Genomic DNA, 112,785 nt, shown 5'->3' with positions numbered 1-112,785 from the left:
ATTGCATGTTGAGCAAGAAAACCCAGTGCTTGCAAATGCACGTATTCCAGCTGTTAAAGCCGCTGAGACTGAAGAAGCTGCACCTGCAGCCGCTGCAGCTCCAGCAGCTGCGCCTGCTGCTGATGCAAAGGATAAGGCTTAATTCATTAAGTCATTTGTTTGCGAAAGAAGCCCGCGCAAGCGGGCTTTCTTTTTATCTCCTTGCTCTATTTGCTCTTTTTGTAGAAATCCACTTATATCTTTACACTCTCACCATGACGAAATTAATTGTTGGCCTGGGGAATCCTGGAGATGAACATGAAGAAGATCGGCACAATGCTGGCTTCTGGTTTGTCGACGTCTTGGCAAAACAATTGAACGCTCGCTTTGAATCAGAAAAACGTTTTCATGGAAAAGTAGCTAAAGCGAAATGGGAAGGTGAAGATCTCTTTTTACTTAAGCCTGGCACCTATATGAACCTGAGTGGCCAAGCCGTTGGAGCTCTTTGTCGCTTTCACAAAATTACACCTGCAGATATTTTGGTAGTGCAAGACGAACTTGATCTCAAACCGGGAACAGCACGCATCAAGCTTGGTGGTGGCACTGGTGGACACAATGGTCTCAAAGATATTCAAGCACACCTAGGCACGCCAGACTACTGGCGTCTGCGTCTAGGGATCGGGCACCCAAGGGATGTGGCTGGTGAGGGTCGTCCGATGGAGGTTGCTGACTATGTTTTACGTAGACCGCAATTAGCAGAACAAAAACTCATCAACACTAGCATTGAAAATGGTTTACAAATTTTGCCGCTATTTTTAAAAGGCGATACACAAACTGCCATGATGGAACTGCACTCTAAGGGCTAAGCTGCTTAGTTAAACTGAATTCGCCTTTTTGGCGGCAGTTAATAGCTTGAACTTCACCATTAACTGCTCCTGGGTTTCAGTATGTGCGGGGTTAAAGGGGATGCAGTCTACTGGACATACCTGACGGCACTGGGGCGCATCATAGTGACCCACACACTCAGTACATTTACTGGGGTCTATCTCATAAATCTCTAGCCCCATATAGATTGCATCGTTGGGGCATTCTGGCTCACACACATCACAATTGATGCATTCGTCGGTAATCATTAAAGCCATTTTTTACTCGATGGCTTTACTTAGAATTTTGATTGGCAGCCGCAATCTTTTGAACAAGCCACTTTTCCACAGACGGGAAAACGAACTTACTGACATCGCCACCCATAGAAGCAATCTCACGCACAAAGGTACCAGAGATAAATTGATACTGATCAGATGGGGTTAAAAACAGGGTTTCTACATCAGGTAGTAAATAACGATTCATCCCTGCCATCTGAAACTCATACTCAAAGTCAGATACCGCACGCAAGCCACGCACGATAACGCGTGCATTGTGCTCGCGCGCAAAATCTTTTAGCAAACCTTGAAAGCCAACCACCTTCACATTGGAGTAATGCCCAAGCACTTCCTTAGCAATATCAATCCGCTCATCCAAAGTGAAAAAGGGATGCTTGCTACGACTTGAGGCAACACCAACAATCAACTTATCAAAAATACTAGATGCTCGACGAACCAAATCCTCATGACCACGCGTAAATGGGTCAAATGTTCCAGGGTAGACAGCAACAGTCATAACTCTCCTAAGGCTTTAACGGCTATAGGCAAGAGTTTAGCCCCTTACACTCCGAAATAGACAGGCTTTTACCTGCCCAGCCTCTAAGTATTTTCCACAATGCCAGCTTGGCAGTAGGGCTTCTATCTCTTCACGAGGACGATTTGAGGGAAATTCCACATAAATTCCGCCCCCGATGGAGTCATCACAAATTCTGCCAGCTTCGATGACAGCACGGTCAAGTAATGTCCCATCCTGAAAAGGAGGATCAATAAAAATCAGATTCGTTGAGCGGTCAGGCTGTTGACTTAAGAACTCCACACTGTCTCGCTGCAAAATTTCTACCACTGCAGATACTGGCGAGGATTGCAACAGCGCAAAATTAGATACTAAGTTCGCATGGGTCTTTTTATCTTTTTCGAGAAGCACCACCAAATCTGCACCCCGTGAGGCTGCCTCAAAACCAAGAGCGCCTGTTCCTGCAAATAAGTCCAAAGAAGTGAGGCCTGTCAAATCTTGACCAAGCCAATTGAATAGAGTTTCTCGAATGCGATCTGTAGTAGGTCGCAAACCTGGTAAATCTAAGACGGTTAACTGGCGACTTCTCCATATGCCACCGATAATGCGCACCTTCTTTGGCGGCTCAGCCTTCATCGGCTTTGACTTATTTATTTTGAGCCCCCAAGACTGCTATCTTCATTCGATCCATCGCCAGATATTTTTGGAATGCAGCAGTCACCTGCTCCAAACTAACAGCCTCAATTTGTTTAGTCCAGACCTCCATCATATCAAGTGGCAAATCATTCCATGCGATAGAGGAGACGTTATCCAAGAGTTTGCGATTGTTATCAATACGTAATGGATAACCATTGATCAAATTGGCTTTTGCTGCAGCAAGTTCACTGACGGTCGGACCATCCATAATAAATTTTGCAATAGTGTCACTCATCACCCCAAGCGCCATAGAGCCCTGATCGCTCTTGGTCTGTAGGCCGGCCTGAAAAATACCGCTAGCTTTGCCTGGAGCGAAATAACTAAAGACACTATAGGCAAGGCCACGCTTCTCACGAACCTCGTTCATCAAACGGGACACAAATCCACCGCCACCCAAAATGTAATTTCCTACAAGTAAGGGGAAATAATCAGGATTATTCCTCGCTACTGCCGTCATACCCATCGCAATATGAGCTTGCTGAGAATCAAATGGAATCTGTACCTCTCGCTGAGCTAAAGGCTCTACGGGTGAACGTTGAAGTTCAGGTAGAGGCGCAATTACTGGTCCTGATTGCGGAATTCTTTTTAATAACATTTGTACGACTTCATTTGCCTGAGTCGAATCTACGTCACCCACAATGCTGACGATCATCCGATCGCCACGATAAAACTGTTTATGAAACTGCTGTAAGTCTGTAGCAGTAATCGTACCAACCGATTTTACTGAGGGAGTATCGGCCAAAGGATAAGCTCCGTAGAGCATTTTTTTGAAACGGCGCTCTAAAACATACTCTGGTTTAGTTTCTGCTTCAAGCAAGCTGGTGATAGTTCTTTGCTTTTCCCGCGCAAGAATATTGGCATCATAGGTGGGCGAACTCAACATAGAGGCTGCCAATTGCACAGCCCGATCACGCAAATCTTTTCTACTTAAAGTCCGGATACGCAAAATGGCGCGCTCGCCACTAACTGATAAACCAATATTTGCACCCAAATCAGCAATCTCATCCGCAATTTGGGCCTCATTTAACAAGCCCCTATCGCCACGTACCCCATAATTCATCAGGCCTGCGGTCATGTCGGCTAAGCCACTTTTGCCAGCAGGATCATAACGATCGCCGGCATCTATGCTGACCTCAATATCAACCATCGGCAATGCTTTGGTTTGTACTAGAAAAGCTTTGGCACCTTTATAAGCATCCAGTTTTTCAATTGGTAATATGGCATTTGCACTAGCGATGAAACCAAAAGCTAAAAAATAGGATGAAACGATTTTCGTGAGGGCTCTCATTATTTGCCCTCCTTACCAACGGTCTTGCGTGCCTGTGGATCGAGTACGGCAATCGTCAAGCCTTCATCGACCAAGTATTTTTTGGCAACCGCTTGGACTTGCTCCGGAGTAATGGTTTGCATTTTCTCCAGCATATAGTCAATATCCTTCCAAGAAAATCCAGCCATTTCAGTACTGCCAATTTCCATCGCTTGACCAAAAATAGAATCGCGCTTATAAATTTGTTCTGAAAGAATGCGCACCTTAATGCGCTTGAGTTCAGACTCCAAAATCCCTTTTTGCTTGATCTCATCCAACGCTTTGCGAATGCTTGCTTGTGCCTGTGAAACCGTTTTTCCTTTAGCCATGGTTGCACTAATCAGAAATAACTCGGGCCCACGAGAGACCATGTCATAAGCAACACCTACATCGTTCACGACCTTTTCTTGCTTTACTAACATGCGATTCAAGCGTGCATTGTCATAACCATCCAGCACTGCGGTTAACAACTCAAGTGCATATGGCTCAGGATTATCCAGCTTGCCAGACTCAAGACGTGGTGCTTTCCAAGCCATCGCCAATTGCGCGCTATCTGCCGGTGCCTTCACTTGAACTTGCTTCACTCCTTTTTGCGGTGGCTCGACTTGTGGCTTACGCACTGGTAGCTCTTGTGCGGGAACGGCGCCATAATATTTTTCTACCAATACCAAGACTTTCTTGGCATCAACATCACCAGTAATGACTACAGTTACATTGTTTGGCTTATACCAATTGCGGTACCAATCCCTTGCATCAGAAGCTGTCATATTCTGTAAATCATTCATCCAGCCAACTACAGGATGACGATATGGTGAGCTCATATAAGCGGTTGCCATGAGCGATTCATTGAGAAGGCTACTAGGATTATCTTCAGTGCGTAAACGCCGCTCCTCCATCACCACCTGAATTTCTTTTAAGAACTCAGCGTCATCAAAATTTAAGTTGGACATTCGATCTGCTTCTAGCTTAATCGCTTCATCCAACTTTGATTTTTCAACTTGCTGAAAGTAAGCGGTGTAATCGCGAGAAGTAAATGCATTTTCACGCCCACCAACCGCTGCTACTAAACGTGAAAACTCACCTGCTTTCACCTTGTCAGTTCCCTTAAACATCATGTGCTCAAGGACATGCGCCACGCCAGTTCGACCATTGATCTCATCCATCGAACCTGCGCGATACCAAACCATATGGGCCACAGTTGGGGCACGATGGTCTTCCCTCACTATGAGCTTCAGTCCATTACTTAACTGAAATTCGTGTGTATCCGCCTGATCTTTGCCTGTAGCCCAAGACAATGGCGTAAACAGTAAAAATAGGAAAAAAATTCGGAGTAAATTAGAACGCATCTGCTGAATCACCATATCCCAAGAATTAAATTGATAAGATGCAAGGATTAAATTGTATCGATTATGTTCGGCTTACGTAAAACCCTCGGATCCCTATTCAAATCTAGCAAGACTGACGAAGCTTGGTTTGATGCCCTAGAAGAATCACTGATTCAAAGTGATGTGGGGCTGCCGACGACTGAGCAATTGATCGGCAAACTACGCAAAGCAGCAAAGTCTGAACAAGCCTCCAGTCCAGAAGAACTTCAGGCACTACTCATTCAAGAGGTTGGAGACCTATTGCAGGTTTTAGAAGCATCACCGAACCCTTTATTTTCAAGCCAGCAAGACACTGTTCCAGAAGTTTGGTTGGTCGTTGGCGTTAATGGCGCAGGTAAAACTACCACTATTGGCAAACTTTGCAGGCGCTTTCAGTCTCAAGGTAAATCAGTACTCTTGGCTGCAGGTGACACTTTTAGAGCAGCAGCGCGCAATCAACTACAGGAATGGGGTGGTCGCAACCAAGTCGATGTCATTACTCAAGAGGGGGGTGATGCAGCAGCAGTTGCACATGATGCAATCCACTCGGCGATCTCTCGTAAAAGCGACATTCTGATAATTGATACTGCAGGACGCCTTGCCACCCAAGACCACCTCATGGAAGAGTTAAAAAAGGTGAAGAGGGTGATCGGCAAAGCCCTTCCTGGGGCCCCTCACCATACTCTCTTGGTTTTAGATGGCAATACTGGTCAGAATGGCTTAAGCCAAGTGAAGGCATTTCATGCTGCCCTGGAGCTCACTGGAATCATTGTTACCAAGCTCGATGGCACCGCTAAAGGCGGCGTTATCTGCGCCCTTGCCCACACCCTCAAAGATAGCCCCGCACCAGCAGTCTTGGCGCTTGGTAAAGGAGAGGGTATTGAAGATTTAGTCCCATTTACTGCCGGGCAATATTCTTCAGAATTATTCAATTAATTCAATAACTTACAGAATATACAAAGCATTAGCACTCTCTTGACAAGAGTGCTAAAATAGACCTCTATTAACTCTTTTCTATTGATAAAAAAATGGTTCAAAAGAAATCTGACAAACCGAATATTCAAAGGCTGCCTGTAGCGCAGGCTGCAGCGGCGTCTGCATTTCCTATGCTGCCATCCCTTGGGGTTGGCACTCTTGACTCATACATTGCGTACGTGAATCGCGTGCCGATGCTGAGCGCTGCAGAAGAGCTGCATCTAGCGCAGGAGTTTCGTCGTACTGAAAATGTAGAAGCCGCTAAAACTTTGGTGCTCTCCCATTTGCGTCTCGTCGTTTCTGTTGCACGCCAATATCTTGGTTATGGCATTCCGCATGCTGATCTCATTCAAGAAGGCAACATCGGCTTGATGAAAGCAGTGAAACGTTACGACCCAAACAATGGCGCCCGTTTAGTGTCTTACGCAATCCATTGGATCAAAGCAGAAATTCATGAGTACATTCTCAAGAATTGGCGTTTGGTTAAGATGGCAACGACCAAAGCACAACGCAAATTATTTTTTAACTTACGCAGCAACAAACCCACCTTGAGCGCACTCACTCCTGGTGAGGTTGATGCATTAGCAAAAGCCCTCGATGTGAAAGGCTCGGACGTTAAAGAAATGGAAATGCGTCTTGCTGGTGGCGATGTTGCCCTTGAGGGCGATGACAGTGATGAAGAAGCTGCCTATGCACCAATACAATGGCTTGCTGATAACAGTCAGGAGCCCACTGAACGTATTGCTCATGCAGAAGCCGATGCATTACAAGGTCCTAAATTAGATCAAGCCTTGATGGCTTTGGACGAGCGTAGTCGTAATATTGTGCAGTCACGTTGGTTAGCCATGGATGCTGACGGTAATGGCACTAAGACTTTGCATGACCTTGCTGCAGAATATGGCATCTCTGCAGAACGCGTGCGTCAAATTGAAACAGCCGCCCTCAAAAAGATGCGTGGCATGTTGCAAGCTGAAGCAGCTTAAGCAAGCTTAGCAACTTCAAAAACTTACTTTAGAAGTTCTTTCAAGTCATGTGCCAAGGTCTCCGGACCTTGCGCATGCTTGATATACAAACGTAAGCGACCTTCGGGATCAAATGCATAACTACCCGCCGTGTGGTCGATGGTGTATGAACCTGCGCTAGTTCCTGGCACTTTCTTGTAATAAATTTTGAAGTCTTTGGTAACCTTTTCTAACGCGACTTCATCTGCTGGGCGTAAGCCAAGAAAACGGGCATCAAACGAGGGAACGTATTGCTTCAGAATGGTCGCCGTATCACGCTCAGGATCAACCGTTACAAATAACACCTGCACCTTATCTGACTGCGGCCCCAATAAGGTCATGACCTGCTGCATTTCAGTCAAAGTAGTTGGGCAAACATCAGGGCACTGAGTGTAGCCGAAGAACATCACAACAACTTTACCTTTAAAGTCATTGAGCGTTCTAAGCTTGCCATCAGGGTCCAGCAAACTAAAGTCCTTACCAAACGCTGTGCCACCAGTGATATCAATATTTTTGAACTCTGGCTTTGGACTACAGGCTGCCAAAATCATCAGCAATGAAGCAATAAAGCAACTGCGCAAAATGGTGAGCTTCATCTTAGAGAAAGTAGTGATCTATGAGCAATACTGCAAACAGCAAAGACAAATAGGTGATTGAAAAACGAAAGGTCTTCTTAGCCAATGCATCGCTATAGGTAATAAATAGCGCAATCACGTAAGCCAGGAATATTAAACCGAGAATAATTGCTGATATCAAATACAGCATGCCACTCATGCCATAGATATAAGGCAATAAAGTTGCTGCAATCAAAATCAGGGTGTAGAGCAAAATATTGAGCAGCGTAAAACGCTCGCCATGAGTTACTGGGAGCATTGGCAAGCCAGATTGCACATAGTCATCGCGACGATATAAAGCCAAGGCCCAAAAATGGGGTGGCGTCCAAACAAAAATAATTAATACCAAAAGCCAAGCTTCAGCAGAAAGTGTATTAGTGACTGCAGCCCAACCTAAGGCTGGCGGCATGGCACCAGATAAGCCGCCAATCACGATATTCTGTGGTGTTGCCGGTTTTAGTAGCCAGGTATAAATCACTGCATAGCCTACAAATGTCGCAAAGGTGAGCCACATTGTTAGTGGATTACAAAAATTCCACAAGATAATCATTCCCAAAGCACCCAGAATGATAGAGAAAACAATAATATGGAATGGAGTGACTTCACCTGTTGCAGAAGGGCGCCATGCAGTGCGCCTCATCTTGGCATCGACCGCCTGCTCAATCAAACAATTCACCGCAAATGCCGCGCCTGCTAATAACCAGATACCTACAACACCTCCAATAAGCACTGGATATGGAACCATGCCAGGTGTTGCCAAGAACATGCCAATCACTGCACAAAAAACTGCGAGCTGAGTCACTCTAGGTTTTGTTAAAACCCAGTACTGACGCCAACGTGGCATCGGTACTGTAGCGGATCTTTTCGGTGTGCTCATAATGACTTCCAAGAAGCCCAATAACTCATTCTGACTAAGCAGAATACCAAAGCAGCAGACCCAGCGCTATGTAATAAAGCGGCTAATAAAGGCCACTGAAATACAACATTGGAGATACCAGTCAGAATCTGTAAAGCAAGCAGGCTAAATAAGAGCTTGCCGAAGCGTTTCAGCCCCGGTATTGCTGGAGTTGCAAGCTGTAGCGCCTTCCAGCCCAAGAATGAGAACACTACGAATACCAACACTGCAAATAAGCGGTGCGCCCAGTGAATTGTCTGCAGCGCAACTGGTGAAATGAACTCACCTTGCGCATTTAAACCCAGTTGACGCCACAGCGTAAAGCCCTCAACCCAATTGGTTTCTGGCCAAGCAGTGCCTAAACACGTTGGAAAGTCAGGACAAGCTAAAACGGCGTAATTGGTGCTAACCCAGGCACCCAAGAAAACTTGAATCATGAGCACTATAAAAGCTGCCAATAAAAGAGTAGCAGGTAAAGGTTTGATACGCAGTGTACGTACTGTAGAAATTTTTTCTTCCCAAGCTTGTTGAGCATAAGCAGTTAAGCAAGCCAATAAAAGAAGGGCCAACAGTAAATGAATCGTCACAATGATGGGTTGCAATTTGAGTGTCACAGTCCACGCACCAAAGGCTCCCTGAATACAGACCAATAAAAGTAAAGCCAGACTAACAAACAAGGGGGTTTTATCCAAAGCCTTTACTTTGTTAAATGCCAGTACCACTTGAACCAAAATCAATGCACCTACAGTCATCGCTAAATAACGGTGGATCATTTCAATCCAAGCTTTCATGACAGTTACGGGGCCGCTGGGTAAGGCGTTTTCAGCTTGTTGTATATCGCTCAATGCATGAAATGGATTAGATGTGCCATAGCAGCCAGGCCAATCTGGACACCCCAAACCTGAGTCCGTTAGGCGCGTAAAAGCCCCAAATACGATCAGATCAAAAGTCATAAACACTAAGACCCAATTGAGTTTCTGAAAAAAACTATACTCCTGTCTGCTCCAAAGATAAGCTAATGGTAGCCCTGCAAATACTATGGCAATAGCAGCCAACTCCAAGAACAAAACAAAATTGGGCATTACAAACTTTCGCCCTTGTGATTTAACTTTAAGAGCTTTTCTAAATCTTTTTTGATACTAGCAAACTCTTTGGGAGAGTTTGTCACTGGAAAGTACATCATCTTCGCTGGACTTGGATCAATCAACTGAATCTCTTTTCCAGCGCCCTCTTTATTCAGCCACGCATTAAATTCAGCTCGTGACTTAGGATCTGCAGGCAGTGGCACCACCTTAAGTCCCGCAGTCTGTTCGTCATAAGCCTTCAAAAGCTCAGGGTCTACAAGCTTGCCATCTGTATTGACCCAAATCAGCTGAACGCGCTTACTTTCTCTACCCATTGCCACTCTGGTTTGGCGCATTAAAAATAATGCTTCAACACACTTTTCATCTTTAATTTGGCATTGGCCTGCAGGTCGTGCAATCAACAAAGTCCACTTGCCTTGCAAGGGCGCATCAAGCCAAGCACTATTAAATTCTTGGGCTGGATAAACCAAGGTACCAAAATTTGTTTTTCCACCCTCAGGCTTAATCACATAGTAAGCAAAGTAGGATGCGAGCACCGGGCTAGCGCATGCGAGCAATAGCAACAGCATTTGAATTCGGCCACGACGAGTCCGCGCATTGATTGCTGATGCATCCATCTGTGAAGCTGGAATTAATAACTCTCTATCACTCACTCTTGATCCCCATTCACATCCTGACGCCTATATTGCCGTAGGCCAGTAATCAACCAAAATAAGAAACCAGCAACTGCTAGCGCAAACCACTGGAATGCATAAGCATAATGGCGATCGACTCCAGTTGTCAGAGGAGCCCACTCGCGTAATAAACCATCATCGATACCCGTATCAATCTCTCTCAAAATAAAAGGGCTTTGAGACCAAGCTCGTAGTCTGCCCTCGCCTACTAAATCAAAATTTTGCTCAATTCGAGGCTTGCCAGTATCTGTGGGGGGCTTACTTTCACCCAAGGCATAGACCTTGCCAGGATGGGCGAACACAATCCCCTCAATATTGACCACATTGGTTGGCGTTTTAACCGGGGGCAGCAACTCTCGGTCAGCACTATTGCGCGGCGCCCAACCTCGATTGACCCAGAGCACTTCATTGCGACCCTCTAGACGCAAAGGCATCATTAAAAAGAAACCGGATTGTGATGCCGTGCTCCCAGTAGGAGGCATTGGTCTTGGCCGGTTATCCAACCAAATAGCCGCCTCCGGAATATATTGGCCGCGAGCAATCATGCGACGCTCACTTGCATCTTCTAGAGTTAAAGAGCTTGAATTGACGCTCAATATTGGCATCTGTTGCCGAGCTAATAAATGAGCCGCCAAGACAATCTTGCTCTCAGCCCTGCTCAACTGCCAAATACCTGCAGCACAAGCAATTGCAATGACCAGCAAGGCTGATAGAGTAGCAACTATGCGCTTAGCAATGAGAGCAGTAAAAAGATTATTCAAGAGATTTAAAAATAAGGATTTAAGATGAAGTGGATTATTCCGATTGTCCTACTAATGATTGTTGCTAGCTTAGGTTCAGCCCTGTATTACATGATGAAGGATAGGGGCAATAGTTCCAGAATGGTTCGCTCACTCATGCTACGTATCGGTCTATCGCTTGCGCTATTCATCGGGATTCTGTTGGCTCACTACTTTGGCCTAATTGAATCCACAGGCATCAAAGTAGGTACAAACTAAACCGGCTATTCCGGCTATTAATACTGGGGTACCTAAAAATTAATCGGGGCTTAACGCCCCGATTTTTTATTCAACTTACATCCAGTAAACGGCGATATAAAGACCAAGCCAAACAACGTCAACGAAGTGCCAATACCAAGCAGCACCCTCGAATGCAAAGTGATGCTTAGAAGTAAAGTCGCCACGAATCATACGACGCAAGACAATCGCCAACATAGTGCCACCAAGAAAGACGTGGAAACCATGGAAGCCAGTCAACATAAAGAAAGTGGATCCGTAGATGCCTGAAGTCAGCTTCAAGTTCAACTCATGATAGGCATGGTAGTACTCGTAAGCCTGAAAGCCCAAGAAGATGAAGCCTAGACCAACTGTAGCAGCCAGAGCAATGATGGCTTTCTTCATGTGGTTTTCAACCAGAGCATGATGCGAAATGGTAATCGTGACACCAGAGCTCAACAATAAGAAAGTATTGAGGGTAGGAATAGGCCAAGGACCCATCGTCGTGAATTTCTCAACCAAACCAGCAGGGCCATCATTAGGCCAAACTGCTTGGAAATTAGGCCAAATCAATTTGCTTTCCACATCGCCCATCCAAGGCATTGCAATATTCCGCGCATAAAAAAGAGCGGAGAAGAATGCAGCAAAGAACATAATTTCAGAGAAGATGAACCATGCCATCGACCAGCGATAAGAAATATCTACGTTGACACCATTCTTGCCAGAATTCGATTCGGCGATCGTATCGCCAAACCAGTTGTAGAGCACAAATAAAATCCATGCCACGCCAACTAAACTCATAGCGCCACCCCAAGAGGTGTGATTGACCCAACCGGTCATACCATAGCCAAAGGCGATTAAACCAATAGCAGCCATGGCTGGATGTCTAGATAGTCCAGGGACGAAATAGTGTGGGGTTGAATTGGATGACATCTTATTCTCTCTATCAATCAAAAAATAATCATTGGGACACAACTGCTTTCACTATCAAGAGCAGGATAGCCATAAAAATCAAGGCTCCAACAACACCCGCAATAATAATGTGTACAAAACTTAATGACGCTACATCTTCCTGCAAACCTGATTTCTTACGCACTCCTAAAAAACCCCACATCACGGCTTTCATAGACTGCGTAAAACTACTTTTTTTCTTCACGAAACTACCTTTGATTTTGGCGCTGGTGGAGTACCACCTAAACCTAACTCAAAGAAGGTATACGACAAGGTGATCGTTTTTACATCATCTGGCAAGCCTGAATCAATTACAAACACTACTGGCATCTTCTTAGTTTCATTGGCTGCCAAAGTCTGCTCTTGAAAACAAAAACACTCTAATTTAGTAAAAAACTCAGTGGCACTTTTTGGCGCATAACTGGGGATTGCTTGAGCGCGCACGGAGCGACCAAGATTATTGGTAACTTCGTAAACAATCTCTGTCATTTCACCAGGATGTACTTCTAGAAAATTCTTTACTGGCTTAAATGTAAATGGTCCGCGGCTATTAGAGTCAAATTCAATTGTGACGGTACGGGCATAGTTCACTTGCGTATTGCCCACCTTGTTAGGACTAAATGCCCTAACGCCATAATCATTTTTACTCGTGACAACATTAATGCCAGTAACTTCACACAATGCCTTATACATTGGCACCAACGCATACCCAAAGCCGAACATCATTACTGAAGCAATGAGTAGCTTCAGTAAGATTTGGCGGTTAGCAGATTGAGTAACTATCATGTTGGCAAAGTGGGATTAACCCAAAAAGCTCCACTTCATCACAATGCCAATAAAGAACACTGCAGCAATGCTCAAAAGAATCAGCCCTAAGCGACGATTATTCGCTGCTAGGGCTTGTTGAGAAGACGTATTAAATTCCTGCTTCACGCAACTGCTCTGCACTAGGAGGTGTTTCAAAAGTGTGGTGTGGGGCTGGTGAAGCGACAGTCCACTCTAAACCCTTAGCACCATCCCAAGGCTTGGCTGGAGCCTTCTCACCATAGCCGCGATAAGCAGGCAGTGCTACAAAGAACAAGAAGTACACTTGCGCCAAACCAAAGCCGAGCGCTCCAATCGAGGCAATAGAATTGAAGTCAGCAAACTGAGTTGGGTAGTCTGCATAACGACGTGGCATACCTGCGAGACCCAAGAAATGCATAGGGAAGAAGGTAATGTTGAAGAAAATCATGGAAGCCCAGAAGTGGATCTTGCCGCGAGTTTCATTTGCCATATAGCCAGTCCACTTAGGGCACCAGTAGTAGAAGCCTGCAAACATCGCAAACAAGGAACCCGCTACCAAAACATAGTGGAAGTGCGCTACAACATAATAAGTATCTTGCAGGCCAATATCAATCGGAGCCATTGCCAGGATCAAGCCAGTAAATCCGCCCATCGTAAATACGAAGATAAAGCCAATAGCCCAGAGCATTGGAGTTTCAAAGGTCATTGACCCTTTCCACATAGTTGCGACCCAGTTAAAAATCTTCACGCCAGTTGGTACAGCAATCAACATCGTTGCATACATAAAGAACAGTTGGCCAGTGACCGGCATACCCGTTGCAAACATATGGTGAGCCCAAACGATGAATGACAAGATCGCAATAGACGATGTTGCATAAACCATGGAACTGTAACCAAACAAGGTTTTTCTGGAGAAAGCAGGAACAATTTCACTGACGATTCCAAATGCCGGAAGAATCATGATGTAAACCTCTGGGTGACCAAAGAACCAGAAAATATGCTGGAACATGATTGGGTCACCGCCACCAACAGCAGAGAAGAATGAAGTGCCGAAATGACGATCAGTCAAAACCATCGTAATCGCACCAGCCAAAACAGGCATCACCGCGATCAACAAGTAAGCAGTAATCAACCAAGTCCAACAGAACATTGGCATCTTCATCAAAGTCAAACCAGGAGCGCGCATATTCAAAATGGTGACGATGATGTTGATCGATCCCATGATGGAAGAAGCACCTAACAAGTGGAGTGAGAAAATTGCCATATCCATGCCAGGACCCATTTGTGAGGTCAAAGGTGCATAGATAGTCCAGCCGCCAGCAGGCGCGCCACCAGGAACTAGGAATGAGCTTAACAACAAGGTTGCAGCGACTGGCAAAATCCAGAAGCTAAAGTTATTCATCCGCGCAAATGCCATATCCGATGCGCCAATTTGCAATGGCACCATCCAGTTAGCAAAGCCAACGAAGGCTGGCATGATCGCACCGAACACCATCACCAATCCGTGCATCGTAGTTAATTGATTAAAGAACTCTGGACGGAAGAATTGCAAACCAGGCTGGAACAATTCCAAACGAATTCCCAAAGCCATCAGGCCGCCAGCTAATAAGCTAACAAACGAGAAGATCAGGTACATCGTGCCGATGTCTTTATGGTTGGTTGCGAACAACCAACGGCGCCAACCATGTGGCGTGTGATCATCGTGCGCATGATCGTGTGCGTGATCGTGGGTAGTAGAGACTGTGCTCATGAATTACTCCGGTTTCGTTTTATCTATATTAGTTAATCTGAATTACTTGCCGCCGCGTGCAGTAATAATTTCCTGGGTTTGAATGACTTCACCCGTCTTATTGCTCCACGAGTTACGGGTATAAGTCATCACTGCAGCGATATCGCCATCAGAAATCACGCCAGCCCATTTCGGCATCGCGCCCTTTCCATTGATCAGGATATTGAATTGGCCAGCTTTTGGACCCAAGACCATCTTGCTGCCATCCAAAGCTGGGAATGCGCCTGCACCTTTGCCATTTGGCTGGTGGCATGCTGCACAGTTCGCTGCATACACTTTGGCACCGCGTTCTTTTTGCTCATCCAAGGTGTAAACCTTGGAAGGATCTTCGCCTCCAGCGCCCATCTCTTTCTTTTTCTGCGCAACCCAAGCCGTGTAATCCTCTTCTGAAACTACTCTCACAACGATTGGCATGAAAGCATGCTCTGCACCGCAAAGCTCAGAACACTGACCACGGAATGTGCCTATGGTTTCTGCTTTAAACCAAGTGTCGCGAACAAATCCTGGGATGGCATCTTGCTTTACGCCGAACGCTGGAATAGTCCATGCGTGAATCACGTCGTTCGCTGTAGTAATCAAACGAATCTTCTTGCCAACAGGCACAACCATTTCGTTGTCTACTTCCATCAAATAGGTATTTGATTTTGGTGCGAGATTATTAATTGCTTCACGTGAGGTAGCTAAGGTAGATACGAAGCTAATGCCTTCACCTTCACCTTTGATGTAGTCGTAACCCCACTTCCACTGATAACCAGTAGTCTTAATCGTAATGTCAGAGTTTGTAGTGTCTTTCATTGCAACAACTGTTTTAGTTGCTGGCAATGCCATACCGATCACGATGAGCAAGGGAATGACTGTCCAAATAATTTCAACAGTCGTGCTTTCGTGAAATGATGCCGACTTATGCCCCAATGATTTGCGGTGCTTCAAAATCGAATAAAACATGACGCCAAATACGCCAACAAAAATGAGCGCGCAGATCACCAACATCATCCAGTGCAACCAATGGATTTCTTGCATGATTTTGGTTGCTGGGGCAGCGAAATTCAGCTGGTTTACAGCTGGGCCACCTGGCATATTTTCAGCAGCGTATGCAAAAGCAGTGCCGAAGGCTGCTGCAAGATAGAGCGAAGCCCTAGTGACTTTTCCAAATAAATTCATCTTATTCTCTATTGATTGTCGTGAGCACTGCAGCAAAATGCACCACAAAATGCTCAAAATGCGGTCTAAAGCCAATACATCAGCCAATGATTATAGGGTTAATTAAGTTCAAGAACAAACAAGGGCAACCCAGCTCTATTCAATCTTGATCTAGGTTTAAATGATAGTAAACACTTACACTTAAGCAGGATATTACCTAGTCTTGCGTCCAATTTGATTTACATCAATATAGGCAATGCTATCCTCCGCCTTTGCAAGGTGCTTGCCAAGGGCCCAGGCATGTCCATAAACCACCTCTAAGGTGAGCTTTTGAGGTAAATCTGCAATTTCATGCCCTGTATTGCCGGTTGCATTGCCCAATTTCAATGCCTGCACATCGGCCATTAAAAGTGCTGGCTTTTCATAATCAAGAGTCAGGAGCTCCATGTCCATTACGGGATCTGAAAAACGCTCTGCCATCAGAGCATCTCCCATATCGTGCATATCCCAAGGGCTTAATAAATTTTTAAACTGAAAAGATGGGGCTTGTAGAGGGCGCAGCTCTTTCCCAGTGTCGGGACCCAGATAGCTAAATGCAATGAGGCCGCCCTCACGCAACACGCGCCAACACTCCTGCAAAAAATATTTGGGATCGGCAAGGTCTTGTAATAAAAGATCACTAAATACCAAATCAACAGAATGGTCAGGAAGATCAAATTTTCCTGTGTTGAGATAGTCTGCCATGGAGTTAGTTCTGCTGGTACGCAAACATGATCGCCAATTTGCAAATACCTTAGTGCGCCACAACTGAAAACTAGATAGGCCCTCTTCAGTAATGCTATGAATACGGGCTTTGGGAAAACGTTTTGCAAAAGAAGAAAAGTGTTTTCCAGAAAAATCGGGGATGACTAAAACATCTTTGGCATCTAATTTGACGATATCAAGCTTTTGCAACATGCGGTCTGCAATTTCGTCTTGTAACCATCTGATTGGCTGGGTCATTGGCTCAGTATACTCAGCGCCCAATGCAATTTCTAGAGAAACTTGTTCATTCAATCAGCGCACAAACATTACCGACAGCTTGCATCGCCTGTCAGCAATTTCAAGCGCGATACATTTGCAATGCATGTCTTAATGTACTGGAGAGCAATAGCCTTATTCATTACGAGTGTTGTTATCAATGTGGTATTCCGCTTCAACTTAAAGAACTTCCTGGGCAGCATTGCCTCCACTGCAAGCAGCATTCACCGTGGTTTGACGAAACCCATTGCCTTGATCGTTATAACGGCATTTTGCAAGATGCTTTGCACCAACTCAAATATCAGAAACGAATTGTATTTGCACATGGATTGGCTAAAGCGTGGAATCAAATTCAATCTACTCGATTAGAGCAATATTCTGCAGACTACCTGCTTCCCGTTCCCTTAAGTAGAGAAAAATTACTCGCCAGAGGATTTAATCAAAGCTGGGAGATTGCAAGAAGAATTTGTTCCAACAAGGACATACAAAAGTTGTCGCATGCCTTAAAACGTCATCACCATATAAGCCATCAAGCGGGCAACGCTTTGCATGCGAGGCATGATGCTATTCATGAGATGTTTTATATTGATACTCAATATGTGGATCGCTTGACTGATAAGACGGTCATTGTCTTTGATGATGTCATAACCAGTGGCGCGACACTGAACGAAATTGCGCGTATTCTCAAAGATATTGGAGTGTTACGCGTGATTAACTGGGTATTACTGAGAACCACTAGACTGACTTGATCATTTGCTAAATGAATTGAAAATGCAGCATGTTTAATATTGTTTTATTCGAACCTGAAATTCCGCCCAACACGGGGAACATCATTCGCCTCTGTGCTAATACGGGAGCCAAACTGCATCTGATTGAGCCCTTAGGCTTTCCAATGGAAGATGCTAAATTACGTCGGGCAGGCTTGGACTATCACGAGTTTGCGAGTATTCAAGTACATACCAATTGGGCGCAGTTTTTAAAAAATGAACAGCCTGATCCTCAACATCTTTTTGCTTTAACTACCAAAGGCGGCAGAAAGTTTCATGATGGTCAGTACGTTGCCAGCGATTACTTCGTCTTTGGCTCTGAGACCAAGGGCATTACCAATGAGGTGCGCAACTCCATTCCCACAGCAAATCAAATGCGCCTAGCAATGCAAGATAGTAGTCGCAGCCTGAACTTATCCAATACGGTAGCTATCGTGGTCTACGAAGCTTGGCGCCAGAATGGCCTTGCCGGTGGTAAGTAAAGCTACAGGTGACTTAGGATTCAATTTTGGGGTCGCGACCCATCAGTTTTTTTAACGCTTCTTTGGGAGCGAGCTTACTAGAAAGCACTTCACCCATCATCGCTGTAATTGGCATCTCTACATTTAAACGCTTTGCAAGATCGCTCACCGCGGCTGCACATAAAACGCCCTCTGCAACATGACCTAAGCTTGCCAAGATCTGTTCTAGGGACTTACCTGAGGCTAACTCAAGACCTACACGGCGATTACGAGAAAGATCCCCCGTCGCAGTCAAAATCAGATCGCCAACGCCTGTTAAGCCCATACAGGTTTCAGATTTGCCACCGGCAGCTTTTACTAAGCGCATCATCTCTGCCAAGCCTCGAGTGAGTACTGCCGCACGCGCATTCAAACCCAGATTTAAGCCATCGCCAATACCTGCAGCAATCGCCAATACATTCTTCACTGCGCCACCTAATTCAACGCCAATCAAATCATCACTTGAATACACCCGCATATTGCCGTGATGAAAAGTGGTCTGAACAATTTCACACAGTTGGGTTGAAGCACTGGCAATCGTTAATGCGCAAGGCATACCGGCGCCAACTTCGTGCGCAAAGCTCGGTCCAGATAGAGCGCCATAAGTATGTTTAAAGCCATGGCTGTATAACTTGTCTTCACGTTCAACCACCTGGTGTGGCAACAACGCTGTGGATGGCTCTAAGCCCTTGCACAACCAAACAATATTGAGTGGGTGCTGGGCAACTTTGAGAACATGAGCAATGGTTTCTGAGAGGCCAGACATTGGAGTTGCAATCACTAAAAGATCTTCAGGCCCAAGTCGTTTTATAGCAGCTGCAAAATCACTTTCCAGGAGCAACCCTTTTGGCAATGAAATACCTGGTAGATAAGATTGATTTTCGCCACTTTGTGCGATTGCTTGCAGTTGTTTTTCACTGCGAGACCACAAGCACACATCTTCCGCCCGAAGCTGACGCGCTGCCTGAGAGGCCATTGCAGTGCCCCAAGCACCAGCACCGAGCAGCGTCACTTTCATCGTCTGTGACCTAGCTGTTGTGCTCAATTCGGAAGAATAATTTTGCTTTCATCTGCACTGTCACCCGCGTTGCCGCCAGCTGCCTGCTGGGCTTGCATTAATCTGTGCTCGTACATGCCATGAAAATTAATTTCATTTAGATGAATGGGCTGGAAGCCCGCACGAGTAATAACGTCAGCCATATTCGAGCGCAGGTATGGATACAAAATCGTAGGGCAAGTGATGCCCAACATGGGATCCACTTGCTCAGCAGGAATGTTATTGAATTCAAAAATACCGGCTTGATTACCCTCAACTAAGAAGAGCACCTTGCCTTCTACACGTGCAGTGATGGTGGAGCTTAATGCAACCTCAAAGAGTTCATCACTCATGCGTTTAACAGCAACGTCGACCTCAACTTGTACCTGTGGTTCAGCAATCACTAGGAAGATTTCAGGCGCATTCGGTTGCTCTAAAGATAAATCCTTCAGGTAAATTCGCTGAATGCGAAATGAAGGATCATTGGATTCAGCTCCTGCTATATTAGGGGTAGAAGATTGTTCAGTCATCACAAACTTTCTTTATGTTTTTAATCTATCAAGCCAATAAAGGATCGAGCTTGCCAACGCGATCCAAAGCAACTAAATCGTCATAGCCACCAACATGAGTCTCGCCAATATAGATTTGCGGAACCGTGCGACGACTAGTACGAGTCATCATGATTTCACGCTGTGTGGGATCGCGATCAATCAAAATCTTTTCTAAGTTACTGACGCCTTTTTTAAGCAACAGTTTTTCTGCCATAACGCAGTATGGGCAAACCGTAGTGCTGTACATCGTTACTTGCGGCATAGATTCCCTTACTTAACCAATGGGAGAGCGGCAGTTTTCCAGGCTTGAACACCACCCTCTAAAACGCCAACCTCAACAAATTCGAGCTTTTGTACTTGTGCCAAGACTTTGCGTGACTGGCTACCGTTATCGCAAACCAATACCAAGGGACGTTTACGATCCAATTTCAAGGTTTCAATCGCACCAATCAGATTAGCCATGCTGGCTAGCTTTGCGCCTGGTAAATGACCCGCTTTAAATGCTTCTTCGGTGCGCAAGTCCAAAACATGGGCTTTGCGGCGGTTTATCCAAATCGTCGCCTCAGTAGGCGACAAGCCTTTTCCGCTAATAAGCGTAGATAATGTAGGTAAGAAGAGCGCTGCGCCCGAAACCAGCAAGAGGGCAATCAGCGCTAAATTATCAATTTGCGTGAGAAAGTTCATCACCGGATTATAGAATGGCTCTATGAAACAACTTGTCCTTATTCGTCACGGCGAATCCGCCTGGAACCTTGAAAACCGCTTCACTGGCTGGGCTGACGTTGACTTAACCCCAAAAGGCGCAGAACAGGCCCTAGCTGCGGGGCAAAGTCTCAAAAAAGCAGGCTATGAATTCGACATTGCCTATACCTCGGTTTTAAGGCGCGCTATACGAACACTGTGGCACATTCAGGACGCCATGGATCTGATGTGGATCCCAGTAGTGCATAGCTGGCGCTTAAATGAGCGTCATTATGGTGCTCTGACTGGTCTCAATAAAGCAGAAACTGCCGCCAAGTATGGCGATGAACAAGTCCATATTTGGCGTCGGTCCTATGATGTTCGCCCACCCTTGCTTGAAGCACATGATGAGCGTAATCTCAAAAATGATGGGCGTTACTCAAAATTAAATGCCGCTGATATTCCGCTTGGCGAGTGTCTGAAGGACAATGTTGAGCGTGTATTACCACTTTGGAATGAATCTATCGCTCCAGCCCTCAAAGCAAATAAGCGCGTATTGTTAGTAGCTCACGGTAATAGCATTCGCTCTTTAATTAAGTATATTGACGAGATGTCCGATGAGGCCATCATGGAAGTCAATGTACCCAACGGCATTCCACTGGTTTATGAGCTAGATGACAACCTCAAACCAATTCAACATTTCTACTTGGACTAATACAAGACATGCGTCAATTTCTTAAAAACTTTGCTCTCATTACGGTTGGCCTGATCGCAGGTGTAGCTGCCACTATCCAGCTCTCTGCAACAGCCCAACAAGGCACGCAGCTGCCCTTAGATGAACTCCGCACACTTTCTAATGTATTTGCGCAAATCAAACGGGAGTATGTGGAGCCGATTGAAGACAAGCAACTGTTAACGGATGCTGTCAAAGGAATGGTAAGCAGCCTAGATCCTCACTCCACTTTCTTGGATAAAAAAGATTTTTCTGAAATGCAGGAACAAACTTCTGGGAAGTTTGCTGGTTTAGGAATTGAAATTACTTCAGAAGATGGTGTTGTTAAAGTGCTCAATCCCATTGAAGATAGTCCTGCTGCCCGTGCAGGCCTGCAAGCAGGAGACTTAATTACCCGACTCGATGATAAGCCTGTGCGTGGTATGTCTCTTGATAAAGCGGTACGCACTATGCGTGGCACACCTGGTACAAAAATTACCCTGACTGTATATCGCAAGAGTGAAGAACGTAGCTTTCCAGTCACCATTACCCGCGCAGAAATTAAGGTGCAATCTGTCAAAGCCAAAATTTTGGATAACGATATTGCCTGGGTTCGGGTTACAAGCTTTCAAGAACGCACCGTTCCTGATCTAGCAAAAAAATTAACTGATCTTGCCAATCAAGATCCAAAACTCAAAGGCATCATTCTTGACCTTCGCAACAATGGCGGTGGTTTATTGCAAGGTGCAGTCGGTGTAGCGGCAGCCTTTCTTCCAGCCGATGCGGTTATTGTTTCAACCAAAGGTCAAGCAGCTGACTCCAAGCAAGTATTTAATGCGACGCCAGCGATGTATCGCCTGAGTGAGCCCGGTGATCCATTGGCAGGTGTACCTGAAATCTTCAAGAAACTTCCGATGGTCGTTTTAGTCAACGCCTATTCAGCTTCGGCATCTGAGATTGTTGCGGGCGCTTTGCAAGACTACAAACGTGCAACGATTATTGGAAAAACTACCTTTGGTAAGGGCTCAGTGCAAACCGTTCGCCCACTGACCAATGACTCAGCTCTGAAGATCACCACTGCGTATTACTACACACCTAGTGGCAAATCTATTCAGGCTTATGGTATCAAGCCTGACATCCCCGTAGATCAAAATAAAGATGGCGATCCAGATGATGTATTGATTACCCGTGAGATTGATAGTGAAAAACACCTCCGCAACAAACAATCTGCAGAAGATAAGCTGATTAAAGATCGGGAACAACGCCGTCTCGAAGAGTTACAGCGCATTGAAGAGAAAAATGCCAAGAAAACGTCTGAGGAAAAAGAGAAAGAAAAAAATAAGAAGCCTCCTGAGCTTGGTAGCGCGGATGACTTCATGCTCAGTCAAGCCCTTGCGTTTATTAATGGGCAACCGGTGAAGCGCTCTTCTTCCAAGCTTGAGTAATTCTTTTTAGGTCTGTTAATGAATGATGCGCAGCTACTTCGCTACTCCAGGCATTTACTGCTTGAAGATATTGACGTTGAAGGGCAAGAGAAGCTCTTAAATGCACATGTGTTGGTGATTGGTGCTGGCGGCCTAGGTAGCGCAGCTGCCCCCTATCTTGCGGCTGCCGGGGTAGGGCATATCACCCTCGTAGATCATGATGATGTTGAGCTGACTAATCTACAACGCCAAATTATGCATACAGAAGCCATGGTGGGTAAAAGTAAAGTTGTCTCAGGCAAGCAATTCTTGCAACAACTCAATCCAGGCATTCAAGTTGAAACCATTCAATCAAAAGCGAATTTATCCTTATTGGATGAGCTTCTACCGAGCGTAGACATTGTTTTAGATTGCACAGATAATTTCTCAACCCGACATCTCATTAATTCCAGTTGCGTTCAACACCAAAAACCTTTAGTTTCAGGATCTGCATTACGCTTTGATGGTCAAGTCTCAGTATTTGATCCCCGCGATAAACAATCTCCCTGCTATGCCTGCATCTTCTCACCCGAAGAAACATTTGAAGAGGTGAGTTGTGCCACGATGGGCATCTTCTCACCACTTGTCGGCATTATTGGCACCATTCAAGCAGCACAAGCTTTGCAAGTATTAATTCAATTTGGAGAGCCCCTCATAGGGCGGATGTTGCTTTGGAACGCGCGCACTACTCAGGTAGATCAGATTCGTATTACACGCAACGCTGACTGTCCAGTCTGCAGCAAAAACCACTAAAGCCTAAGCTATTAAACGCTCTAAAGCTTTTGCTTGAGCCTCTGGCTCATAAGCCTTCAGTACTCTAGGTAATCGGGACTTCAACATCCCTACGTTAGCTTGCAGAATCTCACGCTTTACTAGTAGCAGTTGACTGAAATGCATCGAGAAATCTGTTAATCCCATTGCGAGCAATAGCTTGGTTAAGGTAGGATCACCAGCCATCTCACCACAGACTGCAATCGGTACATTGGCACGCTTTGCCTGCTCAATAATATTTGCCAATAAATACAAAATGGCTGGATGCAGGGGATCATACAAATGTGCCACTGCATGGTCTGCACGATCAATTGCTAAGGTGTACTGAATTAAATCGTTTGTTCCGATGGATAAGAAATCAAAACGATTAATAAACAAAGGCAAGACGAGAGCAGCAGCCGGAATTTCAATCATGGCGCCAACTTGAATATTCGGATTGAAAGGCTGTCCACGTTGCAATAATTGTTGCTTTGCTTTTTCGATCAAGCGAAAAGTTTCATCGATTTCTTTTGCATGCGCGAGCATCGGAATCATGATGCGTGCCTGACCATGAGCAGATGCTCGCAAAATAGCCCTAAGCTGTGTCAAGAAAATTTCTGGCTCTGTTAGTGACCAACGAATCGCCCGTAAACCCAATGGTGATGTGCCCGTTTGCGATACATCAGTGCCGCCTGCACCTAGTGCTTTATCTGCACCTACGTCAATGGTTCTAATATTGATAGGCAAGCCATGCATTAAATCAACCACACGGCGATATTCTTGATATTGCTGTTCCTCATCTGGCAATGCTTGCTTGCGATCCATAAATAAGAACTCGGAGCGGAATAGACCAACACCAACAGCACCTAGTTTTACGGCTTGTACAGCATCTTCGGGCAACTCAATATTAGCAAAGAGCTCAATATCTACTCGATCAAGCGTTTCTGTTTTGGCATGTTTTAGTTGCTGAAGCTTACGAGCCTCTTTTAATACCTGAGTTTGGAGTTTGCGATATTCAGCTAATAAGTGTTCATCAGGAGCAACTACTACTACGCCCTGCTCGCCATCCAAAATCAGCCAATCGCCATGGCGAATCATTTCACTAGCATGGCGCACACCGACTACTGCCGGAATTTCCATACTTCGCGCAACAATAGCGGTATGTGATGTTTTGCCGCCTAAATCAGTAACAAAACCAGTAAAGGCATGCTCTTTGAAGCGCAACATATCATGTGGCGCAATATCGTGAGCAACAATAATGGATTCGACTCCAACCTCACTCGATGGCAAGAAATCAGATTCGTTGAGCGCGTCTTTCTGTGCATTAAGCGCCTTAATCACACGCTCAGCCACCTGACGAATATCATTTGCGCGCTCTTTTAAATAAGGGTCTTCAATCTCAGCAAATTGCTCTAAAAGATCATTTAACTCTGTAGTCAAAGCCCAAGCAGCATTTAAGCGCTGAGTGCGAATGAGCTTGATAGGTTTCTCGGCCAACGCTGGATCAGCCAGGATCATGCTGTGCACATCCAAGAATGCCGCCATCTCTTGCGGAGCATCCTTGGGCAATCCCAAGCGCAACTGAGCTAGCTCTAAACGTACTTGATCAAATGCATCTAATAATTTTTGAGCTTCAGCGTCTTCTTTGCCAGGCTCAACTAAATAATGACTAACCTCTAAAGCTGCTCGCGAAATCAGTACCGCCTTACCAATGGCAATGCCTTTTGATACTGGAATGCCGTGCAGCGCGAACGTCATTATTATTCGCCCTCTCCAAAGCGGTCATTGATTAATGCTGTCAGCGCTTCCATAGCCTCATCTGCTTTATCGCCTACCGTTTCAAGTGTGACCGTACTTCCAATACCTGCTGCCAACATCATGACACCCATGATGCTCTTGGCATTAATCTGACGTCCATTGCGTGACAGGAATATTTCGCAAGGGAAATGGGCGGCCAATTGAGACAACTTTGCCGATGCTCTCGCATGGAGTCCCAACTTATTAATAATCTCAATTTCAGCAACTGGCATTCAACCCTGCTCCCTTTATGCTTGATCTACTTTTATACCAAGACGTAATATTCCATTCTGCCCGCCAGCTAAGGCTTTTTTGGCCAACTCTTCTAGGCCTTCGCCGCGATGAGATATGCAGCGCATGAGCATTGGCAGATTTAATCCCGCCAATACAATCACTGGGGTATTCAATCCCGATAATGGGCCCAAACTTTCTAGTTTGGATGCAACATTCGCTGGGGTTGCACCCATCACATCTGTCAGGATGAGAACACCATTACCAGTATTCACACCGTAAGCAGCCTTTAGCAACCGATCAAAACTCACCTTAGTGTCTTCATAAGGGGGTATATCCACCGCCCTTACACGCTCTGGTACAACACCAAAAGTATGCTCTGCAAAACTCAGCATTGCACTTGCAACAGGAGTATGGGCAACGATTACGATTCCAGTCATGTTATGACAATGTCCTCTCTAGAGCCTTTAACCAAAGCTGTGGAACATCAAAACCACTTTGATCAGTAATTTCAACAAAACACGTTGGGCTAGTAACATTGATCTCCGTCAAATAGCCGCCAATTAAATCCAAGCCAACTAAGAATAAACCGCGTTGATTGAGGATGGGAGCAAGTTTTTCAGCGATTTGCTTTTCGACATCACTCAAAGGCATTGCCACACCTTTGCCCCCTGCTGCTAAGTTGCCACGAATCTCTTTACCCTGAGGAATGCGAGCCAACGAAAACGGCACAACCTCGCCACCAATCAACAGGACGCGCTTGTCACCATCAGCGATCTCAGGCAAGAAACGTTGAATCATCAGAGTTCTGGCGCCATTCTCGCCTAATGTTTCAACAATACTGGCGAGGTTCAAACCATCAGGCCCCACCCGAAAGACGCCCATGCCACCCATCCCATCCAGTGGCTTAATGACGATATCGCTATGCACTTGATGAAACTCTTCCACCGCGCTCAGTTCGCGAGTCACCAGCGTTGGTGGAATCAGCTCAGGAAATTCAGTGATAGAAAGTTTCTCGGAGTGATCGCGTACTGCAGTAGGATCATTCAACACTCTTGTGCCCTGCTTCTTAGCGGCAGATAAAAGCCACGTTGCATTGAGATACTCAATATCAAACGGTGGGTCAGTTCTCATTTGTACCGCAGAGAATGTATTGAGTGCCTTTGATTCAATCTCACCCAACTCAAACCAAGATGTAGAGCTAGGCTTAATCATGAGCGACTGACAGTCGGCCACAACGAGATTGTCTTTCCACAAAATATTGCGGCTCTGACAGAACCACAAACGATGACCAGCTTCTTGAGCAACCCGCATCATCGCTAAAGTGGAGTCTTTTTTAATCTTGAAAGATTCGAGAGGGTCAGCAATAAATAAAAGATCCATATTCTTCTATTAAGTTCTCAGCATTGATTTATGCTGCTTCCATATCTGGATCGGTTCTCTCAAGCTCAAGCGAAGCCGCCAGTAATGCTAAGCGGGCGACAACACCATAGAGGTAAAAGCGATTCGGAGCTGCGCTGCCAGGCTTAGCAGCAAGATCTGGCATGGAGTTTTGCTCGAATGCTAATGGTACAAAATGCATTCCGGGGGCATTGAGATTTTCATCTGGGCCACGATCGGTATGCACACGATAGAAGCCACCAATCACGTAGCGATCAATCATGTACACCACAGGCTCTGCAACTGCCTCGTTCACCTTCTCAAAGGTATAAACACCCTCTTGAATTAAGACATCACTTACCTCAAGACCCTCTTTGACAACACTCATCTTATTGCGATCTTTGCGGTTCAGCCCCTTGAGTTGAGTGGGATCGTTCACTACCATCACACCCATTCCATAAGTGCCAGCATCAGCCTTTACTACGACATAAGGTTTTTCTTTAATGCCATATTCACGGTATTTCTTGGCAGTCTTTTTCAGCACTTGCTCCACTGCGGTTTGTAATTCCTCTTCACCTTTACGTTCATGGAAATTGACATTCGAGCAACTCGTAAAGTAGGGATTAATCATCCAAGGATCGATATCAACAACCTTAGCAAACTTCTTGGCTACTTCTTCATAAGCAGCAAAATGATTTGACTTACGACGGATGTGCCAACCTGCATGCAGTCCAGGTAATAGGTATTGCTCGTGGATGTTTTCCAGAATCGGTGGAATACCAGCCGATAAATCGTTATTGAGCAAAATAGAGCAGGGGTCAAAATCTTTTAAGCCTAAGCGCTGTTTTTTTAATCCTAAGCGCGCTAGAGGCTCCATCAACAAACGATTGCCATCGGGTAACTCAATCCAAGTTGGCTTCTTAATCTCTTCAGAAAAAGTACCCAGGCGAACGTTGAGTCCAGCCTGACGCAAGATCGAAGACAAGCGCGCAATATTCTGCAAATAGAAGGTATTGCGGGTATGGCGCTCAGGAATGAGTAATAAATTTTTGGCTTCTGGACAAATCTTCTCAATCGCAGCCATTGCTGCCTGTACAGCCAAGGGCAACATCTGTGGAGAGAGATTGTTAAATCCACCAGGAAATAGGTTGGTATCAACTGGGGCCAGCTTGAAACCAGAATTTCTTAAATCTACTGAACAGTAGAATGGCGGGGTATGTTCCTGCCATTCCAGCCTAAACCAGCGCTCAATCGTTGGGGTAGCTTCTAACACCTTTGACTCTAATTCGAGCAAAGGGCCGCTTAGGGCAGTGATGAGATGTGGAACCATTCCACCATTGTAAGATTATTAAAAGAAAGACGCGGGATTCGAGGATCCCGCGCTTAAAACTAGGCTGCCAAAAAAGCCGCCCAGTGAGGGGTAAATCTACTAATTAAGACTCGTATGCAGTCTCACCATGTGAGCTGATATCCAAGCCTTCGCGCTCTTCTTCTTCCTTGACACGCAAACCGATCACGATATCGATCAATTTGAAGGCAATATAAGAAACAACGCCAGACCAAATTACAGTAGTGATCACGCCTTGAGCTTGAATCCATAATTGGCTAGCAATGGAATAGTCAGGAGCAACAGCATTAGCAACATAGTCCCAAATACCAGAGCCGCCCAATGCTGGATCAGCGAATACACCAGTCAACAATGCACCGGAAATACCGCCTACGCCGTGAACTCCAAATACGTCCAAGCTATCGTCTGATCCCAAAATCTTCTTCAGACCAGTAACTCCCCAGAGGCAAACTACGCCGGCGAACAAGCCAATTGCGATAGAACCCATTGGGCCAGCAAAACCAGCGGCAGGAGTAATTGCAACCAAGCCAGCTACGCAGCCAGAAGCAGCGCCCAACATAGAAGGCTTACCTTTGAGAACCCACTCAGCAACAGACCAACCCAATACTGCAGCAGCGGTAGCTAAATAAGTATTAACGAAAGCCAATGCTGCGCTACCGTTTGCTTCGAGTGCTGAACCTGCATTGAAACCAAACCAGCCAAACCACAAGAGTGCAGCGCCAGTCATTACATAAACTAAGTTATGTGGCTTCATTGCTTCTTTGCCATAACCCAAACGCTTACCGATCAAAAAGGAACCAACTAAACCAGCAACCGCAGCGTTGATGTGCACAACAGTACCGCCAGCAAAGTCGAGAACACCTTTTTGCCACAACCAACCAGCGCGAGCTGTAATGGCTTCGAGTGATGCAGCATCTTTGATGTCATCAGGGCCAGGCCAGAACCAAACCATGTGAGCGATTGGCAAGTAGCTAAATGTGAACCAAAGGACCATGAAGACCAAGATTGCAGAGAACTTAGCGCGCTCAGCAAAAGAGCCGATGATCAAGCAGCAAGTAATCGTTGCAAACACTGCTTGGAAGGCCATGAATATAAATTCAGGAATGACAACGCCTTTACTAAAGGTTGCCGCTACTGAGTCCGGAGTCATCCCACCCAAGAACAAACGATCAAGTCCGCCAACAAATGCCCCGCCTTCCGTGAATGCAAAGCTGTAGCCATAAATAGACCAGAGCACTGTAATCAACGAAAACACCATGAAGCATTGCATACAGATAGACAAGATATTCTTACTACGTGTTAAACCACCGTAGAACAAAGCCAAGCCAGGAAGTGTCATTAACAACACTAAAGCTGTACATACCATCATCCATGCGGAATCAGCTTTGTTGCACTTTTCGGAACAAAGAACGGGCGCAGGTTCTGCAGCTGCTGGAGTTGCGGCAGGAGCAGTCACTGCTGGTTTTTTAACTTCATCAGCATGCGCTGGCAAAGTCACCATTACACCAGTAGCACCAATAGCCAAGGCCATAGCACCACCAGCAATGAGTCGTTTCATCCAAGTTAACATTTTGAACCTCTCTTTAAAGTGCTGACGCACCGGTTTCACCGGTACGAATACGAATGACGTGCTCGACTGGAGAGACAAAAATCTTGCCATCACCAATCTTGCCAGTACGTGCTGATTTTTCAATTGCTTCAATCGCACGCTCCAAGATGCCATCTTCAACAGCAGCTTCAATTTTTACCTTAGGCAAAAAGTCAACAACATACTCGGCACCGCGATACAACTCGGTGTGACCCTTTTGACGACCAAAGCCTTTAACTTCAGTGACGGTGATGCCCGAAACTCCCACTTCCGAGAGAGCTTCGCGCACTTCGTCAAGCTTGAAGGGCTTGATGATTGCGGTAATTAATTTCATATATTGCTCCGTTCAGAGGTGGAAATTAGAAAGTTTTTGTTAGGGAAATTAATCCGCCAGAACGACCAAGGTCTTTACCCTGAGGGCTCAAATATGTACCAGGAACTCCGTTATATCTAGTTTTAGCGTTTGTACCTACATAAGCAATTGCAGCGCTTAAACCACCACCAAAGTCCTTAGTAAAACCAGCCTTCCAGTCTTTATAGCTATATAAATTAGTATTTGCCCTTGAATCAGTAGGGCCATAGGTGCCAGCAATGTACTGATATCCAACGTGTGCATTGGCTGTAAGACCCCATATTCCAGTATCGTAGTTAAGGGTCAAGTCTGGATAGTAAGAACCCTTACTGTTGTAGTTTCCAAATGTATCTGTTACAGCGTATGAGAATTTAGCAAAACCGGTAACGGAACCAAAGGTAAAGTTTTGCGCAGCATACAACTCAGTAGTATTTGGATTTACATACCCATTTGGAATTCCTGATGTTGGGTAGTAGTACTGCAATACGCCAAAATCAGATGCAAATCCTTCTCCGATAAATTCTTTCTTAACGCCTGCATAGAAGTCCATTTCTATTGAGGATGAAACGGCGTTGCTAGATGACAAATATGGATTGTTCATTGCGTCACTAATCCAGCTAATCGAACTGTTCCAGTTACCAATGTAGAATCCGCTCTCATGTGCATAGTCAAAACCACCTTGAATGGCTGGCTTGAAGTTTGACTGACTGATACCACGATAACGATAGTCATTTACTACGGTTAGGTTTGCAGTGATCGGGCTTGCTTCTGGCTCATCAGCCGCAAATGCTGGCGTGTAAGCCAAACCGCTTAATAAGCCTGCTGCGACCGCAGAGATTGCAGTCTTGTGTAAAGTTTTCATCTAATGCTCCTTACTGGTTGTAATAAAAAATGGGTTGGATGCTTAATGCATGAAGAAACTATGATCTTTTGGGTATTCATGGATTTGTCATAAATCCCCCTAATAAGGCACCTGCACTTTTTCGGTGCTTAATCTTGCCCCATATATGTGAATTTTGGCCTTTTTGGGCTGTTTTAAGCCTTTTCGCCTATTTTTAGCCATCCAACATAAAATAAGAATGTGTGTGTTTTATGCAACTCTTAACCCAACTGAAAAACCCATCATGCAAAAACCTGGCGAAATCCTCGAGCAAATCCAACGCATTGCTAACGATATGCAAAATAAAGTGGGTGATGCCATTCGTAATTCACCAGCTCAAGAAATTGAAAAGAATGTGCGTGCAATGATGAATCAAGGTTTTCAGAAAATGGATCTCGTGACTCGTGAAGAATTCGAGTTACAAAGCAAAGTACTTGCAAAGACCAGGGAAAAACTAGAAGCACTTGAAGCAAAAGTTGCCGCACTAGAAAAAAATTAATCCACTTTCATTTTTCGCTCTACAGTTTCACTCTGGATGAAACTCATTAAAAAAGTTTGCGTACTCTTCTTTAGATAAAGCTACTTTTGCATCGCTGCTATCTGCATTTGCATGCAATACAGATACTTGATATATCCAAACTCCACCACCCTCAACTGAACGCACTATCCAGCGCACTCTCATAGTTTGTTGAGCTTTACTGTTTGAGCTAAACGCAATGAAATAATCTTTAATAGGCAATCGCTGATGACTGCCAGCTTGATAGAAAACATCTTCTGTCAAAACAGTACCGCCCGATGCTTTTGCTCGCTCCAATAAATTACTGTGTAATTGATCAATGATTTTCTGAGCTGAATCTGATTGATTGGATGGTACCTGAAGCGAACTGATGGAATAAATATCATCATCGATTTTTACTGCCTCAAGCGTTTGTTTGAATTCTTGATCTTGATAGGGGATGAGTCGCTCAAGTTTGTCTGGCTTACCCGGAAAGAGAGCTGTATATCGCTGCTCAGGAGATTGGACTGTGCGCCAATTAAGCTTAGGACTGCAGGCTGCTAAAATACAGGCTGCTAAAACTACACAAGCTCTTAAAACACTTTTAAACAACGCCCGCTCCATGCGCCTGTTGATCTGCATGATAACTAGAGCGCACCATTACACCAACTGCGGCATGCGAGAAGCCCATTGCATAAGCCCTCTCTTCAAACATCTTAAATACATCAGGGTGAACATAACGTTGAACAGGCAGATGATGACCTGAAGGCGCAAGATATTGACCGATAGTGAGCATATCAATATCGTGCTCACGCATATCCTGCATGACCTCTAAAATCTCTTCGTCAGTCTCTCCCAACCCAACCATCAAACCACTCTTTGTTGGGATCTTAGGAAAGCGTTCTTTAAAGTCTTTCAATAACTTCAGTGAATGCAAATAGTCGGCCCCTGGTCGCGCTTGTTTGTATAAACGGGGAACCGTTTCTAGGTTGTGGTTCATGACATCAGGCAAACCATTGGGTGCATGCTCTGCAAAAATATCAAGCGCCTTGTCCAGGCGACCACGGAAATCGGGCACCAATACTTCAATACGCGTATTTGGAGACAGGCCGCGTGATTGTGAAATGCAATCGACATAATGCATCGCCCCACCATCACGCAAGTCATCGCGATCAACGCTAGTAATCACGACATAATTTAATTTCAACGCTGCAATTGTGCGAGCCAAGTTAGCCGGCTCTTTCTGATCTAGCGGATCTGGTCTGCCGTGACCTACATCACAAAACGGGCAACGTCGCGTGCACTTATCGCCCATGATCATGAATGTCGCCGTACCCTTACCAAAGCATTCACCAATATTGGGGCAGCTGGCTTCTTCACAAACAGTTACTAATTCGTTTTCACGCAGAATCTTTTTTATCTCCGCAAAACGTGAGTTGCCTGATGCAGCCTTTACCCGAATCCAATCTGGCTTTTTGAGAACTTCCTGAAGAGGCACAATCTTGATTGGAATGCGTGCAGTCTTCTCACTCGATTTTTGCTTACGCGTAGCGTCATACTGAAGGTCTTGTCGCCCTTCAATAGATTGCTTAGTATCGGTCTTGTTAACAGTCATGATGGTATTAGTTGCTTTTGCAAATGGCTCAAAAGCTTTTGGCTAATTGAATCCATATTGTCCTTGATCCCAAGGGTTTGCATGTCTACTGTCCTTAAGCCCTCATAACCACAAGGGTGGATGCGCCCAAAAGCATCTAAATCAGTTGCTACATTCAGCGCTAAGCCATGATAGGAGCAGCTTTTAGAGACCTTGAGTCCAAGAGCTGCCACTTTTGCCCCAAACCATTCTGGCGAAACTCCAGCCTGCTGAGAAATATAGATCCCTGGTGCGCCTGGTTTTCTTTCAGCCTGTATTCCAAAATCTCCCAGGGTATCAATTAGGGACTGCTCAATACGCGAGACCAACTCTTTTACAAATATTCCAAGACGCTTCAGGTCGAGCAATAAGTACACAACGATCTGACCAGGCCCATGGTAAGTAATCTCCCCGCCACGATCTACTTGCACCAGCGGGATTTGATTGCTTGGGGAGTGCAAGTTACCAGCATCGCCAGCCAAACCTAAAGTAAATACTGGCGGATGCTCCAAGATCCAAATCTCATCTGGAGTACTAGAATCGCGATCCTTAGTAAAAGCGCGCATTGCCTCATATGTTTTTGCGTAATCAGCCAAACCAAGATGTTTTACTAAAGCCGTCATGAGCGCTAGTTAGAGAACAATACTCACCAATGGATGAGTTGAAAGCGTTCGATAAAGCTCGTCAAGTTGCTCACGACTGGTTGCGGTAATCGGCAGAGTAATGCCAAGATAATTTCCATCCTTCGATGGTCTTTGCTCCACCTTACTCTCATCCAATATTGGATCAAACTGTTTAGCAATATGAATGATTGCGGGCAGGTACTCAGGAATATTTTTTCCCATCACCTTAATCGGAAAAAGAGAGGGATATTCAATGAGTGATTTTTCTTCGGCCATAATTTTATTAACTCAATTTCCTATTGTTCCAATCAACTCTTGCGATGGTCTGGCATACCTAGCCAGGCGCTTGTAATGATGTTGCGAATGCAATGCAGTCTACGATGAAAGAAATGGTCTGCGCCAGGCACTACTTGCACTGTTAACTCTTGCGGAAGTGCCCAATCAAAGACATTTTTCAAGAGAATAGTTTCGTCCAGCTCACCATGAATCAGAATGGTATCAGCGGGCACCGGAGCCAATGTCCACTTACCAGCAGCACTTCCCACCATTACTAAACGCTCGGCAGGACGCCCAAGCTCAGCAAGCCTTTGCACCAAATGACTGCCCACAAAACTGCCGAACGAGAACCCTGAAACCACCAGCGGCAAAGTATTGGCCGCATTGACCCAAGGTTGATGTACTGTCCCTTCAAATTGAGACCAACTAGATGGGATTTGCATCCACTCAGTGACATGCAGTAAATCTTCTAGTTCTCCTACACCATGATCGTGAACACCTGCAGTACCCCCAACACCCCGAAAGTTTGGACGCACACTGACATATCCCAATTGATTAAATGCACGGGCCATTGTTTGTGCAACTTTGTTGTCCATAGTGCCGCCCAACAGAGGATGCGGATGCGCAACTAAGGCGAGTCCACGTACTGCAAATGATGGATCATTTTTTAATTCATCAGGAAGATCGATGGACATTTCTATCGCGCCCACGATGCCATCTATATGAATTACTTTTGTACGGCTATTCATGAAGAAAACTTTCAACAATAACTAAAAACTACAAATTGCTCAAAAGCGCTACGCTAGCTGCAAGCGCTCTACTGGAAGGCCATTGATTAAATGGGATTGGATAATTTCTTCTACATCTTCTTTATCTACCAAGGTATACCAAACACCCTCTGGATAGACGACCATCACTGGTCCATCAGCACAACGATCCAAACATCCTGCTTTATTCACACGAATCTTTCCGGGTCCAGCTAGCCCCAGCTCTTTGACCCGGTTCTTGGCGTATTCAAATAGCGCAAAGGCATTATGCCGATCGCAACAATCTTCCCCATTACTGCGTTGATTCAAACAAAAAAATAGGTGGTGTGAAAAGCTCATCAGAAAATTATATTCATCAATACTTTGATTTCAGGTCTACTAGGTTGCGAATCATCCAAACAGAGGCTAGTGGTAACCATATCACTGAAACCCATTGCATTAACTCATTAAAGTGCAATAGTCGTCCCTGGTTCCAATGCCTGAGAGTCAGGATGAAATAGGGGTTATCAGGCATTACATTAATGGCGACCGTAATACCTATCAAACAAAATATTGCTAACAATTGCTTTGTTATTAACTTCAAACGCAAAGCCCAACGTAGTGCAACTATTGCCAATAACATTCCCCAAAAGGCGCCTGCTGTCAGCCAAATGAAGCTGAACTCCCAACCAAACTGAAGCGCTGTAAACAGAATTTTTAGCAACACCGTAAGACCCAGTAAGCCGTTAAGGATATGCCATTGTGGCGCCTTGAGGCGCATCCCCGAAGAAAGCAAAAGCGCAACGCCAAACCAACAAAAACCAGTAATGAGGGTTTCTTGAATGACTTGATTAATGACTGTCGTACCCCAATCAACAGGGCCAAAAATGACGTGTCCCCAAAGTCCTACGCCAAGCCATGAGCTTTGGGGATAAATCTGCGACCATGGAAATAGCAGAAAAAGAGCACATATCGCCCAATTCACACCGAACCATTGACCAAACTTGCGCCGGATGGCAGTTCCAGATAGCCACTCGGGTCCCAAAGGAATAGCCAATAAACCGCCCAATAAACCTCCAAACACATTGGCCCACCAATCCATCAAGCTTGGAATACGCGTTGGAACCCAAGTTTGTAGAGTTTCAACACTCAGGGCCAATAGAGCACTTAAGCTAATAGCCATTCCTAAAGCAACAAAATTTCGCCAGCGAGGATATGCCGAAAAGACTAGTAAAAATCCAAAAGGAATATAGGCCAAGATGTTCACTGAAACATCAAAAAGCGTGATGAAGCGCGGTAAAGGGGCATCTAGCCAGGCCCATGTAGCAATCCCATTCTGAAAGTCAAAATCAAATGGATTTAGGCTGACATAGAGAATCAGTAATGCATAAGCAAGACTCATTGCGCGAGCCAGCGGCATCGCTTGTAGAGGCCATATTAGTTTGCGGGGGCGCTGATCATTTACATCCATTCCACAATTCTAGGTCAGACCTTTCTACAATGGCGAAATGACCGCTAATTGCATCCTTGAACGTGTTATCGAGACTAAATCAACAAATGATGATCTCTTGGAGCGCTGGCGTGCTGGCGCGCTGATAGATCCTGTAGCTCGTATTGCCCACATACAGACTGCTGGCAAAGGAAGGGCGGGACGCGCGTGGCTCTCTAACCCAGAGGACTCCCTTTGCTTCTCAATGGCCTTCCCCTTTCATCGCAGCCCTACAGAACTAACCGGTCTTAGTCTATTAGTTGGTATTGCCGTCATTAAAGGCATTGCTCGCGCATATCAACTTGATCCATTCGATCTTCACCAAGCAGGATTGCGCCTCAAATGGCCTAACGATTTATTGCTAAACGGCGCAAAGCTAGCCGGAATTCTAGTTGAAGGTGGACAAGCCCAAGTTGGGGATCCAAGCTGGATGATCGTCGGTGTTGGCATTAATTTATGCAGTGCTAATGCAATCGAAAAAGATCTGCAAAACGGGATAAAAGTCAGCTCCTTAGAAGAGTTACTTCCACAGGGAAGCAAACTCCCTGATGTCGAATATCTTTGGCTAACGCTACTAGAGTCATTCGAGGAGCATTTCAAAAAATTTGATCAACTAGGTTTTGCTGCCTATCAACAAGAATGGCTTCACTGGGATGCTTTTACAGATCAGAAAGTCTCTATTTCAGGCGCCAGTAAAGATCCTAGTTACGGTATCGCAAAAGGGGTTGATATGAATGGCGCTCTTTTGCTTGAGCAGGAAGATAAAACGATTGCTATTTATGCTGGTGACGTATCACTGAGAGTGCAATCATGAGTCTGTATTTATTATTTGATATCGGTAATACGCGCTTAAAGTGGGCAGCAGTTGAGTCTGCTCAAAATCCTTCTGATCAACAGAAAAAATTGTGGGCCTACTCTGGAGCTATTAGCAGTAAGTCACTGCAATCCGCAGAGCATAGAGCGGAGTTGGCTGATTACATTTCTAAAACTTTACCTAAACCTAGTACCATTGCATTTAGTTGCGTCGCAGGGCAAGAAGCTATCGAGCACCTCAAGTCACTCTTTCCACAGTGGCAAGATGTTGAATGGAAGCAACTCATGGGTGATAGTACTGTTGATGGCATTCGCACCCTATATCAAGACCCCAGCAAACTAGGGGCTGACCGCTGGGCCGCCGTCATCGCAGCGCGTGCACTATCAAAAACAAATGCCTTAATCATCAACGCAGGCACTGCCACAACCATTGATTTACTTGGTTCTAACGGCGTGCATTATGGCGGCTGGATTCTGCCGGGCCTTGAAGTCATGCGCAAGAGTTTAGAAGAAAATACGGCACAACTACCACTAGCAACTCCAGTAGAGTCTCAACATGGTTTTGGTTTATCCACGAATGAGGCCATTATTAGCGGATGTAATGCCGCGCAAATTGGTGCCATCCAGTGTGCGATCGAGCTTGCAAAACAAATGAATCAACCCGTTGAAAAAATTTGGCTTGATGGTGGTAACGCAAAAATATTAGCAACTGAAATGAAGCAATTTAGCAAACTGAATACATTAAATATAGAAACCAGTGAGGGGCTAGTACTGCGAGGTATTTGGAGTTGGCTTTTACAAAATCATTAAGAGCGAATTTTGCCTAGCAAACTGGTTGTAGAGCGCTCATACAAAAATGGAATGGCAATGGCTTTGCCACCCCACGTTTTGACAAGCTGAGTTTCAGCCAAAGTATCAATCTCATAATCGCCTCCCTTGACATAAATATCAGGACGAATTTTCTCAATTAGATTTACTGGGGTTTGCTCGGTAAATAGCACGGCCATATCAACACTTTCAAGAGCAGCTAATAAAGCTTGCCGATCAGATTCAGAATTAATAGGTCTATCGTCACCTTTACCCAGCATTTTTACCGAAGCATCTGAATTCACGCCAACTACAAGACTTGCCCCTAGAGAACGGGCTTGAGAAAGGTAACTCGCATGGCCACGATGCAAGATATCAAATACACCGTTGGTAAATACTAGGGGTCTGGGCAATTTAGCAATTCGTGCCTCAAGTTGCTCGGCTGGGCAAACTTTAGACTCAAATGAAGGTGGGGGCAAAGAGCTCATAACGCAATATTAATGGCATTACAAACTAAGCTGCGATATTACCCAGAATGTCTTAAACTTGGGCACTCAAAAGCAGAAAAATAAAGTGACAATATGAACCGCAAGAGACTCAATAAAGTGGCTGGTTGGCTTTTCGTACTCTTTTTCTCCATTTCTGGAATCGAGATTGCAAATGCCGCCCCTAATTGCAGCCCCCTGCTTTCGCACACTTTCCTCCGTCTCCAAGACGAAGCACCGCAAAGTCTTTGCCAATATCAAGGCAAGGTCATCCTGGCGGTCAATACAGCAAGTTTTTGCGGATTTACGAGCCAGTATGAAGGTCTCGAAAAAATTTACGCTAAATATAAAGATCGAGGTTTTGTTGTGCTGGGCTTTCCATCGAATGACTTTGGCCAACAAGAACCAGGCAGTAACAAAGAAATTGCTGACTTTTGTAAAAATACTTACGATGTGAAGTTCCCGATGTTTGCCAAGAGTAATGTTTCTGGAAGTAACCCGAACCCCCTCTTCAAAATGTTAATTGCCAAAACAGGCACAACGCCAAAATGGAATTTCTATAAATATTTAATAGACCGTAATGGCAACGTGATTGATTCTTTTGGAAGTATGACCAAGCCCACTAGTAGCAGTATCACCAATCAAATAGAAAAACTCCTAGAGGAAAAAGTTCAGTGAGCAAAAAAAGAATTGCGATTGTTGGCGCTGGAATCTCTGGACTTGGGTGTGCATATGCATTAAGACAGAACCCAGATATTGAACTGACAATATACGAAGGCGGGGATCATATTGGTGGTCACAGCAATACCGTTGACTTTACTTGCAATATCGCTGGTGAAAGTGTTGCGCACGGTGTTGATACTGGCTTTCTAGTATTTAACCGCAAGACTTACCCCAGACTAGTTAGACTGTTCGAGGAAATCCAGGCTCCAGTTGCCCCTTCTGAAATGTCTTTTTCTGTGTCGATTGATGTTTCTGAAAAAAATCCTGCGCATCGAAAGATAGAGTGGGCTGGCAATGACATCAATTCATTTTTTGGACAACGCTCTAACTTACTATCTCTGTCATTTTGGCGTATGGCTTATGACATTCTGCGTTTTAATCGCATGGCAACTCGGCTTGCTCATGAACAGATTGCTGCGGGTCATCATCATACTCAGCCAGATGAAACGATTGCTAATTTCCTAAACCGAAATCGCTTTAGTCACAGCTTTAGAGAGAATTATTTCCTGCCTATGATTGGTGCAATCTGGTCTTGCTCTGTGGAGCAAATGCTGGAATTTCCAATCCAGACGATGATCCGTTTTTGTCACAATCACGGTTTACTGCAAATTCAAAATCGGCCGCAATGGCTCACCATTCAAGGCGGATCCCGAGAATACGTAAAGCGCTTAGTCAGTGCCTTAGAAAAAAATCAGGTCGCGATTAAGCGTGATTCTGTATTGCGCGTCAACACAAGCCAAGATGAAAGCGCCCAAGTTGAAGTGATTAGTTCTGCAGGCTCAGCCTGGTTTGACGAAGTAGTGATGGCCTGTCATAGCGATCAAGCCTTAGAGCTTGTGCATGGGATTGAGCAACAAGCCAGAAATATCTTAGCCGCCATTCCCTATCAAAAAAATCGTGCGATTTTACACACGGATACCAATTTCTTGCCGGAAGCAAAGCGTTGCTGGGCTGCATGGAACTACACAGCAAAGTCTGGTGCAGCACCAAGCTCGAAGCAGCACGTTAGCGTCAATTACCTCATTAATCGCTTACAGCCTTTACCTGCAAAACTCAACAATACCCAAATTATTGTGAGTCTTAACCCCTCCTCAGAACCAGATCCAAAACTGGTACATCAAGAAATTCATTATTCACATCCAATATTTGACATGGGCGCTATTCAAGCACAGAAAGAGTTGCCACTCATTCAAGGTAACTCATCTATTTGGTATTGCGGGGCATGGACTGGCTTTGGCTTCCATGAAGATGGTCTGCGCTCTGGCGAACTAGTCGCAGAAGCTTTAATTGAAAGCATCCGCCCGGCTCTCAATGTCATCCCAAAACAAGATGCACGCTAAATGAATCAAGCAAAGATTAACTTTGGAGATGTAAAACATAGTCGTCTTCGACCGGCAAAGAATGCTTTTGGATATGGTGTATTTACCGTATCTATCCCGATGCGGGCTCGCAGACAAAATCCTCAGCTTCTGAGCAATGGTGGTCTAGGCGACAACAAACTAAGTTTATGTTCATTCTTCGATAAAGACCATGGGCTTGGAGGCAAAGACAGTCTAGCCTGGATTGAAAATATTCTGCAAGAAAACAATCTACTGAATAAGGATGGGGAAATTTGGTTACAAACTTTTCCTAGAGTATTAGGCTATGTTTTTAACCCTGTCAGCTTTTGGATCTGCTCCGAGGCAGATGGAAAAGTTTACGCAGTATTGGCTGAAGTAAATAATACCTTTGGCGAGCGTCACTGTTATTTATTACACAAAGATTCTGGAGAGCCGCTTCTATCCGGCGAGACCCTCACCAGTAAAAAAGTATTTCATGTGTCACCTTTTTGTGCAGTCCGTGGTGAATATCGGTTCCGGTTCTTGTTTGCTCAAGATAGCAATTCCAAGCAACACTCTGTTGCCCGCATTGAACTTCACGAAGATGGCCTGCCCCTCATCAATACCAGCATTAGCGGAAAAAGCCGCCTGCTTAGCAAATCCACGCTTTATTTAGCGCTCTTACGCTACCCATTAATGAGCTTGGGAGTCATTTTCCGTATTCACTGGCAAGCATTAAAATTATGGATTAAAGGTGTACCTTTTCATTCAAAACCTAAACCACCAGAATTTGAAGTCAGTAGATGAATCGCCCCGGACAAAACTTACTCTCACGACTCAATTTTTCGCGCCCGCAAAACCGCGCGATTAACTCATCTAGTAAAGATCTCAGTAGCAAAGCACTTCTGACCAGTTTGTCCAGACTCAGCAGTGGCTATCTCAAAATGACTTTGCCAGATGGTGAAATACGAGAATTTGGTAAGCATACAGATTCATTAAATGCTGACATTCAAATTCATGATTGGTCTGTTTTCAAACAAGTGATGTCACATGGCGATATCGGCTTTGCAGAGAGCTATATCCGCGGCGAGTGGAACACTTCTAATCTCCAAGCGATTTTGGAATTGGCTATTCGTAATCGCACCATTCTTGAAAAAGCAATTTACGGTAGCTGGCTTGGATCGATCCTCTACCGTTTTAAGCACTGGCTTCGTGATAACAGCAAAGCTGGTAGCCGCAAGAATATTCATGCACACTACGATCTAGGGAATGCTTTTTATAGCCTGTGGTTAGACCCAACGATGAGTTACTCCAGTGCCTGGTTCTCAGAAAGCGACAGGCAAACACTGGCTGAAGCGCAGCGCGCTAAGATCAGGCGGATTCTGGAATCACTCAAGACTAAACCAGGAGATCATATATTAGAGATTGGCTGTGGCTGGGGTGGCATTATGGAGGAGGCATTATTAAGTGAGCGCTCCATTACTGGCCTGACACTTTCGACTGAACAAAAAGCCTTTGCTGAAAATCGTTTGGCAAAGATAGAGGCAAAAGCAAATAAGGCCCAATCGTTTGAAGTTCGGTTGCAAGACTATCGTGACTGCCAAGAAAAATTCAATGGGATTGCTTCCGTTGAAATGTTTGAAGCTGTTGGAGAAAAACATTGGCCAGAATACTTTCAGATGATTGCTAAATGCCTCAAGGCTGGCGGTAAAGCCTGCATTCAAACGATTGTGATTGCTGAAGAATTATTTGAACGCTATCGCCACAACACTGACTTTATTCAGCAATATGTCTTTCCAGGTGGAATGCTACCTTCTCGCTCTAGCTTTAAAGCAAGTGCAGAAAAGGCTGGTCTTCAAATTGAGGCGGAATTTGCGTTTGGATCTGACTATGCCAAAACACTCTGCCTCTGGCGCGACAGTTTTAACCAAAAACTCCAAGAAGTTCGCGAACTAGGCTTTGATGAGGCATTCATCAGACTTTGGAATTTCTATTTGATGTATTGTGCCGCAGGATTTTCAGAGCGCAATATTGATGTTGTGCAGTTCACTTTAAGTCATCAGCAAGCCCCAACATCTCCGGATGCGCTGACAGCATGAAACAAACAGGTATAGCAAATTTTGCAGGAAAGCGCATCTGGGTCATTGGCGCCTCTAGCGGAATTGGCGAAGCATGCGCTAAAGCCTTCATCAATCAAGGCGCTAAAGTTGCGTTATCGAGCAGAAGAGTAGAACGTTTAAATACAATCGCAGAGCATGCAAAGCTTACTCAAACCTTAGTCATTCCATTAGATGTCACCAATCGTGATCAACTCACTCATGGCTATCAGACTCTCCTTAAAACTTGGGGTGGATTAGATTTATTACTATTTGTCTCAGGCATCTATGTGCCCTTACGGGCAGACGATTTTGAGATCAATATTGCAGAGCAAACGATTGAGGCCAATCTCCTCGGACCCATGAGGGCAGTTGCACTAGTCCTACCTGAAATGCTCAAGGCGCATTCCGGACATATTGCCATTGTTGGTAGCGTTGCAGGATATAGCGGCCTACCTAAAGCATTAGCTTATGGTCCTAGTAAAGCCGGCATCATCAATTTCTGTGAAACTCTGTACTACGATTTACTACCGCAAGGTATCAGTGTTCATATGATCTCCCCGGGTTTTGTTGCAACCGAGGCTACTGCTCAAAATGATTTTGAAATGCCTGCCTTGATTACGGCTGAAGAAGCTGCCAAAGAAATTTTAAGCGGCATCCAAAGAGGGGAATTTGATATTCACTTCCCCAAGAGATTCTCAGGATTTTTAAAGTTCTTAAGAATTCTGCCTTATCCACTCTATTTCTGGATTATGCGGCGCTTCGTTAAAATCTAAGCAAGAAGAAGGAGTACTTGTAATGCTTGAGAATTACTACTTGTACTTATCTTTCCGAATTTTCTCTTCGAGATAATCCATCACAGCAATTGCTTTAGCTTTAGTCCCAGCTATAGATGGTGAAGTAACGTACTTGCCCTGCATCACAATCGTAGGAACACCGTCAATACGATATGCCTCCGCCAATTGCTTGGCAGCTCTTGCCTTAGACACAACAGCAAAGGAGCGATAGGTGGCTAAGAAAGTATTACTATCAACGCCTTGTGAGGCAACCCAATCTGTAATTTCAGGCTCGGTCAGTAAACGTTTATTTTCCTTATGCATCGCATACATCACCTTCTCATTCAAGGCATTACCTTTACTCATCGCCTCAAGCGCATAGAAAAGTTGGCTATGTGGTAAGAAATCATCGCGGAACGCTACTGGCACTCTACGGAAAACCACATCCTTTGGTTGACGCTTCACCCAAGCACTAAGATCAGGCTCAAAGTCATAGCAATGGGGACAGCCATACCAAAAGAATTCAATGACCTCAACTTTGCCTTTGGTTTCTACTGGCTGAGGCACAGGCAAAACGCGATATTCAAATCCCTCTTCAATTTTTTGTCCCTGCGCAATGGCAAGGCCAGTCAAAAAGATAAAGGAGAATACAAAAAATAATCTTTTGCTAAATGCGATCATCATGTTTACTTTACTTGCTAGCTTTGATAAGAGTGGGTTTGATACCTAAGGTATTTAACTTGTCACGCACTGGATTACTTTCTTCAGGACTGTTGTAAGGCCCTGAGCGAACACGCCATAGAGTATTTCCATCAGCAGTAACTTCGCTCAATTGTGTTTGGATACCCTGAATAGCTAGGCTTGCTTTTTGCGCATCTGCATCTGCACGTTTTGTAAAAGCACCAACCTGCAAGAAATAAATAGCATCGCTCTTTGCGGCTGCTTGAGCAGCAGCTTCCGCTGACTTCTTACCGCCTACCAAATCGCCAATAGGATCAGTGGTAGCTGGTGCAGGACTTTTGCCTTGTAGTGGCTTATTCAAATCTAATTGCTCTGCGGGGGCAGCAGCCTCTCCCTCAGCTTGAGCGGCAGGCTTAATCAACATTGGTAAATTTGGCGCGCGTACGCCAGGTCTTTCTTGAGGCGTATTTTTAGAAAGGTAGAAAGCAATAAAAAATGCAATCCCAAGACCAGCGCCTAAACCCAAAACAAAGCCCAGAATAGTGCCGCCATATTGAGCATTATTAACAGAAATAGATTCTCTTTCGTGCTTCATGAAGCCATCCTGCTGATTCGGTTTTTTCATCATTTCCTCATCTTACCTATTCACGCTATTCTTTGCTACTACATCTTTGCTGGTGCAGATACCCCTAGAACCTTTAAACCATTCTGTAGAACTTGGCGGGTGGCTGATAAAAGAGCAAGTCGGGCTAATTTCAGGCTTTCATCATCTACCAATACACGATCGGCGTTGTAGAAAGTATGGAAATCTCCCGCCAAATCCCGCAAATAGAAAGCAAGCGCATGCGGGGCCAATTCAGCTGCTGCATCCGTTAACACCTCAGGATACTCAGCCAAACGTCTTAGCAAATGATCTGAAGCTTTACTTTGTAATAAAGATAAGTCTGCACCCGCTAGATCTGACGTGCTGCCGCCCCATTGCTGCAGGATCGAACTTATCCGCGCATGGGCATATTGCACATAGAAGACAGGGTTCTCATCGTTTTGTTGAAGCGCTAAATCAATATCAAATACAAATTCTGTATCCGCTTTGCGAGAGATGAGGAAAAAGCGCACTGCATCACGTCCGCGCTGTAGCGCTAACTCTCTTTCCTCTGGTGTCATTTCTGGAGTAACACCACCAGACCACTCAACTAAATCGCGCACTGTCACGTATGAGCCAGCCCGCTTAGAAATTTTGACCTCTTCGCCATTGCGCATCACGGTAACCATCTTATGCAATACATAGTCTGGATATGTCTTCGGGATTTCCCAACCACGCTTCTGAGCCACACCCTGCAAGCCTGAACGGACACGTGCAATCGTGCCGTGGTGATCGCTACCTTGCACATTGATCACTTTTGTAAAGCCACGGTTCCATTTGCTGGCGTGGTATGCGACATCAGGAACAAAGTAAGTAAAGCTACCATCGGACTTACGCATCACACGATCTTTGTCATCGCCATCATCAGTTGTTCTGAGCCAAAGTGCGCCCTCGGATTCATAGGTCTTACCAATGCTCTGTAAATCCTGAACAATCTCACCAACGCTACCATCTGTATATAAAGAAGACTCTAGGTAATAGCAATCAAACTTCACACCAAATATTTTCAAATCGATATCTTGCTCATTGCGCAAATACGCAACAGCAAATTGACGAATAACTTCTAGATCATCGCGATATTCGGGAGATGTTTTAAATGCTGTTGCAATCTCCGCAATATATTCACCGTTATAAGCTTGCTCAGGCCAATTAGTATCACCAGGTTTCAAACCATTCAGACGCGCCTGAACAGATAAAGCAAGGTTGGCTATCTGAACGCCCGCATCGTTGTAATAAAACTCACGATGCACCTTAATTCCCTGGGTAGCTAATAGATTTGCTAACGCATCACCAAGGGCCGCCTGCCTGCCATGACCAACATGCAATGGGCCAGTGGGATTGGCTGAAACGAATTCAATCATGGCGCTAGCAATAGGCTCGCCTCCTTGAGCAATCTCACCAAAATAAGAACCACCCGAAAGAATCTCTCCAACTACTGCCGTTTTGGCTGCATTGCTTAGTCTGAAATTAATAAAGCCAGGACCAGCGATTTCACAAGATGCGATTAATTGCTTAAAGTCAGGTTGCTTTTGTAAACGCTCTACCAAAGCTTGGGCCAGATCTCTTGGGTTGAGCTTCCAAGCTTTTGAAAGTTGGAGAGCAATATTACAGGCGACATCGCCATGATCAACAGCCTTAGGACGCTCTAAGCGGGGCGCTGGTGTCTCACCTAGTCCGCGCTCTTGAGCCAAACCCTGAAGGGCTGCGCCCAGCATTTCAATTAAACGATTTTTATTAGTCAGCAACATAGATAGGTGAGTTTATCAGGTGGTAAGCTATCAAAATGATCTATCAATTTCGCTCCAAAGCGGGTCCGGACGTCATCATGCTGGCGGATCTGACTCAGCGAATTTTTGATATTTTGGGTCGGCCACTGGAACCCAGAGGGATCCTCACTAAAGAACAGCTCCCCACTCTCATTACAGCCTTGGAAACAGCCATCCTTCAAGACCTTGAAGAACGCTCTAAGGCAAATAATCCGGCTAATGAAAAAACTGAAAAGCCAAAGTTAGCCGACCGACTTGGCCAAAGGGCTTATCCTTTTTTAGAACTCATGAAACAGGCTAAAGCCAAAAATGAGCCTGTGATGTGGGGTGTTTAATCTATCAAGCTAGCTAATTGACGGCGGACATCCTCGACAGACTGCCCTCGACGCTGAGCAAGATCCTCCACTTGATCGCTACTCATTTTTCCAACATTAAAGTATTGCGCATCTGGATGAGCCATATAAAAACCGCTCACGCTAGAAGCTGGATTCATCGCCATTGACTCAGTCAGAGTCATGCCAATATCTTCAGAGCCAATCACTCTTAGCAAGTCCTGCTTTACTTCATGCGCTGGGCAAGCAGGATAACCTGGCGCTGGACGAATACCACGATATTCTTCATTGATCATCTGATCGTTGGTTAAAAGCTCATCTGTTGCATAGCCCCACAAATCAGTTCGCACACGATGGTGCATCAGTTCTGCAAACGCTTCGGCCAAACGATCTGCTAGAGCCTTTAACATAATGGCGCTGTAGTCATCATGCTTTGCCTGAAACTCAGCAACTTTCTTTTCAACACCATGGCCAGTAGTCACTGCGAAGCAGCCAAGATAGTCGGCCACACCAGAATCTTTTGGCGCTACGTAATCCGCTAGACAACGATTAGGTCTGCGCGCACCATCGACCACTGGGCGTTCAGACTGTTGGCGCAAATTGTGCCAAACAAATAATGGATGTTGGCGAGCCTCATCGCTATATAAAACAATATCATCACCCACTGTATTGGCCGGGTAAAAAGCGACCACAGCATCAGCTTGAAGCCATTGACCCTTCACCAACTTATCCAACATAGCCTGAGCATCGGCATACACTTTGCGTGCCTCTACTCCAACTACCTCATCATCCAAAATAGCCGGAAATTTTCCTGCTAAATCCCAAGTTTGAAAGAATGGTGTCCAATCGATGTATTTAGCAATATCACTCAGTGCAAAGTTTTTAAAAACGCGGCGTCCAATAAACTTTGGCTTTTCTGGAACGTAGCTAGACCAATCAATCATCTCGCGATTTTTACGAGCAGCTTCTAAGGAAATGGTTGGGGCAGCCTTCTTGTTGGCATGTTGCTCACGAATACGGACATAATCATCGCGCAAGTCTTGAATAAACTTCTTAGCACTTTCATCAGAGAGCAAGCTTGAGGCAACCGATACCGAACGCGAGGCGTCTGGCACATAAACCACCGGGCCATCATAATGCGGAGCAATCTTCACGGCAGTATGAACACGAGAAGTAGTAGCGCCACCAATCATTAAAGGAATTTGACGCTCACGGAAATAATCATCGCGCTGCATCTCTTGCGCAACATAAGTCATCTCTTCAAGTGATGGCGTAATTAGTCCCGATAAGCCAACAATGTCAGCATTTTCTTCTTTGGCACGCTTCAGAATTTCTGCACAGGATACCATCACACCCATATTAGCCACTTCAAAGTTATTACATTGCAGAACTACTGTCACAATATTTTTACCAATATCATGGACGTCACCTTTAACGGTAGCCATCACGATCTTGCCCTTAGCTTTCGCTTCGCCACCAGCAGCAATGTGCTGACGCTTTTCTTCTTCAATGTAAGGAATCAGAATGGCAACCGCTTGTTTCATCACACGAGCGCTCTTTACGACCTGGGGCAAGAACATTTTGCCGGCGCCGAATAAATCGCCAACTACGTTCATACCATCCATCAGAGGGCCTTCAATAACCTCAATTGGCCTACCGCCAGCGCCCATAATTTCCGCACGCAGCTCTTCGGTATCTTCTTCGATAAATGTGGTGATGCCATGAACCAAAGCATGCGTTAAACGATCGCGCACTAGGTTATCGCGCCAGACCAAGTTCTCAATCTGCTTAGTACCATCGCCTTTGAATTGATCAGCAATAGCCAGCAATCTCTCAGTTGGCGTTTGGCCATCTTTATCTTTAAAGCGGTTTAGCACGACATCTTCAACGCGCTCACGCAACTCAGGATCTAAATCTGCATAGACACCTAATTGACCAGCATTGACGATGCCCATATCCATGCCCGCTTGGATAGCGTGATACAGGAATACCGTATGAATAGCCTCGCGTACGCGATCATTGCCGCGGAAAGAGAAGCTCACATTCGAAACGCCACCACTGACCTTGGCGCCCGGCAGATTTTCTTTAATCCAGCGAGTAGCGTTAATAAAATCGACTGCGTAGTTATCGTGCTCTTCAATACCCGTGGCAATCGCAAAGATATTAGGATCAAAAATAATATCTTCGGCTGGAAAGCCGATTTCATTGACTAAGATGCTGTAGCAACGCTGACAAATCTCGGTCTTGCGCTTAAAAGTATCGGCTTGACCGACTTCATCAAACGCCATCACTACCGAAGCAGCACCATAGCGACGGATCAAGCGAGCTTGTTTACGAAAAGATTCTTCGCCTTCTTTTAAGGAAATCGAATTCACAATCGGTTTCCCTTGAATACATTTCAGCCCTGCTTCGATCACGCTCCACTTAGAAGAATCGATCATGATGGGCACGCGAGCAATATCAGGCTCGGAGGCAATCAGATTTAAGAAGCGCGTCATCGCCGCTTCTGAATCCAACATGGCCTCATCCATATTGATATCAATGACTTGAGCACCGCTTTCAACTTGCTGGCGAGCCACTACTAGCGCCTCATCAAATTGATTATTCAAAATCATCCGAGAAAATGCTTTAGATCCAGTTACGTTAGTACGCTCACCAATATTCACAAAACCGACAGCAGAAGTTACATTGAAGGGCTCGAGGCCAGAAAGCTTCATCGCTGGTATTATTTGTTTATCTATCTTACTCATGCTGATTCCTCTGCATTTTCACGATAGAACGCGCGCGGTTTACGCTTCGCAACGGCATTAGCAATTGCCCGAATGTGCTCGGGTGTAGTACCACAGCAACCACCGACCAAATTCACTAAGCCATCTTTTGCAAAACCATCCACTAGACCTGATGTGATATCAGGCGTCTCATCAAAGCCTGTGTCGCTCATTGGATTTGGTAGACCTGCATTGGGGTAGCAAGACACTGCTGTATCGCATATACGTGAAAGCTCTGCGATATAAGGGCGCATTAATGCAGCACCAAGAGCGCAGTTCAATCCAAATGTTAGTGGCTTGATGTGGCGCAAACTATTCCAGAACGCTTCAACTGTTTGACCAGAGAGAATGCGACCAGAGGCATCAGTGACCGTTCCAGAAATCATCACTGGCAAGCGCTCACCCGTCTCTTCAAAAAATTCATCCAGCGCAAACAGGGCCGCTTTTGCATTCAGAGTATCGAATATAGTTTCAACTAAGAATAAATCGACCCCGCCTGCAAATAGACCTTCGATCTGTTCACGGTAGGAGGCACGTAAAGCATCAAAGGTCACATTACGTGCGCCTGGGTCATTCACATCTGGAGAGATGCTGGCTGTTTTTGGAGTAGGTCCAATTGCTCCTGCGGCAAAACGTGGCTTTTCAGGTGTACTGTATTTTTTACAAGCAGCGCGCGCAAGCCTTGCAGAGACTTCATTCATCTCCCGTGCCAAACCTGCCATTTTGTAATCTTCTTGCGCTACTGAAGTTGCACCAAATGTATTCGTTTCAATAATGTCTGCGCCAGCATCCAAATATTGCTCATGGATCTTGCTAATAATTTGTGGCTGAGTTAGCACTAAGAGTTCATTGTTACCCTTAATATCGCCTGGATGATCCGCAAAACGGGTATTAGTAGGCAACCCACGGTAATCAGCTTCACTGAGCTTGTACTGTTGAATCATGGTTCCCATTGCACCATCCAATATCAGGATGCGCTGCTTCAGCAGATCAGGAAGTGCCTGACCACGGGTATAAGGCTGGGACAAACCATTAAATTGCATTGCTTAACCGGGATTAATCTCTAGAATCCCTTATTCTATTGGAAAAGCCACTTTTTATTTATCCCGGAGCCTCTATGTTTGGAACCATTCCAGAATTTAATCAAAGCCTAGAAATGTTTAAAACCATGTGGGGCCAAGGTGCAGCAGGTCAAGCTGGGCAATTTCCCTTTACTACTGATGCCTCAAAGGCTGCCGGGGGGATTGGATCCGCTTTTCCAGGCATGGATATTGATGAGCTCGAGAAGCGCATTAAAGACCTGAAAAGCGTCGAGAATTGGCTCAACCTTAACTTGAATATTCTGAAGTCAACCATTCAAGGTCTCGAGGTACAACACGCCACGATGATGGCCTTGAAGTCTTTTGGGGATGCCGTATCAGCAGCCGGGGCTGCAGCCACGACGCCTCGTGAAGAGCCTGAGACTAAAAAAACCAGTGCTAAACCGAAAGCGAAACCGCGGAAAACCTCAACACGCCGTCCTCGCAAAGCTGGCGATCCAACTTTCCTCGACGAAGTAGGTAATTCAGATGCGCAATAGCCTCGCCCATTGCAAATGTGAGTTGATGAATATCTAATTCACGCTTAAACAAAACTGGCACTATCTCACGAGCAGTTGCTGGTTTTTGACAGGCACCAAGCGCTTCTGCTAAACGCTCATCATGATGAGCATTGAGTTGTGCAATCCGAGGCTTCATGCCAGTAAACGGTTTGCCATGCGAAGGAAGTACCAAAGTTTCATCAGGCAAGGGCAAATATTTTTCTAGGGATTGCAAGTAAAGCCCCAGTGGATCAGCATCCGGGTCAGCATCATAAACACTGACATTAGTAGAGATACGAGGTAACAACATATCGCCAGAAATTAATAAGCCAAGTGCTTTACAAAAAAGCGATGCGTGCTCCGGTGCGTGCCCGTAACCCATGATGACCTGCCAAGAATGGCCACCGATCAAAATCAATTCGCCATCGAGGATACGGCGATATTGTCGAGGCACACCAGGAACCATATTGCTGTAGTAATTTGAGCGCGCCCGAATTTTTTCTAGATCTTCTAGAGCAGTTAAACCATGCCTCTGAAAATGATCTGCTGAGCCGCCCCCACCAGCGCGTGCACCAATAGCAGCGCCACCTTCTTTGCAACTTAACCACTGCGCTGTTAAATAGTCCGTCATAGAAATCCATAGAGGCACCTTCCACTTTTCGCACAGCCATTGTGACAAGCCAACATGGTCGGGATGCATGTGAGTCACGAGGACCCTTAGCACCGGCAGACCTTCTAATTGACTTGCAAAAATCTGCTCCCACGAGGCTTTAGTTTCATCATTTGCAATGCCACAATCTATGATGGTCCAACCGGCAATGCCATCAATTTCATCTCGTAATAACCACAGATTGATATGGTCCAATGCGAATGGCAGGCGCATTCTGAGCCAGCGCACTCCAGGCGCTACCTCAATAGACTCCCCTGCCTGTGGAAGCTGATCACCTAAGGGATAATGGAGTGCACTTTCTGCAGCAGTTTGTTTTTGAGTGCTCATGAATTTATTTTTTCTTTTTTTCTAATACATCTAGACTTACTTTGACTACAGTACCATCACCTTGTATCAACTGGTGCGACATGAATCCTGAAAATGGGTATTGTCGAGGTTGCTATCGCACGCTTACTGAAATCGCAGATTGGTCAGAACTTTCAAATGAAGAGAAACTCAAGGTTTGGTCACAAATAGAAACTCGCAAACCTCAAGCTGCTCAATAGTTCAATAAACGCTTTTTAAAAACTTTACTTATTGACGTCCACAATCAAACGTCCACGCACATTGCCCGCCATCAACTCTTGAGCATACTGAAGTGACTCGCCTAAAGTAATTTCATGAGAAATTTCATCAAGCGTTTTCAAATCCACTAACTTACTAAGTTGCTCATAAGCCGCAATTCGTTTTTCACGGGGAACGGTAACGCTATTCACGCCATACAAAGTGACGCCACGCAAAATAAATGGCGCAACACTGGATGGAAAATCCATGCCTTGCGCAAGACCACAGGCAGCGACTGCGCCATTACTCTTCGTCTGTGCACAGGCGTTAGCCAAAGTATGACTGCCAACGCTATCTAATACCGCCGCCCAACGTTCTTTCGCCAGAGGCTTTCCTGGTGCAGATAAAGTTGCACGATCAATCACTTCAGCAGCACCAAGTTTTTTCAAATAATCCGCTTCGGCTATTCGACCTGTACTAGCAACGACCGTGAAACCCAGCTTACTCAACAAGTGGACGGCAAAACTACCTACACCACCTGCAGCACCCGTTACCAATACCTCGCCATCACTTGGTTTGAGACCATGCTTTTGCAAGGCCATGACACACAGCATTGCGGTATACCCAGCAGTACCAATTGCTAAAGCTTGTTTGGCGGTAAAGCCTTTAGGCAAAGGAATCAGCCAATCAGCCTTTACCCTAGCCTGCTGAGCCAATCCACCCCAATGCCCCTCACCAACCCCCCAGCCATTCAAAAGCACCATGTCACCAGTCTTAAAGTCAGAGCTAGAGCTTTCTATCACTTCGCCAGCAAAATCGATCCCCGGAACCATTGGAAAACTGCGCACTACTGGGCTTTTACCAGTAATCGCTAAACCATCCTTGTAATTGAGGGTGGAATATAAGATCCTTACCCGTACATCGCCCTCGGGGAGATTAGCCTCATCTGCCTGGCCCAATTCGGCTCGATAACCCTGGTCATCCTTATTAATCAATATTGCTTTAAACATGTCTCTTCCTTTTCAAACGAGGCAATTCCCCACAGCTTTTGCTTAATAGGTTTATCCTAACGAGCATTGCTAATTATGGAGGCTTCCATGAAAAAAATTCTACTATTAACCGCGATTTCTGGTTTGATGCTCTCTGGGTGCTACTCTACCCAAATCAATATGTCTATGGGCAATATGCGCCTCGTTACCTCTAGTGCGAACCCACAAGACGTGATGGATTTTGCGACTAAGACTTGTAAGAGCGATTTTTATGAAGGTGCCAGCTTCTTATCCAAGGCTGGCAAGGAATATCGTTTTAAATGCGTGAAGGCGGAAGAAAATGAAGTATTGATTCCCATTCCAGGAACTACTATCGCCCCAGCAGAGGCAAAGTAAGTCGTTGATGACCCCGTTTACCTCACAAGAGCTTCGCAAAGGTTTTGCCTCTTTTGCGACTGGGGTTACCGTCATTACCTGTATTGATGAGAATCAACATTCTCACGGCATCACGATTAGCTCTTTCAATACAGTATCTCTAGAGCCGCCCTTAATCTTGTGGAGCCTCAAGAAACACTCGCGCCTCATGCCCTGGGTGGAAGTTGGCAAAAAGCACCTCATTCATGTCCTAGAGCGGTCACAAGAAAACTTGGCGATGCACTTTGCAACTGTAAAAGTAGATCAGTTTGCTGGGCTTGATCATAAAATTGCCGCTAGTGGTCTTACTCAGATCGATCATTGCGTCGCATATTACGAGTGCGAAACAGTCTCAGTCCACGTCGGTGGGGATCACAACATTATTGTTGCCAAAGTCATTCAATTAAAAAATCATCCTGAAAAAGAGCCCCTCATTTTTGCGCGCAGCAAATTTGTTGGTCTTGATTTTTCTGAGATCAAAACTAGCTAACACTAATTAATACTTCTAAGGAAATGCCATGATGCGTTTATGGGGTCGCAAAAGTTCCATCAATGTTCAAAAAGTATTGTGGTGTCTAGCTGAGTTGGGACTCAAAGAAGGGTCTGATTTTGAAAGAATTGATGCAGGGCTTCAATTTGGCATCGTTCGCTCACCAGAATTCTTAAAACTGAATCCTAATGGACTTGTGCCAACACTAGAAGATGGCGATCTCGTGCTATGGGAATCGAATACCATCATGCGCTACCTGGCCGCGCAGTACGATAAAAATAAACGCTTTCCATCAGACGTGAATTCTCAGTTTGGCTCTGAAAAATGGATGGACTGGCAGGTTGGAACTCTTTGGCCAGTTTTACGTCCCGCCTTTCTAGGTCTCACTAGAGTTCCGGAAGCGGAGCGTAATCACGCGGCTATTCAAAAAGCGTACCAAGATACCAACCAATTATTTGCTTTGCTTGATCAAACTCTGGAGTCACAAGCCTACTGCTCCGGCAAGCAATTTCATATCGGTGATATTGTGCTGGCTTTATGTGTGCATCGCTGGATATTGCTTAATGAGACCTTCCCTCAGCAAACTGGATTGCGCACTGATCTCAAAAACATTGAACGCTGGGTAAAACAACTTCAAGCAGAAACTCACTTTCAAGAGTTTGCAGAGAAAGAACTCAATATCATTAGTAAGTGATATTGAGTTAGCTTAGCTTTCTACCTTTATCCCTGCTTAAATTTCTTCTCGTGGTGATCTGCACCCATGAAAAGATACATTGCGGGTACGACAAATAAAGTGAACAAGGTACCAATCGATAGGCCAGTAAAGATCACAATCCCCATTGATTGACGTCCTGCGGCACCAGCACCAGAAGCTATTACTAGCGGCACCACTCCCAAAACCATCGCGGCAGTCGTCATCAAGATCGGCCTTAAGCGCACGCTACTCGCCTCTACAATCGCATCTAGCTTGCTTCGTCCTGCCTCTTGCAATTCATTAGCAAACTCTACAATCAAGATACCGTGCTTGCTGATTAAACCCATCAGCGTAACTAATCCGACCTGTGTATAAACATTCAAAGTTGTGAATCCGAGGTTAATAAAGATGAGAGCCCCAAAGAGTGCTAGCGGCACAGAAACGAGAATGACAATCGGATCACGGAAGCTTTCAAACTGCGCGGCAAGCACCAAGAACACGATCAAAATCGCAAAGAACATGGTGACTAGAAATCCGCCAGACTCCGCCATAAATTGACGAGAAGGACCTGCGTAGTCCATGGCATAACCATTTGGCGCAACCTCTTTTAAAGTTTGACGCATGTACTCCAATAGATCCGCCTGAGAAATAAAGGGCGTGCTCACACCAAAAATCGTTGCCGAATTTAATTGCTGAAAGTGATTAATTGATTGGGGAACCACTTTTTGTTTAATACTTGCAATCGTGCGCGCCTGAATCATGGCGCCACTTGGTGTACGAATGTAGTAATCCAAAATCTGGTCGGGATTCAAGCGATCAACTTGTTTCACCTGTGGAATCACTTTATAAGAGCGACCTGCAACGGAGAAGTAGTTAACATAACCGCCGCCCAAGGCTGCAGATAATGCTGCACCGACTTGCTGCTGTGTCATTCCCAAGGCAGCCACCTTTTCGCGATCAATCACTAATACGTCTTGTGGCTTGTCGATCTTTAGATCAGTATCTACAAAGAAGAAATTACCGCTACGGCGCGCTTTATCTAAAACCGCTTGCGCTACATCATTCAACTGCTCATAAGACTCTGTTGTGTTGATAACGACTTGTACTGGCAAGCCTTGGGCCCCCGGTAATGCTGGGAACTGAAATGCGGCTACGCGCGCGCCAGCAATCGTATTCCACTTTTGCTGCATGTCTTGTTGGAACTTCGTTGCATTACGACTGCGCTCACTCCAATCTTTTAACAAAATTCCACCAAAGCTAGAGGTTGGACTGGTGATCTGAAACGCTTGCTCATATTCTGGTTCAGCAGCAGCAATTGCATAAATTTGATCTGCATAGGTTTGCATTTGATTCACGGTAGCGTTCGGGGGACCAGATGCCTGCATCAAAACAATGCCTTGGTCTTCGGTAGGGGCGAGCTCTGCGCGAGCGGTGGCATATAAGTAAGCAACACCACCCAACAAAATGGCGCCCATCACAACAATGACCTGCCAAGTACTCAACAAATCACGCAAAGTAGTCTGGTAACTGTGATGTACCTTATCAAAAATCTGATCAATCTTTTTAACGAATGAAGATGCCTCTTGCTCCTCAGTAAAGATGCGCGAGCACATCATCGGGGATAAAGTCAACGCAATTAAACCTGATACCGCAACCGCGCTGGCCAGCGTAAAAGCAAATTCAGTAAAGAGCGCGCCTGTGAGACCACCTTGGAAACCAATCGGAATATAGACCGCAATTAAGACAACGGTCATCGCTAAAATAGGACTGCCTAGTTCGCGAGCAGCAATCAGAGAGGCTTCTAAAGGTGACTTGCCCTCTTTCATATGCCTATCAACGTTTTCTACGACGATGATGGCGTCATCAACCACTAAGCCGATTGCGAGCACTAGGGCGAGAAGGGTTAGCAAGTTAATCGAATAGCCCAAAACTTGCATCAAAAAGAAAGTGCCAATCAAAGAGAGTGGCATTGCAATCACTGGCACAGCAACAGCGCGTACGCTACCCAAGAAGAGATAAATCACCAAAGTCACAATGATCAAGGCTTCAAGCAAGGTCGTAACTACTTCATCAATCGAGCTAGTAATAAATTTAGTAGAGTCATAAACAATATTGCCATTCATGCCAATGGGTAATTGCTTTTGGATATTAGGGACGGAGTCTCTTACGCGTTGTGCAACATCTAGTAAGTTAGCCTGCGGTGCGACTTTAATTGCAATAAAGACCGACTGCTTGCCACTGAATGCCACATTCGTGTTGTAGTCCTCAGATCCCAAAGATACATTGGCGACCTGATCTAAATAGACAATATTGATGCCATCTTTTTTAACAACTAACTTGCGGAACTCATCCAGGGTATGAAGATCAGTCCCAGCAACTAAGTCAACAGAGACCATATCGCCCTTGGTGCTGCCCACTGCTGATAAATAATTATTGGCAGACATCGCGCTATAGACATCGTCTGCACCTATTCCTAGACCGGCCATCTTTTCACGATCTAGCCAAGCGCGTAAAGCAAACTTTCTACCGCCAGTAATTTCGGCATTCTGTACACCCTCGATGGAATCTAACTTTGGCTTAACTACGCGCAATAAGTAATCTGTGATCGCATTATTTGGTAACTGATCACTATAAAAGCCCATGTACATTGCCGCGATAGATTGACCTACCTGCACCGTGAGAACAGGCTGTTGTGCCTGCGGGGGTAATTGATTTTTGACTGCGCTAATTTGCGTCTGAATCTGTGTCAATGCTGCATTAGAGTTGTAGTTCAACTTTAAGGTAGCAACGATAGTAGATACACCACTAACACTAGTTGAAGATAAGTAATCAATTCCTTGAGCCTGTGCTATAGATGCCTCAAGGGGCTGCGTTATAAACCCAGCAATCGTTTCAGGATCTGCACCGTAATAGGCAGTGGTAATGGTAACAATGGCATTTTGTGTTTGAGGATATTGATTAACCGGGAGAGACCCGATCGCCTTCAAACCAAATGCCAATACGAGCGCACTCACCACCAGCGAGAGTACTGGCCTGCGAATGAATATGTCCGTCCAATTCATCGACTACTTATTCCTGAGGTCTAGGATCAGGTGAATTTGCAGGTTGCACCTTATTGTTGATCATTAGTGGCGTGCCATTCTTTAGCTTGAGCTGACCACTCGTTACAACGGTATCGCCCTCATTAATACCTTTGAGAATAGCCACCTGATCGCCACGAGTACTACCGGTAGTCACAAATACTTGTTGTGCCTCTAAAGCGGGCTTACCTTTTTTATCTTTCTTACCAGTATCTTTAGCAATGAAGACTGTTGAACCATATGGGTTATAAGTCACAGCAGTTTGTGGCAGCGTTAGCAACTTCACTTGGTCGCCAAGCTTAATATTCACATTTGCAAACATTCCTGGAAGCACTTTCTTGTCCGGATTAGCAATCTGCGCCTCAATTTGAATATTGCGGGTATTGGTATCCACCTTCGGGCTCACTGCGGTAATCTTGCCAGCGAAACTTGCATCCTTAAATGCATCCGTAGTAACCACTACATCTTGGCCAACTTGAATCTGTTCAGCATTGCTTTGTGGCAATGTGAAGTCCACAAAAATAGGATCTAAAGTCTGCAGCGTGAACAACTTATCACCAGAATTAACGTACTGACCTGGATTAATAGAAACAATACCGACCCGCCCGCTAAACGGCGCTTTCAGATTTTTCTTGGCTACTAAGGCTGCTTGCGCTTCTACTTGTGCCTGCTTAGATTTTGCGTCAGCCTTGCTGCTATCAAATACGTTTTTACTAATCGCCTGAATCACTAACTGTTGCGCATCCCGCTCATTAATCACCTTGGCGAGATCTGCCATCGCTTTTAGGGAGTTCAACTGCGCCACATCTGAAGCATCATTGAGCTTAATCAATAGCTCGCCTTCTTTGACATCTTGACCAGACTTAATCGGTACTGTCTGCACCAAACCACCGATCTCAGTGCTCAACTCTACACCCCTGAAGGCGCGCACATTACCTACGCTACTCAACTGGGGCTGCCATTCAGAGCTTCCTACTACCATCGTCGACACGGTTGCTGGTGGCAAACCCATTCCCGAGATGAAGTACTTAATCATGAAAGTCTTCAATTGATTGAAGGTAAAAATTAAACCTAGCAATAAGAATACGGCACACAACATGATCGTCATGCGACGTTGAAGTGGCTCCATCGTCATGAGCTTGGCATAGGCTTTAGTACCACGCCACTTAGCTCCCATGCGCGCATAGAAAGCTTTGGCTTTTTCCCAAAGTGCGATAGCTTTATCCCGTAATTTCCATTGCTCAGCTTTGAGTTTCATCCAAGCCCATACGGCAAGAATGGCGGTAATCAACTTGCTTTTAATTGTTTCCAGAAGTTTCATTTTGATCTTTATTCGCTATGGCTTTTGGTTTGAAAGCGGGGCCTTCGCGATTCCACCAGCCCCCGCCTAATGCTGTAAATAATGCTGCTGTATCAGAAAATCTCGTTGCTTGTGCAGCCACTGATTTCACTTTTGCCTGTTGATACTGGTTTTGATAATAGAGTACCGCTAAGTAACTAGCTGTTCCTAATTTATATTGTTGCTGCACAAGATCCAATGTTTCATAGGCATAGCGCTCGGCGTCAGATGCTGCTTTAAGTCCTTGCGCACCCGTCTCAAGTGCGCGTAATGCATTGGCAACCTCTTGAAAGGCGCTTAATACTGTTGCCTGATACTGAAAAGCTGCCTGCTCGTAATTCGCAATCGCCCCACGACGCTGCGCTAATAGCTGTCCACCTTGAAACAGAGGCTGCAGAATACCGCCACCGATAGACCATAAGGCCGAGTTAGGTCCAAATAAAGCTGCTGAAGTTAACGCAGCAGAACCAATGGAACCCGTAATATTAAATTGAGGCAATAAATTTGCCGTAGCAACCCCTACAAATGCGTTCTGTGCCTTTAGCTGAGCCTCAGCTGCCCGCACATCAGGACGTTGACGCACTAAGCTCGATGGCACCGAAAGAGGTAATTTTTCTGGTAGGTGCAATTTGCTGAGATCGAACTGAGTAATAGCGGCATTGCTAGGTAGCTCGCCCACCAATACCGCTAACTGGTTGCGTGCAAACGCTAAATTTCTTTCGTAATTAAAAAGATCTACCTGAGAAGTTGAAACTAAAGTTCGCTGTGAAGTGACGTCTACTTTAGATACTGTGCCAATGGCTAATTGTTTTTCAGTTACTTCCGCAAGATTGGTTTGCGCTTTCAAAATTTCTTCCGTAGCTTGTAGTTGCGCACGGAGTGCTGCTTCTTTCACAGCGCTAGTGACAACGTTCGCCGTCAAAGAGAGATAGGCGCCTTCAAGTTGATACTGCGCAACTTCTGCTTGAGCTCTTGCGCCCTCAACCGCACGGCGGGCGCCACCAAACACATCCAGTTTGTAGCTCACGTTTACCGAGGTGTTGTAGAGGTTGTAAGTGTCTGAGCCATAAGGAATGCCGTAGATTGCTGAAGGCTGAAGCTGCCGTGTAGCAGCACCGCCAACACTTACCGCCGGAAAATATTGCCCACCAATTTGAGCGTTGACATTTTCTTGGGCAGCGCGCAATGCTGCATCAGCTGCGCCTAAATTCGGATTTTGCTGTAAAGCTTTTTTAATCAAAGCATCTAATTCAGGGGATTTGTATAGCTCCCACCACTGCGCCTCTATGTCAGCACCTTCGACAAACTCTTGTTCAGTGCCACCAGGAACGCCAGGAGCAGTAGTAAGTTTTTTAGATAAGGGGCTCTCGGTATACGAAGATGTTTTGGGTGCTTCCGGCTGCTTAAAATCTGGTCCAACTGCGCACGCAGAAAGTACGCCTGTCCAAATCAGTACAAGTAAACGCAAGCTTGAGAATGGGGGTACTTTCGACAGAAACATGAATTGCAACAAATATCCTCTTTTACAAGAGTTATTTGAACACAAAAATGGCATCAGGACTTCCTAAAGTCCTGATTTATCTGCTTAAATTTATTCGACTGTCACACTCTTGGCTAAGTTTCTAGGCTTATCAACATCAGTGCCGCGAGCACACGCAGTGTGATAAGCCAACAACTGCAGTGGGACCACATGTAGGATGGGCGAAAGATTGCCATAGTGTTCAGGCAAGCGAATCACATGAATACCATCGCTGCTGACGATCTCAGTATCTTGATCGGCAAATACATATAACTTTCCACCACGCGCCTTCACTTCTTGCATATTGGACTTCAACTTCTCTAGCAAGTCATCTTTGGGAGCAACCGTAACGACTGGCATCTTGTCGGTCACTAATGCCAGCGGTCCATGCTTTAGCTCGCCTGCAGGATAGGCTTCTGCATGTATATAGGAAATCTCCTTTAACTTCAATGCGCCTTCCAGTGCGATTGGATAATGCATGCCACGACCTAAGAAGAGCGCATTCTCGCATTTAGAAAAAACATCACTCCAAGCAATGATTTGTGGCTCAAGTGCTAGCGCTGCATGCAACGCTTTTGGTAAATGGCGTAATTCACGGAGAAGCTCTTTCTCTTTTTCTGCAGAAACTTTTCCAGCACGCTTAGCAATCGAAATCGCCAAAAGATAGAGCGCTAGCAATTGCGTAGTGAATGCTTTAGTAGATGCAACGCCAATTTCAGCACCTGCTTTGGTTAAGAAATGCCAGTTGGTTTCACGAACCATCGCACTACTCGCAACGTTGCAGATAGCCAAAGCATATGGATGGCCAAGAGCCTTGGCATGGCGCAAGGCTGCCAAGGTATCGGCCGTCTCGCCTGATTGTGAGACCACCACAATTAAAGTCTTCGGATTAGGTACTGTTGTCCGATAGCGATATTCACTCGCGATTTCTACTTGAGTAGGAATACCGGCAAGATCCTCCAACCAATACTTAGCAACGCACGCAGAGTAATAACTCGTGCCGCAAGCCAGAATTAAAATCTGGTCAAAAGCTTTCCAATCATCAGCGTTCGCACCAAATAACTCTGGACCAAATGAAGCAATGTTGGCAAGAGTATCCCCAATCGCTCTTGGTTGCTCAAAGATTTCTTTTTGCATGTAATGCTGATAAGGGCCCAGGTCTACAGAGTCTGCTTGTGCCGGCATTGGCTTGCGATCACGCTCCACAGATTCACCTGCCTGATTAATCACTGCAACGCTATCTGCCTTGAGAACAGCGACATCACCCTCTTCTAAATACATCATCGAATGAGTGCGACCAGCTAATGCTAGGGCATCAGATGCAAGAAAATTTTCCTGATCGCCAAGCGCCACCACTAAAGGCGAGCCTACACGTGCCCCAACCAAAGTTGCGGGGCTGTCTTGTGCGATCACCCCGATTGCATAAGCACCATGCAGCTTAGGTAATACCGCTCTAACCGATTGTGCAATATCCTTTTGGCCAGCACTCACATATTGCTGATGAATCAAATGGGCAATCACTTCGGTGTCAGTCTCAGAAGTAAAGACATAGCCGCCCGTTTTTAATTCTGTGCGCAGCGCTTCGTAGTTTTCAATAATGCCGTTGTGGACAACTGCAATCAAACCATTTGAAATATGAGGATGTGCATTTTGTGTATCCGGCTTACCATGGGTTGCCCAGCGTGTATGAGCGATACCTAGGGTGCCACGAAAGTCTTTGCCTTGTTCAGCCAGCTCAGAAACACGTGCGGTGGTGCGCGCTCTTTCAATGGGGTGCTTAGCATCATCACCATTGATTACTGCAAAACCACAAGAGTCATACCCGCGATACTCAAGACGACGCAAACCCTCAACCAAAACATCAACAATATTTTTGTGAGATGCCGCCCCAACAATACCGCACATTATTTTTTACCCTTTACAGCTTTCTTTGCTACTTTTTTTACTACTTTCTTCACAGTCTTTTTGACCGCAACTTTTTTTGTCGCCAGTGTTTTCTCTTTCTTTGTGGGGCGCTGCCATGGCAAAGAAATTTGTTTTACTCTTGAGATCGTCAATTGATTGGCAGGCGCATCTTTAGTCAAGGTGGTGCCAGCGCCTAATGTAGCGCCGCGTCCAACTCTCACCGGGGCAACCAACTGAGTATCTGAGCCAATGAAGACATCGTCTTCAATAATGGTCTGGTGCTTATTTACTCCATCGTAATTACAAGTAATCGTGCCAGCACCAATATTGACTCTTGAGCCCACAATAGAATCACCAACATAAGCCAAGTGATTGGCTTTGCTATTAGCTGCAATTTTGCTGTTCTTCACTTCGACAAAATTACCGATGTGAACATCATTCGATAAATCTGCACCAGGTCGTAAGCGAGCATATGGCCCAATCACTGATTGATTGCCAACCTTTGCGCCGTCTAAATGACTATAAGGATGAACAACAACATCTTTACCAATCACGCTGTTACGAATCACGCAATATGGGCCAATCTTTGTGCCCGATGCCAATGTAACGCAACCCTCAAATACACAACCGACATCGATAGAAACATCATTACCGCACTCTAAGGTCCCGCGCACATCTATACGCGCTGGGTCAGCAAGAGATACGCCGGCATCCATTAATTGATTGGCAATATTAAGTTGATGAATTCGCTCTAAAGCGGCTAGTTGATCACGACTATTCACACCCACAGTTTCAAACTCGGCATCAGCTTGCGTAGTTCGAATGGGCACACCATCCTTAACAGCCATTGCGATGACATCCGTTAAATAGTATTCGCCCTGAGCATTGCTTGCACTCAATGCTTTGAGCCATTTATTCAGAGCATTGGTTGGCAATACCATAATGCCGGTATTAATTTCATGAATGGTTTTTTGAGCGGATGTTGCATCCTTCTCTTCAACAATCTCTTTAACAGAGCCATCGGTATCGCGCACAATGCGCCCATAGCCTGTTGGATTATTTAAATTCTGAGTAAGAAGTGCTAACGCAGAATCTTTGCCACGTACACCATCAGCTAGCTTAGTCAATTTACTTAAAGTCTTTTGGGTTGTCAGCGGCACATCGCCGTACAAAACTAAAGTGGGTTCTTGTAAATCAAGCTTAGGCAGTGCCTGCAGCAGTGCATGCCCAGTACCCTTTTGTTGGGCCTGCAAAGCGGTGCTCACGCTACTAAATCTGGAATCTTCCTTAGCGGCACTGAATAGGAATTCTTTGACATCTGCAGCGCCATGCCCCACAACCACAATCGGTCCATTTTTAGAGGACTTTCCTTGCAGAGATAAAGCGGTATTAAGCACATGCTGTAGAAGGGGCTTACCTGCCAGAGTTTGCAGGACCTTGGGCAAGGCAGATTTCATCCGCTTTCCTTGCCCAGCAGCCAATATGACGATATTCATAAAGGGGGATTATAAGTCCCCTGAATCAGGGCTCCACATGCCAATTCGTCTAAATCCGCCTCATCAATTGCCTTGTCGCCTGCGGACCTCGCAGCAATTCCAGTCAACTCAGTAGTAATCTCCAGACCCTGAAAATCAAAAGCTTCCCCATCCATCAGGTGGGAAGGCACGATATGGTGCATTGAGCGGAATAGATTCTCTACACGACCAGGATGCTTCTTTTCCCAATCGCGGAGCATTTCTTTCATCACCTGGCGCTGCAGATTAGGCTGACTGCCGCACAAATCACAGGGAATGATCGGGAAGTTCATATCACCCGCATAGCGTTCCAACAATTTTTCTGGAACATAAGCTAGGGGTCGAATCACAATATGCTTGCCATCGTCTGAGCGCAACTTAGGCGGCATTCCTTTGAGCTTGCCCGCATAGAACATATTGAGCATCAGGGTTTCTAGAATGTCGTCGCGATGATGACCTAAGGCAATCTTGGTTGCGCCCAACTCATCGGCAACACGATACAAAATACCGCGACGCAAACGAGAACACAAACCACAGGTCGTTTTACCTTCAGGGATAACGCGCTTGACGATACTGTAGGTATCTTGCTCTTCAATGTGAAATGGAATGCCTAAACTCTTAAGATAATTAGGCAAGGTCTCCGCAGGAAAATTAGGCTGCTTCTGATCTAAGTTCACTGCAACGATTTCAAAATGGATAGGTGCACGCTCGCGAAGCTTCATCAAGACATCTAGCATGGGATAGCTATCTTTACCCCCAGATACACACACCATCACCTTATCGCCGTCTTCGATCATGCCAAAGTCACCAATGGCTTGACCCACCAAGCGGCAGAGTTTTTTCTCTAGCTTGTTTTCTTCGAAGACAACTTTACGAATATCGCCCATGACAATTGAATTCTTTTCTAATTTCTCTATGCTGATTTAATCCGAAACACCTCAACCCCTACTGAATGGCAGTCCGGGTAAACGTCGGGCTTAGCAGTACTGACGCACGCAGCCAGGACCTTGGGGTGCAATAACATCGAGGTCACGATGTCATCACAAAAGGTTTCTTGCAGATGGATATGGCCCTTGGAGGCTCGCGCCTTAATGGTCTCACGCATGAAGTCATAATCTACCACTTCATCCAATTGATCATTTGTTGGTGTATTCATATCCAGCGGAATATACAAATCGATATTTAAAATCACGCGTTGCTCTGCCTTCTTCTCAAAATCATGGACGCCGATATTGATATAGATCTCGTAATCCCGCAAAAATAAACGGCGGCAATCAGCGAGGGCAGGATGAGAAAGAATAGCGTGCATAGATGGTTACTTTATAGAAATACTTAATTCGTTTTAAACATCACATCACGTGATGAAGATAGTAGATGTTGTCCACCATCTACATAGAGAGTCGTTCCAGTAATTGCGCTTGATTCGGCCAAAAATACAGCAGCCTTAGTAATGTCAGACGGTGTAGATGATTTACCTAGCGGTGTCATTTGATGGGCTTTAGAGAAACCACTATCAGTTTGATCGCCAGAAGGCAAAGAAATGCCTGGGGCCAATCCCACCACCCTTAAGTATGGAGCAAAATCCATTGCTAATACTTCGACAGAAGTTGCTAACGCTGATTTTGATAAGGTGTATGACAAATAATCAGGATTGAGATTAATGAGCTTTTGATCTAGCAATTGAATTGTGGAAGGTACAGCATCTGATTTATTCCCATTGATTTTCTGAAACTCAAACATCAACTGGGACAGCAAAATTGGCGCAGTTAAATTGACTTGCATGTGCTCCTGCAGACTCTGAGAAGTCAGTGGCACATTGGAGTTAGCGCGATCGTATTCAAAAATTGATGCGTTGTTTACTAGGCAATGCAGATTCGTAAATTGTTTACTCACTTGAGAAAAAAGATTTTTAACAGCTTGCTCATCAGCCAAATCAGCCTGAAAGGCTACTGACTTCACACCAAGGCTCCGAATTTGAGCTACGGTTTCTTGGGCTTCTCTTTCAGATCGCCCATAATGAACGGCCACATCCCAGCCTTGGCGGGCGAACTGCATAGCAATTTCTTGACCTAGGCGCTTGGCGGCGCCAGTCACTAAAACGGCTTTTCGTTGCTGGGAAGGGGTGTTTGAACTCGGGTTCAATTAAATTCTCTTAGACTAGCGAGCTATGGATATTACCTTGACCAGCCTCGAAATGGAGCACAGTGAGCTTCTGAAGGCCAAAATAGCCTCTGAGATCGCCTCCCAAGGTGCTTGGATTCCCTTTTCCCGCTATATGGAGATGGCTCTGTATGAGCCTGGAATGGGCTATTACAGCGCTGGCGCGCACAAGTTGGGTTCTGGTGGGGACTTCACCACGGCACCAGAACTGAGCCCGCTATTTGGTGCAGCCATTTGCACTACGCTCATTCCAGTTCTCGAAGGACTTAAAGCCCAAGGTCTACAAACCCAAATTTTGGAATTCGGGGCTGGCACCGGTAAATTAGCAGCTTCCATTCTGACTCGCTTACAAGATCTTGATTTCGCATTAGACCGTTATGACATCGTAGAGATCTCTTCCGACTTAGCGCAACGTCAACAAGATTTCATCGGCAAAACTATTAAACAACTCCATAGCCAAACTCAATGCGATTGGCTTAGCGAACTACCTCAAGATTTCAAGGGCATCATTTTGGCAAACGAGGTGATCGATGCCATTCCGTGCGATGCCATCATTTATCAAAATGGGTTTTGGTATTGGCATGGCGTTACTGTTGAAAATAATAATTTCACTTGGAAAAGAGGCTCACCTGTTGAGCAGGATTTGCTCCCAGAAACTTTATTAAGTGGGAATTTTTCAGAGGGCTACGTCACTGAATTGCATGCCCCCGCAAATGCATGGATGCATCAAGTTACACAGCAACTTCACAGCGGTTTGTTCCTAACTTTTGATTACGGCTTTCCAGAAGGTGAGTATTACCATCCACAAAGACTGGAGGGCACTTTAATGGCCCACCATCGTCATCATGCCATTCAAGACCCTTTTCATCTTCCAGGTCTATGTGATCTCACAACACACGTGGAGTGGTCACAAATTGCTCGCAGCGCTCTCGCAGAAAATGCCGACGATGTATTCCTCACAAACCAAGCTGCTTATCTCTTAGATGCAGGCATTAGTGACATTGCTTTGGAGATTGGCGACCCTAATAATCCAGCAACGTTTTTACCAATTTCTAACTCATTACAAAAATTGTTATCCGAAGCAGAAATGGGTGAGCTATTTAAAGTCTTTGCTTTCACTAAAAACTTAGAGCAGTTATTGCCAGGCTACACGCTAGAGGATCTGCCTGGATTACGCGGCAGAAATAGACTCTAAAACTTAAGTCTGGAGTGCTGAAGTAATTGCCGCTAATCTTGCAAGCTCAAATGCGCCACCGATTCGCTCACCATTAGATCGATCTTCTGCTGCGACACCAGCAATAATTTCGGCAGTATTAAGCGCTTGAGCGTTCCGCATTGCCTTGATCAAGGCGGCAACATTCAACCCTATCTTTGCAGCAAGATTTAATAATTGTTGTCCGCGATCAGGCTTGCGCCAAACATCGGCACGATTCAACCAAGCTAAGACATCCACCGCCTGAAAATGGCCATTACATTTATCAATACATGTAATGAGATCACTAAAGATTTCACTAAAATCACGAACCTCAATAGGCATACGAACACATTCTGCCCACGAATGAATCTCGCTGGCAGGCACATTCATTAAGACAATTGCACAACGATCATCTAGTGCATCTCCAATCGAATCAAAATGGGCAATCAACTGTTCACGAGATTTTTCTTGAGCCAGTTGCACATTTAATGTTGGTGAAAGAATCGTTTTAGCAGCGCCCGTGTTTAACAATACTTGGAACATATGCATTGGCTTGCTCGCAACCAAACCTCTAGCGAGTTCTTGCCAGATACGCTCTGCGGATAAAGCGTTTAATTCGCCAGTCTGAACGATGGCTTTTAATGAGAGCATCGTTTCATCTGCCACACTAAATTCTGGAAAGCGTGCTGCAAAACGAGCGATACGTAATAAACGCAATGGATCTTCTGCAAAAGCATCTGATACATGCCGAAAGACTTTTGCTGCTAAATCTTTTTGTCCACCATAAGGATCCAAAATAGGTCCACATAGCCTTCCATCAACATCGACTTCTTGGGCCATGGCATTAATCGTTAAATCACGACGCTGCAGATCTTGCTCTAAAGTGACTGAAGGGTCTGCATAAAAATGGAAGCCTTTATAGCCTATGCCCGTCTTACGTTCAGTGCGCGCTAAAGCATATTCAGCTTGAGTCTTGGGATGTAAAAAAACAGGGAAATCTTTTCCAACTGGCCGAAAGCCATTCGCAATCATTTCCTCAACGCTGGAGCCCACTACTACGTAGTCAATATCATGGACCGGTAAACCCATGAGGGTATCTCGAATGGCACCGCCAACGGCGTAAATCTTCATTACTGCATACCCTCTAGGGTGCGGCGGCTCATTTTGAACACTTCAGTCAAAGCATCTCTACCGTTCACAGGCAAAGTATTGGGCAACTGCATAGAAGCAATGTTGTCGCGTGACATCAAGGTTGGCACAGGCAAAAACTCAAAGGCTAAAGCCTGGAGATATCCCACAAAAGCCGGCACGGGAATAATGGCACAAGAAGTCTTGGCTTTGCGTGCAGCAAACTCCACAATCTCTTTCATCGTATAAACCGTAGGGCCTACTAAATCATAAGACTGATGAATGGTTTGTGGCATCGCTAAAGATTTTACAAATGCGATTGCGACATCTTCCACGCTCACTGGCTGAAACTTTGCTTGATGGTTTGCCAAAGGCATTGCTGGAAACAATTTGGCAAGCTTAGCAAATAAATTAATGAATTGATCTTGCGCGCCGAAAATAACTGAGGGTCTAAAAATAGTCCAATCTACATTGCTGGCCTTAACCGCCGCCTCTCCATCGCCCTTACTCCGTTGATACATAGAGGGTCCATTGGAGTCGGCACCAAGCGCACTCATGTGCAGATAGCGCTTTAGCCCATGGAGTTGCATCGCAGTAATAATATTTTTTGGTAAATCTACGTGTGCAGCTTTAAATACTTTCCCATAAGGCTGAGCCGGTTTATCGTGCAATACGCCAACTAAGTTGATGACTGCGCCATTGGGTTTTATACGAGCACACAATGACTGCAATTCATCAAACTCATGAATGTCAGCATCCTCAATATGTATCTTCGGTAGCATACGTAACTCACGCCCAGCCGCAGGATGACTAGATGGAATTAATACTGAATAGCCCGCAACTTGAAGCTGTGCAGCTAACACACGGCCCACAAATCCATTACCACCAATGAGTAAAATATCGTATTGCATAGAGCCTTCTTTTATAAACGTATCGTTAAGGTAACTCAGATTGTGTCGCAGCTTTAGGCGTAATCACACCTAAACGTTGCTTTAATGATTGTGCTTGTCCGTTCATTACCGATGAATAGTAATTCGCATTGGACAATACATTCTTTACATAAGTACGTGTTTCATTAAATGGAATCGTTTCAGCAAAGATGGCGCCTTCAGTAGGCCCTGTGAGCTTTTCACGCCAAGCCTTAGATCGCGAAGGGCCTGCGTTATACGCAGCTGAAGCTAGCACCCAAGAGCCGTCCAAATCAATCAACACCATATTGAGGTAATTGCTGCCCAAGGTCAGATTGGTATTGGTATCGGTCAACTTATCGTTAGTGTAATTCGTCATTCCAATTTTCTTGGCGACATACTTTGCGGTGTTAGGCATGACTTGCATCAAGCCAGAAGCGCCAACTGAAGAAGAGGCATTCATGATGAAGCGTGACTCCTGACGAATGAGTCCATAAGCCCAAGCAAGATTCAAATCAATCTGCCTTGCAATTGGAGAAAGCTCATCACGGTATGGCGTCGGGTAACGCAAACTAAAATCATGCTCTTGCTTGGTTCGATCTGCAGTATTGACCACGCGATCATAGAGATTGACTCGTTTGGCATACTCTGCGGCAGCCAATAGCTGCTTATCTGTCATGTTCCGTAATTCCCAATTCCACTCACGATTACCTTCAAAACGTAAGTTCATCGCATAAAGGCGCTCACCACGAATAAATCCCTTATGACTAGCCATGACATCAATTTCAGACTCAGTTACCTTGGTGCGACCTGGAGCATGATTCGATTTGCCCAACTCTTCACGAGCGAGCTGACCATAAAAGTTGTATTGATCGGCAATCATTTCAAAGCTATCTTTAGCCTTGGCGTCCTGACCCTCAGCCTTTGATGCACGACCGTACCAATAGGTCCAAGCAGGATCTTTGCTGCGTATCACAGGGTTCATACCATCGATAGCATTCTTCACCAAGACCCAGTCTTTAGCACGTAATGCAGCACGCACTTTCCATTCTTGCGATTCCACCGAGAGGAGTTCGTTATAGCCCAGAGCTTGTTGTAATCGATAAGCATCATCTGCATTTGGGTCTAATTTCTTCGCCAAAAATTGTCCAATAACACCCCATGCCACCGCTTGATTCTCTTTGCTATAGCGCGATGATGTTTGCAAGAAATCTCGATAGGCTTTTGATGGATCGGCTTTAGCCGCCCTGACAATCTCGCCAATAGGATCATCACCACCAAGACGTTTCGCCATGGTGTCAAAACCTCTTTCGCTGGCAGCACGACCAATCGCCTTTGCCTCATTTGGCGTCATACCGCCTGCCGCTACTAGTGAAGGCACTAACTCTTGGCAGGCTTGACCGAAGTAACTGGGGTCCAACAAGATTGCCCGTGAATCAATTGCTAATTTTGTTGGGTTCTCACCTTGCGAAAGCTTGGATAACAAGGAATAGCATTTCACTTGAGTATCGTCATCTAAAACAAACTTGGCGTACTCAGCATCAAATCGCGCCCAGTCTTTGCGCTTACCCAGCACCAGTAGCCAATCATTGCGCATACGATCTGCTAAAGCAGTGCCTTGATATTGATTTAAGAACGCAACTACCTGAGTATCGGCACTGTAATCATTTCGTGGCCCTCCAGCGCTATCAAACAACTGAGGCTTGATACGGAAATAAGCTACATAGTCATCAAAAGGATAGTTGGCTAAATTGGCTGACAACTGCTGCGTACGAAACACATCATTTTTTCTGGCTGCCTCACGTAAGTCGATAAACATCCTATCGGCGTCAGTAATTTCAGCTGGGGCGGCCTTACTCTCATAGGATTTAGGTAGAACTGGCTTTTTCAATTTCTCTGCAAATGCTTGGGGCGCATTGAAGACTAGGCCCAAAATCAGAATCTTGGCCCATTGTTGGCATATGCGAATTTTTAACTTCTTTTTCAACATCTAACCCTATATCGATGGATGAGGCATTTTGTTACGCTCACTTGATTACTACATCTATTGATTTTCGCCTGATAATGGTCGATATGCACGGTAATTCACCAAAAACTCTTCGCCAAGAATTGTTAAAGCAACGCAAAGAATTTGCGGCGGGGGCAAACTATACCCATGCCACAGAACCCCTACTGAGTAAGCTAAACGCATTTTTAGAATCGGATGGCGCATCCCTGCGCTCGATTGCGCTCTATTGGCCCATTCAGGATGAATTGGATTTGCGTCCTACCTTAATTGCTTGGTCTAAAAACGCATCCGGACGTCTACTCACACTGCCTTTTGCTCGGCCTGATAAGCATCTCGATTTTTATGAATGGAGGGATGGTGACAACCTAATCCCAAGCAAACATGGTGTGCCAGAACCTGACCCGAATAACTCAGATAGGCCTGCTAGCAGCCCGGACTGCATCCTGATTCCTTGTGTTGGCTGGTCAAGCTCAACAGCAAACGGTAAAACGCATTACTGGCGTCTAGGTTATGGCGGCGGCTATTTTGATCGAACCCTTGCGAACTTGAGAGAAAACAATCCCAAGCTCATTTGTATTGGGATTGGATTTGATTGGCAAAAACTGGATGATACCCAGTGGGCGGCTCAAACACACGATGAGCCTTTGGACATGCTACTGACTGAGTCAGGCTTACTTCGTTAGATCGAGGTTGTCGGCGATTGCTAAAACTGCATCTGCTTGATTCAAAGAATAGAAATGTAAGCCTGGTGCGCCAGCGGTCAGAAGCTGGTCACACAGATCCGTCACCACCTGTTCACCAAACGCACGTATAGATGCAATGTCATCGCCATATGACTGGAGGCGCAAGCGAATCCAACGTGGAATCTCAGCACCACAGGCGTCTGAAAAACGTAGTAACTGCGTACTATTCGTAATCGGCATGATGCCGGCAATAATGGGCTGCGTAACACCTAAGTCATAAGCCTCATCGACAAAACGGAAGTAGGCATCACTGTTATAAAAATACTGCGTTACGGCAGCATTAGCCCCTGCCTTCATTTTTTGCACAAAGAAATCTACATCGCTTGCAGGCGACTTTGCCTGTGGATGAGTCTCTGGATAGGCTGCCACATCAATATGAAACCAATCACCTGTTTCCGCACGAATAAATTCAACTAATTCATTGGCATGATGAAACTCACCATACTGGCCCATGCCAGATGGTAAGTCACCACGTAAAGCAACAATTCGTTTAATCCCTAAAGCTTGATACTGCTTGAGCATTTCTCTCACACTATCACGTGAGCTGCCAACACAAGATAAGTGGGGAGCCACTGCAGCGCCTGCAGCATGAATATCGCCCACTACTTTTAATGTGCCAGACTGAGTAGAACCACCGGCACCAAAAGTCACAGAATAAAACGCTGGCTTGAGTGTTTCGCTGAAGCGCTCACGCACAAGGCGCAACTTATTCTCACCTTCAGGTGTTTTTGGAGGAAAGAACTCGACGCTTAATTCCATGATCTTGGGCCTAGGTATCTATTAAATGAATGGATTAATAACGATAGTGGTCAGCCTTAAATGGGCCTTCCTTCGTTACACCAATGTAGGAAGCCTGCTGATCAGACAACACCGTTAACTCTGCATTGAGAGTCTTGAGCTGTAAACGTGCAACCTTCTCATCCAAATGCTTAGGCAATGTATATACACCGATTGGGTATTTATCTGTACCTACCGCATTCCACAATTCGATTTGCGCGATCACTTGGTTTGCAAATGATGAGCTCATGACATAAGAGGGATGTCCTGTGCCGCAACCTAGATTTACCAAACGGCCCTTGGCCAAAATGATGATGCGCTTTTCAGGTTGGCCATTGGCAGCCGGGAAAATCACATGGTCAACTTGTGGCTTGATCTCTTCCCATTTGTATTTTTCGATGCCGGCAACGTCGATCTCGTTATCAAAGTGGCCAATGTTACAAACGATCGCTTGATTCTTCATCTTCACCATATGGTCATGTGTAATCACATGGTAGTTACCTGTTGCAGAAACAAAGATATCTGCTTTGTCAGCAGCGTAATCCATGGTCACAACACGATAGCCTTCCATAGCTGCTTGTAATGCACAAATCGGATCCACTTCGGTAACCCAAACTTGAGCAGACAAAGCACGCAATGCTTGGGCCGAACCTTTGCCCACATCGCCATAACCACAAACTACTGCAACCTTACCGGCAACCATGACGTCGGTAGCACGCTTGATCGCATCAACTAAAGACTCGCGGCAACCATAGAGGTTGTCGAACTTGCTCTTGGTAACGGAGTCGTTCACGTTGATTGCAGGGAATTTCAAATCGCCCTTAGCAAACATTTGATACAGCCGATGTACACCTGTAGTCGTCTCTTCTGTAACGCCCTTTACTTTTTCCAAGCGCGTGGAATACCAAGTTGGATCTTGTGCCAATTTTTTCTTGATGGCAGAGAACAAAATGGTTTCTTCTTCGCTAGTGGGGTGATTCAAGCAAGCTTGATCTTTTTCAGCACGTGCGCCGAGGTGCAATAACAAAGTCGCATCGCCACCGTCATCCAAAATCATATTGGTATAACCGCCGTCAGCCCATTCAAAAATACGATGGGTGAAATCCCAATATTGCTCAAGGGTCTCACCCTTAATGGCATAGACTGGCGTGCCATTGGCAGCAATTGCAGCTGCAGCATGATCTTGTGTTGAGAAAATATTGCAAGAAGCCCATTGAACTTGGGCTCCGAGAGCCTCTAGGGTCTCAATCAATACTGCGGTTTGAATGGTCATGTGCAATGAACCAGTGATACGGGCACCGCGTAATGGCTGTTGCGCTGAAAACTCATCACGAATAGCGATCAAGCCAGGCATTTCAGTTTCAGCAATCGCAATTTCTTTACGGCCAAAGTCAGCTAAAGAAATATCGGCAATTGCGCAACGGGTGGCAACAAAATTATTTAAATCAGAAACGGTATTCATCAATGCTCCAGCTAAAAACGATCCAATGCTGGAGTGCAAACTCGCTAGCCGTTGAATCATGGGTTAGCGAGCGCAGTTGCAATAAGCAAATTCTGGAGGTTGCCCTAGAACTTACTCCCTCCAAGCCTGGGGAAATGCTGGATCTCAACATTCCTTGCAACGCTCCTTGAAGGTATGGAGAAATTGTAATCAATTTCTCCATATTTCGCCTCAATCCATCTATAAACTGCTTTTGAAGGCTTTCTAAGTAGCTTTAGTACTTATAGACCTGCAGCAGCACGTAATGCAGTGGCCTTATCAGTCTGTTCCCAAGTAAATTCCGGCTCTTCACGACCAAAGTGGCCGTAAGCAGCCGTCTTGCGATAGATTGGGCGCAAGAGGTTCAGCATTTTCACAATCCCTTTTGGACGCAAATCAAAGTGCTCAGATACTAATTGCGCAATCTTCTCATCAGAGATCTTGCCAGTGCCATAAGTACTCACCATCACTGAAGTTGGTTTTGCAACGCCAATAGCGTAAGAGATCTGGATCAAACACTTGCTTGCTAAACCGGCAGCAACGACGTTCTTAGCCACATAACGACCGGCATAGGCCGCAGAGCGATCAACCTTAGATGGATCTTTACCAGAGAATGCGCCACCACCGTGAGGGGCTGCACCGCCGTAGGTATCCACAATAATTTTGCGACCAGTTAAACCGCAATCGCCTTGTGGGCCACCAATAACGAAACGGCCAGTAGGATTGACCAAGAAATTAATCGCGCCTTTGATCAAATGCTTTGGCAATACTGGTTTGATGATTTCTTCGATGACTGCTTCACGCAATTTTTCAAGAGAAATATCTTCATCATGCTGAGTAGACAGTACAACCGTATCAATTGAGTCAGGCTTACCGTCCACATAACGTAATGTCACTTGTGACTTGGCATCTGGGCGCAACCATGTCAAACGGCCATCACGACGCAATTGAGATTGACGCTCAACCAAACGGTGTGATAAGTGAATTGGCAAAGGCATAAGCTCAGCCGTCTCATCACAAGCATAACCAAACATTAAGCCTTGATCGCCAGCGCCTTGATCTAAACCATCATCATGTGCCTTATCAACGCCTTGCGCAATATCTGGACTTTGCTTGTCATAAGCAACTAATACAGCGCATCCTTTGTAATCAATGCCGTAGGCGGTATTGTCGTAGCCAATTTCACGCAAAGTATTGCGAGCCACTTGAATGTAGTCAACGTTAGCGTTAGTAGTAATTTCACCAGCAAGCACTACTAAGCCGGTATTACACAAAGTTTCAGCGGCGACGCGTGCTGTTGGATCTTGGGCCAAAATGGCATCCAAAATCGAATCAGAAATTTGGTCTGCTACTTTATCGGGGTGGCCTTCAGAAACAGATTCTGAGGTGAAGAAGTAATCATTTGCCATTGCATATTCCTTTAAAAATTAACACGATCTGTAGGACAACTCGACGTGCCAGGAACTACAACGGCGACGCTTTAGCAGAATTTTTGAATCGCCCTGCAAGTTGTCTTAACTCGGCGATAACGTAATTCTATCTGAAAAGGGTGTAATCCATCAAGAGGCACTTAAATTTGGTCTCTACAGCCGCATTGAATATCATTGGAGGGTGCGAAAAATCCTTTTGAATTTCGGTCTCAACATCATCTCTGTGCTGCCCCTAGCAGTAGTGCAGGTATTTGGCGCAATTTTGGGTCTTTTGGCTTATTTGGGCTCAAAACAATATCGCTCATTATTTAAGCCTCAATACGAAGCTGTAGTGAATGCTCGCAAACTCCCTTTCAAACTCTGGGAAGCAGTGCGCGCATCGGGCATGCTGTTTTCAGATAGCCTGTGGATCTGGCGCAATCCCAAAAAAGCATTAGCAATCACCGCCGTGCACAACTGGAATGTCGTACAGGATGCCATGTCTGAAGGTAAGGGCATGATCATTCTCTGTCCACATCTAGGTGGCTTTGAAATCATTCCTCGCTATCTTGCAAACCATTACCCAGCAACCATCATGTACCGCCCATCTCGCCAAGAATGGCTTAATGAAGTTGTTGAGGCAGGTCGCGCCTTCCCTAACATGCATTTTGTCCCAACTAATCTCAACGGCGTCCGCCAAATGACGCGGGCGCTTTCCAAAGGAGAGGCAATCGCCATCCTTCCCGATCAGGTACCAAGCGGCGGTGATGGCATTTGGGCTCATTTTTTTGAACGTCCTGCCTACACAACCACCTTGCCAATTCGTCTTGCGAATCGCCACAACACTCCTGCAGTCATGTTTACAGCCAGAAGAAACTCGCTGGGCAAAGGATGGACGATTGACGCCAAACGTTTAGATCCGTTTTCAGACGATGCCAATATTGCGGTCAAAGAATTAAACACTTCGATTGAAAACGCGATTTTGGTTGCACCAGAACAATTTATTTGGTCTTACAACCGCTATAAGCATCCAGCCGGTGCAGAATTGCCGCCCAGCGTTTAATCAATTTATTATTTTTGAGATGACCTGGTTATCCAACCTCTTCAATTTCTTAGCGCTTAGCTTATTGCGCTTATTTGCCTTTCTGCCATACACCATCACGATTTATGTGGGCTATGGACTTGGTTGGTTGGCAGCCCATATACCCAATAGTCGCGCCCAGGTTGTTAAAACGAATTTGCGACTGTGTTTTCCCAATCTGAGCGAAGTGGAAATTGATCAACTTGCGCTGGAGCACTGGAAATTATTTGGTCGCAGCGTATTGGAGAGAAGCCGAATTTGGCTTGGCAGCGGCAATCAAATCACCGATATCGTCACGATAAATTCTACCATTACCTTGGGTGATCGCAAGCCACGCCTACTCATCAACCCCCACTTTGTTGGCCTTGAGGGTGGTTTTATGGCGCTCTCTGTACTGGCTAACCAGCATGATTGGCCAAGGGGTGCAGGCCTCTACCAAAATATGAAGAACCCTTTCTTCAATCAAAAAATGATTGAATGGAGAAATCGCTTTGGTGGCAAATCGATTGAAAGACAAAGTCGACTGCGCGATCTCATTCGTGAAATTCAGACAGGTAATTTTATTTTTATTGCTCCTGATATTGATTTGGGGCCAAGAGACTCAGTCTTTGTCCCTTTCTTCGGTATTCAAGCCAACACTATCACTTCCGTATCACGCCTTGCCAGGTTGAGCGGAGCCGAGGTGTGTTTAATGACCACTACGCTAAATCAAGATCGCAAAGGCTATACCTGCAATATCAGTGAACCTTTGCCCAACTTTCCAAGCGATGATGTAGAAAAAGATACAGCTCGTCTTAATCTATATATTGAAGAACTTGTTCGAGAAAGACCAGCAGAGTACTATTGGGTTCATAAACGCTTTAAGCATCGCCCTCCTGGTGAGGCTAGCCTTTACGATTAAAGAGATATTTTGAGCACCCATCAAGCCAACACTGGACGCAAACTTCGCTTCACCAAAATGCATGGTGCTGGTAATGACTTTATCGTGCTCAATGGCATCGATCAAGACCTCAGCGGCATCACATGCGAGCAGTGGCAATCACTAGCCCATCGTCAATTTGGCATTGGTGCTGATCAAATTCTCTTGGTGGAAAAAGCTACCAGACCCGATGCGGATTTTAAATATCGGATTTTTAATGCAGACGGTGGCGAAGTAGAGCAATGCGGCAATGGCTCGCGTTGTTTTGTGCGCTTCGTATTAGATCAAGGCTTATCCACTAAAAATCCTTTACGTGTCGAAGTTGCACACACTATTCTCTCGCTTAAATCTTATCCAGATGGGCAGGTTGAGGTAGATATGGGTGCACCAATTTTTGAGCCTAGCCAAATCCCATTTGATACCAACGGTTTAGCAAGCATGCAAGAGTTTCATGAAACGCTTTATGCCCTTCCCCTAGATCACCCTGCAACACACGATAGTTTTGTTGGTGTTGTATCTATGGGCAATCCCCATGCCGTACAAGTCGTAAGTGATATTGGTAGCGCACCTGTTCTTGAAGAAGGGCCCGAAATTGAAAAACACCCTGCGTTTCCAAAAAAGGTAAATGTGGGCTACATGCAGGCTGTTAATCGCAATGAAATTAAATTACGCGTATACGAACGTGGTGCAGGAGAAACTTTGGCCTGCGGTACTGGTGCTTGCGCAGCTGTAGTTTCGGGCATTCGCAGGGGTTTATTAGACTCGCCAGTGAAGGTTCATACCCGCGGTGGCGATCTTCAAATTGCCTGGGGCGGGATCGTCAATAACATTACTCAGCCCGTCATCATGACTGGACCAGCTGTTACCGTATTTGAAGGTGAAACAGAAATCTAAGCTAGCTTTCTGTTTTCTTAGATGCCGTATTTTTCGCGATAGGCTTTTACTGCCGGCAAATAATTTGTTAACTGAGCATCGCTTGAAGCAGTTAAGAAAGACATTAAGCCAGTCAAGTTCGCAATTGAAATGACTGGCAAGTTAAATTCTTGCTCAACCGCTTGCACCGCCGACTGATCGCCAAGCTCTGTTGCAGTTCCGGATCTTTCCATACGGTCTAAGGCAATCAAGACGGCCGCAGGTTCCGCTCCTGCTTTGCGAATAAGCTCTACGGACTCTCTGACAGAGGTGCCTGCAGAAATAACATCATCAACAATCACGACCCTGCCTTTCACTGGCGCACCCACCAATACCCCACCCTCACCATGATCTTTGGCTTCTTTGCGGTTATAGGCATAAGGCACATTAATCCCGTCGTCAGCCAAAGCAATTGCAGTAGCGGCTGCCAAAGTAATGCCTTTGTAGGCAGGGCCATAGAGCATGTCAAATGGAAGTTTGGATTCTTGCAGGGCCTTAGCGTAATAACGACCCAAGGCGCCTAAGCGAGTACCGTCATCAAATCCGCCCGCGTTAAAGAAATAAGGCGAGAGTCTACCGGCTTTAGTTTTAAACTCTCCGAAGGACAAAACCTTTGCCTCCAAGGCAAAACGAATAAAGTTATCTTGATTTGAATTATTTGAGCTCATAGGACTACATGTTACGCATCATTTCCGCGAACCTCAACGGTATCCGTTCTGCAGTCAAAAAAGGCTTTCTACCATGGGCTATGAAGCAAAAAGCAGATTTCATTTGCATGCAAGAGCTCAAGGCTCAGAAAGATGATCTAGAAGATGCCATCCTCAATCCTGACGGCATGCATGGCTTCTTTCATCATGCCGAGAAGAAAGGCTATAGTGGCTGCGGCATCTATACGCCTCATAAGCCTGATGAGGTTCTCTACGGCTATGGCAATGATGAGTTTGATGCTGAAGGGCGTTACGTAGAAGCCAGATACAAGGGGTTATCAGTAATCTCGGTTTATATGCCATCAGGCTCAAGCTCTCCCGAGCGTCAAGAAGCCAAATATCGTTACCTCGATAGCTTCTTACCTTACCTTATTAAACTCAAAAAATCCGGGAGAGAAATCGTACTCTGCGGCGACGTCAATATTGCACATCACGAGATCGATTTAAAAAACTGGAAAGGTAATGTTAAAAATTCTGGCTTCCTTCCAGAGGAGCGAGCGTGGCTCACTAATCTCTTTGACAAGATCGGTTATGTAGATGTGTATCGCAAACTAGAACCCAAAACCGGAGAGTCTTGCTACACCTGGTGGAGTAACCGCGGTCAAGCCTATGCTAAAAATGTGGGGTGGCGCATTGACTATCAGATCAGCACACCAGGCATTGCTACTACTGCCAAGAAAACAGCAGTCTATAAAGATGAGCGCTTTTCAGATCACGCCCCGCTGACGGTCGACTATGACTGGAAGCTTTAAGTATTAAAAAGAAGAAAATTACTCCCCATCTTTTTTAATCTGCACAACCTTAAAGTGAATCGTTGCCCAAATCAGAATGAGGACAGGGGCACCAATGATCGCAGTGCCATAGAAAAAAGCCTGGTACCCGAAGCTGTCAACAAATACACCCGAGAAGCCTGCAAGCCATTTAGGCAGCAACAACATCATCGAACTAAAGAGTGCGTATTGAGTAGCTGAATAACGAATATTTGTCAGCGATGATAAGAAAGCAATAAAGGCAGCGCTAGCAATACCCGAGCTTAAGTTATCAGCCGAGATTACCCAAATCAAACCATGTAAATCATGGCCTTGGGTGGCAAGCCAAGCAAACAGTAAATTGCTTACGGCAGACAGTACTGCCCCTAAAAACAAAATTCGTAAGACGCCAAATCGCAGAGTGAGGACGCCACCTACAAATGCACCAACTAAAGTCATCACGACACCAAACACTTTACTGACTGCCGCTACTTCATCTTTGGTATAGCCCATATCGACATAAAATGGATTAGCCATAATGCCCATTACGACATCGCTAATACGATAGATTGCGATGAGTGACAAAATCAAAATCGCATGCCAACGATAGCGGGTGATGAATTCTGCAAAAGGTTCTATCAAGGTTTGATAAAGCCATGCTTTAGCATTACGCGCTTTGGCTAATTCATAGCGTGCTGGCTCAGTACTTAATAGCGTAGTGAATACGCCAACACCAATGGAGGCGGCCATACAAAGATAAGCGAATTGCCAGGCACTAGCGTCATAACCACTGCCTGTTTCAGCTCTTGCAGCGAGCCACAATACGCCCGCACCCGCCCAAATCAACGCCAGTCGATAGCCTGTTTGGTAAGTAGCCGCCAAGGCGGCTTGATGATCACTATTAGCTGATTCAATGCGGAAAGCATCTAAAGCAATATCTTGAGTCGCCGAACCAAATGCCACGAGCAGTGCGCACCAAACAATGGAGTTCAGCGCCAGCCTGGGATCTAAAGAAGACATTCCTACAAGACCCAAAATAATGAGCGCTTGCGCAAAAAGCAACCAACTTCTTCTGCGCCCCAGCAACTTAGTCAAAAAAGGAATTTGCACACGATCCACTAATGGCGCCCAAACCCATTTGAATGCGTAGATCAAGCCAACCCAAGTGAGATATCCAATCGTGCTGCGATCAATGCCTGCTTCACGCAACCAAAAACTTAAAGTTCCTAGAATCAGTAAAAGAGGCAAGCCAGCGGAGAAGCCCAGAAACAGCATTCGCAAACATGGCCATTCGAGGTATACCCGAAAATCCTTTAGCCAAGATTGAACTGCACTTAACACCTTGGGATTATTACCCTATGCACGGCTGACACGAAATAAAGCCAAGCTGCCGAATAAATTTGGCATTAGAGTCACTTGTCGACCGTCATGCAAAATGCATTGATCAATCACTTTGAGACCAATACTAGAGGCTAACTTTTCAAAGTCAGCTACAGTTAACACCCGTACGTTCGGAGTGTTGTACCACTGGTAAGGCAAGCTCTTAGAAACAGGCATACGGCCCAAGCCAACTGCCAAGCGATGCGACCAATGGGCAAAATTCGGAAATGACACAATTGATTCTTTACCGACACGTACCACTTCACGCAAAATCTTTTCCGTTTGATGAATGGTTTGCACTGTCTGTGACAACACGACCGTATCAAAGCTGTTATCTTCAAAGAGCGCCAAACCGCCCTCTAAGTCTTGTTGAATAACGTTTAAACCTTTTTGCACGCAAGATAATACGCGTGCATCATCAATCTCTACACCATAAGCATGAACCGGTTTTTGCTTCTGCAAAAACTCTAAGAAACTACCGTCACCACAACCTAAGTCAAGCACCTGGCTATTAGGCGCAATCCAATTGGCTATAGCAGCAAAATCGGTACGCTGATTCATGGTCATGATTGAACCTCACGCATTTGCTTGAAATAAGCTCTCACCAAATTGTGATATCGCTGATCATCTAACAGGAAGGCATCATGGCCATGAGGTGCATCAATCTCGGCATAGGTCACTTCGCTCTTATTGCTTAAGAGAGATTGAACAATCTCGCGACTACGATTGGGCGGAAAGCGCCAATCGGTAGAAAAACTCACTACCAAAAATTTGGCTTGCACTTCGGCTAAGGCGCGATTCAAACTGCCATCGTAGCGACGCGAAGGATCAAAATAATCTAAAGCACGCGTGATCAACAAATAGGTATTGGCATCAAAGTAGGTAGAAAACTTATCCCCCTGATGACGCAAATAACTTTCAACCTCAAACTCAACATCAAAACTAAAGCGATAGTCGTTTGATTCCCCATGAGGGCGCTGTAACTCACGCCCAAATTTCTCGGCCATGTCATCATCAGATAAATAAGTGATGTGACCAACCATCCGCGCTAAACGCAAGCCCCGCTTGGGCACGACACCGTGCTCGTAATAATTACCACCATGAAAATCGGGATCAGACAGAATCGCATTTCGTGCCACCTCATTAAACGCAATGTTCTGAGCGCTTAACTTTGGAGTCGAAGCAATCACAACGCAGTGCTCAAGACGCTTAGGAAATTGAATGGCCCAAGCCATCGCCTGCATCCCGCCCAAACTTCCGCCCATGACTGCGGCAAACTTTCGAATACCCAACTTGTCTGCCAAACGCGCCTGGGTGTTTACCCAATCCTCAACAGTGACTACTGGAAAATCTGCACCATAAGGTTTACCAGTAGCTGGATTAATACTCATGGGACCGGTAGAGCCAAAGCAGGAGCCTAAATTATTGACACCAATTACAAAAAAATGATTTGTATCAACCGGCTTGCCGGGGCCAATCATGTTATCCCACCAACCAATATCCTTAGGATCGTCAGGACTTGGTCCCGCTACATGATGGGATGCATTGAGCGCATGGCAAATTAATACTGCATTAGTTTTATCAGCATTAAGCTTGCCGTAGGTCTCAATAACTAAGTCATAGCCAGACAATAAGGCACCACTCTGCAAAGGCAGGGGCTCGGCAAAATGAATGGTGTTTCTAGAGAGGTATAGCTCGCTCATTCTGACAAGAGCAGGCGCAAACTAACATCAGACGCATCCGTTGGCAATTTCTTAAAGCCGCTACGGGCAAATCGATGCCAACGACCTAAAACAAAACTCATCAACATCGCAGCACGAATGCTCACTTCTTCCTGGCCTAGTTGAGCCCATGTACCGCCCTGGGTTTGGGCAATACGCAAGGATTGCTTTAGCGATGCTTCTACGCGATCTAGCACTTGAGTAATGCGCTCTTGCAGTCGATCATCTTCTTGCAATAAAGCATCGCCCAATAAAACACGAGTCATTCCAGGATTTTTTTCAGCAAAGAATAAGAGCATTTGCAAAATACCACGCGCTTGAGCAAGTCCAGATTCTTCTTTTTGATTGATCTGATTGATCAAACCAAAAACAGTCTGCTCAATGAAAGAAATCAAGCCTTCAAACATCTGCGCTTTACTCGCAAAATGGCGGTACAGAGCCGCCTCAGAAACCTCTATCTTGGCAGCTAAAGCAGCAGTCGTTACGCGCTCACCCCGCGGGTTTTGCAACATTTCTGCAAGGACTTGAAGAATCTGTAGACGACGCTCGCCAGGACGTGGTCGCTTGCGTGTTTTACCAGCGTCAGTATGATTGCTGTCGATATCGGCTGGCTCTAGAGATTCACGCATGGCTATGTACTTATCTAGAACGAATCATCGTACCGAACGCTTGTTCAGTCAGAATTTCTAATAACAAAGAATGCTCAATTCGGCCATCAATGATGTGTACTGAGTTCACGCCACTTTTAGCTGCATCTAAAGCGGAAGAAATCTTTGGCAACATACCCCCAGAGATCGTGCCATCAGCAAATAAGGCATCAATTTCTCGTGCGGTTAAATCGGTTAATAACTTGCCACTCTTATCCATGACACCAGGAATATTAGTCATCATGACCAACTTCTCTGCATGAAGGATTTCAGCCATCTTGCCAGCCACTAAATCTGCATTAATGTTGAAAGCTTGACCTTCTGCACTAAAGCCAATCGGCGAAATCACCGGAATGAAAGCATCGTCCTGCAAAGCCTTCACTACTGCTGGATTAATCGCCTCAATCTCACCCACAAAACCGATGTCCACTTTTTTACCTGGCTCTGTTTCACTTGGAATCATCATTTTCTTGGCATGGATGAGTCCACCATCTTTGCCAGTCAAGCCAACCGCTTGTCCACCAAAGTGATTAATCAGCATCACGATATCTTGCTGAACCTCGCCACCAAGAACCCATTCCACGACTTCCATCGTTTCTTCGTCTGTGACACGCATACCTTGGATAAAGGTTCCTGCTTTACCAATTTTCTTCAATGCTTCATCAATTTGCGGCCCGCCACCATGAACCACCACAGGATTCATGCCGACTAACTTCAACAAAATAACGTCGCGGGCAAAACTTTCTTTAAGACGCTCCTCAACCATAGCATTGCCACCATACTTAATTACGATCGTCTTGCCGTGATACTGACGAATGTATGGCAGCGCTTCGGCAAGAATCTCCGCCTTTAATAAAGGCGGGATATCGCTTAGAGCAGGTAAATGCTTAGTCATTACAAATAGGATTTATTCGCCAAATAATTTTTGACGGAGTTCGCGACGCTCTTGAGCCTCAAGAGATAAATTGGCTGTAGGCCTTGCAATTAAACGGTTCAAGCCGATTGGCTCCCCCGTTTCTTCGCACCAACCATAGTCGCCAGACTCAATGCGTCCAAGCGCTTGTTCTACTTTTTTCAACAATTTGCGCTCACGATCACGGGTGCGTAATTCCAAGGCATGCTCTTCTTCGATAGTCGCGCGATCAGCTGGATCAGGAACCAGAATATTCTCACGCAAGTGCTCAGTGGTTTCAGATGCATTTTTTAAAATGTCTTCTTTGAGCGTAAGCAATTTTTGACGGAAAAAATCTAACTGGGCAGCGCTCATGTAGTCCTTGTCGGACATCTTGAGCAATTCTGCTTCTGTTAAAGGTGCGCCCTTGACTGCTTTAGCGCTAGTAGCTTTGCTGCTCGCTTTTGTAGCGCTTGCAGGTTTTGTTGCTGTTTTTACCGTCATCTCATTCTTTCCTAGATTTGAAGCATTATTGCCTCATTCTGCCAAACTTTTACAGTCCTTCAATCAATATTCTTGAATATTTACCAATCTTGACCATGGCGGCGGATTGTACCCGAATCTTTCTAGACCAAACATCCCTCAAGCCCAGCCAATAGAACGTCCTTAGGTAAATCAATGCCTATGAAGACCATCCGGGTTTGTTTAGGCTCAGCACCCCAAGGACCAGCCAAATCGCTGCCCATCATCTGATGAACGCCCTGGAACACTACTTTTCGATTGCTGCCCTTTACATAAAGCACGCCTTTATAACGCAGCATCTTTTCACCAAACACCTCCAAAATGCCTCCAAGGAAGTCTTCTAGCTTTTGGTGATCAAAGGGTTTATCACTACGAAAAACAAAGGATTGGATGCGATCTGTGTGGCCGGCATGGCCATGGTGGTGATGGTCATGACTATGGTCGTGGCCACAGGTACTGTGATCGTGGTCATGGGAGTGGTCATGTCCGCAATCGGCATGGTCGTGATCATCCTGCTCTAAGAAATGGGGGTCAATATTCAGCTTGGCATTGAGATTGAAGCCCTTGAGATCTAAGACGGCATTCAAAGGCACTACGCCCTTGGAAATAGCACTGATTGGGGCTCTAGGATTCATATGCATTAAGCGACCGCGCAGGGCCTCTACTTCAGCAGGAGAAACCAAGTCTGTCTTAGTAATAAAGATCTGATCTGCAAAGCCTACCTGGCGCTGAGCCTCTTCATGTTCGGTCAGTTGCTGCTGGCCATGCTTAGCGTCTACCAAAGTAACGACTGCGTCGAGTACATAGTGGTTAGCAACATCGTCATCCATAAAGAAGGTTTGCGCGACAGGGCCTGGATTAGCGACGCCCGTGGTTTCAATCACAACCCGGTCAAAACTAATCTTCTTATCTTTACGCTGCTCCCATAGCGCATTGAGGGCCTCAACAAGATCGCCACGAATCGTGCAGCAAATACAACCATTGCTCATTTGCACAATATTCTCTTCGTGATCTTGAACCAAGATGTCATTGTCAATATTCTCTTCGCCGAATTCATTCTCAATCACTGCAATTTTTTTGCCGTGATCTTCAGTGAGGATGTGTTTCAACAAAGTGGTTTTGCCGCTTCCCAAAAAGCCCGTCAATATGGTTACTGGAATTAATGCCATGAATGATCCAATCAAAATCGAGATGTAATGCTTTCCCAAAGTGGGAAACCCACTATATTACCGAGTTCCTCAGCCTTTACCAGCCTTTGCGCGAGGATGCGCTTTATCGTATGCCTGAGCTAGGTGTTGGAAATCTAAAGAGGTATAAATCTGAGTGCTAGCGATGCTGGCATGCCCAAGCATTTCTTGCACGGCACGCAAATCCTGCGAGGATTGCAAAACATGACTTGCAAAACTGTGGCGCATCATGTGAGGATGCACATGAGTTGGCAGCCCAGCCCGCATCGCTAGCATACGCAGGCGCGCTTGCACCGTGCGTGGCGATAAACGCTTACCAGTCGCAGATAAAAATAAGGCAATCGATTGCTCGGGATAAGAACCGGCATCACGTAGCTCTCGCCAAGAAAGTAGAGACTTCATTGCAGGCGAACCCACTGGCACAGAACGCCTTTTTCCACCTTTACCTAAAACTGTGACTTCAGCAGCATCCCAATCTAGCCAGCCGGCAGACTCATGCTGACGATCTTTGCTTGGCATCACATCGATACCCAATAATTCTGATAGCCGCAAGCCAGAGGAATACAGCAAATCAATGATGGCGGCATCTCTGACAGACTCCAGATCTTTTTTCTCGTCTGCTTCTTTGACGGCTTGATTTACCAGTGCAAGCGCTTGCTCAACTGATAAGGCCTTGGGTAAAGACTTCAAACGCTTAGGCGCCTTTACATCATCAACGGGATTTGCGATTAAATTGCTAGCCACTTTGCCCGCACGTGCATCACGCCGCGTATCTTTTTCAGTCAACCAGTCATACCAACCACGCCATGCTGACAGAGCACGAGCAATACTTCTAGAAGACTTTTCTTTGGAATGCAAACGACCAGCCCAGCGACGAATATGAGCATTACTCACTTTTAATAAATCAACAGAATCTTCAAGGGCAAAATTTTGCAGATCGCTGAGATCCATGCCATACGCTTTTAAGGTATGTTGAGAAAGTTGCCGCAACACATGTAACTCATGCAAATACTCTTGCATGAGGGGGTGGAGTTCAGTCAGCTTTAGCTTCATAAGCCTGGATGCGATCCAAAGCTGCAGCAGTGAGTTCTGCAATTTGACGCAAATAGAAAGCGCCCATGTCTGCAGTAAATCGTGTTTCATCATAGCTGGCTAACAGCAGTACTGCGGGAGATTGGCTTACCCCAATGCTCCTGCCCAGCGGTAAGCCGATTGCCACCATACTTTGCCACTCTGAACTTATCGTAGTTTGCGTTGCCAGCAAATCTACACTGGCCGCTGCCAACTCTTTTGCTGAGCCGCACAAGGGGGTATCAACCCAAGGACCAAATGCTGAATTGGGCGAAAGCAATTGTGCGGATTCCACCTCAAAGACTTCAGCCAAGCCCGTCGTAATAGCGCCTTCAATATCAGCCTTGTTATTGGCCTTCATCAAACGCAACAACCAAGCCACTAAACTTTGTTGCGTCTTATCGTTACGACTACCAAAGTGCAACATTTCGCTTAGACGACGATTGAGCTCTTGATTTTGGGTGCGCAATACGGTCATCTGACGCTCTTGTAAAGAGATCGTACGGTCCTCATGAGGATGTTTAATCCGAATCTCATTAAAGAGATTGGCATAGCGCTCAAAGAAACCGGGTGTTGCACGCAACCACTCGGCAACCAATTCTTCTTGCTCAATTTGCTTAGGATCAATCGCGCTCATCTATCTCTTTCTTGGCTTACTCTTTATTAACTTACTTCACTTAATTTTTTTCGCAACAAATCGTTGACCTGTCCAGGATTTGCTTTCCCCTGAGAGGCTTTCATAATTTGGCCCACTAGCGCATTGAAGGCCTTCTCCTTACCCGAGCGGAACTCTTCAACCGACTTCTGATTAGCGGCCAACACTTGATCAATGATGGCCTCTAATGCGCCGCTATCACTAATTTGTTTAAGGCCCTTAGCATCAATAATATGGTCAACGGTACTCATGGCTTTACCTGCAACAGCCTCTTCCCACAAAATTGCAAAAATATCTTTGGCAATCTTATTAGAGATGGTGCCATCTGCAACCCGAGTCAGCAATGGCGCTAAGTGCTCTGCCTTTAGTGGCGCGTCTGCAGTCGCAATGCCTGCACGATTTACAGCCGAAGCAAATTCACCGGCAATTAAATTGGCTGCTGCTTTTGCGAGAGGTTTACCAACGATCACTAATAAGTCTTCAAACACTTTTGCAGTATCGCGATCCTGAGTCAGCAATTGCGTATCGTAAGCACTCAAGCCATACTCGCTTTGCCATTGCTCGCGTAACTGCGTAGGTAAAGCTGGCATACCGCTTCGCACCTGAGCGATCCAGGCATCATCAATCACCACTGGTAATAAATCTGGATCCGGGAAGTAGCGATAGTCGTTCGCATCTTCTTTGCTTCGCATACTGCGCGTCTCTTGGCGATCAGGATCATACAAGCGCGTTTCTTGAATAACCGTGCCACCATCTTCAATTAATTCTATTTGACGACGCACTTCATATTGAATCGCCTCTTCGAGGAAGCGGAAAGAGTTTAAGTTCTTAATCTCGCAACGCGTACCAAACTCTACTTGTCCTTTAGGACGAACTGATACGTTGGCATCACAGCGGAATGAGCCTTCCTGCATATTGCCATCACAGACACCCAACCAAACCACCAAAGTGTGGAGCGCTTTTGCGTAAGCCACTGCTTCGGCAGCGCTGCGCATGACAGGCTCAGTCACAATTTCTAGTAGTGGAGTGCCTGCGCGATTTAAATCGATGCCACTCGATGGCTCGCCATGGGGACCAATAAAGCCCTCTTCATGCACGGATTTGCCAGCATCTTCTTCCATGTGGGCGCGTGTTAGTTCAACTACCTTAACTTCATCACCTACAAGAATTTCTACTTTTCCGCCAACAACTACTGGAATTTCCATCTGACTAATTTGATAGCCCTTAGGTAAATCAGGATAGAAATAATTCTTCCGCGCAAAAATACTGGCCGGTGAAATTTTTGCACCAACAGCCAATCCAAAACGGATTGCATGCTCAACTGCTTGGCGATTTAATACTGGTAACACACCTGGTAACGCCAAATCTACTGCACATGCTTGGGTGTTTGGTTGGGCACCAAAGCGCGTACTTGCGCCACTAAAAATCTTGGATTGGGTTTGTAGCTGTGCGTGGGTCTCAAGACCGATAACGACTTCCCATTGCATCACACCACCTCACTTGCTTGACGCAAATGCCAATCACTGGCTTGCTGATATTGATGGGCGACTTGAAGTAAACGTGCTTCAGAAAAATAGTTACCAATCAACTGCATGCCAATTGGTAAATTGTTTGCATTAAATCCGCAGGGCGCACTCATGGCGGGCAAGCCTGCTAAGTTAGTGGAAAGTGTATAAATATCTTCTAAATACATTTGCACTGGATCTTTTGATTTTTCACCTAAACGCCAGGCTACATCAGGTGCTACGGGCCCAAGGATGACATCACACTCCTTAAATGCCGCCTGAAAATCTGAGGCAATAATGCGACGAATCTTTTGTGCTTGTAAGTAATAGGCATCGTAGTAACCATGACAAAGAACGTAAGTGCCAATCAAGATGCGACGTCTAACTTCTGGCCCAAAACCTTCGGTGCGGGACTTCTGATACATATCACCAAGATCTTTGTAATCGCTAGCGCGATGACCATAGCGCACACCATCAAAGCGACTCAAATTACTAGAGGCTTCTGCTGGAGCTAAAACGTAATAAACCGGTATTGAGAGTTTGGTTTTAGGCAAGCTGACTTCAACCAACTTCGCGCCTAAACTTGCTAAAGTTTTGGCAGCTTCATTCACAGATTTCGCTACATCAACAGCTAAACCTTCTGCAAAAAATTCTTTTGGCAAACCAATACGCAAACCCTCTAATGGTTTTGCAGGATTGGCATTGCCTTCTTGCCAAGCTTGATTCAGAAAGCGACCGTAGTCCTCCCCAGAATCTGTGAGCGAGGTCGAGTCGCGTGAATCGTGCGAAGACATGGCAGAAAGTAGTAGTGCGCAATCTTCAGCAGTTTTGCCCATCGGACCTGCTTGATCTAAAGATGATGCATAGGCGATCATGCCGTAACGAGAAACGCGCCCATAAGTGGGCTTAATTCCAGTTAAGCCACAAAATGCGGCTGGCTGACGAATCGAGCCCCCAGTATCGGTCCCTGTAGCAATCGGAGCTAAGCCAGCTGCTACTGCGGCAGCCGATCCACCAGAAGAACCGCCTGCAACGTGCGCAGAGTTCCAAGGATTGAGTACTGGGCCATAAGCTGAGTTTTCATTGGAAGAGCCCATGGCGAACTCGTCCATATTGGTCTTGCCTAAGCAAACCATGCCTGCGCCATGAGGGTTACTTTCATCCGGAATTCCCAAGTTCGCCACTACGGTGGCATCAAAAGGGCTTTGATATCCAGACAAGATTTTGGATGCTGCGGTCGACTTCCAGCCACGAGTAACGAACACATCTTTGTGCGCAACAGGGATACCGGTCAACTTACCAGCTTTTCCAGACGAAATCAGCAAGTCTGCTTTATTAGCTTGCTCTAAACTTAAGTGAGCATTCACATCAATATAGGCATTCCACTGTTTTCCAGCCTCAATGCGGTCTAAAAAATACTGGGTCAGCTCCATGCTAGAAACCTCTTTAGTAGCAAGTGCTTTTGCCATCAAAGCAATAGGTGTGTTGTGCCAACTCATTCAATCACCTTTGGAACCAAAAAGTAGCCATCATGCTGAGCAGGGGCTGATTGCATGTTTTCAGCACGATGATCTGATTCTGTTACTTGGTCAGCACGTAATGGCTGTGCCAATTCCCTCAGAAATAAGATAGGGTGCGCAAGCGGCTCTAAGCCACTAGTGTCGACAGCCTGCATTTCCTCAACGAGGGAAAAAATAGCCTGCAATTGAGGCAAAACTGCCTCAGCTTCTGCCTGGCTTAACTCAAGCCTGGAAAGGTGCGCAATGCGCTGAACATCATCAAGTTTCATGGGGCGCTAGAGTATCATTCCTATATATTTTTATTAACACCTTCTATTTTCCCACTACATCATGTTTAGTTTTTTCCGTAGCTACTTTTCCAATGACCTAGCCATCGATCTAGGAACCGCAAATACCTTAATTTATATGCGTGACCGGGGTATTGTCCTCGATGAGCCATCGGTTGTGGCGATTCGTCAAGAAGGCGGACCAAATGGCAAAAAAACCATTTTGGCAGTCGGAAAAGAGGCGAAAGCAATGTTGGGTCGCGTACCAGGCAATATTGAAGCAATTCGTCCCATGAAAGATGGTGTGATTGCCGACTTCACCATTACCGAACAAATGCTCAAGCAATTTATCAAGCTTGTGCATGAAAGCAAACTTTTAAGACCAAGTCCACGCATCATCATTTGCGTTCCTTGCGGATCTACTCAAGTTGAGCGTCGCGCGATTCGCGAATCTGCATTGGGCGCTGGTGCATCGCAAGTATTTCTGATTGAAGAACCGATGGCAGCCGCCATTGGATCTGGTCTGCCAGTTTCTGAAGCTGCTGGTTCCATGGTGGTTGATATCGGCGGAGGCACCACCGAAGTTGGCGTGATGTCATTAGGTGGCATGGTTTACAAAGGCTCTGTTCGTGTTGGTGGAGATAAGTTTGACGAAGCGATTACCAATTACATTCGACGTAACTACGGCATGTTGATTGGCGAACAAACTGCTGAGTTAATTAAGAAAACCATTGGCTCTGCTTTCCCTGGCGCTGAAGTACGCGAAATGGAAGTCAAGGGGCGCAATCTTTCAGAAGGCGTTCCACGTAGCTTCACCGTAACAAGTAATGAAATTCTTGAGGCATTGACTGACCCATTAAATCAAATCGTGACTGCAGTAAAAGCTGCTCTCGAGCAGATTCCACCTGAGTTGGCATCAGATATTGCTGAGCGCGGGATGATGCTAACAGGCGGTGGCGCCTTATTGCGCGACCTTGACCGTCTCCTGTTGGAAGAAACTGGTTTACCTATTCACGTGCCAGAAGATCCATTAACTTGCGTAGCTCGTGGTTGTGGCATTGCACTTGAGCGCATGGATAAGTTAGGCGGAGTGTTCTCGCACGAGTAAGCGACATACACGTCGATCAGGGCATTGCAACATACCGCTCCTCCACTTTTCAGACAGGGCATACCAGCCTTACTTAAACTGATTGTCTGTCTGTCGATCAGCATTGCATTGATGCTGATCGATTTTCGCTTTAAAGCGCTCGACCCAATTCGCAACAATATAAATTTAGTTTTACGTCCTCTTGAGTACATCATGATGGCGCCTCGCAATGTCATCGAAGTAACGTCAGAATATTTCACCACTCGCTCTACACTTGATCAAGAAAATCAGGTCATGAAAGCTCGCCAAGCAGAGCTGTCTTTGTTAGCGAATCAATCAGAGTTCTTGATGGTTGAGAATCAAAATTTACGCGAGTTGATGGCACTGCAAAAACAAGTGTCATTCAAAACCTTGCCGGTAGAAATTCTATTCAATCCGCCCAACCCCATTTCACAACGTATTGTGATTAATCGCGGCAGCAATGACGGCATCAAGCTAGGCAACCCGATTGCCAATGATGCTGGCATTCTTGGCCAGGTGGTCCGTCTATATGAGCGCTCTGCTGAAGTATCACTCTTAGAGGACCGTGACTTTGCGGTTCCCGTCCAAGTAGCTCGCAATGGCCTGCGCGCAGCTGTTTTTGGGGCTGGGCGCGGCAACCCTCTGGAATTACGTTATTTGCCTGTTGCCAGCGATTTAGAAGTTGGCGACATCCTCCTGACGTCTGGAATTGATGGCATTTATCCTCCAGGCTTTGCGGTAGCGGTCATTAGCAAAATAGAGCGTAACGCTGATAAAAACTCTTCTAACGTGTTTTGCATACCAGTAGCCGCAGTCAATCGTTATCGTCAGGCACTCGCCTTTTTATACGACCCACAATTTGATGCCAAGGCGCCAGTCCTCAACAATAAGTCGGCCTCAGGCACACCTTTAACCAATAACCCAGGTCGTCGCCAAACTCGTGCGCGAGGCATGCAATGATTGATAACCAAAGCGGCTATATCCTGCGTCCAGTCAGTCCGTTATTTATTTACTTCAGTTTATTTTGTGCGCTGTTATTAAATTTTTTACCGTTTGGAAACTTCGGCTGGGTCCCCGACTTCCTAATCATCAGTATCGTATTTTGGAATATTCACCAACATCGCTATGTCAGCGTTATCTGGGCGTTTGGCTTGGGCCTGATGATGGATGTTCATAACTCAGACTTATTGGGCTTACATGCTTTTAGTTATTCGCTAGTCGCTTACATTGCCATTTCTTGGCATAGGCGCATCATTTCGCTTAACGTTCTATCGCAAGCACTGCATCTTCTTCCCATTTTCTTAATAGTTTCTTTGTTTCCTGTACTGGTGCATTGGATGCTGAGCGGAGAGCTTTATTGGTGGGCCCTAACAGGCGCTATTCAAGCGCTGATTGAAGCGTTGCTGTGGCCAATTGCCACAAATATTTTGTTGGCCCCACAACGCCGTCCGATTGATGTCGATCTCAATCGCCCTCTTTAAGAAGCTGTATGGTTTCTTTTAAAAAGCCTGATCTCGATTCATTTCAAGAGCGCATCCACATTGCGACCTTATTTGTTACGTTTTGCTTTTTAATCTTAATGACTCGCTTGGTATGGCTGCAACTCATCAGTCACGGCAAATATGCCTTACTTGCAGAAAGTAATCGCATTGCATTAGTGCCGGCGCCCGCTAATCGTGGGTTGATCATTGATCGCAATGGCATCGTCATTGGCAGAAACTACTCCGCCCTCACCTTAGATGTGAACGCAGAAGAGCTTAAAGGAAATGTCGATGAGCTCATTAACGAGCTCTCTGAAATCATCGATATCTCCCCTCGAGATAGACGCAACTTCAAGCGCTCTTTAGAGGATTCTCGCAATATGGGCACCTTTCCGCTGCGATCCATGTTGAATGAGGCAGAAACCGCTCGATTTATGGCAAATCGCTACCGTTTCCCTGGAGTAGATATCCGCGCCAGAAGCTTTCGCGAATATCCCTATAACGAGCTAGCCTCTCATCTCATTGGCTATATCGGTCGAGTTTCCCAGCGTGATAAAGAGCGTATGCAAGCCGAAATTGAGAACTCAAAGGGAGATGATCCTGATGCTCTTCAAACCTCCTTTTTGCCCGGTATTCAGTACGTTGGAAAGATTGGCCTAGAGCAAAGCTATGAAACTGTTTTGCGGGGCGTACCTGGCTACGATCAAGTGGAGATTACTGCAGGCGGCAAACCGGTAAGAACACTTTCTAACTCGCCATCAGTGCCCGGTAAAAACATTGTGCTGTCGGTGGACATTAAGTTGCAATACTTGGTTGAGCAGCTATATGGAAATTTTCGTGGTGCGTTTGTAGCTATTGAACCTGAAACTGGTGATGTATTGGCATTCGTTTCTAAGCCTAACTTCAACCCAAACGATTTCGTTGAGGGTATTGATTCAGTAACCTGGAAAGAGTTAAATGACTCTCCACAAAAGCCACTCTATAACCGTCCTCTAAAGGGAATTTATCCTCCAGGCTCCACCTACAAACCGTTCATGGCTTTAGCTGCTCTAGGGAATAAAAAACGTACGCCATCACAAACGATTTTTGATCCGGGCTATTTTGATTTTGGTAACCACACCTTCCGCGACGATAAGAAGGGTGGTCATGGCACAGTAGATATGCAGAAATCCATTGTTGAGTCTTGCGACACCTATTACTACTTGCTTGCTCGCGACATGGGCGTGAACATGATGCACGACTTTATGAAACCACTTGGTTTTGGACAAATCACCGGGATTGATTTGCAAGGTGAATCCAAGGGTGTACTGCCGTCTACCGATTGGAAGAAAAATACTTTCAAAAAACCAGAGCAGCAGAAATGGTACGAGGGTGAAACGATCTCCTTAGGCATTGGTCAGGGTTATAACTCGTTTACTATTTTGCAGCTTTCTCACGCTATGGCTAACCTAGCTAACAATGGCGTTGTGATGAAACCTCATCTCGTGAAAGCGATTGAGGATCCCTTTACACGTAACAGGGTGCTCACTACTCCAAAAGAAAGTTATCGCATTGACCTGAATGCTGAGAATATTGAGATCATCAAAAAAGCGATGGTTGAGGTGAATGTTTCTGGAACATCTGCAGCAGCATTTAAGGGCGCAGGATATGTTGCCGGAGGCAAGACTGGAACGGCACAGGTGTTTAGTCTGAACTCAAAAGAGTATAAGCATGGCTCTACTGCAGAGTTCTTGCGTGACCACGCTTTATATATTGCTTTTGCGCCTGCAGACAAACCGACGATTGTGATCGCGATGGTAGTTGAGAATGCAGGCTTTGGTGCACAGCATGCCGCACCAATCGCACGGAAAGCCCTGGATTACTACATTGATGGCAAATGGCCTAAGGAGGTTCCTGAGTGGAAAAGAGCCCCATAAAAAAAATCCAATTACTATTTTTTAGTTTTTTTGCAGGATTAGATCGCCAGCTGGGCTTTATTTTACTTGGCTTAGCGGCTGTAGGCTTTTTTACTTTTTTATCGGCAAGTCAAAATACTCCCGTACAAATTGGGGATGAGTTACGTAATCTTGCGCTGTCTTTTGTGGTGATGTGGATAGTGTCTCGCATTCCCCCTAAGTGGTTAGAGATGGGGGCTGTTTGGATTTATGGACTTGGCGTTACGCTTTTAGTTGCAGTGGCCATCTTTGGATTAATTAAAAAGGGTGCGCGTCGCTGGCTCAATATTGGCATTGTGATTCAACCCTCCGAGATCATGAAGATCGCTATGCCACTCATGCTTGCTTGGTACTTTCAAAAACGCGAGGGAATTCAAAAGACTTGGGATTATGGAGTTGCTGGAGTTATTTTAGCCATCCCCGTTTTTTTAATTGCCCGTCAACCAGATCTTGGAACTGCCTTGTTAGTTTCTGCCGCTGGACTCTATGTCATCATCCTTGCTGGCCTTCCATGGAAATGGATTCTGCCCTTTGTAGGAATTGGTGTTGTAGGCATCTTGCTGATTATTATTTTTGGCAGCACCATCTGCGCGCATGATGTAGCGTGGCCATTTGTACACAATTATCAAAAGAATCGTATCTGTACATTGCTTGACCCCAGCAGCGATCCTCTCGGCAAAGGCTTCCACACCATTCAATCGATGATTGCTATCGGCTCTGGTGGATTTTTTGGTAAAGGCTGGTTTCAGGGAACCCAAGCGCACTTAGAATTCATTCCAGAAAAGCACACTGACTTTGTCTTTGCCGTTTTCTCGGAAGAATTTGGCCTACTTGGAAACCTCGTATTGCTTGGGCTTTTCTTTGCACTCATTAAACGAGGCTTAGCAATCTCTGCAAGCGCTCCCAATTTGTTTACTCGTTTGCTAGGCGCTGCTGTGACTATGATTTTCTTTACCTACGCCTTTGTGAATATTGGCATGGTGAGCGGCCTACTTCCAGTGGTGGGCGTTCCATTACCCTTTATTAGTTACGGTGGCACTGCTTTAGTCACGCTAGGGTTTGGTGCTGGCATCTTAATGAGCATTCATCGCCATCGCCGCTTAGTGCAAAGTTAAGCAAGAAATTGCAGAAGTTGCATACATGAAGATCATATTCTTCAGGAAATAAAAAAGCCCGGCGTACCGGGCTTTTTTATTAACAAAGGAAGAATTACTTCTTACGCTTGTTCACTGAATCTTTAAATGCCTTACCAGCAGAAAACTTAACAGTTTTAGCAGCAGCGATTTTGAGTGGCTCGCCAGTTTTTGGATTACGGCCCATACGTGCAGCACGCTTACCAGATGCGAAAGTACCGAAGCCGATCAGTTGTACTGAATCGCCTTTAGTAACAGCTTTGATAATGTTCTCAATTGCAGAATTCAATGCGAATTCTGCTTTGGCTTTAGAGATCTCCGCGTCGTCAGCAATCGCTGCGATTAGTTCGGCTTTGTTCAAGTGAAGCTCCTTATAGATATTGATATCGGCGCACATTGCGCTTGCATGATTTTAACCACAAAAAATTACAAAAATAAAGCTGCGTAACAACAATTTTTAAAACAACTACAAATTAATCTTCCAGAACCTCTATACCAGACACAAAATATTCAGTATCCCCAAAACATGTTGTTGGCAATCCGATGTGTTGATCATATTTTAGAGCCACTTTTTTGCCTAGATTAGCATTTATTTTTTGTGCCACGGCATCATCACGCACCGTAAAGAGGAATTTTTCTGACATCGTTCCAGGCATGGAAACCATCGCCAATTCACCTTCCCAGGTTTTGCAAAGATATCCTCGATTAGAGAATTTTTGCACATAACCAGCACGCTCTCCGCTGCCATAACTCCATGTGAGCATCAACCATGTATATCCCGCAATCCCCACTAAGCCAATTAAAACAAGGCTTAAGAGCCACTTTATAAAGCCATTCATACGATCTTCTCCGCTCTATATCCTCATTAACCCTAACTGGGTGACCATATTGATTCTCCTTGAGTATATGAGGATATAGGGACAAGAAATAGTCAATTAAACACTTCCATACAAATTAAAATGTTAGTCATTACTTTGGATTGGCAAATCGCATGCAAGCTCGTCACATCATTTTTTTTATATTTGTAATCTCAGCAATTTATGTCTATTTCAGAGGGAGAGTACGTTTTGGAGTGGTGAGATCGCTCACCGACTATCAAGTCTTGTTGGCGCCGATCAATGCTTTACTGTATTTATTTTCCAAGGTCAAAGCTAGCGCATTTATCCCTGTAAACCAGTTTCCCGAAATGCAACCTTTAAAAGATAACTGGGAAACTATTCGCCAAGAAGCGCTTTCTTTAAATGCAGATGGTGCCATTGCAGTTGCTACTGGCTATAACGATATTGGCTTTAATTCCTTCTTTAGGACGGGCTGGAAACGTTTTCACCTCTATTGGTACGGCAAAGATCTGCCATCAGCACAAACAAGTTGCCCTAAAACCGTGGCCCTTCTCAAATCGATTCCCTCCATCAAGGCGGCCATGTTTGCCTCCCTACCACCTGGAGCAACACTGGTGCGGCACCGTGACCCCTATGCTGGATCCCTGCGATATCACATTGGATTAGTGACCCCCAATGACCCCAAATGCTTTATTGAGGTGGATGGAGAGCGTTATTTCTGGAAAGATGGTGAAGCGGTCATGTTTGATGAAACCTATATTCATTTTGCAGCCAATGAAACTGATCATCAACGCATAGTCTTGTTTTGCGACGTTGAGCGCCCTGTCTATACAAAAGTAGTACAGCTGCTCAATCGCTGGTTTGGGCGCTATGTGATGAGTGCTGCAGCCTCACAAAACGTTGCTGGCGAAAAAGTGGGCTTTGTGAATGTCTTATTTACCTACTTTTATCACCTTAGGGCACAAGCAAAAAAACTGAAAGCAAAACATCGCTCCGTTTATTACATCAGCAAATGGGTGCTGATCTTAGGTATTTTATGGGCCATCTTTTGGTAAGCGCGCCTCTTAGGGCTTTAGTATTTGAGCGATTTGCTCAGCGCTAATGGATCCCCAGATTTCCACTTGCTTCTTACGGCTATTTTGACCAGAAATGAATTGAATCTGCTTTTGCGGAATTTTTAACTGCTTAGAGAGCCAAGCCAACAAAAGCTCATTTGCCTTATTTTCTAAGGCTGGAGCTTGTAAAGAAATTTTCAGACAGCCATCATGCAAACCAACTACTTTGGTCTGTTTTGCACCAGGCTGGCAATGCAAAGTAAGGGCAATTCCAGTGGGGGTTTGTTTTAACCAAATCGGCGTCATTAAAGTACTTTAAACTTAAACCATGCCATATAAAAATTCCCAAGCCTTAGACCATCTATTTACAAGTAATCGCCACTGGGCGGAAGACATGGTCGCCAAGGATCCTGATTTTTTCAAGCGCTTGGTCAATCAGCAGGCTCCGCAGTATCTTTGGATTGGCTGCGCTGATAGTCGAGTACCCGCAAATGAGATTGTGGACTTATTGCCAGGCGAACTTTTTGTTCATCGTAACGTGGCAAACGTCGTTGTTCATACTGATCTGAATTGCTTGTCAGTGATTCAGTTTGCCATTGACCTTCTGAAGGTCAAGCATATTTTAGTGGTGGGTCACTATGGTTGTGCTGGTGTTCATGCTGCCCTGAGCGATAGACGTGTTGGTCTTGCTGACAATTGGTTGCGCCACGTAAAAGATGTCCATCAAAAACATGAGCGCTATTTGGGGGAAATGTTGCCAACGCCAAAACGACAAGATCGTCTCTGCGAACTCAACGTCATTGAGCAAGTTGTCAACGTATGTGAAACAACGATTGTTCAAGATGCGTGGGCACGCGGTCAAGATCTCACCGTGCATGGCTGGGCCTATCGCTTAGACACTGGCTTAGTAAATGATTTAGGAATGTCGAGTAGCTCAACGGAAGAGATGCTTGATCGCTATGCCAAATCGATCAAACGTTACGAAACAGAATAAAACTCGTTTGTTCAAATCTTTTGCTAATTATGTAGGGCTAGTTTTTCTTAAACTCCTATCTCTACTCCCCTATAAGATTTTAGTATCGATTGGATATGGCTTAGGTTTTATTGCTGCCAGATTGCCAGGGGATAGAAACCGGGTGGTTAAAACCAACCTTCAATTGTGTTTTCCTAATCTGAATGCAGATGAAATTGATATTCTCAGAAAAAAACACTGGCGTCTTCTGGGTCGCAGTCTTGTAGAGAAAAGTATTATCTGGCTTGGCAGTGAAAAACAATTGAGCAAAATGATTGAAGTGAAGTCAGCCGTTGACCTCACAAGTCGTAAGCCGCGCATTCTGGTGAATATGCATTTCACAGGAATCGAGGGTAGTATTATTTTGAGTGCGCTAGCAAAACGGATGGATTGGCCGCGAACTTCAGGATTTTTTCAGCGCATGAAAAATCCATTCTTCAATCAAAAAATTATTGACTGGCGTAACCGTTTTGGCGGCAACTCGATAGATCGTCAAGGCAATGCCAAAGCGATCATCCGCGAAATTCGTAATGGCGACTTCATCATCATTGCACCAGACATTGATTTGGGAATGAAAGACTCTGAGTTTGTACCTTTCTTCGGCATTGAAACTAATACCATTACAACCATCTCTCGCCTAGCAAAAATTACTGGCGCCGATGTTTGTATGATGGTCACCACTCTCAAAGATGATGAGTCTGGTTATCTTTGCGAGATCAGTAAGCCCTTAGAAAATTTTCCGGGGGATAACGTTAAGTCTGACACCGCTCGACTCAATCAAATTTTCGAAAAAGAAATTCGCCTTCGCCCCGCTGAATATTATTGGGTTCATAAGCGCTTTAAAAATCGCCCTAACCACGAATCAAACCCCTACAGCCCTTCTAAGTAGAGGACTCTCGCTTGCCATGAAAAAAGTGGAGGGACTGGGCGAGACTACTCCGGAAATCGCGACAGGCGCTCAGCACTGGCGGGCTTCATCTCTGTTCCAAGAGATGGATAAACATAAGCCAGTAAAACACCAAGGACAACGGCTGCAAGCACCTGAAAATAAAGGATTTTATAAATCGGTGGATTTTTTTAAGATAGCAGTCATTACTTCTTCCTTGATTGAATATTCTGCAATGTCATAGTGTAGTCAATGTGAAGTGGTACCGCGCACCAAGTAGGCTCAGGCTTTATCGGATAATGCAGGTATGGAAGAAAAAGTTCGCGTCTCTAAATTACTATCTGAACTGGGCTTATGCTCTAGACGCGAGGCTGACTCTTATATTGAGCAAGGCTTAGTCACAGTGGATGGTGAAGTGGTAAATGAACTAGGTGTTCGTGCTTATCGTCATCAAAAAATTGAACTGCAATCTGGCGCTAAAGTGCAGCAAGCATCTCGCATTACCGTCATTCTCAATAAGCCTGTTGGATACATCTCACATTATGATGATGAGCAAGAATATCAACCGGCAGCATCTCTCATCACTCCAGAAAACTACTTTGGTAGTCCGCTGGATAAAGGTAGAAATCCGCGCTTTAACACCAAGGGACTTGCTCCCGCTGGTAGATTGGATATCGACTCCACAGGCTTGCTGGTCTTAACGCAAGATGGGCGCATTGCCAAACTACTGATTGGCGAGAACAGTCCGATTGAAAAAGAATATTTAGTACGGGTTGAAGGAGCACTCTCTTTTGAAGATTTAGATCGTCTTAAACATGGCCTCTCTCTAGATGGCGTGGCGCTTAAGCCAGCACAAGTGAGCTGGCAGAACGAAGATCAATTGCGGTTTGTTCTACGCGAAGGTCGTAAGCGTCAAATTCGTCGCATGTGCGAAATGGTGGGGCTAAAAGTGCTGGGCTTGAAACGCGTCAGAATGGGTCGCATCTCTTTGGGGCCACTACCTCCAGGCCAATGGCGATTTGTAAGGCCGGAAGAGCAATTCTAAAAGGCTTAGACGCTTATAATTGCGTCCTTACCTAGATTAACCAGCGCAGAATTACCATCGATACCTCCACCTCCAGCACCCCAGCTGCAGAAGTACTTAGACGTCGCAGCTTTGCCATCATCTCTCACCCAGATGCGGGTAAAACAACGCTGACTGAAAAGCTATTACTGTATGCAGGTGCAATTCAGATTGCAGGAAGTGTCAAGGCACGTAAAGCTAGTAGACACGCAACCTCCGACTGGATGGAAATTGAAAAGCAACGTGGAATCTCGGTAGCCAGTTCTGTCATGCAGATGGAATATCGTGATTGCATTATTAATTTGCTCGACACTCCGGGGCACCAAGACTTTTCTGAAGATACCTATCGCGTATTAACAGCAGTTGATTCTGCCTTGATGGTAATTGATGCGGCTAACGGTGTTGAATCACAAACCCTACGCTTATTAGAAGTCTGCCGCGCGCGTAACACGCCGATTGTTACCTTCATCAACAAGATGGACCGAGAAGTAAAGCCGCCGATGGAGCTGATGGATGAAATTGAATCTGCGCTCGGCATTGAAGTTGTTCCATTTACTTGGCCTGTGGGTATGGGCAAATCTTTTGCTGGCGTAATCGATATTGCTAATATGCGCATGCGCATGTTTAAAGCTGGTGAAGATCGTGTGACCGAAGATTCTCATGCCGTCGTTGATGTCAATGACCTGGCCCTGAAAGAGCGTTTGGGCACAGATTTAGAAAATGCCTTGGCGGAAGTTGCCTTAATCAAAGAAGCCATGCCAGCATTTGATCGAGAGGCATTCTTAGCCGGTCGCCAGTCGCCTGTTTTCTTTGGCTCAGCCATTAATAACTTTGGTGTACGAGAAATTCTGAACACTTTGGTTGAATTAGCGCCATCCCCTGGCTCACGTAAAGCATTGCAACGCGAAGTAAGTCCAGCTGAAAATAAATTCTCAGCTGTAGTCTTCAAAATTCAAGCCAATATGGATCCCGCGCATCGAGACCGCGTGGCATTTTTGCGGATTTGCTCTGGTCACTTTCAGCGCGGCATGAAGCTCAAGATTTGTCGCAATAGCAAAGAAGTTCGCACCAATAATGCCCTATCATTCTTATCGCAACGACGTGACATTTTGGATGAAGCTTTTCCAGGTGACATCATCGGCTTACCAAACCATGGTTTACTGCGGCTCGGTGACACTCTTACTGAAGGTGAGCAGCTGCAATTTACTGGACTACCATTTTTTGCCCCTGAAATTTTTCGCATGGTTGAGTCTGCCGATCCATTGCGGTCAAAGCAATTAAGAACTGGCTTGATGCAGCTAGGCGAAGAAGGAGCCATTCAAGTATTTCGTCCAATGGCTGGGGGCACAATGTTACTCGGTGCTTTTGGCCAACTGCAATTTGAAGTAGTTAGTCATCGACTGCAAACTGAATATGGTGCTGAGGTACGCCTTCTCCCGGCCCGCTATAGCTTAGCTCGCTGGGTTAGCTCAGATGATCCTGTTGCACTGAAAAAATTTATCCAGGAAAATATTCATCGTATGGCAGAAGATGTGGTCGGCGCATCGGTATTTCTTGCCTCTCATAAATCAGAATTGGATGTTGCTCAACAACGCTGGGAATCAATTCAGTTCCATGCACTGAGGGAGCATGCAGGTCTGATTTATCAATCAGACCTAGCTGGCTAATAGCAGCCCTTATTGGTGAGCAGGATTGCAGCTGAACACAACTAGCAAAGATGAATCAGTGCTTTTAAAAGAAGCCTTCTTGCCGTATTGCGCGCAGTAAGCATTCGCTTTTTGAGTAAGCTGTTCGATTGATTCGCCACTGCTATTTAAAAAGGTTACGTGATTTGCATCGGATGCATCCGTGAAGACAGCTGCGCACCCTATGAATGCAAAACTGCATAACGCTAATAAAAAAGATCTCTTCACTTTGATCCTGTTAATTTCTCAATGATTACAGCGCTTACCTTAGTGGCAAATGGTCGATATATCAAGATACAAATAATGGCTACAGGATAGGCTACAGCCCACACCTCAAGCCATGCCGAGAAGAAGCTCTCTACAGCACCGATACGAACAAAGGTTGCCACTAGAGTAATACTCAATGACATTAAAAAGCCCATTACCAAGGAGAAGATAAGGGCCGGAAGATTTATCATCATCCAATCATAGCGCCTGATTTTTTTAACTGTTATTCTGAATGGTGATCACTATCTCGCGCCCTAAATAGGGGAATCTTTAGAGCATTGCCCTAGATTCATCACTCCTTTACTTTAGGAATACGAATGGCTGTAGGCCAAAACCAAAAAAACAGAAAAAACGATCCCATGCTCACAAAAACAGGCAAAACACGCCTAGGGCCACTTAACCCAGCTCAGCTCACTAAGCTTATGGAAACCAGCACCAAACCAAAAGAAAAAAGCAAAATTTTGCGAGCACTAAATAAGATCCAAATGATTGCAGCATAAATACCAAGCCCCGATTAACGGGGCTTTTTCTTTCTGTCGGTAAGTTACCTGCGCTTGACCAGCATTTTTTTGCTCAAGATGACAGTCGATACGACTAAAAAAGCAAACACCATATTCATCAAAGTAAGATGATCGCCCAAGAAAATACTTGCGGCTATTAATGTGCAGAATGGTTGAATCAGCTGCACCTGACTCACTCTGGCAATGCCACCAATAGCGAGACCCTCGTACCAAAAGAAAAATCCTAAGAACATTGGAAATAGACTTAAGTACACGAAGCTGGTCCACGCGATCGCATCAGCGCTCCAATATTCCGAATGGAATGTTAAATAAGACATCACTATATTGATTGGCAGTGAAATGACTAATGCCCAAGAAATAACTGCGCGGGGATTCATCTTCCGAGATAACTCGCCGCCCTCAACATAGCCAACACAAGCACAAATACCCCCGAGCACCAATAAGCCATCTATGTAAGTAAAGCTACCAGCACTTTTGAGTAGCGTATAAATAACTACCAAGGCAGCACCCAGTAAGGAAACAAACCAAAAACCTAGGGAAGGGCGCTCCTTAAAGCGCAGAACTCCGATCACCGTTGTAGCTAATGGCATCATGCCCAAAATAACGGCGCCATGAGAAGAAGATCCTTCCTTCATAGCAACCGTTGTAAAAATTGGAAAGCCAAATACGACACCTAAAGCAATCACAATCAACTTAACTAAATCCGTTTTACTGGGAAACGGAGCCTGCTTATATACAAGATAGGCTAAAGCCACTAGACCTGCTAAACATGCCCTACCAAAGGCAATGAAGTAAGGATTAAAACTGAGAATGGCAATCTTGCTGACAGGCAAGGTTAGGCTAAAGATCAGGATGCCGATAAACCCAATCAACATTCCTTTGCTTTCTTTGTTCACCGTCGCCCTTTATAAATTAGTCAATCTATTGTATTAATAAAGCGGGCTTGACGGGATCTAATATACAAATTCTGCTGAAGAAGGCGCCCACCTTTATCATTGCCTCATGACTACCACTCGATTCTGCTTAGTGCGCCATGGTGAAACCGACTGGAATGTCGCACGTCGACTTCAAGGTCATACCGATATTGATCTGAATACTCATGGGGTAAAACAAGCCCAACAGATGGCTAAAGCTCTCAAGGGAATCAATCTGCAGTTTGACGTCCTCTATACAAGTGACCTTATACGAGCATTCAAAACTGCTAAGGCCGTCGAAGAAATATTTGGGGTGGATGCAATTACTACTGAAGCACTAAGAGAGCGTCATTTGGGAGCGCTTCAAGGACTCACCATAATCGATGCGCCAAATCTTGAGCCCGAACTATGGAATATCCATCTGAGTAGAAATCTAGAGCATGACTTACGTGGTGGCGAAAGCATCAAACGATTTGCAGAGCGCATTCACAGAGGGCTTGAAACAATTCGCATGCAACACCTGGGTAAAACGATTTTGCTGGTCAGTCACGGTGGCGCCATAGAGATGATGTATCGACTAGCAAGCAATCAAGCCTTAGAAGCAGAAAGGACTGTATCTGTGCCGAATGCCTCGCTCAACTGGATTAGCCATGATGGATCTTCGTGGAAAGTAGATCGCTGGGCAGATACCAGTCATTTAGCAAGCTTAGCGCTCGATAATGCAGATCTTTAGGTCTTGCAACTGAAATCGCCTATGATGAGCTCATGAGATTCATTAAAACAATACAGCTCTCTTTGCTATTGGCAGCATTCTCAATGCCAATTTATGCCGCTGAAAATGTACCTGATGGCATCCCCGATCGCATCGTCGGAGACATTGGGGCTGCAGTCTACACCTCTAACCTACACATCGGAACCGAAGGCACCCAATCCATTGTGATGCCTTATGCTTTTTTTGATTACCAACGATTCTTTGTTCGCATCGATGAAGTGGGTATCAAGACTTTCAAAATGGGTTATGGCTATTTTGAGGTCATCGGAAAAATTAATTTAGACTCCTATAAAGTGAAGTCGCCAATCAATGGCAACTCTATTAATCGTAGCGATCCAATTCCCTTGGGATTGGGCACTTTTCAAGAAACGCCCATTGGTGGTTTTTTTGTGAACGCCTATCACGACTTTGGAAAATCTAAGGGAGCGCTTTATGAGTTTCTCTACTTCGCTGAAATTGAAACATATAAAAAAGTGGTTGTGTATCCACAAATTGGGGTGGAACGCCAATCAAGTCAATATGCCAACTATTACTATGGTATCAATCCTGGAGAGTCTTCACTTACAGGCTACAACGCTTACAGCGCCCCAGCAACCAATAATGTATTGGCAGGCTTTCTGGTGGAAATCCCCGTCCTTGACAACTGGTATGTCAACATTTACGGCAAACGGAAGTGGATGGGTAGCGGAATTAACAATAGCCCAGTGATGAACCGCTCATTTCAAGATAATATTTTTGCAGCTCTAGCGTATCGCTTTAAATAGTCTACCAAGGTAAAGCTGGAAGGAGAGGCTTAAGACCAGCTTTTTGTATTGTTGGTGCAGCCTTTGGCGAAGCTAAATATGCAATTAAATCTCTCGATGCAACCTGACTATTCACATTACTAGTAATGCCCGCTGAAAACAAAACTGTCTGCTGCACTTCTGGTGGAATCTCGCCAATGAAATCAATCCCTTGTATAGGAATCAATTCGCTAACCTGCTGAAAGCCTAACTCAGCGTCTCCTCTAGCAATCACTGTGCCTACACGCTCGCTGTAAATCTTCTTTGCCGTCTCACTCATCTGCTCTGCAATGCCCAGCTTTGGAAATAATTCTGTAGATAAATAGGTTCCGCTAGCGCTAGCAGAATATGCCACAGACTTTGCATTCAGTAAGGCTTGCTTCAGTGCGGGGACAGTACTGATATCGGGCCTTGGCGAACCCACCCGAACTGCAGCGCCAATCACGGAGGCAACCAAATCGACCCTACTTCCTGACTGTACTGCGCCACTCTGAATGAAGCGCTCTAATGCAGGCGCCGCCAAAATCAAAACATCAAATTTTTCATCTCGGGAGAGTCTTGAAGGAATGGAGTCAGGCGCACTTCCCATCGAAGAGCCATACGAGATGATGACTTTATTAGAAGATTGTTTTTCATACTCGGGCACTAGATCTTTGAGGGCTTCTGCAAAAGCACCCGAAGTAATGACCTTTATCTCTGCAGCAAATGAGGGACTTACAAAAAATACAGCCGCAAGAAAAATGAAGGTCGTGACTCTAAGTGAGTGAATAATTTTCATTTTTTAGTGAATGTTAGATCAGAGCAAGATAAGAAATATAGTAACAGCTTAGTTTCTTCAAATGACTTCCAAAACCTTGCTTAAAGAGTTACCCTCAAAATTTGGTCGCTCGCCAATTTCCTCGAATGGATGCCCAAGACGATTTACCCAAAATACGTCATACCCATACCATTTAGCTGCTAGTGCATCCCAAGCATTGCTTGATACAAATAAGACTTCCTCTTTTTTTACTGTAAATGATTTGAGTAGCAACTCATATGCCTGGGGGGCGGTCTTAAATAAACGTACCTCTTCAATCGTGACCACTTTATCTAAATACAGCTTAAGGCCATTACTTTCTACTACTGTAGCGAGCATCTCTCTACTGCCATTAGACAGAATTGCAGTAGAGGCGCCACGTTTTTTTATTTCTTGAAGAACCATCAAGCTATCTTCAAAACTACTGAGCTTGGCATATTGATCCATTAACTGCTTTTCTATTAATGCAGTCAGCTCTAATCCTAATCGCTTACAGACATAGCGCAATGAGCGAATGGTTAGATCCCAAAATGGCAAATAGTGTTTACTGCCAACGGCACTAGGGTCGCTCATAGTGACAAGACGGGTGTAATCAATTTGCCGATCGCGCCACATCAATGACAGCGTTTGACCATGTCCAGGAAACAATGCTTCTGCCAATTCTCCCATGGAGTAAACGTCAAATAACGTTCCGTAGGCATCGAATGCAATTAGCTTATACATGTCACCCCTTGAAACGATTGCTTTGTTTATCGACCCTGACAATCAAGAGGCATCTCCCATAAAGGCTTACCTTGACTATAGTCACAATTGACCCCAACTGGGGAGGCAGTGCTAGCGAGACAGCCGACCAAAGCAAAGCTAGTCAAGATAACAAAACAAATACCAGTAAATTTTTTCATAGCCAGCACCTCTGAAATTTTTATTACTTTATTTTCCCATAATGCTTTAGTGGCTTGCTGATTAAAAATTATCCTAAGGTGGTTTTTATATTTCTTTTTCACCTAAATTGAAATCGACTAAAGCCCAAGATTTCAATGCTTTGACTATATTAGCTATCTGTAGCCTAGCACGTCGTCATGGGTTCTTTTTTGGCCCTCTACGAATCGTTTACTACATATCCCCGACCCACTATGACTAGCTTCTTTTCTTGCGTCTACCTGCATTTGATACATCGCCTCAAAACAATCTCTTCGATTCACGAACTCAAAAGCTTTTGTATGCGTTTGCTTGCCTTTATAAAAGTAGAAAAAATCTAAAGTCCAATACTGATCGCCCTTAATGCCCGTATTCGTAGATTCTGAGAGTTGTGCAGGAGGGTGACTGACGCATGCACTTAACAAAAATATAAAATAGATAAGGAAAAGCTTATACAGGTTCAAACGATCACCTATTGAGTAACTCTATTTTCCAAGTTTATAGAAGTTTATGGTTTATCGTTTTGAACGACAAAATAATCCAACCATCACCAATGCCGCCAATATTTCAGCAAGTAGAAATCCGAAGATATCATTTGGGGCAATACCTACAAAAGTATTTGTGAGACTTCTTGCCACAGCAACTGCAGGATTCGCAAAGAAGGTTGAGGAAGTAAACCAATACCCTGCAGTGACAGTTAAGGCAACAAGCATGGGCACTCGATCTTTTACTTCTTGATCGCCAATACGAATTACTGAAAGCAATACGAGAGTTGATACAAACTCACTAATCCAAATACCTAAGCCAGTTCTGACTTTGGTTGATTCTTGAATGATAGGAAGACTAAACATCAAATGCGTTAGCCATATTCCAGCAATAGCGCCAGTGAACTGACAGCCCCAATAAGCCAACATCTTTTTGAAATCAAGATGTCCTAGCCTCCAAAACATCAGGCTCACGACTGGATTGAAATGAGCGCCTGAGATGGGGCCCAGTAACACAATCAAAGCATAAAGTCCTGCTCCAGTAGCAATACTATTTCCAAGCAAAGCAACTGCGGCATTTCCAGCGCCCAAAGATTCGCCCATCAGGCCAGACCCTGCCACTATTGCTAACAATAGGGCTGTGCCAATAAACTCACTGATATAGCTTCTCATGCTTTTGTATGAATCTCTTTTAGGCTCATTGAATCCAATTTATCTAATGGCATCGCAGCAAGAATATCAATACGCTTCTGAAGTCCGTTCATCACATTAACAAAAGCTGCCTTTTTCTCCAAGTCAGTACCTTGCACTTGTGATGGGTCAGGAAAGCCCCAATGCGCTGTTGCAGGATTACCAGGCCAAAATGGACATTGCTCACCAGCCGCATTGTCACAAACAGTGATAATGAAATCCATCTTCGGCGCATTAGGCTCTCCGAATACATCCCAGCTCTTAGACTTTAATTTTGCTGGATCCATGCCCATCTCTAATGCCAACTCCCTAGCAATAGGATTAACAGATGTGCCCGGGATCGAGCCAGCAGAAAAACCAATAAGCTTGCCACTGGGATGAGTCGAGGCAAGCGCCTCGCCTAAAATTGAGCGTGCAGAATTATGCGTACAGAGAAAGAGAATGTTGTATTGCTTCATTGCTTGTCTTTAGTTAATTAGTAATAAGATTTTTTAGTGATCGATAAAATTTAAACTATAGCCAATGGCATGGGGGCTTGAATATCGGCAACCTTGATATAAAACCGTAGTCTTTTCATTTGCAGCTCACCTTCTTTTTCTTGGGGACCTCACAAGACTTGCCACCACAACAGTTTTCCAACAAAAAGTCGCTTAAGGTATTTACTAAGTTTGTATTAGGTCGGTAGATTAAATTTCTACTTTGGCGCTCAACTACCAAAAGATTAGCATTCACCAATTCTTTTAAGTGAAAACTCAAAGTTGCATTGGGGATGCCTAACTTCTCAATAATTTGACTGGGCGTTAAGCCAACATCCCCTTTTTGAACAATCAAGCGAAATACATTAAGACGGCTTTCTTGTCCTAGCGCAACAAATGCCTCAACAGCTTCTAAATTTTTCATGTTTCTATAATAATGGAAATATATGACAAAGAGGTTACATAATTTTTCGCCCAATACCCATATTCATAAAATTTAGAAGTTGCTAGGAAGGATGCTTGGGGGCCTAGGATATCTAAGCCTAGTGGCTCTTCAAATAATCAATTACCCAAGCCGGATCACTATCGCTTGGGAAGATTGGATAGTGAACAGCTTCAATCACGCCATGATTAGCAATTAATGTAACCCGCTTCAATAAAGTCATCCCTGATGTTACAAAGGTTGGCATATTCAATGCTTTTTGAAATTGATAGCTCGCATCACTGACAACTGGAAATGGCAGATGCAGTCTATCAGCCATTTCTTTTTGATATTCAGTGGATTGAACACTCAAACCTACAAGCTCAGCACCTAATGCTTGAAGCTCTTGATAGTGATCTCTAAACGAGCAACTTTGCGGCGTACAGCCTCTTGCCCCAGGAATTTGATCCCAGCCATCAGGTAAAGCAACATTCGGTCGCCCTGTCATCGGATAACAATAGATAACTAATTTGCCTTTGATATCACCAAAATGAATAGCCTTACCATTGGTGGCATTTAAGGAAATCTTGGGTAATTTCATTCCCTTCAAATGATTGGTCGAGCCATCGTCTTGAGGAATTGGCAGACCTGCAGGAAGTTCATTGAAGTTTGTCATAGATCTAGGATAGTCAATGCAATATTTTCAGCAACGCTGTTATTCAAACTGTTGCATCAGGCACTAATCATTTTCTTTAAGCATATTGACACGACTAATAATCCAGCAAGCTCCAGCAATCAAGATAATAGCCCCGCTCTCATAGAGCAGGATTGAAGGGTTTCCATCTTTGCCCTGAAGGATAATTAATCTACTCAATGCAGTCATTGCAATAAATAAAGGGATTGTTATAGGAATACGATGGCTAGAATAAAAGGCTGCCAGCATCCCAAGTACCTCGGCATAAATAAACATCAGCAATAGATCTTGTAGCTCAACACGACGGCTACTAATAAGGGAAAAAACCTCTTGGCCCATTGCTGCAATAGTAAAAATCGCAATAGTAATTAAAAATAATTTTTCAACAAAGCCAATGATATTTTTAACGTTCATACGCTGACCTTTTTAATTTGGAATTCAATTTTAAATACGCCCTAATATGTGCAGGGCATATATCACTCTACTTTCTAGACTTATATTTTTGTATAGCCTCTTTTAAATCTGAATATTCCTCGCATCCAAATGTACAAACTTTATCTAATCTTGCCAATAATGCCTCAGCGCCTGGTAAGTCATTGTTAATTAACTTTAGCTTGCCGTAATACTCAAGAGCACCGCGATGATTTGGGTCTATTTTCAAGGCGGCTTGATAATACTTTTCAGCCCCAACCAAGTCCGGCGGCTGTTTCTTGCGAAGACTGTAACCCAACAAATTATTCCAATCAGCAGAACTTGTTTCATTGGCAGCCTGTAATTGTTTTATTGCCTGATCATATTTTTCAGCTTTAATGCTTGCCCTTGACTCTGTTAGCCAAGCCGGGTCTGACTTAATAGGTGCAGTATCTGCAGCTTGTGATAGTCCAACCATGGAAATGAACCATAGTGCCGCTAGAAATATTTTTTTCATTTGAAAGCCTATAAGTTAGAGAATCTTTTTTGCTGATTATTTAATTACCACTTAAATAGCATGCGTATGAAAACACTAAAACCACCCAAATGAACTGACCCCCAGTAGTTGGACAGTTTAGTTAGGTTAGCACAAGGGATTGAGTTCGGTATTGCACCGGGCTCAATCCCTTTAGTTTTTGCTTGATTCGATCATGGTTGTAGTAGTGGATATATT

The 112,785-nt window shown here is 45.1% G+C and carries 129 protein-coding genes and 1 riboswitch (1 of these 130 only partly in view); of the genes, 43 read left to right on the top strand and 86 right to left on the bottom strand.

Translation table 11 applies throughout. From position 1 onward, the window contains the following. On the top strand, positions 1-142 hold the 3' portion of the coding sequence (locus ICN21_RS08340; RefSeq protein WP_216178077.1) for a 50S ribosomal protein L25/general stress protein Ctc. It extends 509 nt beyond the left edge of the window; the window shows 142 of its 651 coding nt (coding positions 510-651); the start codon falls outside the window, past its left edge; it ends in the stop codon at positions 140-142. A 112-nt stretch (positions 143-254) separates the two neighbouring features. After that, a complete protein-coding gene (pth, locus tag ICN21_RS08335; protein WP_216178076.1) occupies positions 255-845 on the top strand; it encodes an aminoacyl-tRNA hydrolase in 591 nt (196 codons plus the stop codon). A gap of 9 nt (positions 846-854) precedes the next feature. Here the strand turns inward: pth and ICN21_RS08330 are convergent, their stop codons facing one another. The 5 genes from ICN21_RS08330 to ICN21_RS08310 are packed head-to-tail and all read right to left on the bottom strand — an operon-like array spanning position 855 to position 4,980. Beyond that, complete coding sequence (locus ICN21_RS08330; protein WP_216127017.1) at positions 855-1,121, bottom strand: YfhL family 4Fe-4S dicluster ferredoxin; 267 nt, start codon at positions 1,119-1,121, stop codon at positions 855-857. A gap of 16 nt (positions 1,122-1,137) precedes the next feature. Continuing rightward, positions 1,138-1,635, bottom strand: a complete 498-nt coding sequence (gene coaD, locus ICN21_RS08325) for a pantetheine-phosphate adenylyltransferase (RefSeq protein WP_215295913.1) — start codon at positions 1,633-1,635, stop codon at positions 1,138-1,140. A 36-nt stretch (positions 1,636-1,671) separates the two neighbouring features. Then, positions 1,672-2,268, bottom strand: coding sequence for a 16S rRNA (guanine(966)-N(2))-methyltransferase RsmD (gene rsmD, locus ICN21_RS08320; RefSeq protein WP_216178075.1), 597 nt, complete (start codon positions 2,266-2,268; stop codon positions 1,672-1,674). 10 nt (positions 2,269-2,278) lie between these two features. Continuing rightward, complete coding sequence (locus ICN21_RS08315; protein WP_216178074.1) at positions 2,279-3,616, bottom strand: pitrilysin family protein; 1,338 nt, start codon at positions 3,614-3,616, stop codon at positions 2,279-2,281. Then, positions 3,616-4,980: a pitrilysin family protein gene (locus ICN21_RS08310; protein WP_216178073.1), complete on the bottom strand. Its 1,365-nt coding sequence runs from the start codon at positions 4,978-4,980 to the stop codon at positions 3,616-3,618. Before ICN21_RS08310 ends, ICN21_RS08315 begins: the two co-directional genes overlap by 1 nt. Before the next feature lie 63 nt (positions 4,981-5,043). Between ICN21_RS08310 and ftsY the strand changes: the two genes are divergently transcribed. Further along, positions 5,044-5,934, top strand: coding sequence for a signal recognition particle-docking protein FtsY (gene ftsY / locus ICN21_RS08305; protein ID WP_216178072.1), 891 nt, complete (start codon positions 5,044-5,046; stop codon positions 5,932-5,934). A 92-nt stretch (positions 5,935-6,026) separates the two neighbouring features. Beyond that, complete coding sequence (gene rpoH, locus ICN21_RS08300; protein ID WP_216178071.1) at positions 6,027-6,956, top strand: RNA polymerase sigma factor RpoH; 930 nt, start codon at positions 6,027-6,029, stop codon at positions 6,954-6,956. A gap of 23 nt (positions 6,957-6,979) precedes the next feature. Here the strand turns inward: rpoH and ICN21_RS08295 are convergent, their stop codons facing one another. Genes ICN21_RS08295 through ICN21_RS08275 form a run of 5 tightly spaced genes read right to left on the bottom strand, consistent with a single transcriptional unit; the run spans position 6,980 to position 11,003 of the window. Then, positions 6,980-7,570: an SCO family protein gene (locus ICN21_RS08295; protein WP_216178070.1), complete on the bottom strand. Its 591-nt coding sequence runs from the start codon at positions 7,568-7,570 to the stop codon at positions 6,980-6,982. Position 7,571: 1 nt separating this feature from the next. Further along, positions 7,572-8,465, bottom strand: coding sequence for a heme o synthase (gene cyoE / locus ICN21_RS08290; protein WP_215295920.1), 894 nt, complete (start codon positions 8,463-8,465; stop codon positions 7,572-7,574). Further along, on the bottom strand, positions 8,462-9,565 hold the full coding sequence (locus ICN21_RS08285) for a heme A synthase (RefSeq protein WP_255534271.1): 1,104 nt from the start codon (positions 9,563-9,565) through the stop codon (positions 8,462-8,464). The genes cyoE and ICN21_RS08285 overlap by 4 nt, the downstream gene beginning before the upstream one ends. Next, positions 9,565-10,221 (bottom strand): hypothetical protein, encoded by a 657-nt coding sequence (locus ICN21_RS08280; protein ID WP_216178069.1) that lies wholly within the window; start codon positions 10,219-10,221, stop codon positions 9,565-9,567. Before ICN21_RS08280 ends, ICN21_RS08285 begins: the two co-directional genes overlap by 1 nt. Beyond that, positions 10,218-11,003, bottom strand: a complete 786-nt coding sequence (locus ICN21_RS08275; protein WP_255534270.1) for an SURF1 family protein — start codon at positions 11,001-11,003, stop codon at positions 10,218-10,220. Before ICN21_RS08275 ends, ICN21_RS08280 begins: the two co-directional genes overlap by 4 nt. A 24-nt stretch (positions 11,004-11,027) precedes the next feature. Between ICN21_RS08275 and ICN21_RS08270 the strand changes: the two genes are divergently transcribed. After that, entirely contained in the window at positions 11,028-11,240 is a 213-nt protein-coding gene (locus ICN21_RS08270) for a twin transmembrane helix small protein (protein ID WP_215295923.1), read from the top strand. A gap of 75 nt (positions 11,241-11,315) precedes the next feature. Here the strand turns inward: ICN21_RS08270 and ICN21_RS08265 are convergent, their stop codons facing one another. The 7 genes from ICN21_RS08265 to ICN21_RS08235 all read right to left on the bottom strand — a co-directional run bounded on the left by ICN21_RS08265 (position 11,316) and on the right by ICN21_RS08235 (position 16,905). Further along, a complete protein-coding gene (locus ICN21_RS08265; protein ID WP_215295924.1) occupies positions 11,316-12,170 on the bottom strand; it encodes a cytochrome c oxidase subunit 3 in 855 nt (284 codons plus the stop codon). A 28-nt stretch (positions 12,171-12,198) separates the two neighbouring features. After that, complete coding sequence (locus tag ICN21_RS08260) at positions 12,199-12,363, bottom strand: DUF2970 domain-containing protein (RefSeq protein WP_215320960.1); 165 nt, start codon at positions 12,361-12,363, stop codon at positions 12,199-12,201. Positions 12,364-12,389: 26 nt separating this feature from the next. Continuing rightward, on the bottom strand, positions 12,390-12,974 hold the full coding sequence (locus ICN21_RS08255; protein WP_215295925.1) for a cytochrome c oxidase assembly protein: 585 nt from the start codon (positions 12,972-12,974) through the stop codon (positions 12,390-12,392). A 15-nt stretch (positions 12,975-12,989) separates the two neighbouring features. Beyond that, positions 12,990-13,121 carry a cytochrome oxidase small assembly protein gene (locus ICN21_RS11120; RefSeq protein WP_215295926.1) on the bottom strand — a complete coding sequence of 44 codons (132 nt, stop codon included), beginning with the start codon at positions 13,119-13,121 and terminating at the stop codon, positions 12,990-12,992. Continuing rightward, complete coding sequence (ctaD, locus tag ICN21_RS08245) at positions 13,105-14,724, bottom strand: cytochrome c oxidase subunit I (protein ID WP_216127038.1); 1,620 nt, start codon at positions 14,722-14,724, stop codon at positions 13,105-13,107. Before ctaD ends, ICN21_RS11120 begins: the two co-directional genes overlap by 17 nt. Positions 14,725-14,766: 42 nt before the next feature. Next, complete coding sequence (gene coxB, locus ICN21_RS08240; RefSeq protein ID WP_215295928.1) at positions 14,767-15,924, bottom strand: cytochrome c oxidase subunit II; 1,158 nt, start codon at positions 15,922-15,924, stop codon at positions 14,767-14,769. Positions 15,925-16,116: 192 nt separating this feature from the next. Continuing rightward, on the bottom strand, positions 16,117-16,905 hold the full coding sequence (locus ICN21_RS08235; RefSeq protein WP_255534269.1) for a methyltransferase domain-containing protein: 789 nt from the start codon (positions 16,903-16,905) through the stop codon (positions 16,117-16,119). Between ICN21_RS08235 and ICN21_RS08230 the strand changes: the two genes are divergently transcribed. Both ICN21_RS08230 and trmL read left to right on the top strand, forming a co-directional pair. Beyond that, a complete protein-coding gene (locus ICN21_RS08230; protein ID WP_255534268.1) occupies positions 16,905-17,672 on the top strand; it encodes a ComF family protein in 768 nt (255 codons plus the stop codon). The genes ICN21_RS08235 and ICN21_RS08230 overlap by 1 nt on opposite strands. A gap of 29 nt (positions 17,673-17,701) precedes the next feature. Continuing rightward, entirely contained in the window at positions 17,702-18,172 is a 471-nt protein-coding gene (trmL, locus tag ICN21_RS08225; RefSeq protein WP_216178068.1) for a tRNA (uridine(34)/cytosine(34)/5-carboxymethylaminomethyluridine(34)-2'-O)-methyltransferase TrmL, read from the top strand. Positions 18,173-18,185: 13 nt separating this feature from the next. Here the strand turns inward: trmL and ICN21_RS08220 are convergent, their stop codons facing one another. From ICN21_RS08220 to ICN21_RS08205, 4 genes are read right to left on the bottom strand one after another with little or no spacing between them, the layout of a single operon-like run. Then, entirely contained in the window at positions 18,186-19,208 is a 1,023-nt protein-coding gene (locus tag ICN21_RS08220; RefSeq protein ID WP_216178067.1) for an NAD(P)H-dependent glycerol-3-phosphate dehydrogenase, read from the bottom strand. A 23-nt stretch (positions 19,209-19,231) separates the two neighbouring features. Beyond that, the gene (gene secB, locus ICN21_RS08215; protein ID WP_216178066.1) at positions 19,232-19,756 is read right to left on the bottom strand and encodes a protein-export chaperone SecB; all 525 of its coding nucleotides are present in this window, start codon (positions 19,754-19,756) and stop codon (positions 19,232-19,234) included. 28 nt (positions 19,757-19,784) lie between these two features. Beyond that, on the bottom strand, positions 19,785-20,039 hold the full coding sequence (gene grxC / locus ICN21_RS08210) for a glutaredoxin 3 (RefSeq protein WP_216178065.1): 255 nt from the start codon (positions 20,037-20,039) through the stop codon (positions 19,785-19,787). An 8-nt stretch (positions 20,040-20,047) separates the two neighbouring features. Continuing rightward, the gene (locus ICN21_RS08205) at positions 20,048-20,461 is read right to left on the bottom strand and encodes a rhodanese-like domain-containing protein (RefSeq protein ID WP_216178064.1); all 414 of its coding nucleotides are present in this window, start codon (positions 20,459-20,461) and stop codon (positions 20,048-20,050) included. Between the two features lie 22 nt (positions 20,462-20,483). Between ICN21_RS08205 and gpmA the strand changes: the two genes are divergently transcribed. From gpmA to ICN21_RS08190, 3 genes are read left to right on the top strand one after another with little or no spacing between them, the layout of a single operon-like run. Continuing rightward, the gene (gpmA, locus tag ICN21_RS08200; protein ID WP_215319148.1) at positions 20,484-21,173 is read left to right on the top strand and encodes a 2,3-diphosphoglycerate-dependent phosphoglycerate mutase; all 690 of its coding nucleotides are present in this window, start codon (positions 20,484-20,486) and stop codon (positions 21,171-21,173) included. Between the two features lie 8 nt (positions 21,174-21,181). Further along, positions 21,182-22,615, top strand: coding sequence for a S41 family peptidase (locus tag ICN21_RS08195; protein ID WP_216127063.1), 1,434 nt, complete (start codon positions 21,182-21,184; stop codon positions 22,613-22,615). A gap of 18 nt (positions 22,616-22,633) precedes the next feature. Beyond that, a complete protein-coding gene (locus ICN21_RS08190; protein ID WP_216178063.1) occupies positions 22,634-23,386 on the top strand; it encodes a HesA/MoeB/ThiF family protein in 753 nt (250 codons plus the stop codon). 3 nt (positions 23,387-23,389) lie between these two features. On the opposite strand, the gene ptsP is transcribed toward ICN21_RS08190, so the two are convergent. From ptsP to ICN21_RS08150, 8 genes are all read right to left on the bottom strand, one after another. Beyond that, positions 23,390-25,141: a phosphoenolpyruvate--protein phosphotransferase gene (gene ptsP, locus ICN21_RS08185; RefSeq protein WP_216178062.1), complete on the bottom strand. Its 1,752-nt coding sequence runs from the start codon at positions 25,139-25,141 to the stop codon at positions 23,390-23,392. 2 nt (positions 25,142-25,143) lie between these two features. After that, entirely contained in the window at positions 25,144-25,413 is a 270-nt protein-coding gene (locus ICN21_RS08180; RefSeq protein WP_216178061.1) for an HPr family phosphocarrier protein, read from the bottom strand. Between the two features lie 15 nt (positions 25,414-25,428). Next, positions 25,429-25,851, bottom strand: a complete 423-nt coding sequence (locus ICN21_RS08175; RefSeq protein WP_215295939.1) for a PTS sugar transporter subunit IIA — start codon at positions 25,849-25,851, stop codon at positions 25,429-25,431. Position 25,852: 1 nt separating this feature from the next. Next, positions 25,853-26,794, bottom strand: coding sequence for a glutathione synthase (gene gshB, locus ICN21_RS08170; RefSeq protein WP_216178060.1), 942 nt, complete (start codon positions 26,792-26,794; stop codon positions 25,853-25,855). A 28-nt stretch (positions 26,795-26,822) separates the two neighbouring features. After that, complete coding sequence (gene gshA / locus ICN21_RS08165; RefSeq protein ID WP_216178059.1) at positions 26,823-28,121, bottom strand: glutamate--cysteine ligase; 1,299 nt, start codon at positions 28,119-28,121, stop codon at positions 26,823-26,825. Between the two features lie 103 nt (positions 28,122-28,224). Then, positions 28,225-29,709, bottom strand: a complete 1,485-nt coding sequence (locus ICN21_RS08160; RefSeq protein ID WP_216178058.1) for an ammonium transporter — start codon at positions 29,707-29,709, stop codon at positions 28,225-28,227. A 13-nt stretch (positions 29,710-29,722) separates the two neighbouring features. Next, a complete protein-coding gene (locus ICN21_RS08155) occupies positions 29,723-30,061 on the bottom strand; it encodes a P-II family nitrogen regulator (RefSeq protein WP_011903792.1) in 339 nt (112 codons plus the stop codon). Positions 30,062-30,086: 25 nt separating this feature from the next. Beyond that, complete coding sequence (locus ICN21_RS08150) at positions 30,087-30,941, bottom strand: TorF family putative porin (RefSeq protein ID WP_216178057.1); 855 nt, start codon at positions 30,939-30,941, stop codon at positions 30,087-30,089. A 262-nt stretch (positions 30,942-31,203) separates the two neighbouring features. Here ICN21_RS08150 and ICN21_RS08145 point away from each other — a divergent pair, with 262 nt between their 5' ends. Further along, a complete protein-coding gene (locus ICN21_RS08145) occupies positions 31,204-31,458 on the top strand; it encodes an accessory factor UbiK family protein (protein ID WP_215319168.1) in 255 nt (84 codons plus the stop codon). Between the two features lie 27 nt (positions 31,459-31,485). On the opposite strand, the gene ICN21_RS08140 is transcribed toward ICN21_RS08145, so the two are convergent. From ICN21_RS08140 to ICN21_RS08110, 7 genes are read right to left on the bottom strand one after another with little or no spacing between them, the layout of a single operon-like run. Continuing rightward, positions 31,486-32,067 (bottom strand): hypothetical protein, encoded by a 582-nt coding sequence (locus tag ICN21_RS08140; protein ID WP_216178056.1) that lies wholly within the window; start codon positions 32,065-32,067, stop codon positions 31,486-31,488. Continuing rightward, positions 32,060-33,070, bottom strand: coding sequence for a lipoyl synthase (gene lipA / locus ICN21_RS08135; RefSeq protein ID WP_216178055.1), 1,011 nt, complete (start codon positions 33,068-33,070; stop codon positions 32,060-32,062). The genes ICN21_RS08140 and lipA overlap by 8 nt, the downstream gene beginning before the upstream one ends. Beyond that, on the bottom strand, positions 33,067-33,711 hold the full coding sequence (lipB, locus tag ICN21_RS08130; protein WP_216178054.1) for a lipoyl(octanoyl) transferase LipB: 645 nt from the start codon (positions 33,709-33,711) through the stop codon (positions 33,067-33,069). The genes lipA and lipB overlap by 4 nt, the downstream gene beginning before the upstream one ends. A 9-nt stretch (positions 33,712-33,720) precedes the next feature. Next, the gene (locus tag ICN21_RS08125) at positions 33,721-33,987 is read right to left on the bottom strand and encodes a YbeD family protein (protein ID WP_216178053.1); all 267 of its coding nucleotides are present in this window, start codon (positions 33,985-33,987) and stop codon (positions 33,721-33,723) included. Positions 33,988-34,019: 32 nt separating this feature from the next. Beyond that, positions 34,020-34,736: an alpha/beta hydrolase gene (locus tag ICN21_RS08120; RefSeq protein WP_216178052.1), complete on the bottom strand. Its 717-nt coding sequence runs from the start codon at positions 34,734-34,736 to the stop codon at positions 34,020-34,022. 48 nt (positions 34,737-34,784) lie between these two features. Further along, complete coding sequence (locus tag ICN21_RS08115) at positions 34,785-35,093, bottom strand: ferredoxin (protein WP_216178051.1); 309 nt, start codon at positions 35,091-35,093, stop codon at positions 34,785-34,787. 16 nt (positions 35,094-35,109) lie between these two features. Further along, entirely contained in the window at positions 35,110-36,204 is a 1,095-nt protein-coding gene (locus ICN21_RS08110; RefSeq protein ID WP_216178050.1) for a VanZ family protein, read from the bottom strand. Between the two features lie 37 nt (positions 36,205-36,241). Here ICN21_RS08110 and ICN21_RS08105 point away from each other — a divergent pair, with 37 nt between their 5' ends. Both ICN21_RS08105 and ICN21_RS08100 read left to right on the top strand, forming a co-directional pair. Next, complete coding sequence (locus tag ICN21_RS08105) at positions 36,242-37,036, top strand: biotin--[acetyl-CoA-carboxylase] ligase (RefSeq protein WP_216178049.1); 795 nt, start codon at positions 36,242-36,244, stop codon at positions 37,034-37,036. Beyond that, positions 37,033-37,845: a type III pantothenate kinase gene (locus ICN21_RS08100; RefSeq protein ID WP_216178048.1), complete on the top strand. Its 813-nt coding sequence runs from the start codon at positions 37,033-37,035 to the stop codon at positions 37,843-37,845. The genes ICN21_RS08105 and ICN21_RS08100 overlap by 4 nt, the downstream gene beginning before the upstream one ends. On the opposite strand, the gene rfaE2 is transcribed toward ICN21_RS08100, so the two are convergent. Next, positions 37,842-38,330 (bottom strand): D-glycero-beta-D-manno-heptose 1-phosphate adenylyltransferase, encoded by a 489-nt coding sequence (gene rfaE2 / locus ICN21_RS08095; RefSeq protein WP_215319192.1) that lies wholly within the window; start codon positions 38,328-38,330, stop codon positions 37,842-37,844. The two genes, ICN21_RS08100 and rfaE2, sit on opposite strands and share 4 nt — an antisense overlap. Before the next feature lie 93 nt (positions 38,331-38,423). On the opposite strand from rfaE2, the gene ICN21_RS08090 reads away from it, so the two are divergent. Genes ICN21_RS08090 through ICN21_RS08070 form a run of 5 tightly spaced genes read left to right on the top strand, consistent with a single transcriptional unit; the run spans position 38,424 to position 43,241 of the window. Continuing rightward, positions 38,424-39,005 (top strand): glutathione peroxidase, encoded by a 582-nt coding sequence (locus ICN21_RS08090; RefSeq protein WP_215319194.1) that lies wholly within the window; start codon positions 38,424-38,426, stop codon positions 39,003-39,005. After that, on the top strand, positions 39,002-40,390 hold the full coding sequence (locus ICN21_RS08085; protein ID WP_216178047.1) for an FAD-dependent oxidoreductase: 1,389 nt from the start codon (positions 39,002-39,004) through the stop codon (positions 40,388-40,390). Before ICN21_RS08090 ends, ICN21_RS08085 begins: the two co-directional genes overlap by 4 nt. Next, positions 40,391-41,176 (top strand): DUF1365 domain-containing protein, encoded by a 786-nt coding sequence (locus ICN21_RS08080; RefSeq protein ID WP_216178046.1) that lies wholly within the window; start codon positions 40,391-40,393, stop codon positions 41,174-41,176. After that, positions 41,173-42,468 carry a cyclopropane-fatty-acyl-phospholipid synthase family protein gene (locus ICN21_RS08075; protein ID WP_216178045.1) on the top strand — a complete coding sequence of 432 codons (1,296 nt, stop codon included), beginning with the start codon at positions 41,173-41,175 and terminating at the stop codon, positions 42,466-42,468. The genes ICN21_RS08080 and ICN21_RS08075 overlap by 4 nt, the downstream gene beginning before the upstream one ends. Beyond that, a complete protein-coding gene (locus ICN21_RS08070; RefSeq protein ID WP_216178044.1) occupies positions 42,465-43,241 on the top strand; it encodes an SDR family oxidoreductase in 777 nt (258 codons plus the stop codon). Before ICN21_RS08075 ends, ICN21_RS08070 begins: the two co-directional genes overlap by 4 nt. 36 nt (positions 43,242-43,277) lie before the next feature. Here ICN21_RS08070 and ICN21_RS08065 read toward each other — a convergent pair whose 3' ends face one another. The 3 genes from ICN21_RS08065 to argS are packed head-to-tail and all read right to left on the bottom strand — an operon-like array spanning position 43,278 to position 46,280. Continuing rightward, positions 43,278-43,922 carry a thiol:disulfide interchange protein DsbA/DsbL gene (locus ICN21_RS08065; protein WP_216178153.1) on the bottom strand — a complete coding sequence of 215 codons (645 nt, stop codon included), beginning with the start codon at positions 43,920-43,922 and terminating at the stop codon, positions 43,278-43,280. A gap of 10 nt (positions 43,923-43,932) precedes the next feature. Continuing rightward, complete coding sequence (locus tag ICN21_RS08060; protein ID WP_216178043.1) at positions 43,933-44,550, bottom strand: SPOR domain-containing protein; 618 nt, start codon at positions 44,548-44,550, stop codon at positions 43,933-43,935. A 35-nt stretch (positions 44,551-44,585) separates the two neighbouring features. Next, positions 44,586-46,280 (bottom strand): arginine--tRNA ligase, encoded by a 1,695-nt coding sequence (argS, locus tag ICN21_RS08055; protein WP_255534279.1) that lies wholly within the window; start codon positions 46,278-46,280, stop codon positions 44,586-44,588. A 68-nt stretch (positions 46,281-46,348) separates the two neighbouring features. Here argS and ICN21_RS08050 point away from each other — a divergent pair, with 68 nt between their 5' ends. After that, a complete protein-coding gene (locus ICN21_RS08050; RefSeq protein WP_215319212.1) occupies positions 46,349-46,666 on the top strand; it encodes a DUF1840 domain-containing protein in 318 nt (105 codons plus the stop codon). On the opposite strand, the gene metH is transcribed toward ICN21_RS08050, so the two are convergent. Together metH and ICN21_RS08040 are read right to left on the bottom strand one after the other, a co-directional pair. Then, a complete protein-coding gene (gene metH / locus ICN21_RS08045) occupies positions 46,663-49,413 on the bottom strand; it encodes a methionine synthase (protein ID WP_216178041.1) in 2,751 nt (916 codons plus the stop codon). The two genes, ICN21_RS08050 and metH, sit on opposite strands and share 4 nt — an antisense overlap. After that, on the bottom strand, positions 49,410-50,474 hold the full coding sequence (locus tag ICN21_RS08040; RefSeq protein ID WP_216178040.1) for a homocysteine S-methyltransferase family protein: 1,065 nt from the start codon (positions 50,472-50,474) through the stop codon (positions 49,410-49,412). The genes metH and ICN21_RS08040 overlap by 4 nt, the downstream gene beginning before the upstream one ends. A 74-nt stretch (positions 50,475-50,548) precedes the next feature. Between ICN21_RS08040 and ICN21_RS08035 the strand changes: the two genes are divergently transcribed. Beyond that, a complete protein-coding gene (locus tag ICN21_RS08035; protein WP_215319216.1) occupies positions 50,549-51,010 on the top strand; it encodes a PhaM family polyhydroxyalkanoate granule multifunctional regulatory protein in 462 nt (153 codons plus the stop codon). On the opposite strand, the gene ICN21_RS08030 is transcribed toward ICN21_RS08035, so the two are convergent. Beyond that, positions 50,910-52,007, bottom strand: a complete 1,098-nt coding sequence (locus tag ICN21_RS08030; RefSeq protein WP_216178039.1) for an MBL fold metallo-hydrolase — start codon at positions 52,005-52,007, stop codon at positions 50,910-50,912. The genes ICN21_RS08035 and ICN21_RS08030 overlap by 101 nt on opposite strands. A gap of 41 nt (positions 52,008-52,048) precedes the next feature. Here ICN21_RS08030 and ICN21_RS08025 point away from each other — a divergent pair, with 41 nt between their 5' ends. After that, positions 52,049-52,225 carry a DUF1289 domain-containing protein gene (locus ICN21_RS08025; RefSeq protein WP_216178038.1) on the top strand — a complete coding sequence of 59 codons (177 nt, stop codon included), beginning with the start codon at positions 52,049-52,051 and terminating at the stop codon, positions 52,223-52,225. A gap of 24 nt (positions 52,226-52,249) precedes the next feature. Here the strand turns inward: ICN21_RS08025 and ICN21_RS08020 are convergent, their stop codons facing one another. Further along, entirely contained in the window at positions 52,250-53,233 is a 984-nt protein-coding gene (locus ICN21_RS08020) for an MDR family oxidoreductase (RefSeq protein ID WP_216178037.1), read from the bottom strand. Between the two features lie 87 nt (positions 53,234-53,320). Between ICN21_RS08020 and ICN21_RS08015 the strand changes: the two genes are divergently transcribed. The 3 genes from ICN21_RS08015 to ICN21_RS08005 are packed head-to-tail and all read left to right on the top strand — an operon-like array spanning position 53,321 to position 54,810. Then, positions 53,321-53,608, top strand: a complete 288-nt coding sequence (locus tag ICN21_RS08015; RefSeq protein WP_216178036.1) for a hypothetical protein — start codon at positions 53,321-53,323, stop codon at positions 53,606-53,608. 7 nt (positions 53,609-53,615) lie between these two features. Then, positions 53,616-54,116, top strand: coding sequence for a flavin reductase family protein (locus ICN21_RS08010; RefSeq protein WP_215295969.1), 501 nt, complete (start codon positions 53,616-53,618; stop codon positions 54,114-54,116). Between the two features lie 28 nt (positions 54,117-54,144). Then, positions 54,145-54,810, top strand: a complete 666-nt coding sequence (locus ICN21_RS08005; protein ID WP_216178035.1) for a glutathione S-transferase family protein — start codon at positions 54,145-54,147, stop codon at positions 54,808-54,810. Positions 54,811-54,836: 26 nt separating this feature from the next. Here the strand turns inward: ICN21_RS08005 and ICN21_RS08000 are convergent, their stop codons facing one another. The 8 genes from ICN21_RS08000 to ICN21_RS07965 form a co-directional block, all read right to left on the bottom strand. Further along, positions 54,837-57,872 carry an efflux RND transporter permease subunit gene (locus tag ICN21_RS08000; RefSeq protein WP_216127151.1) on the bottom strand — a complete coding sequence of 1,012 codons (3,036 nt, stop codon included), beginning with the start codon at positions 57,870-57,872 and terminating at the stop codon, positions 54,837-54,839. 7 nt (positions 57,873-57,879) lie between these two features. Further along, positions 57,880-59,019 carry an efflux RND transporter periplasmic adaptor subunit gene (locus ICN21_RS07995; protein WP_215320971.1) on the bottom strand — a complete coding sequence of 380 codons (1,140 nt, stop codon included), beginning with the start codon at positions 59,017-59,019 and terminating at the stop codon, positions 57,880-57,882. A gap of 169 nt (positions 59,020-59,188) precedes the next feature. After that, the gene (locus ICN21_RS07990) at positions 59,189-60,730 is read right to left on the bottom strand and encodes an efflux transporter outer membrane subunit (RefSeq protein ID WP_216178034.1); all 1,542 of its coding nucleotides are present in this window, start codon (positions 60,728-60,730) and stop codon (positions 59,189-59,191) included. Between the two features lie 90 nt (positions 60,731-60,820). After that, positions 60,821-62,653 (bottom strand): glutamine--fructose-6-phosphate transaminase (isomerizing), encoded by a 1,833-nt coding sequence (gene glmS / locus ICN21_RS07985; protein ID WP_216178033.1) that lies wholly within the window; start codon positions 62,651-62,653, stop codon positions 60,821-60,823. Next, positions 62,653-64,149: a bifunctional UDP-N-acetylglucosamine diphosphorylase/glucosamine-1-phosphate N-acetyltransferase GlmU gene (glmU, locus tag ICN21_RS07980; protein ID WP_216178032.1), complete on the bottom strand. Its 1,497-nt coding sequence runs from the start codon at positions 64,147-64,149 to the stop codon at positions 62,653-62,655. Before glmU ends, glmS begins: the two co-directional genes overlap by 1 nt. Next, positions 64,146-65,054, bottom strand: coding sequence for a tRNA 2-thiocytidine(32) synthetase TtcA (gene ttcA / locus ICN21_RS07975; protein WP_216178031.1), 909 nt, complete (start codon positions 65,052-65,054; stop codon positions 64,146-64,148). Before ttcA ends, glmU begins: the two co-directional genes overlap by 4 nt. 26 nt (positions 65,055-65,080) lie before the next feature. Continuing rightward, on the bottom strand, positions 65,081-65,476 hold the full coding sequence (locus ICN21_RS07970) for a dihydroneopterin aldolase (protein ID WP_216127158.1): 396 nt from the start codon (positions 65,474-65,476) through the stop codon (positions 65,081-65,083). Between the two features lie 23 nt (positions 65,477-65,499). Beyond that, positions 65,500-66,309 carry an SDR family oxidoreductase gene (locus tag ICN21_RS07965; protein WP_216178030.1) on the bottom strand — a complete coding sequence of 270 codons (810 nt, stop codon included), beginning with the start codon at positions 66,307-66,309 and terminating at the stop codon, positions 65,500-65,502. 25 nt (positions 66,310-66,334) lie between these two features. Here ICN21_RS07965 and ICN21_RS07960 point away from each other — a divergent pair, with 25 nt between their 5' ends. Beyond that, positions 66,335-67,522: a class I SAM-dependent methyltransferase gene (locus ICN21_RS07960; RefSeq protein ID WP_216178029.1), complete on the top strand. Its 1,188-nt coding sequence runs from the start codon at positions 66,335-66,337 to the stop codon at positions 67,520-67,522. A gap of 3 nt (positions 67,523-67,525) precedes the next feature. Here ICN21_RS07960 and ICN21_RS07955 read toward each other — a convergent pair whose 3' ends face one another. Genes ICN21_RS07955 through ICN21_RS07945 form a run of 3 tightly spaced genes read right to left on the bottom strand, consistent with a single transcriptional unit; the run spans position 67,526 to position 71,548 of the window. Then, positions 67,526-68,653 (bottom strand): polynucleotide adenylyltransferase, encoded by a 1,128-nt coding sequence (locus ICN21_RS07955; protein ID WP_216178028.1) that lies wholly within the window; start codon positions 68,651-68,653, stop codon positions 67,526-67,528. Then, a complete protein-coding gene (locus ICN21_RS07950) occupies positions 68,653-69,561 on the bottom strand; it encodes a complex I NDUFA9 subunit family protein (RefSeq protein WP_216178027.1) in 909 nt (302 codons plus the stop codon). Before ICN21_RS07950 ends, ICN21_RS07955 begins: the two co-directional genes overlap by 1 nt. A 25-nt stretch (positions 69,562-69,586) precedes the next feature. Continuing rightward, entirely contained in the window at positions 69,587-71,548 is a 1,962-nt protein-coding gene (locus tag ICN21_RS07945) for a lytic transglycosylase domain-containing protein (protein WP_255534266.1), read from the bottom strand. Positions 71,549-71,631: 83 nt separating this feature from the next. On the opposite strand from ICN21_RS07945, the gene ICN21_RS07940 reads away from it, so the two are divergent. Beyond that, entirely contained in the window at positions 71,632-72,249 is a 618-nt protein-coding gene (locus ICN21_RS07940) for a 5-formyltetrahydrofolate cyclo-ligase (RefSeq protein ID WP_255534265.1), read from the top strand. On the opposite strand, the gene metF is transcribed toward ICN21_RS07940, so the two are convergent. The 3 genes from metF to metK form a co-directional block, all read right to left on the bottom strand. After that, positions 72,238-73,068, bottom strand: coding sequence for a methylenetetrahydrofolate reductase [NAD(P)H] (gene metF / locus ICN21_RS07935; RefSeq protein ID WP_216178026.1), 831 nt, complete (start codon positions 73,066-73,068; stop codon positions 72,238-72,240). The genes ICN21_RS07940 and metF overlap by 12 nt on opposite strands. A 34-nt stretch (positions 73,069-73,102) precedes the next feature. Further along, positions 73,103-74,548, bottom strand: coding sequence for an adenosylhomocysteinase (gene ahcY, locus ICN21_RS07930; protein ID WP_216178150.1), 1,446 nt, complete (start codon positions 74,546-74,548; stop codon positions 73,103-73,105). Positions 74,549-74,609: 61 nt separating this feature from the next. Continuing rightward, a riboswitch (S-adenosyl-L-homocysteine riboswitch) is annotated at positions 74,610-74,722 on the bottom strand. 86 nt (positions 74,723-74,808) lie between these two features. Next, positions 74,809-75,975, bottom strand: a complete 1,167-nt coding sequence (metK, locus tag ICN21_RS07925; protein ID WP_216178025.1) for a methionine adenosyltransferase — start codon at positions 75,973-75,975, stop codon at positions 74,809-74,811. Between the two features lie 217 nt (positions 75,976-76,192). On the opposite strand from metK, the gene ICN21_RS07920 reads away from it, so the two are divergent. From ICN21_RS07920 to dapF, 3 genes are read left to right on the top strand one after another with little or no spacing between them, the layout of a single operon-like run. Then, complete coding sequence (locus tag ICN21_RS07920; protein ID WP_255534264.1) at positions 76,193-77,038, top strand: lipid A biosynthesis acyltransferase; 846 nt, start codon at positions 76,193-76,195, stop codon at positions 77,036-77,038. A gap of 19 nt (positions 77,039-77,057) precedes the next feature. Then, entirely contained in the window at positions 77,058-77,957 is a 900-nt protein-coding gene (locus ICN21_RS07915; protein ID WP_216178024.1) for a lipid A biosynthesis acyltransferase, read from the top strand. Positions 77,958-78,014: 57 nt separating this feature from the next. Then, positions 78,015-78,869, top strand: coding sequence for a diaminopimelate epimerase (dapF, locus tag ICN21_RS07910; RefSeq protein WP_216178148.1), 855 nt, complete (start codon positions 78,015-78,017; stop codon positions 78,867-78,869). 17 nt (positions 78,870-78,886) lie between these two features. Here dapF and pyrE read toward each other — a convergent pair whose 3' ends face one another. Next, positions 78,887-79,555 carry an orotate phosphoribosyltransferase gene (gene pyrE, locus ICN21_RS07905; RefSeq protein WP_216178023.1) on the bottom strand — a complete coding sequence of 223 codons (669 nt, stop codon included), beginning with the start codon at positions 79,553-79,555 and terminating at the stop codon, positions 78,887-78,889. 8 nt (positions 79,556-79,563) lie between these two features. On the opposite strand from pyrE, the gene ICN21_RS07900 reads away from it, so the two are divergent. Then, positions 79,564-80,346, top strand: a complete 783-nt coding sequence (locus ICN21_RS07900) for an exodeoxyribonuclease III (RefSeq protein WP_216178022.1) — start codon at positions 79,564-79,566, stop codon at positions 80,344-80,346. 18 nt (positions 80,347-80,364) lie between these two features. Here the strand turns inward: ICN21_RS07900 and ICN21_RS07895 are convergent, their stop codons facing one another. From ICN21_RS07895 to gatC, 12 genes are all read right to left on the bottom strand, one after another. Continuing rightward, positions 80,365-81,684 (bottom strand): MFS transporter, encoded by a 1,320-nt coding sequence (locus ICN21_RS07895; protein ID WP_216178021.1) that lies wholly within the window; start codon positions 81,682-81,684, stop codon positions 80,365-80,367. 15 nt (positions 81,685-81,699) lie between these two features. After that, positions 81,700-82,290, bottom strand: a complete 591-nt coding sequence (gene metW / locus ICN21_RS07890; protein WP_215319270.1) for a methionine biosynthesis protein MetW — start codon at positions 82,288-82,290, stop codon at positions 81,700-81,702. After that, a complete protein-coding gene (locus ICN21_RS07885; RefSeq protein ID WP_216178020.1) occupies positions 82,287-83,426 on the bottom strand; it encodes a homoserine O-acetyltransferase in 1,140 nt (379 codons plus the stop codon). The genes metW and ICN21_RS07885 overlap by 4 nt, the downstream gene beginning before the upstream one ends. Continuing rightward, a complete protein-coding gene (gene slmA, locus ICN21_RS07880) occupies positions 83,423-84,073 on the bottom strand; it encodes a nucleoid occlusion factor SlmA (protein WP_215295990.1) in 651 nt (216 codons plus the stop codon). Before slmA ends, ICN21_RS07885 begins: the two co-directional genes overlap by 4 nt. Positions 84,074-84,083: 10 nt before the next feature. After that, the gene (argB, locus tag ICN21_RS07875; protein WP_215295991.1) at positions 84,084-84,986 is read right to left on the bottom strand and encodes an acetylglutamate kinase; all 903 of its coding nucleotides are present in this window, start codon (positions 84,984-84,986) and stop codon (positions 84,084-84,086) included. Positions 84,987-84,998: 12 nt separating this feature from the next. Further along, positions 84,999-85,376 carry an RNA polymerase-binding protein DksA gene (gene dksA / locus ICN21_RS07870; protein WP_215297529.1) on the bottom strand — a complete coding sequence of 126 codons (378 nt, stop codon included), beginning with the start codon at positions 85,374-85,376 and terminating at the stop codon, positions 84,999-85,001. Positions 85,377-85,609: 233 nt separating this feature from the next. Continuing rightward, entirely contained in the window at positions 85,610-86,674 is a 1,065-nt protein-coding gene (locus ICN21_RS07865) for a GTP-binding protein (RefSeq protein ID WP_216178019.1), read from the bottom strand. Between the two features lie 69 nt (positions 86,675-86,743). Further along, positions 86,744-87,745 (bottom strand): tyrosine recombinase XerC, encoded by a 1,002-nt coding sequence (locus ICN21_RS07860; protein ID WP_215319275.1) that lies wholly within the window; start codon positions 87,743-87,745, stop codon positions 86,744-86,746. After that, positions 87,726-88,400: a DUF484 family protein gene (locus ICN21_RS07855; protein WP_216178018.1), complete on the bottom strand. Its 675-nt coding sequence runs from the start codon at positions 88,398-88,400 to the stop codon at positions 87,726-87,728. The genes ICN21_RS07860 and ICN21_RS07855 overlap by 20 nt, the downstream gene beginning before the upstream one ends. 26 nt (positions 88,401-88,426) lie before the next feature. Beyond that, positions 88,427-89,905, bottom strand: coding sequence for an Asp-tRNA(Asn)/Glu-tRNA(Gln) amidotransferase subunit GatB (gene gatB, locus ICN21_RS07850; RefSeq protein ID WP_216178017.1), 1,479 nt, complete (start codon positions 89,903-89,905; stop codon positions 88,427-88,429). Next, entirely contained in the window at positions 89,905-91,422 is a 1,518-nt protein-coding gene (gatA, locus tag ICN21_RS07845; protein WP_216178016.1) for an Asp-tRNA(Asn)/Glu-tRNA(Gln) amidotransferase subunit GatA, read from the bottom strand. Before gatA ends, gatB begins: the two co-directional genes overlap by 1 nt. Beyond that, positions 91,419-91,712 carry an Asp-tRNA(Asn)/Glu-tRNA(Gln) amidotransferase subunit GatC gene (gatC, locus tag ICN21_RS07840; protein ID WP_215295997.1) on the bottom strand — a complete coding sequence of 98 codons (294 nt, stop codon included), beginning with the start codon at positions 91,710-91,712 and terminating at the stop codon, positions 91,419-91,421. The genes gatA and gatC overlap by 4 nt, the downstream gene beginning before the upstream one ends. Positions 91,713-91,773: 61 nt before the next feature. Here gatC and ICN21_RS07835 point away from each other — a divergent pair, with 61 nt between their 5' ends. The 5 genes from ICN21_RS07835 to rodA are packed head-to-tail and all read left to right on the top strand — an operon-like array spanning position 91,774 to position 97,347. After that, positions 91,774-92,817: a rod shape-determining protein gene (locus ICN21_RS07835; RefSeq protein ID WP_215295998.1), complete on the top strand. Its 1,044-nt coding sequence runs from the start codon at positions 91,774-91,776 to the stop codon at positions 92,815-92,817. Between the two features lie 24 nt (positions 92,818-92,841). Beyond that, positions 92,842-93,777: a rod shape-determining protein MreC gene (gene mreC / locus ICN21_RS07830; RefSeq protein ID WP_216178015.1), complete on the top strand. Its 936-nt coding sequence runs from the start codon at positions 92,842-92,844 to the stop codon at positions 93,775-93,777. Then, complete coding sequence (mreD, locus tag ICN21_RS07825) at positions 93,774-94,298, top strand: rod shape-determining protein MreD (protein ID WP_215296000.1); 525 nt, start codon at positions 93,774-93,776, stop codon at positions 94,296-94,298. Before mreC ends, mreD begins: the two co-directional genes overlap by 4 nt. An 8-nt stretch (positions 94,299-94,306) precedes the next feature. Continuing rightward, positions 94,307-96,214 carry a penicillin-binding protein 2 gene (gene mrdA / locus ICN21_RS07820; protein ID WP_216178014.1) on the top strand — a complete coding sequence of 636 codons (1,908 nt, stop codon included), beginning with the start codon at positions 94,307-94,309 and terminating at the stop codon, positions 96,212-96,214. Continuing rightward, positions 96,196-97,347 carry a rod shape-determining protein RodA gene (rodA, locus tag ICN21_RS07815; protein WP_216178013.1) on the top strand — a complete coding sequence of 384 codons (1,152 nt, stop codon included), beginning with the start codon at positions 96,196-96,198 and terminating at the stop codon, positions 97,345-97,347. The genes mrdA and rodA overlap by 19 nt, the downstream gene beginning before the upstream one ends. Positions 97,348-97,441: 94 nt before the next feature. On the opposite strand, the gene ICN21_RS07810 is transcribed toward rodA, so the two are convergent. Both ICN21_RS07810 and ICN21_RS07805 read right to left on the bottom strand, forming a co-directional pair. Continuing rightward, positions 97,442-97,726 (bottom strand): HU family DNA-binding protein, encoded by a 285-nt coding sequence (locus tag ICN21_RS07810; protein WP_087908896.1) that lies wholly within the window; start codon positions 97,724-97,726, stop codon positions 97,442-97,444. Between the two features lie 112 nt (positions 97,727-97,838). Next, positions 97,839-98,204, bottom strand: coding sequence for a hypothetical protein (locus tag ICN21_RS07805; protein WP_215296003.1), 366 nt, complete (start codon positions 98,202-98,204; stop codon positions 97,839-97,841). 152 nt (positions 98,205-98,356) lie between these two features. Here ICN21_RS07805 and ICN21_RS07800 point away from each other — a divergent pair, with 152 nt between their 5' ends. After that, the gene (locus ICN21_RS07800; protein ID WP_215296004.1) at positions 98,357-99,259 is read left to right on the top strand and encodes an aspartyl/asparaginyl beta-hydroxylase domain-containing protein; all 903 of its coding nucleotides are present in this window, start codon (positions 98,357-98,359) and stop codon (positions 99,257-99,259) included. A gap of 9 nt (positions 99,260-99,268) precedes the next feature. Here ICN21_RS07800 and ICN21_RS07795 read toward each other — a convergent pair whose 3' ends face one another. Next, positions 99,269-99,565 (bottom strand): DUF167 domain-containing protein, encoded by a 297-nt coding sequence (locus ICN21_RS07795; RefSeq protein WP_216178012.1) that lies wholly within the window; start codon positions 99,563-99,565, stop codon positions 99,269-99,271. Between the two features lie 22 nt (positions 99,566-99,587). On the opposite strand from ICN21_RS07795, the gene can reads away from it, so the two are divergent. The 5 genes from can to ICN21_RS07770 all read left to right on the top strand — a co-directional run bounded on the left by can (position 99,588) and on the right by ICN21_RS07770 (position 103,887). Continuing rightward, positions 99,588-100,253: a carbonate dehydratase gene (gene can / locus ICN21_RS07790; RefSeq protein ID WP_216178011.1), complete on the top strand. Its 666-nt coding sequence runs from the start codon at positions 99,588-99,590 to the stop codon at positions 100,251-100,253. Further along, positions 100,219-101,160, top strand: coding sequence for a lipid A biosynthesis acyltransferase (locus tag ICN21_RS07785; RefSeq protein ID WP_255534260.1), 942 nt, complete (start codon positions 100,219-100,221; stop codon positions 101,158-101,160). Before can ends, ICN21_RS07785 begins: the two co-directional genes overlap by 35 nt. A gap of 16 nt (positions 101,161-101,176) precedes the next feature. Beyond that, positions 101,177-101,401 carry a hypothetical protein gene (locus ICN21_RS07780; RefSeq protein ID WP_216127198.1) on the top strand — a complete coding sequence of 75 codons (225 nt, stop codon included), beginning with the start codon at positions 101,177-101,179 and terminating at the stop codon, positions 101,399-101,401. A 63-nt stretch (positions 101,402-101,464) separates the two neighbouring features. Then, a complete protein-coding gene (locus ICN21_RS07775; protein WP_215320988.1) occupies positions 101,465-102,202 on the top strand; it encodes a pseudouridine synthase in 738 nt (245 codons plus the stop codon). 56 nt (positions 102,203-102,258) lie between these two features. Continuing rightward, positions 102,259-103,887 (top strand): peptide chain release factor 3, encoded by a 1,629-nt coding sequence (locus ICN21_RS07770; protein WP_216178146.1) that lies wholly within the window; start codon positions 102,259-102,261, stop codon positions 103,885-103,887. Between the two features lie 242 nt (positions 103,888-104,129). On the opposite strand, the gene ICN21_RS07765 is transcribed toward ICN21_RS07770, so the two are convergent. After that, entirely contained in the window at positions 104,130-104,327 is a 198-nt protein-coding gene (locus ICN21_RS07765) for a DUF2798 domain-containing protein (protein WP_255534278.1), read from the bottom strand. A gap of 389 nt (positions 104,328-104,716) precedes the next feature. Then, the gene (locus tag ICN21_RS07760) at positions 104,717-105,589 is read right to left on the bottom strand and encodes a DMT family transporter (protein WP_216178010.1); all 873 of its coding nucleotides are present in this window, start codon (positions 105,587-105,589) and stop codon (positions 104,717-104,719) included. A 106-nt stretch (positions 105,590-105,695) separates the two neighbouring features. Between ICN21_RS07760 and ICN21_RS07755 the strand changes: the two genes are divergently transcribed. Further along, the gene (locus tag ICN21_RS07755) at positions 105,696-106,340 is read left to right on the top strand and encodes a histidine phosphatase family protein (protein ID WP_216178009.1); all 645 of its coding nucleotides are present in this window, start codon (positions 105,696-105,698) and stop codon (positions 106,338-106,340) included. A 32-nt stretch (positions 106,341-106,372) separates the two neighbouring features. Further along, positions 106,373-107,143 (top strand): MipA/OmpV family protein, encoded by a 771-nt coding sequence (locus tag ICN21_RS07750; RefSeq protein ID WP_215296012.1) that lies wholly within the window; start codon positions 106,373-106,375, stop codon positions 107,141-107,143. Between the two features lies 1 nt (position 107,144). Here the strand turns inward: ICN21_RS07750 and ICN21_RS07745 are convergent, their stop codons facing one another. From ICN21_RS07745 to ICN21_RS07700, 10 genes are all read right to left on the bottom strand, one after another. After that, positions 107,145-107,939 carry a substrate-binding domain-containing protein gene (locus ICN21_RS07745; RefSeq protein WP_216178008.1) on the bottom strand — a complete coding sequence of 265 codons (795 nt, stop codon included), beginning with the start codon at positions 107,937-107,939 and terminating at the stop codon, positions 107,145-107,147. Between the two features lie 57 nt (positions 107,940-107,996). Further along, positions 107,997-108,680, bottom strand: coding sequence for a haloacid dehalogenase type II (locus tag ICN21_RS07740; RefSeq protein WP_216178007.1), 684 nt, complete (start codon positions 108,678-108,680; stop codon positions 107,997-107,999). Positions 108,681-108,706: 26 nt separating this feature from the next. After that, positions 108,707-108,859: a hypothetical protein gene (locus tag ICN21_RS07735; protein WP_216178006.1), complete on the bottom strand. Its 153-nt coding sequence runs from the start codon at positions 108,857-108,859 to the stop codon at positions 108,707-108,709. Between the two features lie 531 nt (positions 108,860-109,390). Further along, positions 109,391-110,032 carry an MIP/aquaporin family protein gene (locus ICN21_RS07730; RefSeq protein WP_216178005.1) on the bottom strand — a complete coding sequence of 214 codons (642 nt, stop codon included), beginning with the start codon at positions 110,030-110,032 and terminating at the stop codon, positions 109,391-109,393. Then, positions 110,029-110,508, bottom strand: coding sequence for an arsenate reductase ArsC (locus ICN21_RS07725; protein ID WP_216178004.1), 480 nt, complete (start codon positions 110,506-110,508; stop codon positions 110,029-110,031). Before ICN21_RS07725 ends, ICN21_RS07730 begins: the two co-directional genes overlap by 4 nt. A 115-nt stretch (positions 110,509-110,623) precedes the next feature. Further along, positions 110,624-110,950, bottom strand: a complete 327-nt coding sequence (locus tag ICN21_RS07720) for a helix-turn-helix transcriptional regulator (protein WP_216178003.1) — start codon at positions 110,948-110,950, stop codon at positions 110,624-110,626. A 118-nt stretch (positions 110,951-111,068) separates the two neighbouring features. Then, complete coding sequence (locus ICN21_RS07715) at positions 111,069-111,623, bottom strand: peroxiredoxin (RefSeq protein WP_216178002.1); 555 nt, start codon at positions 111,621-111,623, stop codon at positions 111,069-111,071. 63 nt (positions 111,624-111,686) lie between these two features. Continuing rightward, entirely contained in the window at positions 111,687-112,055 is a 369-nt protein-coding gene (locus ICN21_RS07710) for a phosphate-starvation-inducible protein PsiE (protein WP_215296019.1), read from the bottom strand. A gap of 67 nt (positions 112,056-112,122) precedes the next feature. Next, positions 112,123-112,569: a tetratricopeptide repeat protein gene (locus ICN21_RS07705; RefSeq protein ID WP_255534258.1), complete on the bottom strand. Its 447-nt coding sequence runs from the start codon at positions 112,567-112,569 to the stop codon at positions 112,123-112,125. A 121-nt stretch (positions 112,570-112,690) separates the two neighbouring features. Further along, positions 112,691-112,785: IS3 family transposase (locus ICN21_RS07700; protein ID WP_216176193.1), on the bottom strand; the 95-nt coding region annotated here is incomplete at its 5' end.

It is taken from the genome of Polynucleobacter sp. AP-Feld-500C-C5 (genome assembly GCF_018882265.1).
Taxonomy (GTDB): Bacteria; Pseudomonadota; Gammaproteobacteria; order Burkholderiales; family Burkholderiaceae; genus Polynucleobacter.
The sequence above is the reverse complement of the archived record's forward strand: the minus strand, read 5'-3'. Positions and strand labels throughout refer to the sequence as shown.

Bases quoted from the DNA above. Each gene is read 5' to 3' on its own strand.
- ICN21_RS08040 (WP_216178040.1), bottom strand. From the start codon at position 50,474: ATGCAATTTAATGGTTTGTCCCAGCCTTATACCCGTGGTCAGGCACTT.
- ttcA (WP_216178031.1), bottom strand. From the start codon at position 65,054: ATGGGCGATATTCGTAAAGTTGTCTTCGAAGAAAACAAGCTAGAGAAA.
- ptsP (WP_216178062.1), bottom strand. From the start codon at position 25,141: ATGACGTTCGCGCTGCACGGCATTCCAGTATCAAAAGGCATTGCCATT.
- ICN21_RS08075 (WP_216178045.1), top strand. From the start codon at position 41,173: ATGAATCGCCCCGGACAAAACTTACTCTCACGACTCAATTTTTCGCGC.
- ICN21_RS08175 (WP_215295939.1), bottom strand. From the start codon at position 25,851: ATGACTGGAATCGTAATCGTTGCCCATACTCCTGTTGCAAGTGCAATG.
- ICN21_RS08255 (WP_215295925.1), bottom strand. From the start codon at position 12,974: ATGATAGTTACTCAATCTGCTAACCGCCAAATCTTACTGAAGCTACTC.
- ICN21_RS07950 (WP_216178027.1), bottom strand. From the start codon at position 69,561: ATGCAATACGATATTTTACTCATTGGTGGTAATGGATTTGTGGGCCGT.
- ICN21_RS07915 (WP_216178024.1), top strand. From the start codon at position 77,058: ATGACCTGGTTATCCAACCTCTTCAATTTCTTAGCGCTTAGCTTATTG.
- pth (WP_216178076.1), top strand. From the start codon at position 255: ATGACGAAATTAATTGTTGGCCTGGGGAATCCTGGAGATGAACATGAA.
- ICN21_RS07955 (WP_216178028.1), bottom strand. From the start codon at position 68,653: ATGAAGATTTACGCCGTTGGCGGTGCCATTCGAGATACCCTCATGGGT.
- rpoH (WP_216178071.1), top strand. From the start codon at position 6,027: ATGGTTCAAAAGAAATCTGACAAACCGAATATTCAAAGGCTGCCTGTA.
- ICN21_RS07960 (WP_216178029.1), top strand. From the start codon at position 66,335: ATGGATATTACCTTGACCAGCCTCGAAATGGAGCACAGTGAGCTTCTG.
- ICN21_RS08330 (WP_216127017.1), bottom strand. From the start codon at position 1,121: ATGGCTTTAATGATTACCGACGAATGCATCAATTGTGATGTGTGTGAG.
- secB (WP_216178066.1), bottom strand. From the start codon at position 19,756: ATGACTGAACAATCTTCTACCCCTAATATAGCAGGAGCTGAATCCAAT.
- ICN21_RS07715 (WP_216178002.1), bottom strand. From the start codon at position 111,623: ATGACAAACTTCAATGAACTTCCTGCAGGTCTGCCAATTCCTCAAGAC.
- ICN21_RS08190 (WP_216178063.1), top strand. From the start codon at position 22,634: ATGAATGATGCGCAGCTACTTCGCTACTCCAGGCATTTACTGCTTGAA.
- ICN21_RS08120 (WP_216178052.1), bottom strand. From the start codon at position 34,736: ATGAATAGCCGTACAAAAGTAATTCATATAGATGGCATCGTGGGCGCG.
- ICN21_RS08145 (WP_215319168.1), top strand. From the start codon at position 31,204: ATGCAAAAACCTGGCGAAATCCTCGAGCAAATCCAACGCATTGCTAAC.
- ICN21_RS07785 (WP_255534260.1), top strand. From the start codon at position 100,219: ATGCCAAATCGATCAAACGTTACGAAACAGAATAAAACTCGTTTGTTC.
- ICN21_RS08295 (WP_216178070.1), bottom strand. From the start codon at position 7,570: ATGAAGCTCACCATTTTGCGCAGTTGCTTTATTGCTTCATTGCTGATG.
- ICN21_RS07725 (WP_216178004.1), bottom strand. From the start codon at position 110,508: ATGAAGCAATACAACATTCTCTTTCTCTGTACGCATAATTCTGCACGC.
- ICN21_RS08260 (WP_215320960.1), bottom strand. From the start codon at position 12,363: ATGAAAGCCGTGATGTGGGGTTTTTTAGGAGTGCGTAAGAAATCAGGT.
- ICN21_RS08010 (WP_215295969.1), top strand. From the start codon at position 53,616: ATGACCCCGTTTACCTCACAAGAGCTTCGCAAAGGTTTTGCCTCTTTT.
- ICN21_RS07855 (WP_216178018.1), bottom strand. From the start codon at position 88,400: ATGAGCGCGATTGATCCTAAGCAAATTGAGCAAGAAGAATTGGTTGCC.
- ICN21_RS07755 (WP_216178009.1), top strand. From the start codon at position 105,696: ATGACTACCACTCGATTCTGCTTAGTGCGCCATGGTGAAACCGACTGG.
- metF (WP_216178026.1), bottom strand. From the start codon at position 73,068: ATGGAATTAAGCGTCGAGTTCTTTCCTCCAAAAACACCTGAAGGTGAG.
- argS (WP_255534279.1), bottom strand. From the start codon at position 46,280: ATGCTGGGCGCAGCCCTTCAGGGTTTGGCTCAAGAGCGCGGACTAGGT.
- ICN21_RS07995 (WP_215320971.1), bottom strand. From the start codon at position 59,019: ATGGAGCCACTTCAACGTCGCATGACGATCATGTTGTGTGCCGTATTC.
- ICN21_RS07795 (WP_216178012.1), bottom strand. From the start codon at position 99,565: ATGACGCCGATTTGGTTAAAACAAACCCCCACTGGAATTGCCCTTACT.
- ICN21_RS08035 (WP_215319216.1), top strand. From the start codon at position 50,549: ATGTTTGGAACCATTCCAGAATTTAATCAAAGCCTAGAAATGTTTAAA.
- ICN21_RS07750 (WP_215296012.1), top strand. From the start codon at position 106,373: ATGAGATTCATTAAAACAATACAGCTCTCTTTGCTATTGGCAGCATTC.
- grxC (WP_216178065.1), bottom strand. From the start codon at position 20,039: ATGCCGCAAGTAACGATGTACAGCACTACGGTTTGCCCATACTGCGTT.
- slmA (WP_215295990.1), bottom strand. From the start codon at position 84,073: ATGCGTGAATCTCTAGAGCCAGCCGATATCGACAGCAATCATACTGAC.
- dapF (WP_216178148.1), top strand. From the start codon at position 78,015: ATGCATGGTGCTGGTAATGACTTTATCGTGCTCAATGGCATCGATCAA.
- ICN21_RS07740 (WP_216178007.1), bottom strand. From the start codon at position 108,680: ATGTATAAGCTAATTGCATTCGATGCCTACGGAACGTTATTTGACGTT.
- ICN21_RS08065 (WP_216178153.1), bottom strand. From the start codon at position 43,922: ATGATCGCATTTAGCAAAAGATTATTTTTTGTATTCTCCTTTATCTTT.
- ICN21_RS07805 (WP_215296003.1), bottom strand. From the start codon at position 98,204: ATGAATGGCTTTATAAAGTGGCTCTTAAGCCTTGTTTTAATTGGCTTA.
- ICN21_RS08005 (WP_216178035.1), top strand. From the start codon at position 54,145: ATGATGCGTTTATGGGGTCGCAAAAGTTCCATCAATGTTCAAAAAGTA.
- ICN21_RS07990 (WP_216178034.1), bottom strand. From the start codon at position 60,730: ATGTTTCTGTCGAAAGTACCCCCATTCTCAAGCTTGCGTTTACTTGTA.
- ICN21_RS08310 (WP_216178073.1), bottom strand. From the start codon at position 4,980: ATGCGTTCTAATTTACTCCGAATTTTTTTCCTATTTTTACTGTTTACG.
- ICN21_RS08125 (WP_216178053.1), bottom strand. From the start codon at position 33,987: ATGGCCGAAGAAAAATCACTCATTGAATATCCCTCTCTTTTTCCGATT.
- ICN21_RS08105 (WP_216178049.1), top strand. From the start codon at position 36,242: ATGACCGCTAATTGCATCCTTGAACGTGTTATCGAGACTAAATCAACA.
- rsmD (WP_216178075.1), bottom strand. From the start codon at position 2,268: ATGAAGGCTGAGCCGCCAAAGAAGGTGCGCATTATCGGTGGCATATGG.
- ICN21_RS07730 (WP_216178005.1), bottom strand. From the start codon at position 110,032: ATGAGAAGCTATATCAGTGAGTTTATTGGCACAGCCCTATTGTTAGCA.
- ICN21_RS08220 (WP_216178067.1), bottom strand. From the start codon at position 19,208: ATGAAAGTGACGCTGCTCGGTGCTGGTGCTTGGGGCACTGCAATGGCC.
- ICN21_RS07780 (WP_216127198.1), top strand. From the start codon at position 101,177: ATGAAAAAAGTGGAGGGACTGGGCGAGACTACTCCGGAAATCGCGACA.
- ICN21_RS08080 (WP_216178046.1), top strand. From the start codon at position 40,391: ATGAATCAAGCAAAGATTAACTTTGGAGATGTAAAACATAGTCGTCTT.
- ICN21_RS07720 (WP_216178003.1), bottom strand. From the start codon at position 110,950: ATGAAAAATTTAGAAGCTGTTGAGGCATTTGTTGCGCTAGGACAAGAA.
- ICN21_RS08050 (WP_215319212.1), top strand. From the start codon at position 46,349: ATGATCTATCAATTTCGCTCCAAAGCGGGTCCGGACGTCATCATGCTG.
- ftsY (WP_216178072.1), top strand. From the start codon at position 5,044: ATGTTCGGCTTACGTAAAACCCTCGGATCCCTATTCAAATCTAGCAAG.
- can (WP_216178011.1), top strand. From the start codon at position 99,588: ATGCCATATAAAAATTCCCAAGCCTTAGACCATCTATTTACAAGTAAT.
- gatC (WP_215295997.1), bottom strand. From the start codon at position 91,712: ATGAAACTTGATGATGTTCAGCGCATTGCGCACCTTTCCAGGCTTGAG.
- ICN21_RS07835 (WP_215295998.1), top strand. From the start codon at position 91,774: ATGTTTAGTTTTTTCCGTAGCTACTTTTCCAATGACCTAGCCATCGAT.
- ICN21_RS08160 (WP_216178058.1), bottom strand. From the start codon at position 29,709: ATGTTAACTTGGATGAAACGACTCATTGCTGGTGGTGCTATGGCCTTG.
- ICN21_RS07885 (WP_216178020.1), bottom strand. From the start codon at position 83,426: ATGAGCGAGCTATACCTCTCTAGAAACACCATTCATTTTGCCGAGCCC.
- lipB (WP_216178054.1), bottom strand. From the start codon at position 33,711: ATGACGGCTTTAGTAAAACATCTTGGTTTGGCTGATTACGCAAAAACA.
- ICN21_RS07775 (WP_215320988.1), top strand. From the start codon at position 101,465: ATGGAAGAAAAAGTTCGCGTCTCTAAATTACTATCTGAACTGGGCTTA.
- ICN21_RS08235 (WP_255534269.1), bottom strand. From the start codon at position 16,905: ATGACCCAGCCAATCAGATGGTTACAAGACGAAATTGCAGACCGCATG.
- ICN21_RS08150 (WP_216178057.1), bottom strand. From the start codon at position 30,941: ATGAAAACTTTACACAAGACTGCAATCTCTGCGGTCGCAGCAGGCTTA.
- ICN21_RS08270 (WP_215295923.1), top strand. From the start codon at position 11,028: ATGAAGTGGATTATTCCGATTGTCCTACTAATGATTGTTGCTAGCTTA.
- ICN21_RS08090 (WP_215319194.1), top strand. From the start codon at position 38,424: ATGAACCGCAAGAGACTCAATAAAGTGGCTGGTTGGCTTTTCGTACTC.
- ICN21_RS08115 (WP_216178051.1), bottom strand. From the start codon at position 35,093: ATGAGCTTTTCACACCACCTATTTTTTTGTTTGAATCAACGCAGTAAT.
- coxB (WP_215295928.1), bottom strand. From the start codon at position 15,924: ATGAATTTATTTGGAAAAGTCACTAGGGCTTCGCTCTATCTTGCAGCA.
- ICN21_RS08205 (WP_216178064.1), bottom strand. From the start codon at position 20,461: ATGAACTTTCTCACGCAAATTGATAATTTAGCGCTGATTGCCCTCTTG.
- metK (WP_216178025.1), bottom strand. From the start codon at position 75,975: ATGGCAAATGATTACTTCTTCACCTCAGAATCTGTTTCTGAAGGCCAC.
- pyrE (WP_216178023.1), bottom strand. From the start codon at position 79,555: ATGAGCTCAAATAATTCAAATCAAGATAACTTTATTCGTTTTGCCTTG.
- ICN21_RS08015 (WP_216178036.1), top strand. From the start codon at position 53,321: ATGAAAAAAATTCTACTATTAACCGCGATTTCTGGTTTGATGCTCTCT.
- glmU (WP_216178032.1), bottom strand. From the start codon at position 64,149: ATGAATATCGTCATATTGGCTGCTGGGCAAGGAAAGCGGATGAAATCT.
- argB (WP_215295991.1), bottom strand. From the start codon at position 84,986: ATGACTAAGCATTTACCTGCTCTAAGCGATATCCCGCCTTTATTAAAG.
- ICN21_RS07900 (WP_216178022.1), top strand. From the start codon at position 79,564: ATGTTACGCATCATTTCCGCGAACCTCAACGGTATCCGTTCTGCAGTC.
- ICN21_RS07945 (WP_255534266.1), bottom strand. From the start codon at position 71,548: ATGTTGAAAAAGAAGTTAAAAATTCGCATATGCCAACAATGGGCCAAG.
- ICN21_RS08155 (WP_011903792.1), bottom strand. From the start codon at position 30,061: ATGAAATTAATTACCGCAATCATCAAGCCCTTCAAGCTTGACGAAGTG.
- ICN21_RS08030 (WP_216178039.1), bottom strand. From the start codon at position 52,007: ATGAGCACTCAAAAACAAACTGCTGCAGAAAGTGCACTCCATTATCCC.
- ICN21_RS07800 (WP_215296004.1), top strand. From the start codon at position 98,357: ATGCAAGCTCGTCACATCATTTTTTTTATATTTGTAATCTCAGCAATT.
- ICN21_RS08020 (WP_216178037.1), bottom strand. From the start codon at position 53,233: ATGTTTAAAGCAATATTGATTAATAAGGATGACCAGGGTTATCGAGCC.
- cyoE (WP_215295920.1), bottom strand. From the start codon at position 8,465: ATGAGCACACCGAAAAGATCCGCTACAGTACCGATGCCACGTTGGCGT.
- ICN21_RS08110 (WP_216178050.1), bottom strand. From the start codon at position 36,204: ATGGATGTAAATGATCAGCGCCCCCGCAAACTAATATGGCCTCTACAA.
- ahcY (WP_216178150.1), bottom strand. From the start codon at position 74,548: ATGAATACCGTTTCTGATTTAAATAATTTTGTTGCCACCCGTTGCGCA.
- ICN21_RS07745 (WP_216178008.1), bottom strand. From the start codon at position 107,939: ATGAAAATTATTCACTCACTTAGAGTCACGACCTTCATTTTTCTTGCG.
- gshA (WP_216178059.1), bottom strand. From the start codon at position 28,121: ATGGTTCCACATCTCATCACTGCCCTAAGCGGCCCTTTGCTCGAATTA.
- mrdA (WP_216178014.1), top strand. From the start codon at position 94,307: ATGGTTTCTTTTAAAAAGCCTGATCTCGATTCATTTCAAGAGCGCATC.
- dksA (WP_215297529.1), bottom strand. From the start codon at position 85,376: ATGTCCGACAAGGACTACATGAGCGCTGCCCAGTTAGATTTTTTCCGT.
- gshB (WP_216178060.1), bottom strand. From the start codon at position 26,794: ATGGATCTTTTATTTATTGCTGACCCTCTCGAATCTTTCAAGATTAAA.
- metW (WP_215319270.1), bottom strand. From the start codon at position 82,290: ATGACCATGAATCAGCGTACCGATTTTGCTGCTATAGCCAATTGGATT.
- mreD (WP_215296000.1), top strand. From the start codon at position 93,774: ATGATTGATAACCAAAGCGGCTATATCCTGCGTCCAGTCAGTCCGTTA.
- ICN21_RS08195 (WP_216127063.1), top strand. From the start codon at position 21,182: ATGCGTCAATTTCTTAAAAACTTTGCTCTCATTACGGTTGGCCTGATC.
- ICN21_RS07765 (WP_255534278.1), bottom strand. From the start codon at position 104,327: ATGGGCTTTTTAATGTCATTGAGTATTACTCTAGTGGCAACCTTTGTT.
- ICN21_RS07940 (WP_255534265.1), top strand. From the start codon at position 71,632: ATGCACGGTAATTCACCAAAAACTCTTCGCCAAGAATTGTTAAAGCAA.
- ICN21_RS08060 (WP_216178043.1), bottom strand. From the start codon at position 44,550: ATGATGAAAAAACCGAATCAGCAGGATGGCTTCATGAAGCACGAAAGA.
- ctaD (WP_216127038.1), bottom strand. From the start codon at position 14,724: ATGAGCACAGTCTCTACTACCCACGATCACGCACACGATCATGCGCAC.
- ICN21_RS08000 (WP_216127151.1), bottom strand. From the start codon at position 57,872: ATGAATTGGACGGACATATTCATTCGCAGGCCAGTACTCTCGCTGGTG.
- gatA (WP_216178016.1), bottom strand. From the start codon at position 91,422: ATGAGTTGGCACAACACACCTATTGCTTTGATGGCAAAAGCACTTGCT.
- ICN21_RS07970 (WP_216127158.1), bottom strand. From the start codon at position 65,476: ATGCACGCTATTCTTTCTCATCCTGCCCTCGCTGATTGCCGCCGTTTA.
- gatB (WP_216178017.1), bottom strand. From the start codon at position 89,905: ATGCAATGGGAAGTCGTTATCGGTCTTGAGACCCACGCACAGCTACAA.
- ICN21_RS08265 (WP_215295924.1), bottom strand. From the start codon at position 12,170: ATGTCATCCAATTCAACCCCACACTATTTCGTCCCTGGACTATCTAGA.
- ICN21_RS08070 (WP_216178044.1), top strand. From the start codon at position 42,465: ATGAAACAAACAGGTATAGCAAATTTTGCAGGAAAGCGCATCTGGGTC.
- ICN21_RS07860 (WP_215319275.1), bottom strand. From the start codon at position 87,745: ATGAAGCTAAAGCTGACTGAACTCCACCCCCTCATGCAAGAGTATTTG.
- gpmA (WP_215319148.1), top strand. From the start codon at position 20,484: ATGAAACAACTTGTCCTTATTCGTCACGGCGAATCCGCCTGGAACCTT.
- rfaE2 (WP_215319192.1), bottom strand. From the start codon at position 38,330: ATGAGCTCTTTGCCCCCACCTTCATTTGAGTCTAAAGTTTGCCCAGCC.
- ICN21_RS07735 (WP_216178006.1), bottom strand. From the start codon at position 108,859: ATGAAAAAATTTACTGGTATTTGTTTTGTTATCTTGACTAGCTTTGCT.
- trmL (WP_216178068.1), top strand. From the start codon at position 17,702: ATGTTTAATATTGTTTTATTCGAACCTGAAATTCCGCCCAACACGGGG.
- glmS (WP_216178033.1), bottom strand. From the start codon at position 62,653: ATGTGCGGTATTGTTGGGGCGGCATCTCACAAAAATATTGTTGATGTT.
- metH (WP_216178041.1), bottom strand. From the start codon at position 49,413: ATGAGTAAGATAGATAAACAAATAATACCAGCGATGAAGCTTTCTGGC.
- ICN21_RS07865 (WP_216178019.1), bottom strand. From the start codon at position 86,674: ATGGCATTAATTCCAGTAACCATATTGACGGGCTTTTTGGGAAGCGGC.
- ICN21_RS08180 (WP_216178061.1), bottom strand. From the start codon at position 25,413: ATGCCAGTTGCTGAAATTGAGATTATTAATAAGTTGGGACTCCATGCG.
- lipA (WP_216178055.1), bottom strand. From the start codon at position 33,070: ATGACTGTTAACAAGACCGATACTAAGCAATCTATTGAAGGGCGACAA.
- ICN21_RS07705 (WP_255534258.1), bottom strand. From the start codon at position 112,569: ATGAAAAAAATATTTCTAGCGGCACTATGGTTCATTTCCATGGTTGGA.
- coaD (WP_215295913.1), bottom strand. From the start codon at position 1,635: ATGACTGTTGCTGTCTACCCTGGAACATTTGACCCATTTACGCGTGGT.
- ICN21_RS08285 (WP_255534271.1), bottom strand. From the start codon at position 9,565: ATGCCCAATTTTGTTTTGTTCTTGGAGTTGGCTGCTATTGCCATAGTA.
- ICN21_RS08100 (WP_216178048.1), top strand. From the start codon at position 37,033: ATGAGTCTGTATTTATTATTTGATATCGGTAATACGCGCTTAAAGTGG.
- ICN21_RS08315 (WP_216178074.1), bottom strand. From the start codon at position 3,616: ATGAGAGCCCTCACGAAAATCGTTTCATCCTATTTTTTAGCTTTTGGT.
- ICN21_RS07710 (WP_215296019.1), bottom strand. From the start codon at position 112,055: ATGAACGTTAAAAATATCATTGGCTTTGTTGAAAAATTATTTTTAATT.